At 68.6% G+C, this 115343-nt stretch carries 98 protein-coding genes, 1 tRNA gene and 1 riboswitch (1 of these 100 only partly in view); of the genes, 43 read left to right on the forward strand and 56 right to left on the reverse strand.

Translation table 11 applies throughout. The annotated features are described in order from the left end of the window. The 6 genes from AC1DVU_RS03600 to AC1DVU_RS03625 all read right to left on the reverse strand — a co-directional run. Nucleotides 1–1132, reverse strand: the 5' portion of a protein-coding gene (locus AC1DVU_RS03600) for a DUF222 domain-containing protein (RefSeq protein WP_476921052.1). Its footprint begins 113 nt before the window's first position; the window shows 1132 of its 1245 coding nt (coding positions 1–1132); it begins with the start codon at nucleotides 1130–1132; the stop codon falls past the left edge of the window. Nucleotides 1133–1253: 121 nt separating this feature from the next. Next, nucleotides 1254–2180, reverse strand: coding sequence for a hypothetical protein (locus AC1DVU_RS03605; RefSeq protein WP_476921053.1), 927 nt, complete (start codon nucleotides 2178–2180; stop codon nucleotides 1254–1256). Continuing rightward, entirely contained in the window at nucleotides 2126–2677 is a 552-nt protein-coding gene (locus AC1DVU_RS03610) for a hypothetical protein (protein WP_476921054.1), read from the reverse strand. The genes AC1DVU_RS03605 and AC1DVU_RS03610 overlap by 55 nt, the downstream gene beginning before the upstream one ends. Before the next feature lie 33 nt (nucleotides 2678–2710). After that, on the reverse strand, nucleotides 2711–3508 hold the full coding sequence (locus tag AC1DVU_RS03615; RefSeq protein ID WP_476921055.1) for an SDR family oxidoreductase: 798 nt from the start codon (nucleotides 3506–3508) through the stop codon (nucleotides 2711–2713). 2 nt (nucleotides 3509–3510) lie between these two features. After that, nucleotides 3511–4725, reverse strand: a complete 1215-nt coding sequence (locus tag AC1DVU_RS03620; protein WP_476921056.1) for an acyl-CoA dehydrogenase family protein — start codon at nucleotides 4723–4725, stop codon at nucleotides 3511–3513. A gap of 1 nt (nucleotide 4726) precedes the next feature. Then, nucleotides 4727–5185 carry a MaoC family dehydratase gene (locus tag AC1DVU_RS03625; protein ID WP_476921057.1) on the reverse strand — a complete coding sequence of 153 codons (459 nt, stop codon included), beginning with the start codon at nucleotides 5183–5185 and terminating at the stop codon, nucleotides 4727–4729. A 115-nt stretch (nucleotides 5186–5300) separates the two neighbouring features. On the opposite strand from AC1DVU_RS03625, the gene AC1DVU_RS03630 reads away from it, so the two are divergent. Continuing rightward, on the forward strand, nucleotides 5301–5951 hold the full coding sequence (locus tag AC1DVU_RS03630; protein WP_476921058.1) for an SDR family NAD(P)-dependent oxidoreductase: 651 nt from the start codon (nucleotides 5301–5303) through the stop codon (nucleotides 5949–5951). Nucleotides 5952–6015: 64 nt separating this feature from the next. On the opposite strand, the gene AC1DVU_RS03635 is transcribed toward AC1DVU_RS03630, so the two are convergent. The 4 genes from AC1DVU_RS03635 to AC1DVU_RS03650 all read right to left on the reverse strand — a co-directional run bounded on the left by AC1DVU_RS03635 (nucleotide 6016) and on the right by AC1DVU_RS03650 (nucleotide 10645). After that, nucleotides 6016–6717 (reverse strand): energy-coupling factor transporter transmembrane component T family protein, encoded by a 702-nt coding sequence (locus tag AC1DVU_RS03635; protein ID WP_476921059.1) that lies wholly within the window; start codon nucleotides 6715–6717, stop codon nucleotides 6016–6018. 79 nt (nucleotides 6718–6796) lie between these two features. Next, nucleotides 6797–8188, reverse strand: a complete 1392-nt coding sequence (locus tag AC1DVU_RS03640; protein WP_476921060.1) for an ABC transporter ATP-binding protein — start codon at nucleotides 8186–8188, stop codon at nucleotides 6797–6799. Continuing rightward, nucleotides 8189–8806: an ECF transporter S component gene (locus tag AC1DVU_RS03645; protein ID WP_476921061.1), complete on the reverse strand. Its 618-nt coding sequence runs from the start codon at nucleotides 8804–8806 to the stop codon at nucleotides 8189–8191. Then, nucleotides 8796–8905: riboswitch (TPP riboswitch) on the reverse strand. (Overlaps the previous gene by 11 nt.) A 324-nt stretch (nucleotides 8906–9229) precedes the next feature. After that, nucleotides 9230–10645 carry an NAD(P)/FAD-dependent oxidoreductase gene (locus AC1DVU_RS03650; RefSeq protein ID WP_476921062.1) on the reverse strand — a complete coding sequence of 472 codons (1416 nt, stop codon included), beginning with the start codon at nucleotides 10643–10645 and terminating at the stop codon, nucleotides 9230–9232. Here AC1DVU_RS03650 and AC1DVU_RS03655 point away from each other — a divergent pair. Genes AC1DVU_RS03655 through AC1DVU_RS03665 form a run of 3 tightly spaced genes read left to right on the forward strand, consistent with a single transcriptional unit; the run spans nucleotide 10644 to nucleotide 12341 of the window. Then, on the forward strand, nucleotides 10644–11312 hold the full coding sequence (locus tag AC1DVU_RS03655) for a GOLPH3/VPS74 family protein (protein WP_476921063.1): 669 nt from the start codon (nucleotides 10644–10646) through the stop codon (nucleotides 11310–11312). The two genes, AC1DVU_RS03650 and AC1DVU_RS03655, sit on opposite strands and share 2 nt — an antisense overlap. Before the next feature lie 34 nt (nucleotides 11313–11346). After that, nucleotides 11347–11892 carry an NUDIX hydrolase family protein gene (locus AC1DVU_RS03660; RefSeq protein WP_476921064.1) on the forward strand — a complete coding sequence of 182 codons (546 nt, stop codon included), beginning with the start codon at nucleotides 11347–11349 and terminating at the stop codon, nucleotides 11890–11892. Continuing rightward, nucleotides 11889–12341 (forward strand): N-acetyltransferase family protein, encoded by a 453-nt coding sequence (locus AC1DVU_RS03665; protein WP_476921065.1) that lies wholly within the window; start codon nucleotides 11889–11891, stop codon nucleotides 12339–12341. Before AC1DVU_RS03660 ends, AC1DVU_RS03665 begins: the two co-directional genes overlap by 4 nt. Before the next feature lie 54 nt (nucleotides 12342–12395). On the opposite strand, the gene AC1DVU_RS03670 is transcribed toward AC1DVU_RS03665, so the two are convergent. The 5 genes from AC1DVU_RS03670 to AC1DVU_RS03690 form a co-directional block, all read right to left on the reverse strand. After that, on the reverse strand, nucleotides 12396–18230 hold the full coding sequence (locus AC1DVU_RS03670) for a beta strand repeat-containing protein (protein WP_476921066.1): 5835 nt from the start codon (nucleotides 18228–18230) through the stop codon (nucleotides 12396–12398). Nucleotides 18231–18314: 84 nt separating this feature from the next. After that, nucleotides 18315–21872, reverse strand: coding sequence for a beta strand repeat-containing protein (locus AC1DVU_RS03675; RefSeq protein WP_476921067.1), 3558 nt, complete (start codon nucleotides 21870–21872; stop codon nucleotides 18315–18317). Between the two features lie 105 nt (nucleotides 21873–21977). After that, nucleotides 21978–24020 (reverse strand): hypothetical protein, encoded by a 2043-nt coding sequence (locus AC1DVU_RS03680; protein WP_476921068.1) that lies wholly within the window; start codon nucleotides 24018–24020, stop codon nucleotides 21978–21980. Between the two features lie 246 nt (nucleotides 24021–24266). Further along, nucleotides 24267–25733, reverse strand: coding sequence for a hypothetical protein (locus AC1DVU_RS03685; protein WP_476921069.1), 1467 nt, complete (start codon nucleotides 25731–25733; stop codon nucleotides 24267–24269). 212 nt (nucleotides 25734–25945) lie between these two features. Then, nucleotides 25946–27433, reverse strand: a complete 1488-nt coding sequence (locus AC1DVU_RS03690) for a hypothetical protein (RefSeq protein ID WP_476921070.1) — start codon at nucleotides 27431–27433, stop codon at nucleotides 25946–25948. Nucleotides 27434–27623: 190 nt separating this feature from the next. Between AC1DVU_RS03690 and AC1DVU_RS03695 the strand changes: the two genes are divergently transcribed. From AC1DVU_RS03695 to AC1DVU_RS03715, 5 genes are all read left to right on the forward strand, one after another. Beyond that, the gene (locus AC1DVU_RS03695) at nucleotides 27624–28811 is read left to right on the forward strand and encodes an MFS transporter (RefSeq protein ID WP_476921071.1); all 1188 of its coding nucleotides are present in this window, start codon (nucleotides 27624–27626) and stop codon (nucleotides 28809–28811) included. 113 nt (nucleotides 28812–28924) lie between these two features. Continuing rightward, entirely contained in the window at nucleotides 28925–31813 is a 2889-nt protein-coding gene (locus AC1DVU_RS03700; protein ID WP_476921072.1) for a (Fe-S)-binding protein, read from the forward strand. Nucleotides 31814–31817: 4 nt separating this feature from the next. Continuing rightward, the gene (locus AC1DVU_RS03705) at nucleotides 31818–32192 is read left to right on the forward strand and encodes a YchJ family protein (RefSeq protein ID WP_476921073.1); all 375 of its coding nucleotides are present in this window, start codon (nucleotides 31818–31820) and stop codon (nucleotides 32190–32192) included. Nucleotides 32193–32308: 116 nt separating this feature from the next. Beyond that, on the forward strand, nucleotides 32309–34393 hold the full coding sequence (locus tag AC1DVU_RS03710) for a BTAD domain-containing putative transcriptional regulator (protein ID WP_476921074.1): 2085 nt from the start codon (nucleotides 32309–32311) through the stop codon (nucleotides 34391–34393). An 89-nt stretch (nucleotides 34394–34482) separates the two neighbouring features. Then, nucleotides 34483–34773: a hypothetical protein gene (locus AC1DVU_RS03715; protein ID WP_476921075.1), complete on the forward strand. Its 291-nt coding sequence runs from the start codon at nucleotides 34483–34485 to the stop codon at nucleotides 34771–34773. Between the two features lie 200 nt (nucleotides 34774–34973). Here the strand turns inward: AC1DVU_RS03715 and AC1DVU_RS03720 are convergent, their stop codons facing one another. From AC1DVU_RS03720 to hutH, 11 genes are all read right to left on the reverse strand, one after another. After that, nucleotides 34974–36320 (reverse strand): M20/M25/M40 family metallo-hydrolase, encoded by a 1347-nt coding sequence (locus AC1DVU_RS03720; RefSeq protein WP_476921076.1) that lies wholly within the window; start codon nucleotides 36318–36320, stop codon nucleotides 34974–34976. Between the two features lie 3 nt (nucleotides 36321–36323). Continuing rightward, entirely contained in the window at nucleotides 36324–36770 is a 447-nt protein-coding gene (locus AC1DVU_RS03725) for a hypothetical protein (protein ID WP_476921077.1), read from the reverse strand. Continuing rightward, on the reverse strand, nucleotides 36767–38230 hold the full coding sequence (gene gadC / locus AC1DVU_RS03730) for a glutamate/gamma-aminobutyrate antiporter GadC (protein WP_476921078.1): 1464 nt from the start codon (nucleotides 38228–38230) through the stop codon (nucleotides 36767–36769). The genes AC1DVU_RS03725 and gadC overlap by 4 nt, the downstream gene beginning before the upstream one ends. Nucleotides 38231–38373: 143 nt before the next feature. Beyond that, entirely contained in the window at nucleotides 38374–39510 is a 1137-nt protein-coding gene (locus AC1DVU_RS03735; RefSeq protein ID WP_476921079.1) for a M24 family metallopeptidase, read from the reverse strand. After that, a complete protein-coding gene (locus tag AC1DVU_RS03740; RefSeq protein WP_476921080.1) occupies nucleotides 39507–41024 on the reverse strand; it encodes an MFS transporter in 1518 nt (505 codons plus the stop codon). Before AC1DVU_RS03740 ends, AC1DVU_RS03735 begins: the two co-directional genes overlap by 4 nt. Nucleotides 41025–41135: 111 nt before the next feature. Continuing rightward, on the reverse strand, nucleotides 41136–41573 hold the full coding sequence (locus tag AC1DVU_RS03745) for a hypothetical protein (protein ID WP_476921081.1): 438 nt from the start codon (nucleotides 41571–41573) through the stop codon (nucleotides 41136–41138). Between the two features lie 116 nt (nucleotides 41574–41689). Then, nucleotides 41690–42814, reverse strand: coding sequence for an imidazolonepropionase (hutI, locus tag AC1DVU_RS03750; RefSeq protein ID WP_476921082.1), 1125 nt, complete (start codon nucleotides 42812–42814; stop codon nucleotides 41690–41692). Next, a complete protein-coding gene (locus tag AC1DVU_RS03755; protein ID WP_476921083.1) occupies nucleotides 42811–43938 on the reverse strand; it encodes a formimidoylglutamate deiminase in 1128 nt (375 codons plus the stop codon). The genes hutI and AC1DVU_RS03755 overlap by 4 nt, the downstream gene beginning before the upstream one ends. Next, nucleotides 43935–45104, reverse strand: a complete 1170-nt coding sequence (locus tag AC1DVU_RS03760) for an allantoate amidohydrolase (protein ID WP_476921084.1) — start codon at nucleotides 45102–45104, stop codon at nucleotides 43935–43937. The genes AC1DVU_RS03755 and AC1DVU_RS03760 overlap by 4 nt, the downstream gene beginning before the upstream one ends. Nucleotides 45105–45273: 169 nt before the next feature. Continuing rightward, nucleotides 45274–46926 (reverse strand): urocanate hydratase, encoded by a 1653-nt coding sequence (gene hutU, locus AC1DVU_RS03765; RefSeq protein ID WP_476921085.1) that lies wholly within the window; start codon nucleotides 46924–46926, stop codon nucleotides 45274–45276. Beyond that, nucleotides 46923–48449: a histidine ammonia-lyase gene (hutH, locus tag AC1DVU_RS03770; RefSeq protein WP_476921086.1), complete on the reverse strand. Its 1527-nt coding sequence runs from the start codon at nucleotides 48447–48449 to the stop codon at nucleotides 46923–46925. The genes hutU and hutH overlap by 4 nt, the downstream gene beginning before the upstream one ends. Before the next feature lie 79 nt (nucleotides 48450–48528). Here hutH and AC1DVU_RS03775 point away from each other — a divergent pair, with 79 nt between their 5' ends. The 6 genes from AC1DVU_RS03775 to AC1DVU_RS03800 all read left to right on the forward strand — a co-directional run bounded on the left by AC1DVU_RS03775 (nucleotide 48529) and on the right by AC1DVU_RS03800 (nucleotide 55309). Next, nucleotides 48529–49272, forward strand: coding sequence for an IclR family transcriptional regulator (locus AC1DVU_RS03775; protein WP_476921087.1), 744 nt, complete (start codon nucleotides 48529–48531; stop codon nucleotides 49270–49272). Between the two features lie 55 nt (nucleotides 49273–49327). Beyond that, the gene (locus tag AC1DVU_RS03780; RefSeq protein ID WP_476921088.1) at nucleotides 49328–51136 is read left to right on the forward strand and encodes a CocE/NonD family hydrolase; all 1809 of its coding nucleotides are present in this window, start codon (nucleotides 49328–49330) and stop codon (nucleotides 51134–51136) included. A 72-nt stretch (nucleotides 51137–51208) separates the two neighbouring features. After that, nucleotides 51209–52414, forward strand: a complete 1206-nt coding sequence (locus AC1DVU_RS03785; protein WP_476921089.1) for an AGE family epimerase/isomerase — start codon at nucleotides 51209–51211, stop codon at nucleotides 52412–52414. Next, nucleotides 52411–53301, forward strand: a complete 891-nt coding sequence (locus tag AC1DVU_RS03790; protein WP_476921090.1) for a carbohydrate kinase family protein — start codon at nucleotides 52411–52413, stop codon at nucleotides 53299–53301. The genes AC1DVU_RS03785 and AC1DVU_RS03790 overlap by 4 nt, the downstream gene beginning before the upstream one ends. 59 nt (nucleotides 53302–53360) lie before the next feature. Continuing rightward, nucleotides 53361–54704 (forward strand): MFS transporter, encoded by a 1344-nt coding sequence (locus AC1DVU_RS03795; RefSeq protein ID WP_476921091.1) that lies wholly within the window; start codon nucleotides 53361–53363, stop codon nucleotides 54702–54704. Next, complete coding sequence (locus AC1DVU_RS03800; RefSeq protein WP_476921092.1) at nucleotides 54701–55309, forward strand: hypothetical protein; 609 nt, start codon at nucleotides 54701–54703, stop codon at nucleotides 55307–55309. Before AC1DVU_RS03795 ends, AC1DVU_RS03800 begins: the two co-directional genes overlap by 4 nt. Here AC1DVU_RS03800 and AC1DVU_RS03805 read toward each other — a convergent pair. Together AC1DVU_RS03805 and AC1DVU_RS03810 are read right to left on the reverse strand one after the other, a co-directional pair. Beyond that, nucleotides 55269–56126 (reverse strand): carbohydrate kinase family protein, encoded by an 858-nt coding sequence (locus tag AC1DVU_RS03805; protein WP_476921093.1) that lies wholly within the window; start codon nucleotides 56124–56126, stop codon nucleotides 55269–55271. The two genes, AC1DVU_RS03800 and AC1DVU_RS03805, sit on opposite strands and share 41 nt — an antisense overlap. Before the next feature lie 10 nt (nucleotides 56127–56136). Further along, on the reverse strand, nucleotides 56137–57045 hold the full coding sequence (locus tag AC1DVU_RS03810) for a pseudouridine-5'-phosphate glycosidase (protein ID WP_476921094.1): 909 nt from the start codon (nucleotides 57043–57045) through the stop codon (nucleotides 56137–56139). Between the two features lie 241 nt (nucleotides 57046–57286). Between AC1DVU_RS03810 and AC1DVU_RS03815 the strand changes: the two genes are divergently transcribed. Then, the gene (locus AC1DVU_RS03815) at nucleotides 57287–57847 is read left to right on the forward strand and encodes a hypothetical protein (protein WP_476921095.1); all 561 of its coding nucleotides are present in this window, start codon (nucleotides 57287–57289) and stop codon (nucleotides 57845–57847) included. 51 nt (nucleotides 57848–57898) lie between these two features. Here AC1DVU_RS03815 and dcd read toward each other — a convergent pair whose 3' ends face one another. After that, nucleotides 57899–58474, reverse strand: coding sequence for a dCTP deaminase (gene dcd / locus AC1DVU_RS03820; RefSeq protein ID WP_476921096.1), 576 nt, complete (start codon nucleotides 58472–58474; stop codon nucleotides 57899–57901). Nucleotides 58475–58532: 58 nt separating this feature from the next. On the opposite strand from dcd, the gene AC1DVU_RS03825 reads away from it, so the two are divergent. Continuing rightward, a tRNA-Gly gene (locus AC1DVU_RS03825) sits at nucleotides 58533–58603 on the forward strand. A gap of 389 nt (nucleotides 58604–58992) precedes the next feature. Here the strand turns inward: AC1DVU_RS03825 and AC1DVU_RS03830 are convergent. Continuing rightward, a complete protein-coding gene (locus AC1DVU_RS03830) occupies nucleotides 58993–59535 on the reverse strand; it encodes a sugar O-acetyltransferase (protein WP_476921097.1) in 543 nt (180 codons plus the stop codon). Nucleotides 59536–59648: 113 nt separating this feature from the next. Further along, complete coding sequence (locus AC1DVU_RS03835; RefSeq protein ID WP_476921098.1) at nucleotides 59649–60947, reverse strand: ricin-type beta-trefoil lectin domain protein; 1299 nt, start codon at nucleotides 60945–60947, stop codon at nucleotides 59649–59651. A 307-nt stretch (nucleotides 60948–61254) separates the two neighbouring features. Here AC1DVU_RS03835 and AC1DVU_RS03840 point away from each other — a divergent pair, with 307 nt between their 5' ends. Beyond that, entirely contained in the window at nucleotides 61255–62004 is a 750-nt protein-coding gene (locus tag AC1DVU_RS03840; RefSeq protein WP_476921099.1) for an enoyl-CoA hydratase, read from the forward strand. Nucleotide 62005: 1 nt separating this feature from the next. Here AC1DVU_RS03840 and AC1DVU_RS03845 read toward each other — a convergent pair whose 3' ends face one another. Continuing rightward, nucleotides 62006–62923 (reverse strand): LysR family transcriptional regulator, encoded by a 918-nt coding sequence (locus AC1DVU_RS03845; protein WP_476921100.1) that lies wholly within the window; start codon nucleotides 62921–62923, stop codon nucleotides 62006–62008. A gap of 103 nt (nucleotides 62924–63026) precedes the next feature. Here AC1DVU_RS03845 and AC1DVU_RS03850 point away from each other — a divergent pair, with 103 nt between their 5' ends. The 5 genes from AC1DVU_RS03850 (at nucleotide 63027) to AC1DVU_RS03870 (ending at nucleotide 66659) form a co-directional block, all read left to right on the forward strand. Then, nucleotides 63027–63158 (forward strand): hypothetical protein, encoded by a 132-nt coding sequence (locus AC1DVU_RS03850; protein WP_476921101.1) that lies wholly within the window; start codon nucleotides 63027–63029, stop codon nucleotides 63156–63158. A gap of 68 nt (nucleotides 63159–63226) precedes the next feature. After that, the gene (locus AC1DVU_RS03855) at nucleotides 63227–63817 is read left to right on the forward strand and encodes an HAD family hydrolase (protein WP_476921102.1); all 591 of its coding nucleotides are present in this window, start codon (nucleotides 63227–63229) and stop codon (nucleotides 63815–63817) included. Nucleotides 63818–63960: 143 nt separating this feature from the next. After that, a complete protein-coding gene (locus AC1DVU_RS03860) occupies nucleotides 63961–65823 on the forward strand; it encodes an acyl-CoA dehydrogenase (RefSeq protein ID WP_476921103.1) in 1863 nt (620 codons plus the stop codon). 102 nt (nucleotides 65824–65925) lie between these two features. Continuing rightward, on the forward strand, nucleotides 65926–66363 hold the full coding sequence (locus AC1DVU_RS03865) for a MarR family winged helix-turn-helix transcriptional regulator (RefSeq protein WP_476921104.1): 438 nt from the start codon (nucleotides 65926–65928) through the stop codon (nucleotides 66361–66363). Further along, nucleotides 66360–66659: a hypothetical protein gene (locus AC1DVU_RS03870; RefSeq protein WP_476921105.1), complete on the forward strand. Its 300-nt coding sequence runs from the start codon at nucleotides 66360–66362 to the stop codon at nucleotides 66657–66659. Before AC1DVU_RS03865 ends, AC1DVU_RS03870 begins: the two co-directional genes overlap by 4 nt. 8 nt (nucleotides 66660–66667) lie before the next feature. Here the strand turns inward: AC1DVU_RS03870 and AC1DVU_RS03875 are convergent, their stop codons facing one another. Continuing rightward, a complete protein-coding gene (locus tag AC1DVU_RS03875; protein ID WP_476921106.1) occupies nucleotides 66668–67090 on the reverse strand; it encodes a DoxX family protein in 423 nt (140 codons plus the stop codon). 101 nt (nucleotides 67091–67191) lie between these two features. Between AC1DVU_RS03875 and AC1DVU_RS03880 the strand changes: the two genes are divergently transcribed. From AC1DVU_RS03880 to AC1DVU_RS03895, 4 genes are all read left to right on the forward strand, one after another. Continuing rightward, nucleotides 67192–67716, forward strand: coding sequence for a hypothetical protein (locus tag AC1DVU_RS03880; protein ID WP_476921107.1), 525 nt, complete (start codon nucleotides 67192–67194; stop codon nucleotides 67714–67716). Further along, complete coding sequence (locus AC1DVU_RS03885) at nucleotides 67709–68500, forward strand: maleylpyruvate isomerase family mycothiol-dependent enzyme (RefSeq protein ID WP_476921593.1); 792 nt, start codon at nucleotides 67709–67711, stop codon at nucleotides 68498–68500. The genes AC1DVU_RS03880 and AC1DVU_RS03885 overlap by 8 nt, the downstream gene beginning before the upstream one ends. 38 nt (nucleotides 68501–68538) lie before the next feature. Beyond that, on the forward strand, nucleotides 68539–69474 hold the full coding sequence (locus AC1DVU_RS03890) for an oxidoreductase (RefSeq protein WP_476921108.1): 936 nt from the start codon (nucleotides 68539–68541) through the stop codon (nucleotides 69472–69474). Nucleotides 69475–69611: 137 nt separating this feature from the next. Beyond that, nucleotides 69612–70064 (forward strand): GNAT family N-acetyltransferase, encoded by a 453-nt coding sequence (locus AC1DVU_RS03895; RefSeq protein WP_476921109.1) that lies wholly within the window; start codon nucleotides 69612–69614, stop codon nucleotides 70062–70064. Nucleotides 70065–70157: 93 nt separating this feature from the next. Here AC1DVU_RS03895 and AC1DVU_RS03900 read toward each other — a convergent pair whose 3' ends face one another. After that, nucleotides 70158–70718, reverse strand: coding sequence for a GNAT family N-acetyltransferase (locus tag AC1DVU_RS03900; protein ID WP_476921110.1), 561 nt, complete (start codon nucleotides 70716–70718; stop codon nucleotides 70158–70160). 43 nt (nucleotides 70719–70761) lie between these two features. After that, on the reverse strand, nucleotides 70762–72063 hold the full coding sequence (locus AC1DVU_RS03905) for an MFS transporter (RefSeq protein WP_476921111.1): 1302 nt from the start codon (nucleotides 72061–72063) through the stop codon (nucleotides 70762–70764). Between the two features lie 59 nt (nucleotides 72064–72122). Here AC1DVU_RS03905 and AC1DVU_RS03910 point away from each other — a divergent pair, with 59 nt between their 5' ends. Further along, nucleotides 72123–72728 carry a DUF1684 domain-containing protein gene (locus AC1DVU_RS03910; RefSeq protein ID WP_476921112.1) on the forward strand — a complete coding sequence of 202 codons (606 nt, stop codon included), beginning with the start codon at nucleotides 72123–72125 and terminating at the stop codon, nucleotides 72726–72728. 57 nt (nucleotides 72729–72785) lie between these two features. Here the strand turns inward: AC1DVU_RS03910 and AC1DVU_RS03915 are convergent, their stop codons facing one another. The 6 genes from AC1DVU_RS03915 to AC1DVU_RS03940 form a co-directional block, all read right to left on the reverse strand. Continuing rightward, nucleotides 72786–73208 carry an Hsp20/alpha crystallin family protein gene (locus AC1DVU_RS03915; RefSeq protein WP_476921113.1) on the reverse strand — a complete coding sequence of 141 codons (423 nt, stop codon included), beginning with the start codon at nucleotides 73206–73208 and terminating at the stop codon, nucleotides 72786–72788. Between the two features lie 136 nt (nucleotides 73209–73344). Then, on the reverse strand, nucleotides 73345–74796 hold the full coding sequence (locus AC1DVU_RS03920) for a dihydrolipoamide acetyltransferase family protein (protein ID WP_476921114.1): 1452 nt from the start codon (nucleotides 74794–74796) through the stop codon (nucleotides 73345–73347). A gap of 9 nt (nucleotides 74797–74805) precedes the next feature. Then, nucleotides 74806–75783 (reverse strand): alpha-ketoacid dehydrogenase subunit beta, encoded by a 978-nt coding sequence (locus tag AC1DVU_RS03925; protein WP_476921115.1) that lies wholly within the window; start codon nucleotides 75781–75783, stop codon nucleotides 74806–74808. A gap of 76 nt (nucleotides 75784–75859) precedes the next feature. Then, nucleotides 75860–77002, reverse strand: a complete 1143-nt coding sequence (gene pdhA, locus AC1DVU_RS03930) for a pyruvate dehydrogenase (acetyl-transferring) E1 component subunit alpha (RefSeq protein WP_476921116.1) — start codon at nucleotides 77000–77002, stop codon at nucleotides 75860–75862. A gap of 198 nt (nucleotides 77003–77200) precedes the next feature. Beyond that, nucleotides 77201–78259, reverse strand: coding sequence for a histidinol-phosphate transaminase (locus AC1DVU_RS03935; protein WP_476921117.1), 1059 nt, complete (start codon nucleotides 78257–78259; stop codon nucleotides 77201–77203). Between the two features lie 28 nt (nucleotides 78260–78287). Beyond that, the gene (locus AC1DVU_RS03940; protein WP_476921118.1) at nucleotides 78288–79265 is read right to left on the reverse strand and encodes a TIGR03557 family F420-dependent LLM class oxidoreductase; all 978 of its coding nucleotides are present in this window, start codon (nucleotides 79263–79265) and stop codon (nucleotides 78288–78290) included. A 62-nt stretch (nucleotides 79266–79327) separates the two neighbouring features. On the opposite strand from AC1DVU_RS03940, the gene AC1DVU_RS03945 reads away from it, so the two are divergent. The 10 genes from AC1DVU_RS03945 to AC1DVU_RS03990 all read left to right on the forward strand — a co-directional run bounded on the left by AC1DVU_RS03945 (nucleotide 79328) and on the right by AC1DVU_RS03990 (nucleotide 89011). Beyond that, on the forward strand, nucleotides 79328–80266 hold the full coding sequence (locus AC1DVU_RS03945) for an EamA family transporter (protein ID WP_476921119.1): 939 nt from the start codon (nucleotides 79328–79330) through the stop codon (nucleotides 80264–80266). Between the two features lie 151 nt (nucleotides 80267–80417). Beyond that, nucleotides 80418–80816: a phage holin family protein gene (locus AC1DVU_RS03950; protein ID WP_476921120.1), complete on the forward strand. Its 399-nt coding sequence runs from the start codon at nucleotides 80418–80420 to the stop codon at nucleotides 80814–80816. Next, nucleotides 80813–81301 carry a low molecular weight protein-tyrosine-phosphatase gene (locus AC1DVU_RS03955; protein WP_476921121.1) on the forward strand — a complete coding sequence of 163 codons (489 nt, stop codon included), beginning with the start codon at nucleotides 80813–80815 and terminating at the stop codon, nucleotides 81299–81301. Before AC1DVU_RS03950 ends, AC1DVU_RS03955 begins: the two co-directional genes overlap by 4 nt. A gap of 33 nt (nucleotides 81302–81334) precedes the next feature. Further along, nucleotides 81335–82210, forward strand: coding sequence for a fructosamine kinase family protein (locus tag AC1DVU_RS03960; RefSeq protein WP_476921122.1), 876 nt, complete (start codon nucleotides 81335–81337; stop codon nucleotides 82208–82210). A 39-nt stretch (nucleotides 82211–82249) separates the two neighbouring features. Further along, nucleotides 82250–82942, forward strand: coding sequence for a response regulator transcription factor (locus tag AC1DVU_RS03965; protein ID WP_476921123.1), 693 nt, complete (start codon nucleotides 82250–82252; stop codon nucleotides 82940–82942). Then, entirely contained in the window at nucleotides 82939–84336 is a 1398-nt protein-coding gene (locus AC1DVU_RS03970; RefSeq protein WP_476921124.1) for a sensor histidine kinase, read from the forward strand. Before AC1DVU_RS03965 ends, AC1DVU_RS03970 begins: the two co-directional genes overlap by 4 nt. A gap of 71 nt (nucleotides 84337–84407) precedes the next feature. Further along, nucleotides 84408–85979, forward strand: coding sequence for a S1C family serine protease (locus AC1DVU_RS03975; RefSeq protein WP_476921125.1), 1572 nt, complete (start codon nucleotides 84408–84410; stop codon nucleotides 85977–85979). A 132-nt stretch (nucleotides 85980–86111) separates the two neighbouring features. Next, nucleotides 86112–87032, forward strand: a complete 921-nt coding sequence (locus AC1DVU_RS03980; protein ID WP_476921126.1) for a DMT family transporter — start codon at nucleotides 86112–86114, stop codon at nucleotides 87030–87032. A 54-nt stretch (nucleotides 87033–87086) separates the two neighbouring features. Then, the gene (locus AC1DVU_RS03985) at nucleotides 87087–88262 is read left to right on the forward strand and encodes an MFS transporter (protein ID WP_476921127.1); all 1176 of its coding nucleotides are present in this window, start codon (nucleotides 87087–87089) and stop codon (nucleotides 88260–88262) included. 134 nt (nucleotides 88263–88396) lie between these two features. Beyond that, entirely contained in the window at nucleotides 88397–89011 is a 615-nt protein-coding gene (locus tag AC1DVU_RS03990; protein ID WP_476921128.1) for a LysE family translocator, read from the forward strand. Between the two features lie 85 nt (nucleotides 89012–89096). Here the strand turns inward: AC1DVU_RS03990 and AC1DVU_RS03995 are convergent, their stop codons facing one another. Together AC1DVU_RS03995 and AC1DVU_RS04000 are read right to left on the reverse strand one after the other, a co-directional pair. Next, nucleotides 89097–89786 carry an aspartate/glutamate racemase family protein gene (locus AC1DVU_RS03995; RefSeq protein ID WP_476921129.1) on the reverse strand — a complete coding sequence of 230 codons (690 nt, stop codon included), beginning with the start codon at nucleotides 89784–89786 and terminating at the stop codon, nucleotides 89097–89099. Continuing rightward, on the reverse strand, nucleotides 89786–91651 hold the full coding sequence (locus AC1DVU_RS04000; RefSeq protein WP_476921130.1) for an anthranilate synthase family protein: 1866 nt from the start codon (nucleotides 91649–91651) through the stop codon (nucleotides 89786–89788). The genes AC1DVU_RS03995 and AC1DVU_RS04000 overlap by 1 nt, the downstream gene beginning before the upstream one ends. Nucleotides 91652–91843: 192 nt before the next feature. Here AC1DVU_RS04000 and AC1DVU_RS04005 point away from each other — a divergent pair, with 192 nt between their 5' ends. Next, nucleotides 91844–93067: an ArgE/DapE family deacylase gene (locus AC1DVU_RS04005; RefSeq protein ID WP_476921131.1), complete on the forward strand. Its 1224-nt coding sequence runs from the start codon at nucleotides 91844–91846 to the stop codon at nucleotides 93065–93067. A gap of 161 nt (nucleotides 93068–93228) precedes the next feature. Here the strand turns inward: AC1DVU_RS04005 and AC1DVU_RS04010 are convergent, their stop codons facing one another. Continuing rightward, a complete protein-coding gene (locus tag AC1DVU_RS04010; protein WP_476921132.1) occupies nucleotides 93229–94749 on the reverse strand; it encodes a metallophosphoesterase family protein in 1521 nt (506 codons plus the stop codon). Nucleotides 94750–94824: 75 nt separating this feature from the next. Then, on the reverse strand, nucleotides 94825–96936 hold the full coding sequence (locus AC1DVU_RS04015; protein WP_476921133.1) for a HelD family protein: 2112 nt from the start codon (nucleotides 96934–96936) through the stop codon (nucleotides 94825–94827). 379 nt (nucleotides 96937–97315) lie between these two features. Between AC1DVU_RS04015 and AC1DVU_RS04020 the strand changes: the two genes are divergently transcribed. Beyond that, entirely contained in the window at nucleotides 97316–98083 is a 768-nt protein-coding gene (locus AC1DVU_RS04020; protein WP_476921134.1) for a carboxypeptidase-like regulatory domain-containing protein, read from the forward strand. A gap of 6 nt (nucleotides 98084–98089) precedes the next feature. On the opposite strand, the gene AC1DVU_RS04025 is transcribed toward AC1DVU_RS04020, so the two are convergent. From AC1DVU_RS04025 to AC1DVU_RS04070, 10 genes are all read right to left on the reverse strand, one after another. Next, a complete protein-coding gene (locus AC1DVU_RS04025; RefSeq protein ID WP_476921135.1) occupies nucleotides 98090–98860 on the reverse strand; it encodes an amino acid ABC transporter ATP-binding protein in 771 nt (256 codons plus the stop codon). After that, on the reverse strand, nucleotides 98857–100323 hold the full coding sequence (locus AC1DVU_RS04030; protein WP_476921136.1) for an ABC transporter permease subunit: 1467 nt from the start codon (nucleotides 100321–100323) through the stop codon (nucleotides 98857–98859). Before AC1DVU_RS04030 ends, AC1DVU_RS04025 begins: the two co-directional genes overlap by 4 nt. Before the next feature lie 72 nt (nucleotides 100324–100395). Beyond that, nucleotides 100396–101142: an enoyl-CoA hydratase-related protein gene (locus tag AC1DVU_RS04035; protein WP_476921137.1), complete on the reverse strand. Its 747-nt coding sequence runs from the start codon at nucleotides 101140–101142 to the stop codon at nucleotides 100396–100398. Between the two features lie 128 nt (nucleotides 101143–101270). Beyond that, entirely contained in the window at nucleotides 101271–102431 is a 1161-nt protein-coding gene (locus AC1DVU_RS04040) for an acyl-CoA dehydrogenase family protein (RefSeq protein ID WP_476921138.1), read from the reverse strand. Beyond that, nucleotides 102428–104386, reverse strand: a complete 1959-nt coding sequence (locus AC1DVU_RS04045) for an acetyl/propionyl/methylcrotonyl-CoA carboxylase subunit alpha (protein WP_476921139.1) — start codon at nucleotides 104384–104386, stop codon at nucleotides 102428–102430. The genes AC1DVU_RS04040 and AC1DVU_RS04045 overlap by 4 nt, the downstream gene beginning before the upstream one ends. Nucleotides 104387–104525: 139 nt before the next feature. Then, the gene (locus AC1DVU_RS04050; RefSeq protein ID WP_476921140.1) at nucleotides 104526–106115 is read right to left on the reverse strand and encodes an acyl-CoA carboxylase subunit beta; all 1590 of its coding nucleotides are present in this window, start codon (nucleotides 106113–106115) and stop codon (nucleotides 104526–104528) included. Further along, complete coding sequence (locus tag AC1DVU_RS04055; RefSeq protein WP_476921141.1) at nucleotides 106115–107266, reverse strand: acyl-CoA dehydrogenase family protein; 1152 nt, start codon at nucleotides 107264–107266, stop codon at nucleotides 106115–106117. Before AC1DVU_RS04055 ends, AC1DVU_RS04050 begins: the two co-directional genes overlap by 1 nt. Continuing rightward, nucleotides 107263–109059, reverse strand: a complete 1797-nt coding sequence (locus AC1DVU_RS04060) for an acyclic terpene utilization AtuA family protein (protein ID WP_476921142.1) — start codon at nucleotides 109057–109059, stop codon at nucleotides 107263–107265. The genes AC1DVU_RS04055 and AC1DVU_RS04060 overlap by 4 nt, the downstream gene beginning before the upstream one ends. Further along, nucleotides 109056–109847: a TIGR03084 family metal-binding protein gene (locus AC1DVU_RS04065; RefSeq protein ID WP_476921143.1), complete on the reverse strand. Its 792-nt coding sequence runs from the start codon at nucleotides 109845–109847 to the stop codon at nucleotides 109056–109058. Before AC1DVU_RS04065 ends, AC1DVU_RS04060 begins: the two co-directional genes overlap by 4 nt. Next, nucleotides 109844–110458 carry a TetR/AcrR family transcriptional regulator gene (locus tag AC1DVU_RS04070; RefSeq protein WP_476921144.1) on the reverse strand — a complete coding sequence of 205 codons (615 nt, stop codon included), beginning with the start codon at nucleotides 110456–110458 and terminating at the stop codon, nucleotides 109844–109846. The genes AC1DVU_RS04065 and AC1DVU_RS04070 overlap by 4 nt, the downstream gene beginning before the upstream one ends. A gap of 205 nt (nucleotides 110459–110663) precedes the next feature. Here AC1DVU_RS04070 and AC1DVU_RS04075 point away from each other — a divergent pair, with 205 nt between their 5' ends. From AC1DVU_RS04075 to AC1DVU_RS04085, 3 genes are all read left to right on the forward strand, one after another. Then, the gene (locus tag AC1DVU_RS04075) at nucleotides 110664–111617 is read left to right on the forward strand and encodes a hypothetical protein (protein WP_476921145.1); all 954 of its coding nucleotides are present in this window, start codon (nucleotides 110664–110666) and stop codon (nucleotides 111615–111617) included. Then, the gene (locus tag AC1DVU_RS04080) at nucleotides 111618–112268 is read left to right on the forward strand and encodes a class F sortase (protein WP_476921146.1); all 651 of its coding nucleotides are present in this window, start codon (nucleotides 111618–111620) and stop codon (nucleotides 112266–112268) included. A gap of 87 nt (nucleotides 112269–112355) precedes the next feature. After that, the gene (locus tag AC1DVU_RS04085) at nucleotides 112356–114068 is read left to right on the forward strand and encodes a hypothetical protein (protein WP_476921147.1); all 1713 of its coding nucleotides are present in this window, start codon (nucleotides 112356–112358) and stop codon (nucleotides 114066–114068) included. A gap of 10 nt (nucleotides 114069–114078) precedes the next feature. On the opposite strand, the gene AC1DVU_RS04090 is transcribed toward AC1DVU_RS04085, so the two are convergent. Further along, nucleotides 114079–115221 (reverse strand): alpha/beta hydrolase, encoded by a 1143-nt coding sequence (locus AC1DVU_RS04090; protein WP_476921148.1) that lies wholly within the window; start codon nucleotides 115219–115221, stop codon nucleotides 114079–114081. Between the last annotated feature and the right edge of the window lie 122 nt (nucleotides 115222–115343).

Genomic DNA, 115343 nt, shown 5'->3' on the forward strand with positions numbered 1-115343 from the left:
TCCAGCCGGGCAGGTGCTTCAACGTGTGGGAGCGGATGCACAGGCCCTGACCGTTGTCAGCGGTCGAGATGCCGCCGTCGATGTGGGCGTGGATGTGGTCGTGGTGGCGGATCTTCAAATCACACCCCGGCTGGCGGCAGCGCCGGTCGCGGGTGCGGATGTGGCCGGCGGTCGAGGGGTCGAAGTGGCGGCGGCGGGGTTCACGCACGACCAGGGTGCCGTCGATCGGGTCGACCAGCAGTCGGCGGATGGTGGCGTGGTGGGCCTGGGCGAGGATGTCGTCGGCCACCGAAGGGCTGATGGGTCCGTAGCCGGGAAGGTCGACCGGTTCGCCGCCATCGGCACCGAGCAGGGTGGGGGCGTCCAGGACCAGCTGGACCTCGACGGCGACGTCGTCGGCATAGCGTTGGCCGGTGACGCGTTCGACCAGGGTCTGGGTCATCATCTGCCCGATCGTGCGGTCATCACCGGCAGCCCGTAGGGCGCGGGCGTGGTCGTCCAGCGCCGTGTGGGCGGCGAGGATCTGCTCGGCCGGTCCGCGGACCTGCAGGATCGCGACGCCGTCTGTCTCGGGGAACATCGACACCCGTTGGTCGGCCCGGTTCCGCTGTGCGCGTTGGCGGGCGGCGTCGGCGTCGATCCGGATGACCGCCCGGGCGGTCAGCTGCCCGGCGCGGATCGGGGTCAGCCCGGGCAGCTGGTCGGCGATCTCCCCGTCCAGGACCACGAAGTCATCGACCGCCAACGACACGGACTCCTTGACCACGGCGCGGACGACGGGTTCGCTGATCTGCCCGGCGGCGAACAGCTCCTTGACCCGGGGCAACCGGTCCAGTCCCAGCGCCAGTCCGACCTGGGTGCCGGCGGCGGTGGGGCCGATGTTGCGGGCCATCCCGACCTCACCGATCACCGACAACGTCGGGTCGCCGCGGCTGATGCCCATGAACTCGGACCGCTCCTCGACCAGCGCCGCGATCTGCGCCAGCTGCTCGGCCTGCGCGGCCCGGATCGCCCGGTCCAACGCGGTGATCGCGTCGATCCGGCTGGCCCCGAACTCATGGACCGGTTCGTTCCCGAAGTCATACGAACGGACCTCCCGCAAGAGGTCCTCGGTGGCGACTTCGGTGAACATACTTCCAACCTAGACGCCACCACTGACACGCCTTTTCGGCTGCAATCCCGGCTGTGGACAACTCCTTTCGACAAGCTCAAGGAGCGGAAGCCGACAAGCTCAAGGAGCGGAAGCGCGCAGCTCAGCGTCTGGGGACCACGACCGTCTGGATCTCCCGCACCGGAACGGGGGCGCCACGCCATGGGCTCGCCAGCGATGTGGGCAGCCCGGCGATCACGAGCGGGGCTCCGTCGTCCTCGAAGCGCACGTCCCAGATCAACCGCATCCGCGCCGGGTAGGCCTTGGAGCCGTCCGCCGCCCTGGCCTGGCCCGCATAGCTCGCGCGGCGATAGGTGTGCGCGCAGTCGTCGGACTTCGCTGTGCTGAAGTCGCACCGGAACACCCCAGAGCCGTCGCCGGGATCGACCTCCATGTGGTCAGGCGTCGCCAGAGCCCGGATGCCGTTGGCGGCGCTGCCGACGAGCTCGTCCGTGCCGGCACCCTGCGCCCACCACCAGGTGTCGAGGTTGACGTACGTCGTGGTCGGCGGGTTGAACGTCGGCGTGAACACCGGCACCTGCAGGGCTCCGTAGGCGCGTCGTGCGAGCTCCTCACGACTCGGCGCGTCGTCCTTGGTCCAGTACCAGTCGTCCTCGCCGTCGTCGCAGGACCTGAACGCGATGTGATAGTCGTCGCCGGGCTTGGGGCCGATGCGATCGCCCAGGTCGTCCTCGGAGTTCGGGGACGGGTTGTTGCCCCAGCACGCCGCGTCGCCCTTGCAGAACTCGGTGTAGGGCTCCTTGCTCAGGTCGCAGCTCGGCCCGCCGCCGGTGCCGCCACCGGGGGGAGGCGTCGTCGGACCGCCTCCGGGGGTGCACTCGACATAGGAGACCGTGCCATCGGCGTTGGTGACCTCGCACAGCTCTGCCTGAGCCGGCCCAGCCAAAAGGACGGTCAGCCCCAGCGCCACGGCCACCGCCGTCATGATCCGCGCGGCGCGACGAGGCATCCCCTTCAGGCGCACTTCTTCGATCCCTTCGGAGGCAGTCGTACGTCCGTGATCAGCCACGTGCCGTCGACCTTGGTGGCCTCGGCGCCCCAAGGGTTGTTGCCGAACTTCTTGTCGTTGGGGACCGGTTCGCCGTCCTGCTCTGCGGTCCAGCCGTCCTCGTTCTTGCAGACGGCGATGTCAGCGGAGTCGCCGGTGACCGTGACCTCGACGTCGCCGATGACCGGCCGGCCGACGCGGAGCAGGCCGATCTTCTTGTACCTCTTGAGGGTCGAGAGCTGGCGCTCGACGAAGGTCCCGTTGGCGACGTCAGCGAACTGCTTGGGATCGGTGTTGCCCTCGTTCTCGGAGGCAACGACGGTGGCCCAGAAGCGATCGACGAGATCCTTGACGGCGGCCTCGTCGGCAGCCTTCGGGTCGGTCGTGGCCGTCGACGTCGCCTTCGTGGGCTGGTCGGTGGGCTTGTCGTCGGACGAGCACGCCGACAGGCTGAGGATGAGGGCCGTGGCTGCGGCGAGGACGAGCCCCCGCTTCCCGCCCCCGAGCGAGAAGATCACCCTGTCACGCTACCAAGGAACGAACGCCGCCCGCTAACCCAGTGACGTGCGAAAACGCTGCATACCGGCGATCCAGTGATCCGTGTCGGCGGCCTTGCGGGCGTACATCGTGCCGACGTCCGTGTGCGGGAGGGCGAAGAACGTGCCGGCCTCGACCGCCGCGAGGAGCACATCGGCGACGGCGAGCGGTGAGAGCGTCTCGCCGGCGGAGACGACCGACTTCATGCCCAGGCGGGCATCGCCGACCGCGCTCGTCTCGCCCTCGACCAACATGTCGGTGCGTACGCCCATGGGGCACAGGCAGCACACCTGCACACCCCGGTCGCCGTACGTCGCTGCGAGCCACTCCGCGAAGCCGACCGCTGCGTGCTTCGTCGTCGAGTACGTCGGAGAGCCCAGCTGCGTCAGGAGGCCGGCGGCCGATGCCGTGCTGACGAAGCAACCGGCGCCGCGCTCCAACCAGCCCGGCACCAGGGCTCGCGCCGCGACGACGTGCGCCTTGACGTTGACGTCCCACGACAACGCCCACTCGTCATCCGTCGCCTCGAGCCCGAAGCCCTTGAACACCCCGGCGTTGGCGAAGTACGCGTCGACCTCGCCAGCCGCATCGATCAGCGCGGCCACGTGCGCAGCATCCGACGCATCTCCGGCGACGTGCGAGACGCGACCCGGGTGCGAGGCGTCGAGCCGCGACGCCGTCGCCTCCAGCCGCCCCCCGTCGAGGTCGCCGATGACGACCGAAGCGCCGCGCTCGAGCAGTCGCTGCGCGATCGCCTCGCCGATGCCACTGGCCGCGCCCGTGACGATCGTGCTGGCTCCGGAGAGCTCCATCGTCAGGCGTGCTTCTTGAGCTCGGCGCGAGCCAGCGAGTTCTTGTGCACCTCGTCGGGTCCGTCGGCGAACCGGAGAGTACGGATCCCCGCGAACCACTCGGCGAGCGGGAAGTCCTGGCTCAGGCCGCCCGCGCCGTGCACCTGTATCGCCTTGTCGAGGATCCACTCCACGGTCTGCGGCGTGGCGATCTTGATGGCCTGGATCTCGGTGTGGGCGCCGCGGTTGCCCGCCGTGTCCATCAGCCACGCGGTCTTGAGCACCAGCAGGCGGAGCTGCTCGATGCGTACGCGCGACTCGGCGATCCAGTCGCGTACGACGCCCTGGTCGGCGATCGGCTTGCCGAACGCGACGCGGTCGAGCGCACGCTCGCTCATCATCTCGACGGCGCGCTCGGCGATGCCCAGCGACCGCATGCAGTGGTGGATGCGGCCAGGTCCGAGGCGGGCCTGCGCGATCGCGAAGCCCTCACCCTCGGCGCCGATGATGTTGCTGGCCGGCACGCGTACGTCATGGAATGCCAGCTCGGCATGCCCACCGTGGTCACGGTCGTGGTAGCCGAACACCCGCATGCCCCGCTTGATCTCGAGGCCGGGGGTGTCGCGCTCGACCAGGATCATCGACTGCTGGCGATGGCGGTCGGCCGACGGGTCGGTCTTGCCCATCACGATGAAGATCTTGCAGTCGGGGTTCATCGCGCCGGTGATCCACCACTTGCGGCCGTTGATGACGTAGTCGTCACCGTCTCGCACGATCGAGAGCTCGATGTTGGTGGCATCCGAGGACGCGACCTGGGGCTCGGTCATCGCGAACGCCGAGCGGATCGTGCCGTCGAGCAGCGGCTCGAGCCACTGCTTCTTCTGCTCATCGGTGCCGAACATGCTCAGCACCTCCATGTTGCCGGTGTCGGGCGCGGCGCAGTTGAACGCCTGCGGGCCGATCTGGATGCTGCGGCCGGTGATCTCGGCGATCGGGGCGTACTGGAGGTTGGTCAGTCCTGCACCCTCCTCACCGGGGGCGAAGAAGTTCCACAGTCCCTGCGCCTTGGCCTTCGCGCGGATCTCGTGGACGATCGGCGGGAACGACCACCGGTCGGTGGCGATGCTCTCCTCGATCTGCTGGGCGAACACGGCCTCGGCCGGGTAGACCTCGGCCTCCATGAAGGCGTTGACCTTGGCGACGATCTCCTGGGTCTTGGCGTCGAATGCGAAGTCCATCTCACGCACCGGCCATGACGTAGACGACCTCGGCGACGCAGGCGGGCTTGTCCGCACCGTCGATCTCGATCACGAAGCCGACGATGCCCTGCGTGCCGATCGCGATGTCAGAGGTCTCCTTGAGCGTCGCGGTCGCCCGCAGCTTGGAGCCGACCGGCACTGGGTTGGGGAAGCGCACCTTGTTGGCGCCGTAGTTCATCCCGAACGCCAGGCCGTTGATCGTGTAGATCTCCTCCGCGAACGACGGGAGCAGCGCCAGCGTCAGGTAGCCGTGCGCGATCGTCCCACCGAACGGGCCCTTCGCCGCTCGCTCGGGGTCGACGTGGATCCACTGGTGGTCGTTGGTCGCATCGGCGAAGGTGTTGACCTGTTCCTGGGTGATCGTGACCCAGTCGCTCGTGCCGAGCACCTCTCCGGCGGCTGCCTTGAAGTCGTCGAGACTGTCGAACACGCGTGGCATGAAGAACCTCTTCCCAGGGGACAGCAGAGTGCTAAGCGCTTGCTTAGTTGGCACCCTAGTACGTACGACCGCCGGTGCGCCAGAGGACCTCCATCACAGGGCTATCGTCAGAGTCATGCCCACTCTCGCGATCGTCGGCGCCGGACCCAACCTCGGGCTGGCCGCCGCCCAGAGGTTCGGAGCCGAGGGCTTCGACATCGGACTCGTCTCCCGCAATGCCAAGCGCCTGCACGTGCTCGCCAACACCCTGATGGATCAGGGCATCACCGCGACCACCGAGCCCGCCGACCTCCGTCATCCGGCTGAGGCGGGAGTTGCCCTCGCGCACCTCGCCGACACCCTCGGCCCCGTCGAGGTCATGCTCTACAGCCCGTTGGCGTCGGTCGACTGGATCAAGCCCGTGGCCGAGACCTCGTCCGCCGACATGGGCGCCGCGCTGGAGCTCGCCGTCCTCGGGGCGATCGACGCCGTCGAGGCCGTTCTCCCGTCGATGCGGGAGCGCGGCAGGGGCACGCTCCTGTTCACCACCGGCGGCGCCGCGGTCGCGCCCAACGCCGAACGGGCCAGCTCAGCAGTCTCCAACGCAGCCGAGGTGGCGTATGCCCGACTGCTCCACGACTCCCTCGCCGGCGCCGGCATCCACGTCGCCCACACCGCGATCGTCGGCGGCCTCGGCCGCGGCCTCACGCACGACCCGGCGGACATCGCCGAGCTGTTGTGGCGCCAACACGTCGAACGGCACGGCTTCCAGCACGTCGTGGACTGACCGGCGGCGGGACGGATCTCCATGCGTTTGCGCCGTCAGCGCAACACGAACGCATGAAGATCCGTCAAACCCCTGCGAGGTGCGCGATGACCGGGACGGAGCCGATCAGGGCCGCAACGACGAGGCCGGCCTTGTCGAGCCGGGTCCACGGTGCCGGCTCGGCCCACGTACGGTCGTGGGCCGTCGCGAACCCCCGCGCGTCCATCGCGATCGATGTCGCCGAGGCACCGCGCAGCGCCTGCACGAGCAGGGCGAACGACATGTTGGCGGCGTAGGGACCGTTGGCGATCGGGTTGCGCGACGGTCCGAACCCACGCACCCGGCGCACGCGCTCGAGCTGCTGCCAGGCCAGGCCGAACCCGGCGAACTTCTGCAACGCCGCAGCGAACGCGGCGATCAGCCGGGCCGGCAGGTGCAGCGTCTGTGCGAGGTAGTCCGCCAGCCGGGACGGGTCGACATATCCGGCCATGACCGATCCCGGCCCGGCGAGCACGACGATCCGCAGGCCGGCGGTGAAGGCTTCCTCGACGTCATGGCCGCCGAGCCGCCAGGTCGAGTAGACGATCGTGACGGCGGCGATCGCGGTGAAGCCCAGGCAGACCAGTGGATAGCGCCAGCCGGGGAGGAGCAGCAGCCCGGCGATGACGTACGCGCCGAGGGCGATCAGCGCGACCGGCAGGCTGCGGATCCAGAACGAGCCGAGGAACGAGAACATGCCGACCGAGAGCTGCACGAGCGGATTGATCCGCAGGACGAGAGTCCTCATGCGATTGCCTCCGTGGAAGAGCAAAGATACGGAGGCGATCGCATGAACCCTGCCTCATGATTCACTCGCTGGCGCTCGCTCATTGCAGCACCCCTTCGCGCATCCGGTGCTCGACGTCGACCGGCAGGTCGGCGTCGTGGGTGGACAGCGCGACGGTCGCGCCGGCGGCACGGGCAGCCTCGATCCAGCCGACGACCGCGGCCCAGGTGCTGGGGTCCTGGCCCACCGTCGGCTCGTCGAGCAGGACGACGCCGGGGCGGTGCGCCAGTGCAGCCGCAAGTGCCAGACGACGTTGCTCGCCGCCCGACAACCGGTAGGGATTGGACTCGGCGAAGCGGGCCAGCCCGAACACCTCGAGCGCCTGCTCGACGTCGACCGCCCGGCCCAGCTTGTGGGCGGTGCGGCGGATCTCGTCGCCGACCGTCGTGGTGAGGAACCCGTGCTCGGGGTTCTGCGGGACCCAGCCGATCGCGCCCGCGAGCTGCGGCGACCGCCACCGGCGGAGCTCGGGGCTGATCGTGCCGCTGCCCGGCTTGAGCAGCCCGCCGAGCACGGCGAGTGCCGTCGACTTGCCGGCCCCGCTGGGCCCGGTGAACGCGGTCGTATGCGACGGGTTGAGCGTGGCGGTCAGCCCGGTGAGCGCTTGCGTGCGCTGGGTGCCGCGAAGCGTACGGGTGACGAGCTCGACCGACACGTCGGTCGCGTCGATCGCCAACGGCCGACCCTCAGGACGTACCAGCGCGTCCGGTATGTCCAACGGCACGGGCGTTGCCATGCCGGGCATCCAGACGCCGGCCGGCAGTGGACCGTCGAGGAACGCCCGGACCGTGCCGTCGCTGACCACCGTGCCATCGGCGGAGAGCACGACTACGCGATCGACATGGTCGAGCCACGGTGCGATGCGGTGCTCGACGATCAGCAACGTACGCCCGTCGGCGGCCGCCAGGATCGCGTCGCGCACGCTGGCCGAGGTTTCAGAGTCGAGCATCGAGGTCGGCTCGTCGAGCAGCAGCACGTCGGGCCGCATCGCCAGCACGCCGGCCAGCGCCAGCCGTTGCTGCTCGCCGCCGGAGAGGGCAGCGCAGAAGTGGTCGCGGCCGTACGTCAGGCCGACCGACGCCAACGCCTCGTCGACGCGGGACCAGATCTCGTCGCGGGACATGCCGGCATTCTCGGGGCCGAATGCGACATCACGGCCCATCCGCTCGGCGACGATCGCATCAGCGGGGTTCTGCAACAGCAGCCCGAGCCGTCCGTCGACATCCGCGGTGCCGCTCAGCTCACCCGCGATCGTGGTGCCCAGCGCGCCGGCCAGGCCGTACAGCAACGTCGACTTGCCGGCGCCGCTCGGGCCGACGAGCAACACCCGCTCACCGGGCTCGATCGTGAGATCGAGCCCGGCGACGACGGGGTTGCGTCGGCCGAGAGGGCGCCACGTGAAGCCCCTGAAGCGGGCTCCACCGAGAGACACCTAGACCTCGGCGACCTGTTCGTGCCCCGCTGGGAACGCGTCGAGGACACCGGCCTTGGCCAGAGCCTTCACCAGCAGGAACCCACCTCCGCCGGCAACAACCGCGCCGGCGAGAGCGAAGAAGCCGAGGTGAACGAGCTTGTATCCGAGGTCCCAGCCGGAGTAGTAGGACCCCCACTCGTAGACCGCTTCGAAAGCACCCGCGGCGGCGCCTGCAAGGGCAGCCACCACGAGACCGAATCGACGGTAGAAGAACAGCAGGAAGATGACCTCGGCGCCGAGGCCCTGCCAGAACCCCGAGGCAAACGTGCTGAAGCCCCACTGGTTCCCGCCGACCATGATCGTCGAGACGACCGCTGCAAGGAACTCAGTGGCGAACGCCGCGCCGGGCTTGCGAACGATCAGCCCGCCGACAACACCCGCCATGAGCCAGATGCCGCCGAACAGCGCGGCAGATGGCGGGTAAGCGACTGTCGCCCCACTGGAGATCGGATCGTAGATCTTGTCCCAACCCCAGAAGATGACGCCGAACGCGACTGCGAGCGTGGTGATGGTGACGAGGTCAATCGTGCGGTAATGCACGTTGAACCCCGTCTTGGGCGTGGTTGCAGAACTCATCGTGACTCCCTTCGCCGGTACTAACCGGTGCAGGTTCAAGGGTCTGCGGCTGGTCCGCACTCTCAGCGCCCTCTGCGTGGCGCTCCCCTGTCTTGGTACCTCAACCCTACCGCTGTTCAGGTCGGCTCTGCACCCGGTGGTCGAGTGCCCGCGAGGAACGAGCGGGTGTATCGAGACCACGTCACGTGAGATCGCGTGCTCACGCAAGCACTTCGACTCACGAGGTCTCGATACGCCGACTCGCAGAGCTCGCTGGCTACTCGACCGGCGAGTGCGTACGCGAGCATCTCGGCGAACTCGGAGGTCGAATGTGTGCGCGACCACTCGGTGGTCGAGTGATCCCGAGGAACGAGGGATCGTATCGAGACCACGTCACGTGAGATCGCATGCTCACGCGAGCACTTCGACTCACGAGATGGGCGCCTATCTCCCGGTCAGCTTGTCGCCGATCCTTGCCAGGCGGCTGGGGCGGGTGAGGCCTTTGTTCTCGCGGCGATCGGCCTCGCGGTAGAGCCCGTACATCGCCCGTACGCCCAGCCAGCGCAGCGGCTCGGGCTCCCACCGGCGTACGTCGTGGTTGACCCACGGCAGGCGTACGAGCTCGGTGTCGCGGCCCAGCACGAGGTCAGCGAGGGTCTGGCCGGCGAGGTTCGTCGTGGTCAGCCCGCTGCCGACATAGCCACCGGCCCAGCCGAGACCCGTCGAGGCGTCGAACGTGACGCTCGCGCACCAGTCACGCGGCACCCCGAGCACACCGCACCACGCGTGGTCGATGGGTGACTCACGGGTCGCGGGGAACATGCCGTGCAGGATCCCGGTGAGCGACTCGATGGTCCACTCCTGCGTCTGCCCGTCGACATCCGTGCGGGAGCCGAAGCGGTAGGGGATGCCTCGCCCGCCCAGCGCGATGCGGCCGTCGGCGGTGCGCTGGGCGTAGCAGTACGCATTGGCGTTGTCGCCCAGGAGCTCGGCGCCTCGCCAGCCGATCGACTGCCACACCGACTCCGACAGCGGCTCGGTCACGATCATGGCGGAGTTCATCGGCAGCCACGTGCGCCGCTGTCCGCGAATGCCGGCGGTGTAGCCCTCGAGGCAACGCAGGATGCGACCAGCTCGTACGACTCCACGCTCGGTCGTCACGACGCCGGGCTCGATGCTGGTGGCGCGGGTCTGCTCGAGGATGCGTACGCCTCGTCGCTCGACCGCCGCGGCGACACCGGCCACGAGCTTGGCGGGCTGCACGCGCGCGCAATGCGGGCTGAATGTCGCGCCGAGAGCGCCCTCGACCCGCAGCCGCTCACGCAGCTCCGCGGCGGTCAGCTCCCGCTGGTGGTGCTCGCCAATGCCCCACGCCCTGTCGCTGACGAGTCCCTCGTGCATCCGCTTGAGCTGCGCGGCGGACCGGGCGACGTAGAGCACGCCGTGCTTGACGATGTCGGCGTCGATGCCCTCCGCCCGACACACGTCGATGACCTCGTCGACCGCCGACTCCATCGACGAGACCAGCGCCTGGACGCCCTCGCGGCCGTGCGTCGCGGCATACCGCTCCTTGCTGCCGGACAGCTCCGCCGACAGCCAGCCGCCGTTGCGACCCGAAGCGCCATAGCCCGCGAACTCGGCCTCCAGCACCACGATGTAGAGGCCCGGGTCGAGTGCCGACAGGTAGTACGCCGTCCACAGGCCCGTCAGTCCCCCGCCGACGATGCAGACGTCGCAGTCGAGGTCACCGTCGAGCGCCGGTCGCCGCTCGGGGATGCCGACCTGCTGCCACCAGAACGAGACGCCGCCGTTGATCACCACACCATGCTTGCACCAGCGCATCGATAGCGTGGGAGGCATGACGACCGCTGAGGACCTGCTGCTGATCGTGACGGATCCCCTGACCGGCAAGCCACGGGTCGACGGCGGGAAGGCTGACATCGTGCTCGGCGGGGCGCACCTCCTCGACCTCGTCGCCGCCGGCTACCTGGCGCTCGACGGCGACGGCCGCAAGGCGCGAGTCGTCGTGGTCAGCCACGCTCCGGTCGGCGACCCGCTCCTCGATCAGGCCTTCGCCCGCGTACGCAACCGTGGCCGCCAAACCCCGCAGAACACCGTCACCAAGCTCGGCAAGCAGGGCCGCAAGCACGCGTACGCCGCCTTGGTCACCAAGGGGCAGATGCGCGTCCGCCCGGCCAAGGCCCTCGGGATGTTCGCGGTGAGCCGGCACGAGGTCGTCGACAGTGCGCGGCGCCACGACCTGGTCAACCGGGTCCGGGCAAGCCTCTTGCACGACCAGCCCGCCGACGCCGAGACCGGTCCGCTGATCGGCCTGCTGCTGGCCGGCGACCTGACCAAGCTGCTGGTCGACAAGCCCGAGCGCAAGCGCGCCAAGGCCCGAGCCAAGGTCATCGCCGAGGGCGACTGGGCCAGCGAAGGCGTACGCAAGGCGATCCAGGCAGCCCAGTCCGCCGTCACCGCCGGCATCGTGGCGGCGACGACAGCAGGAGCAGTCGGGTCGAGCTGACCCGCCGCAACCCCGGGTAGGACAGAATGTGCGCATGTCCGTGCGCACTCCTGATCCCAATCCGGGTTGGCTCCCGGACTTCGCCCTCGACGAGACGCGCGCCCGCGTCCCGATCCTGTATGTCGAAGCCGTCCCGGTGCGCATCAACGCCCTCGGCCAGGTCGAGTCGATCGGCATCCTGCTCCGAGGCTCCTCGACGACCGGTGTCATGACCCGCACGCTGGTGTCCGGCCGGGTCATGCATGGCGAGTCTGTACGCGAGGCGCTGCTGCGCAACCTCGCCAAGGACCTCGGCCCGACGGCGTTCCCGCAGCTGCCGGCGTCGACCGTGCCGTTCTCGGTCGCGGAGTACTTCCCCTTGCCGGGCGTCTCTACGCTCTACGACCCGAGGCAGCATGCGGTCTCCCTCGCGTACGTCGTGCCGGTCAGCGGTGAGTGCAACCCGCGCCAGGACGCTCTCGAGCTGACCTGGCTGACGCCCGAGGAGGCTGCCGACCCCGAGGTGCTCGCCGACATGGAGGGCGGCCGCGGCGCGCTACTCAAGGAAGCCCTGGCGTCGGTCGGCGCCCTGCCTCAGTGAGCGACCTGCGGGTCCGGCCCGCCACGCAGGACGACCTCGCGGCGATCCTGGCGCTGGTGGCCGAGGACTCAATGCACTACTTCGCCGAGCCGGGTGAGGTGACCGACAACCAGCGAGCCGCGCTCGAGGAGATCAGGGCCGACCCCAACCAGGAGATCCTCGTCGGGGAGATCGACGGCGTCGTCGTGTGCACGGCGCAGGTCACGTGGATGCGGATGCTGTCCGCCGACGGTGGGCTCTACTGCCAGGTCGAGGCCGTGCGGACGTCGGCAGCGAGGCGTGGACAGGGCATCGGCGCGGCCCTCATGGCGCACATCGAGGACGAGGCCCGTCGGCGCGGTGCCGCGCGGATGCAGCTGACGTCGAACCGCGAACGCCTACGAGCGCACGAGTTCTACGAGCGGCTCGGCTTCGTGGCCAGCCACGTCGGAATGAAGAAGTACCTCTGACGCAGCAGCAGGGCGGCCCCCTCCAGAGGGCCGCCCTGCTGTGTCGCTGTGCTGCTACTTGACCGTGACCGTGCGGATGACCTGGAAGTCACGAGTGCCGGCCTTGTTGTAGCCGCTGACCCAGATCCGCTTGCCGGTGCCGACCGGCGTCGAGGTGGGAACGGTCACCGTGCGGATCGCCGAGCCGTCGCTGGTCGCCGTGCCGCTGTAGACCGACTTGCCCTCGATGAAGACCCGGTACGCCTGTCCGGCACGCAACCGCTTCGCGTTGACCCCGACGGTCTTGCCACGCACCAACGACGACGTGCTCAACGCGATGTAGTTGATCCGCGCCGTCTGCACCGAGAACGTCGACTGAGTCACGTAGCCCGCCTTGACCGCACTGACCTCCACCTGAAGCTTCTTGGTCAGATCGCCGTAGGGGACGGTGTAGCTGGGACCGATCGCGCCGGGGATGACCCTGCGCACGCCGAGGGTGTCGATCCGGTACCAGTTGAACTGGTAATCCGGGATCGGCGTCAGGCCCGTCGGGAGCACCGTCACGACGTCCCCGACCTTCGGCGTCGTCGTGGTCAAGGCCAGCGCCTGGGTCCCGGTGAACGGGATCGGCGCGGCCGAGGCAACGGCGGCGGTGGGGAGGGACGTGTCCGTGGCGTCGTTGTAGCCGGCCTTGGTCGCCGTGACCGTCACGGTGATCTGCTTGCCGAGCTCCGTCGATGTCGGGGTGAACGTCGAGCTGTTCGTTCCGACGACGTCGGTGCCCGCCTTCCACTCGTAGGCGTACGCGTCACGCGCCGGCGTCTCGCCAGAGGCATTCGCCGTCAGCAGCACGCCAACCTTGGGCTCACCCGTGATCGTCGCGACCAGCGTCCCGCCGAAGTCATTCTTGGCGACTGCTGCGGTGGCAGGCGACTCGTCGCTCACATCGTTGTAGCCGGCCTTGGTCGCCGTCACCGTCACGGTGATCGTCTTGCCGACCTCGGCGGCAGTCGGGGTGAACGTCGAGCTGTTCGTTCCGACGACGTCGACACCCGCCTTCCACTCGTACGTGTATGCGTCACGCGCCGGCGTCTCACCGGAAGCACTTGCCGTCAGCTGCACGCCGACCTTGGGCGTACCGGTGATCGTCGCGACCAGCGTCCCGCCGAAGTCAGCCTTCGCGACAGCAGCCGTCGGATCCGACGTGTCGGCACCGCTCGGGTTGTAGCCGGCCTTGGTGGCCCGGACCGTCACCGTGATCGTCGAACCCTGCTGGGCTGCACCCGGCGTGAACGTCGAGCCGGTCGCACCGGAGATGTCAGTGCCTCCGGCCTTCCACTGGTACGTGTAACCGCTGCCGGCGGGCGACTCACCGGAGGCATTCGCCGTCAGCTGCACACCCACCTTGGGCGTACCCGTGATCGTCGCCGTCGGGTCACCCGAGAAGTCACCCTTCGCGACCGCGGAGGTCGGAGCGGACGTTCCTGCAGCGCTGGGGTTGTAGCCCGTCTTGGTGGCCCGGGCCGTCACCGTGATGACCGCACCGTCCTGGGCTGCGGCGGGGGTGAACGTCGAGCCGGTCGCGCCGGAGATGTCGCTGCCTCCGGCCTTCCACTGGTACGTGTAACCGCTGCCGGCCGGCGACTCGCCGGAGGCGTTCGCCGTCAGCTGCACGCCGACCTTGGGAGTACCCGTGATCGTGACGGTCGGCGCCGTGGTGAAGTCCGCCTTGGCGACCGCTGCGGTGGCAGGCGAATCGTCGCTCACATCGTTGTATCCGGCCTTGTTCGCGGTGACCGTCACCGTGATCGTCTTGCCCTGCTCGTCGACCCCAGGAGTGAACGTCGAGCCAGTCGCGCCGGAGATGTCGGCGTCGTCGGCCTTCCACTGGTACGTGTAGGCGTCGCGGGCGGGCGTCTCACCGGAGGCATTCGCCGTCAGCTGCACACCCACCTTGGGCGTACCGCTGATCGTCGCGACCAGGTTTCCGCCGAAGTCACCCTTGGCGACAGCAGCGGTCGGATCGGATGTGCCAGCGCCGCTCGGGTTGTAGCCGGCCTTGGTGGCCTTGACCGTCACCGTGATGCTCGAACCCTGCTCGGCTGCGCCCGGCGTGAACGTCGAGCCGGTCGCGCCGTTGATGTCGCTACCGTCTGCCTTCCACTGGTACGTGTAACCGCTGCCGGCCGGTGACTCACCGGAGGCGTTCGCCGTCAGCTGGACACCCACCTTGGGCGTACCCGTGATCGTGACGGTCGGCGCCGTCGAGAAGTCGGCCTTGGCAACCGCGGAGGTCGCCGCGGACGTGTCCACCGCGTCGTTGTAGCCGGCCCTCGAGGCCGTGAGCCGCACCTTCAGGACCAGGCCCACATCGCCGGCCGCGACGGTGTACTTGTCGTCCGTCGCACCGGAGATCGCCACCGCCGGATTGGCGCCGTCCACCGTGAACCACTGGTAGGCGTACGTGCCGGACGGAATCGAGTCCGTGTCCACGTCAGCCGTGAGCTCCTGGCCGACCGTCGGCGTGGTGTCGTCGATCGAGACCTGCGGACCGGTGGAGAAGTCCGCCTTGGCAACCGCCGACGTCGCAGCCGACGTGTCGGACGCATCGTTGTAGCCGGTCTTCGAAGCCGTGACCCGCACCTTCAGAGCCAGACCCGCATCGCCGGCCGCGACGGTGTACTTGTCGTCCGTCGCACCGGAGATGGCCACCGCCGGATTGCCGCCGTCCACCGTGAACCACTGGTAGGCGTACGTGCCGGACGGAATCGAGTCCGTGTCCACGTCAGCCGTGAGCTCCTCACCAACAGTCGGCGTGGTGTCATCGATCGAGACCTGCGGACCCGTCGAGAAGTCCGCCTTGGCAACCGCCGAGGTCGCAGCGGACGTGTCGACCGCATCGTTGTAGCCGGTCTTCGAGGCCGTGACCCGCACCTTCAGAGCCAGACCTGCATCGCCGGGAGCGACGGTGTACTTGTCTTCGGTCGCACCGGAGATCGCCTGAGCCGGATTGCTGCCATCAACGGTGTACCACTGGTAGGTGTACGCCCCGATCGGAGTCGAACCGGAGTCCAGCACCGCCGAGACCTCCTGGTTCACCGTTGGCGTGGTGTCGCTGATCGAGACCTCCGGATCGACCGAGAAGTCGGCGTTGACCACGGCGGCGGTCTCGTCGGAGTCGGCGATCGCGTCGGCGTAGCCCGTCTTCACCGCGTGCACGCGGACGAAGATCGTGTCACCGAGCGTCGCCGCGTCGACGGAGTAGGTCGCCAGCGTCGCGCCGGAGATCGCGACCGGATCGTCCGAGCCGTGCACGGAGTACCACTGGTAGCTGTAGCTGTCGCTCGCCGGATCCTCGCCGGTGGCGGTCGCCGTCAGCACGTCGTCGACCGCGGGCGAGGTGTTGTCGATCGTGACCGTCGGATCGGTCGTGAAGTAGGACATCACCACGACCGAGGTCTCGTCCGAGGTCACCGTCACCGACGTGTAGCCGGTCTTGTTGGCGGTCTTCTTGACGAGGATCTTCTTGTCCAGGTCGGCAGCCGCCACCTGGTACGTCGGGTTGGTGGCGCCATCGATCGCGACTGGCTCGTCCGAGCCGGAGACCGTGAACCACTGGTAGGAGTACGTCGTGCCCGTCGACGGGACTGCGCCGTCGCCCGTTGCGGTCAGCGTGGCGCCCACCGTCGGGTTCGGGTTGTCGATCGCGACGGTCGGCGGCGTGGAGAAGGCGCCCTCCGCGACCGGACTCGTCTCGGCCGAGCTGACCTCTGCGGAGTTGAGGTAGCCGGCTCGTGAGGCGACGACCTTGACCAGCAGCTTGTTGCCCAGCTCAGCGCCGTCGACGGTGTAGGTCGCTCCGGTCTCCCCACTGAGGAGCACCTCGGGGTTGGCGCCATTCACGGAGAACCACTGGTACCCGTACGTGACACCGGTGGACGGGTTGGTGCCGGTCACGTCGGCGGTGACCGTCTGGCCGACCTTCGGCGTGGTGTCACTGACCGCCACACTCGGAGGCGTCGTGAAGGTCGCGTTGGCGACTGCTGTCGTCGCTTCGGAGCTCACTTCGTTGCTGTCGTGGTAGCCGGTCTTGGAGGCGATGACCTTGACCAGCAGCTGCTTGCCCAGATCGGTGTCGGCCGCGGTGAACGTCGAATCCGTCGCGCCCACCACCAGGACCTCCGGGTCCGTACCGGTGATCGTGTACCACTGATAGACGTACGTCACGCCGGCCGACGGGTTGGTGCCTGTGACGTTTGCGGTCACCGTCTGATCGACCTGCGGGGTCGTGTCACTGATCGTCACGGTCCCTGCCGTCGTGAAGGTGCCCAGAACGACCGCACTGGTCTCGGCGGAGTTGCCGATCACGTCGTTGTAGCCAGCCTTGACGGCGTGCACGCGGACGAAGATCGTGTCGCCGACTGTCGCCGCGCCGACGGTGTAGGTGGACTGCGTCGCGCCGGCGATGGCGGCAGCCGGATCGCTGCCGTGCACCGAGTACCACTGGTACGTGTAGCTGCTGCTGGCCGGGGACTCGCCCGAGGCGGTCGCCGTGAGCAGTTCACCAACCGCTGGGGTGGTGTCGTCGATCGTGACCGTGGGACCGCTCGTGAAGTCGGCGGCGACGACCGGCGAGGTCTCGGCCGAGGTGCCCGTCGACGGGTTGTAGCCGGTCTTGTTCGCGGTCCTCTTGACGACGATCTTCTTGCCCACGTCGCCAGCCGCGACCTGGTACGTCGACTGGGTGGCGCCGCCGATCGCGACCGGCGCATTCGTGCCGGTCACCGTGAACCACTGGTAGGAGTACGTCGTGCCGGTCGAGGGGACCGCGTCCGCGCCCGATGCGGTCAACGTCTGACCAACCGTCGGGGTCGTGTTGTCGATCGTGGCGGTCGGCGGCGTGGAGAAGTCCGCCGCGGCCACGGCGGTGGTCGCGGTCGAGCTGGACTCGGTGGAGTCGGTGTAGCCGGACTTTGACGCGATCACCTTGACCAGCAGCTTCTTGCTCAGGTCGGCGGCGCGGACCGTGTAGGTCGCTCCGGTCTCACCACTGATGATCGTCGCGGGACTGATGTACCACTGGTATGTGTACGTGACGCCGGCCGACGGGTTGGTGGCGGTCACGTTGGCCGTCAGGGTCTGGTCGACCTGGGGCGTCGTGTCGCTGACCGCCACGCTCGGTGGCGTCGTGAAGGTCGCGGTCGCGACGGCTGTCGTCTGCGCGGAGCTCACCTCGTTGCTGTTGTTGTAGCCGGCCTTGGAGGCGGTGACCTTGACCAGCAGCTTCTTGTTGAGGTCGCCGACCACAGCGGTATAAGTCGACGCGGTCGCTCCACTGATGAGCACTTCCGGGCCAGCGCCGGTGACTGTGTACCACTGGTAGGCATACGTGGCGCCCGTCGGGTTGGTGCCGGTGACGACCGCATTGACCGTCTGATCGACCTGCGGCGTCGTGTCACTGATCGTCACAGTCCCTGCCGACGTGAACGTGCCCGCGACGACCGCAGCCGTCTGCGGCGACGTGCCGGTCCCCGGTGTGGTCGTCCCGTTGCTCGACCCCGTCGAGGTGACCACCACCTGGATCTTCTTGCCGATCATGTCTGACGTCGGCACGTAGGGCGCGACCGTCGTCACTCCCGGCCCTCCCGATGCTCCCGGGATGTCGGTGATCACGTTGCTGCTGTCGACCGACTGCCACTTGTAGCTGTCGATCTTCACGCCGCCCGTGTTCGGGTTGAGCGTCACGTTCGCAGTGAGCGTCGAGCCGACCGCTGCCGTCCCGCTGGTCGTGACGGTGACGGTGGCCGCCGCCGCTGAGGCAGGCGCGATAGGCACGACCAGCCCGAAGACCAGGGCCGAGACGGCAAGGAGGAACAGCGTACGCACTGACCGAGAAACAGACGTCAACATGGTGAAACTTCCTGCTGGGATGTGGAGTTGTGGTGCCAGCAGGGCGGCTCCGTTGCCGAGGCCGCCCTGCTGGCCTTGCTGGTGCTACTTGACCGTGACCGTGCCGATGACCTGGAAGTCACGAGTGCCGGCCTTGTTGTAGCCGCTGACCCACACCCGCTTGCCCGTGCCGACCGGGGTCGAGGTGGGGACACCCACCGTGCGGATCGCCGAACCATCGCTCGATGCTGTGCCGCTGTAGACCGACTTGCCCTCGATGAAGATCTTGTAGGCCTGACCCGCACGCAGCTTCTTGGCGTTGACCCCGAGCGTCTGCCCACGTGTGACCGACGTCTTGTTCAACGCGATGTAGTTGATCCGCGCCGTCTGAACCGAGAAGGTCGACTGAGTCACGTAGCCGGCCTTGGTCGCCGTGACCTCGACCTGCAGCTTCTTGGTCAGATCGGCGTACGGCACCGTGTAGCTGGGGCCGACCGCGCCGGGGATGACCCTGCGCACACCGAGGGTGTCGATCCGGTACCAGTCGTACGAGTAGTCAGGCGCCGGCGTCAGGCCCGACGGGGTCACCGTCACGACGTCCCCGACCTTCGGCGTCGTCGTGCTCAGGGCCAGTGCCTGGGTCCCGGTGAACGGGACGGGCGCGGCTGAGGCAACGGCGGTGGTGGGAAGGGACGTGTCCGTGGCGTCGTTGTAGCCGGTCTTGCTCGCCGTGACCGTCACCGTGATCGTCTTGCCGATGTCGGTCGACGTCGGGGTGTATGTCGCGCTGTTCGTTCCGACGTTGGTTCCACCCGCCTTCCACTGGTAGGCGTACGCACCGTCGTGTGCGGGCGTCTCGCCCGACGCAGTCGCCGTCAGCAGCTGGCCCTCGGTCGGAGTCGTGTCGTCGATCGTCACATCCAGGTTGCCGCCGAAGTCGCCCTTGGCGACTGCCGCGGTACCAGCAGACGTGACAGCGCCGCTGGGGTTGAAGCCGGCCTTGGTGGCCGTGACGGTCACCTTGATCACGGCGCCCTGAAGGGTTGCCCCCGGCGTGAACGTCGAGCCGGTCGCACCGGAGATGTCAGCGTCGTCCGCCTTCCACTGATACGTGTACGCGTCACGCGCCGGCGTCTCGCCGGAGGCATTCGCAGTCAGCTGCACACCGACCTTGGCCGTCCCGGTGATCGTCACGACCAGGGTGCCGCCGAAGTCGCCCTTGACGACCGCATCGGTCGGACCCGACGTCGCGGTAGCGCTGTCGTTGTAGCCGGACTTGGTGGCCGCCACGGTCACCGTGATGACCGCACCTTCCTGGGCTGCACCCGGCGTGAACGTCGAGCTGGTCGCACCGGAGATGGCCACGTCGTCGGCCTTCCACTGGTACGTGTAGCCGCTGCCCGCCGGTGTCTCGCCTGAGGGATTCGCCGTGAGCTGCGAGCCGACCTTCGCCGTGCCGGTGATCGTGACGCTCGGCGCTCCCGTGAAACTAGCCTTGGCGACGGCGGAGGTCGCGTCGGAGGTGCCCGACGCGTCGTTGTAGCCGTCCTTGGACGCCGTGACCTTGACCTGGAGGGCCAGCCCCGCCTCGTCACCGGTCACGGTGAACGTGTCACTCGTGGCGCCGGAGATCTCCACTGCAGGGTTGGCGCCGTCGATCGAGTACCACTGGTAGGTGGTGGAGTCGGCAGCCGGATCCGCAGCCGTGTCGATCTGAGCCGTGAGTTCGTCGCCGACGGTCGGCGTGGTGTTGTCGATCGACACCGCGGGATCCGTCGTGAAGCTGGCCTTGGTGACCGCGTCAGTTGCAGGAGAGGTGTCGGACGAGTCGTTGTAGCCGGGCTTGGTGGCCGTGACCTTCACCTGCAGCGAAAGACCCAGGTCGTCAGTCGTCACGGTGTACGTGTCATTAGTGGCACCGGCAATCTCGACAGGCTCGTTGGCGCCGTCGACGGTGTACCACTGGTAGTCGTACGCCCCGATCGGCGTCGAACCCGTGACCTGGGCCGTGACCTGCTGGAAGAGCTGGGGTGAGGTGTCGCTGATCGTGACATCGGGAGCGACAGAGAAGTCAGCCTTGATCACGGCGGCGGTCTCGGTGGAGTTGCCGATCGCGTCGTTGTAGCCGGGCTTCGTGGCGTGCACCCGGACGAAGATCGTGTCTCCGACTGTCGCCGCGTCGACGGAGTAGGTGGACTGCGTCGCGCCGGAGATGGCGGCAGCCGGATCGCCGCCGTGCACCGAGTACCACTGGTACGTGTAGCTGCTGCTGGCCGGGGACTCACCCGACGCGGTCGCCGTGAGCAGGTCGTCAACTGCCGGCGTGGTGTTGTCGATCGTGACGGTCGGACCGGTCGTGAAGTTGGCCGCGAGGACTGCCGCGGTCTCGGTAGAGGTGGCCGTCACCGACGTGTAACCGCTCTTGTTCGCGGTCTTCTTGACGATGATCTTCTTGCCGACGACACCGGCACCGGCCACCAGGTACGTCGACCCGGTGGCGCCATTGATCGCGACCGGCGCGTTGCCACCGTCGACGGTGTACCACTGGTAGGTGTACGTCGTGCCGGCCGAGGGGACAGCGTCGGTGCCCGAGGCGGTCAGCGTGTCGCCCACCGTCGGGTTGTTGTTGTCGATCGTGACTGTCGGCGGCGACGTGAAGTCGGCCGGGGCGACCGCGTTGGTCTGGGTCGAGCTGACCTCGGCTGAGTTGGCGTAGCCGACCTTGGACGCGATGACCTTGACGAAGAGCTTCTTGCCCAGGTCATCACCGGTGACGGTGTAGCTCGATCCGGTCGCACCGCTGATCAGGGTCGTCGGGCTGGCGGTGTACCACTGGTAGGTGTACGTGACACCGCTCGAAGGGCTGGTGCCGGTGATGACCGCATTGATCGTCTCGTTGACCTTCGGCGACGTGTTGTCGATCGTCGCGGTCGGCGGGGTCGTGAACGTCGCGGTCGCGACAGCTGTCGTCGCGGCAGAGCTCACCTCATTGCTGCTTGTGTAGCCGGCCTTGGAGGCGATGACCTTGACCAGCAGCTTCTTGTTGAGATCGGTGTCCGCGACAGTGAAGTTGACGTTCGTCGCACCCGCCACGAGGACCGCAGGGTCGGTGCCGGTGATCGTGTACCACTGGTAGGTGTACGTGGCGCCCGAAGGGTTGGTGCCGGTGACGACCGCGTTGACCGTCTGGTCAACCTGCGGCGTCGTGTCGCTTATCGTCACCGTCCCTGCCGACGTGAACGTGCCTGCGACGACTGCGGCCGTCTGGCCTGATGTGCCCGTGCCCGGTGTGGTCGTTCCGTTGTTCGACCCGGTCGAGTTGACCACGACCTGGATCTTCTTGCCGATCATGTCGGACGTCGGCACGTAGGGCGCAACCGTTGTCACTCCCGGCCCTCCCGCTGCTCCCGGGATGTCGACGGGGGCATTGGCTCCATCGACCGACTGCCACTTGTAGCTGTCGATCTTCACGCCGCCCGTGCTCGGGTTGAGCGTGACGTTCGCGGTCAGCGTCGAGCCGACCGCTGCGGTCCCGCTGATCGTCACGGTGACCTGCGCCGCCGCCGCCGAGGCGGGCGCAACCGGCACGACCAGCCCGAAGAACAGGGCCGAGACGGCAAGGAGGAACAGCGTACGTACTGGCCGAGAAACAGACGTCAACATGGTGATACTTCCTGCCGGGATGTGGAGCTACGAGGTTCTGCTGAAGGTTGTGGGTGCCAGCAGGACGGCGACGTTGCCGAGGCCGCCCTGCTGGCCTTGCTGGTGCTACTTGACGGTGACCGTGCCGATGACCTGGAAGTCACGCACGCCGGCCTTGGTGTAACCGCTGACCCACACCCGCTTGCCGGTGCCGACCGGCGTCGAGGTGGGAACGCCCACCGTGTGGATCGCCGAACCATCGCTCGATGCTGTGCCGCTGTAGACCGACTTGCCTTCGATGAAGATCTTGTAGGCCTGACCCGAACGCAGCTTCTTGGCGTTGACCCCGAGGGTCTGCCCACGCGTCACCGACGTCTTGTTCAACGCGATGTAGTTGATCCGGGCGCTCTGCGCCGAGAACGTCGAGACGGGCTGGTAGCCGTCCTTGACCGCCGTGACCTCGACCTGCAGCTTCTTGGTCAGATCGGCGTACGGCACCGTGTAGGTCTGGCCGACCGCGCCGGGGATGACCCGCCGCACACCCAGGGTGTCGATCCGGTACCAGTCGTAGTTGTACGACGTCGGTGTCGGCGATCCACCGGTCGCGTTCGCCGCCACGATGTCCCCGACCTTCGGAGTCGTCGTGCTCAGCGTGACGGTCGGCGGAGTGCTGAACACACCGGACTCGATCAGTGCCGTGGCCGGCGACGTGCTTTCATCACTGTCGTTGAAGCCGGACTTGATCGCCTTGATCTTGACCGTGATCGCCTTTCCGATGTCACTGTTCTGAGCCACGTAGGTCGAGTTCGTCTGGCTGGGAATCAGGACTCCGTCTCTGAACCAGCGGTAGGCGTACGAGTCGCCGGCCGGAACCTCAGCCGTCTGGACGTGCGCCGTGAGCGTCGAGCCAACCGTGACGTTTCCGGTGATCGCTCCCGCGATCGGGCCAGAGGTGAAGTCGGCCATGAGGACCGCAGATGTCGGGTCCGACGTGGCCGCGTTGCTGTCGTTGTAGCCGAGCTTGGTGGCCTTGACCGTCACCGTGATCTGCTTGCCGATCTGGGGTCCACTCGGCGTGAACGTCGAGCTGGTCGCGCCGGCGATGTTCGTGCCGTCAGCCTTCCACTGGTACGTGTAGCCGTCGGCCGTCGGAGCCTCGCCGGTCGGGTTGGCCGTCAGCACCTCGCCGGCCTTGGCCGTGCCGGTGATCGTGACGGTCGGATCGGCCGAGAAGTCGCCGTTGGCGACGGCGGAGGTGGCATCGGACGTGTCGGACGAGTCGTTGTAGCCGTCCCGGGTGGTCTTGATCGTCACCGTGATCGCCTTGCCGGCTTCGGCACCGGTCAGCGTGTACTTGTCAGCCGTCGCACCAGTGATGTCGACGCTGTCGGCAGCCCACTGATAGGTGTAGCCATCGCCAGTGGGCAGCTCGCCCGAGGCACCCGCGGTCAGCTCCTCGCCCACCTTGGCCGTGCCCGTGATCGTCGCGGTGGGTCCGGGGTTGAAGTCCGCCTTGGCGACGGGGTCGGTCCCTGCCGAGCTGCCGATGCCGGAGCTGCCGTCGTAGTTGGTCAAGACCGGCGTCGCCTTGGCAACCAGGACCTTGCCGACGTCAGAGGGGGTCGGGGTGTAGTTCGCGGTGATGGCTCCAGCGATCGGGCTGCCGTCGGCGAACCACTCGAAGTTGTAGGAGTCGGCCGTCGGCACTGAGTCGGTGGTGACCGATGCCGAGATCCCGTCGTCCACCGTCGGGTTCGTGTCGTCTATCTCGACGACCGGGGCGGAAGTGAACACGCCCTGAACTGTCGCGGTCGGTGCAGAAGTCGCCGCCGTGTCGTCCTTGCCGCTCTTGTGAGCCGTGACAACGACCTGGACCTGCTTTCCCAACTCCGCCGACGTGAGGACGAATGTCTGGGACGTGGCACCAGCAATGTTGGTGGCCGGCGCGGTCGTCTGCCACTGGTAGGTGAATGTCGCGCCTGGCGGGGAGGTCGGCCCCGCGTTGGCCGTCAGCGTGTTGCCCTGGATCGCCGTCCCGGAGATCGTGGGGTTGATGTTGGTGATGGGGCCAGCGGCCGAAGCCGGCGAAACCGGCCCGAGCAAGCCGACCATGAGAGCGATGACCGCCCCGAAAAGCAAAGTACGTAGGTGCCGAGATGTCTTCAACATGCGGGTTCCGCTTCCTCGTGGATGTTGCTCGTATGTGAGCGCCGGGGAAGTGAAGGTGGCGCCGCCGACAGTCAACTCTGAAAGCAGCCCCAATGGCTCCGAATGAGACATCTGGTTTGCAATCTCGGGAAATATGACTCGTTGTGACTAGTTAGTCCGAGTGCCTGGTCTCAAAAGGAGTGACCCTGACGAAGCAGAAGGGCGACCTCCCGTGGGGAGGCCGCCCTTCTGATGAACGCTGTGTCGCTACAGCACTTCGACCGTGGTGAGGACCTGGAAGTCACGCACCCCGGACTTGTTGTAGCCGCTGACCCACACCCGCTGCGTGGGGCCGACAAGGGTCGTCTTCGGGACCGTCACCGTGCGAGATGCCGTGCCGCCGCTCGTGGCCGTTCCGGCGTAGACCGCCCTGCCCTCGATGAAGATCTTGTACGACTGGCTGGCCCGCAGCTGCCTGCCGGTGACCGTGAGGGTCGAGCCGCGAGCCACAGACGTCTTGTTCAACGCGATGTAGTTGACCCGCGCCGTCGCCGCCGTGAAGGCCGACAGCGACACGTAGCCCGGCTTGGTCGCGGTGATCTCGACCGACAGCTTCTTGTTCAGGTCGGTCAACGTCGGCGTGTAGCTGGCGGTGGTGACACCCGGGATGAGCCTGCGGACACCCAAGATGTCGGTCCGGTACCAGTCGAACGCATAGGCGCCGGGCGTCGGGGTGCCACCCGCGGGGGTGACGGTCACCAGTTGGCCGACCTTCGGGTTGGTGATGTCGAAGGTCCCCGTCGGAGGCGCGCTGAATGTGGCCAGGACGACCGCAGCGGTCTGAGCCGAGGTGCCGACGCCATCGTTGTAGCCGGTCTTCGTCACAGTGGCAGTCACAGAGATCTTCTTGCCTACTTGGCTGGCCCCAGGGGTGTACGTCACGTTCTTCGCGCCGCCCCCGAGCGTCACGTTGTCCGCGTACCACTGGTACGTGTAACCACTGCCGGTCGGGTTCTCACCGGAGGCATGTGCAGTCAGCACCTCATCGACCTTGGGCGTGCCCGTGATCGTGACGGTCGGAACCGGGTTGAAGTCGCCCTTGGCGACCGCGGTCGTCGCGGCGGAGCTGAACGTCTTGGTGAGGTAGCCGTCCTTCGTCGCTGTCACCTTCGCGGTCAGCGTCTTGCCGACGTCCGTCGCCACGGGGGTGTAGGTGTCAGTGGTGGCGCCGGCGATCGCGTTGGCGCCGAGGAACCACTCGTACGTCTTCCCGGTTGCGGCGGGGTCCTCACCGGCGAGCGAAGCGGTGACCGCCTGGCCAACCTGAGGAGTCGTGTCGCTGATCGTGACGACGGGGCTGCCCCCGAACCCATTCAGGACCGGCCCGACCGGAGTGGTGGTCACAGTGAGCGGATCTTTGTTGTTCGCGGTACCGGTGACCACGACCTGAATGTTCTTCCCGACGAGGTCGGAGGTCGGCACAAACGTCTTGCTGGTCGCGCTGGGGATGTCCGTGGCCGGATCGGTCGTCTGCCACTTGTAGGCGTACGTGACACCGCCACCCCCTGAGGTGTCGGCGGTCAGGGTCTCACCCACGGCTGGCGTGCCGCTGATCGAAGCGGTGAAGCTCACCGTGGCGGCGACTGCCGAGTTGATGGGTCCGAGAAGACCGACCATGAGGGCGATGACCGCCCCGAAGAGCAACGTTCGAAGGTGCCGAGATGTCTTGAACATGCGGGTTCCGCTTCCTCGAGGGAGTTTCGTGTGTGAGGCGCCGGGGAAGAAGGTGACGCCGCCGACAGTCAACTCTGGAAATCGCCTGCATGGCCCCGAATGCGACATCTGGTTTGTCATTCCGGGAAATATGACTCGTTGTGACTAGTCCTCCGACGAACGCAACAGGGCGGCCCATGTCGGAGGCCGCCCTGTTGCTCGTCGTTGAGTTGCTACTGCACGATCACCGTGGTGATGACCTGGAAGTCACGCGTGCCGGCCTTGTTGTAGCCGCTGACCCACACCCGCTTGGTGCCGACCGGAGTCGTGGACGGGACGCCGATCGTGCGAATGGCGTTGCCCTCGCTCGATGCCGTCCCGCTGTAGACCGACTTGCCGTCGATGAAGATCCGGTAGGTCTGACCCGCACGCAGCCGCTTGGCGGTCACACCGAGAGTCTGCGCACGCTTGACCGTCGTCTTGTTCAACGCGATGTAGTTGACCCGGTTCGTCGGCACCGACAAGTCGGACTGCGTCGTGTAGCCGGCCTTGACCGCATAGACCTCCACCTGAAGGCGCTTGGTCAGGTCGTTGTAGACGACCGTGTAGCTCTGGCTGAACCCGCCCGGGATCGCCGTCCTCACACCCAGCGTGCTGATGCGGTACCACTGGTACTGGTACGACTCAGCAATGGGCGCCTCCCCGTCCGCGTGGGCCGTCACGACGTCGCCGACCTTGGGCGTGAGCGTGCTGAGGAAAGCGGTGGGCGGCGTGCTGAACGTGCCATTGCCGACCGCCGCGGTCGCTGCCGACGTGGCCGGAGCGAGGTCGTTGTAGCCGGCCTTGCTGGCCGTGACCGTCACAGTGATCGCCTTGCCGGCGTGGGACAGGTTCGGCGTGAACGTCGAGCTCGTCGCGCTCCCGATGTCGACGTTGTCGGCCTTCCACTGATACGTGAACGTGTCGGGGGTCGGCGTGACACCCGACGTGTTGGCCGTCAGCTGCGAACCGATCGCGGGCGTGCCGCTGATCGTCGCGACCAGAGTTCCGGTGAAGTCGGCCTTGACCACCGCGAGTGTGGTCGCCGACTCGCCGGTGATGGGAGCGTAGTTGACCTTGACCGCTGTCGCCTTGGCGACGAGCTGCTTGCCCACGTCAGAGGCTGTCGGCGTGTAGCTCGCGGCCGTGGCGCCACTGATCGGGCTGCCGTCGGCGAACCAAGCCCACGTGTAGGAGTCGGCGACCGGGGTTGATTCCGTGGGCACCACTGCCTCGATGTTTTCGCCCACCACCGCGGCGACGGTGTTGATGTCGACAGTCGGAGGGGCGGTGAACGCGTGAAGAATCGTCGCGGTTGCCGTGGACGTCGCCGAGCTGTCGTCCTTGCCGTTGGAATGTGCCGTCATGACGACCTGCACCTGCTGACCCGCCAGCTCTGGGGTGAGGAGCAGCGTCGACGTCGTGGCACCCACGATGTCGGTCGGCGTCGTGCCGGTCGTCTGCCACTGCCACGTGAACGTGACGTTGTTCTGCGGACTGGTCGCGCCGACCTGGGCTGCCGTGAGGGTCTCGCCCACCACCGCGGGGCCGGTGATCACGGGGTTGAGGCCGGTGATCGGCCCAGCTGCCGTAGCCGGTGACACCGGCCCGAGAAGCCCGACCATCAGGGCGATGACCGCCCCGAACAGCAAGGTACGAAGATGTCTGACTGGCTTGAGCATGCGGGTTCCGCTTCCTCGGGGAGTGTGCGCCGCGGGAGTCGGGGGCGCCGCCACAGTCAACCCCGAAATCAGCCGAGAAGACAGGGAAACGCGACAACTGGTCCGGAATGCTGCGACGGCACGCCCTTGCCCGGCTCGACGGCGACAGGAGTAGTCTGCATCCTGAGACAATTCGTATCAGGATGTGGACATGACCGATCTGCGAGCGCCCAACCGCTGGCTCATGCTCGCCGTCTCGATGCTCGGCCAGATCGCCGGGACGATCTACGTCAACGGCGCGCCGTTCCTCATCCCCTACCTGCACCTCAAGCGGGGGCTCAGCCTCGTCGAGGCCGGCACGATCGCCGCGGCACCGCTGACCGGGACGATGTTCACCCTCGTCGCGTGGGGCGTGGTCGTCGACCGTATCGGCGAGCGAGCGTCGATGACCGCCGGGCTGGTCATCGTCACGATCGGTGCGCTGGGCGCGAGCCAAAGCGACTCGTTGCTCGGCCTCGGCCTGTGGTTCCTGGTCGGCGGCATCGGCGCCGGCAGCACGAACTCGGCGAGCGGCCGGGTCGTCGTCGGCTGGTTCCCGGCCCACCGGCGTGGCACCGCGATGGGCATCCGGCAGACCGGGCTGCCGCTCGGCGTCGGGCTCGCCGCACTGCTCGTGCCCAACCTGGTCAAGGCTCACGGGCTGTCCGCGACCCTGCTCGTCATCACCGCCATCACGGCCGCCGCGACGGTGCTCTGCGCCGTGCTGATCGTCGACCCGCCGCGGCCGAGCCGCAGCGAGGCCGCAGACCTGGGGCACCTCGACAACCCGTACACCCGCGACTCCAGGCTGTGGCGCATCCACCTCGCCTCAGCGCTGCTCGTGGTCCCGCAGTTCACGGTGTGGACCTACATGCTGGTCTGGCTCATCGACGACAAGGGCTGGTCAACGCTCGCCGCCAGCGTTCTGGTCGCATCGACGCAGCTGCTCGGCGCGGCCGGCCGGATCGGCGCGGGCTGGTGGTCCGACCGCGTCGGCAGCCGGCTCGGCCCCATGCGTACGGTCGCGATCGCCGCCACCGCGACGATGCTGTCGCTTGGCCTGCTCTCCGGCACCCCGCTAGCGATCGCGCTCATGGTCATCGCCACGGCCGTGACCGTGGCAGACAACGGGCTGGCGTTCACCGCGGTCGCCGAGATCGGCGGACCGTACTGGTCGGGGCGTGCCATGGGGATGCAGAACACCGGGCAGTACATCGCCTCCGCCCTGGTGCCACCGGTCGTCGGCGCACTGGTCTCCGGACGGGGGTACGGCTTCGCGTTCGCCCTCGTCGCGGTGTTCCCGCTGCTGGCGATCCCCTTGGTGCCGGTCCGGGGAGAGCATCCGGACGCCATTGTGTGACGTATGCCGCATGCCTCTGTCTTTGGCTGGCCTAACTGAGCATCATGGTTGCTGTCGGACTAGTGTCACCCGTACTGTCACGGTCACTTTGCAGTTCAGGGGAAAGGGCTCCCATGCGTGTCGTTGCCATAGTCGTGTCGCTTGCCATCACTGCCGTTGCAGTGGCACTGGCGGTGAAGGCCGTCAAGGACATGACTGCCGTGATCCGCAAGGGGCAGCCGGCCATCGGGCGCACCGACAACAAGGGCGCCCGCTGGGCCAACATGTTCAAGGAGACGCTGGGCCACACCCGCATGCTCCAGTGGACGTGGATCGGCATCATGCATTGGTTCGTGTTCGCCGGGTTCATCTTCCTGAGCTCGATGGTCCTCGGCGCCTACTTCCAGATCTTCGACGCGCACCAGGCGCTCCCGATCATCGGGCACTGGGTCATCTACGAATGGCCCGCCGAGCTCCTGTCCTGGCTGACGCTGATCGGCATCGTCTTCCTCATCGCCGTACGCCAGAAGAACCACCCGCGCAGCCTCGGCCGCAAGTCCCGCTTCTTCGGCTCGACGTTCTGGCAGGCGTACTTCGTCGAGGCGATCATCTTCACCGTCGTCCTCTGTGGCTTCACGCTCCGCACGCTCGAGTACGCGATGGAGAAGGCGCACGGCGCTGACGACCTGACGTTCCACTACCCGATGACGTTCTTCCTCGGCGACCTGTGGGACGGCCTCTCGGTCGACACGATGGAGACCCTCGTCTACACGATCGCGATGATCAAGATCGTCGTCTCGATGACGTGGCTCATCACGATCGCCCGCAACATCACGATGGGTGTCGCGTGGCACCGCTTCACCGCGTGGTTCAACATCTGGTTCAAGCGCGAGTCCGACGGCTCGACCGCGCTGGGTGGCCTCGAGCCGATCTACATCAAGGGCAAGGCGCTCGACCTCGAGGACATGGACGACCTCGAGGAGGAGGACTTCGCCAAGCTCGGCGTCGGCAAGGTCGAGGACTTCACCTGGAAGGGCATCCTCGACTTCACGACGTGCACCGAGTGCGGACGTTGCCAGAGCCAGTGCCCTGCGTGGAACACCGAGAAGCCGCTGTCGCCCAAGCTGCTGGTGATGGGCCTGCGCGATCACGCGTACGCCAAGCTGCCGCTGCTCGACCAGGACGAGGCGTCGCTGACCGACGAGCAGAAGACCGAGCTCGAGCGCCCGCTGATCGGCAACGCCGAGGCATACGGCGTCATCGATCCTGACGTCCTGTGGTCCTGCACCAACTGCGGCGCCTGTGTGCAGCAGTGCCCCGTCGACATCGAGCACGTCGACCACATCGACGACATGCGCCGCTTCCAGGTGCTCGTCGAGTCCAACTTCCCGGCCGAGCTCAACAACATCTTCAAGGGCCTCGAGCGCAAGGGGAACCCGTGGGGCATGGACCCCAAGGGCCGCATGGACTGGGCCAAGAAGCTCGACTTCGAGGTCAAGCAGGTCGGCGTCGACGTCGAAGACCTCGACGAGGTCGAGTGGCTGTTCTGGGTCGGCTGCGCAGGCGCGTTCGAGGACCGCGCCAAGAAGACGACGCAGGCCGTCGCCGAGCTGCTCGACATGGCCGGCGTGACCTTCGCGGTGCTGGGTGACGGCGAGACCTGCACGGGTGACCCCGCTCGTCGTGCCGGCAACGAGATCGTCTTCCAGCAGCTCGCGATGCAGAACGCCGAGGTCTTCAAGGAGACCAAGGTCAAGAAGGTCGTCTCGACCTGCGCCCACTGCTTCAACACGCTCAAGAACGAGTATGCCGAGTTCGGTGTCGAGCTCGAGGTCGTGCACCACACGCAGCTGCTCAACCGGCTCGTGCGCGAGGGCAAGCTGACCCCGGTCGCACCCACCGCGGAGACCGAGACCAAGAAGATCACCTACCACGACCCGTGCTTCCTGGGCCGTCACAACCAGGTCTACGAGCCGCCGCGCGAGCTGCTCAGCGTCATCCCCGGCGCCGAGTTCACCGAGATGCCGCGCAACTCCGAGAAGTCCTTCTGCTGCGGCGCCGGCGGTGCCCGTATGTGGATGGAGGAGACCCTCGGATCGCGCATCAACGTCAACCGCACCGAAGAGGCCATCGCGACCGGCGCCGACCAGATCGCCGTCGGCTGCCCGTTCTGCCGCGTCATGCTCTCCGACGGCCTGACCCTCAAGCAGTCCGAGGGTGCCGCCCGCGAGGAGGTCGAGGTGCTCGACGTCGCGCAGATGCTGCTCGCCGGCGTCAAGCGCGCCCCGTCGGCCGAGGAGACCGCTGCCGTCGTCGCCGAGGCTGAGGCCGCGGTCGTCGCGGAGGCTGAGGCTGCGACCTCGTCGCCTGCCGGCGCGTCGTCCGGCTCCGGCGGTCCGGACGAGGTCACCGACATCGACCAGGCCGCAGCAGCGGCGAGCAACATCGACGTCGACGAAGAGGGCTCCCGTACGGGCGATGCCCCCGAAGCACGCTCCGACGAGACCGCCCCGGTCAGCGACGCCTCGACAAGCGCGACGTCCGGTGTCGACGCTGAGCCTGAGGTCGACGCTTCGACAAGCTCAACGTCCGAGGCTGCTTCGACAAGCTCGACGTCCGAAGACGTCACCGACGACCGGGCGGCCAGCGACAAGGAAGCCGCCGCCTGGGCCAATGTGGGTCCGGTCAACCACGATCCGGGCGACACGACCGATCCCGAGACCGAGCTCGTGCCGCAGAAGTCCGACAGCGATCCCGAGATCGCCGCGACCAAGAGCCACGACGACATGCCTGCGGAGGACATCACGCACGTGCCCGACGAGACCGCACCGGTCGACGACGACGCGCGCCAGGAGGAGGCCGCCGGCATCATCCCCGTCGAGGAGGCCGAGTCCACGGCCGATCCGGTCTCCGAGGACGCTGCTCCGCTGACTGACGCCAACCCCAGCGGCGCCGACCTCAGCAAGGCGGCCGGTGGCGGCGAGACGGTGGCGGACGACGAGGACGAGCAGCCCAAGCCATAGCGTCATGACCCGTTGTCCCTGCCTGAGCGGACTGACGTACGAGGCGTGCTGCGGCCGGCTGCACGCCGGGGCGGCGTCAGCCCAGACGGCGGAGCAGCTCATGCGGTCGCGCTACAGCGCGTTCGCGGTGGGCGACACCGCCTACCTAGTCGCGACATGGCACCCGAGCACCCGGCCGACCTCGCTCGAGCTCGACCCGGACCGCCGCTGGTACCGGCTCGACATCCTCCGCACCGATCGGGGTGGTCCGTTCGACACCGAGGGCGTCGTGGAGTTCCGGGCGTACCACCGATCAGCCGGCGACAAGGGCAGCCAGCACGAGGTCAGTACGTTCGTCCGCGAGGACGGCCACTGGCTCTACGTGGATCGGACCGACTGAGACAGCATGCCAATGATTCGTTGCAAAGACAGGGAATTTGGAACAGGCCGTTCACCGAACACGGCGTCGGAACTGCCCTAGCCTGAACCGCAGGAGGGTTTGGGCGGGAGGTGCCCATGCCACGTATGAGGTCGGCTTCGGTCCGCGATCTCCTCGACGTCCACCACGACGTCGACCCCCTCCTGCACGCACTGGTGGACCTCGGTTCGGACGCCATCGCGAGGAGCACGGCCGACGACTGGGAGGCTCTCGCTGAGGCCCTCCGGTCCGATGACCACTATCCGGCAGCGATGGCATGGCGGGCCGGATATGCGCTCTATCGCCTGGGCCACACCGACCGCGCGGAGCACTTCTTTGAGCACGCGGACCGCACCGAGCTCGACGACGCGGAGCGCGCTCAGTTCTGCGCCGCTTGGGCCTCGACCGCCTGGGGCACGGGCCACGCGGACCTCAGTGAGGAGCTCGGGCTCGAGTCGTTCGCGGCGGCCGAGCAGTGCGGGGACGACGCGGCCCTCACCTGGGCCTGGGAGAGTCGCGCCTTGCTCGCCTCGATCCACGGCGAGCCCCGGGAGAACCTGCACGCACACCACCGCGCCCTCGACTACGCACGTGCGGCCGGCGACACCCTCATGGAGTCGCGCATCCGCAACAACCTCGGCTGGACCCTGTTCGAGCAGGCTCGCTACACCGATTCGCTGGCGGAGTTCGAGCTGGCCCTGCGCCTGGCGGACACCGCGGGCCACCTGCCCTCGATGGCCCACATCCGGCACAACGTCGGCGACGTCATGCTCCACCTCGGTCGCATCGACGAAGCGCTGGTCGAGGTCGAGGCCGCCCGGTCGATCTGGTCCGGGCTCGACTCACCGATGGTCGGCGCGGCATGGCAGCTCCTGGCCGACATCCAGCGGGCACGCGGCAACACCGCCCAGGCCACCATGGCATACCGCGAGGCCGTCGCCGTCGCGGCGGTGACAGCCGACACCCACACGCTCGTGCCCGCCCTCATGGGTCAGGCCTTGATCCAGGTCGCGACCGATCCCGACGGGGCAGGCGAAGTCGCCCAGCGACTGCTGTCAGTGCACTCCTCTCTCGGTCCGCTGCCGGGCACGCTGACCGCCGGCTGGGTCGCTCTCCACCGTGGGGAGGTGCAGGCGGCCGCCGCCGCGGCTACGCGCGCGTTGGCCGACGCATCCCAGCGTCACGCCAGGGCCTGGCTCGCCGAGGCGCTCGAGCTGTCCGCCCTGTCCACGACGAACAACCGCGCCGCACAGCTCCAGGAGGCGGCCTCGATCTGGCAGGAGATCGGCAACCCCATCCGGTTGCAGGTCAACCGCATCGTCCAGGCACACCTGTTCGGCAGCCACTTCACCGAGCAGGTGGCTCGCGCCGGCCTGCGGTCACTGGGCGTGCAGGAGGATGCGTACGGCATCGCCGGCCCGCTGCACGCGATCCGGCCGTCCACCTCGACCCACGCAGTGCACATCCACGTGCTCGGGACATTCGTGCTGTCGCTGCACGGTCGCCCGGTGACCAGCTCGGAGTGGCCGTCCCGCAAGGCGCGAGACGTCCTCAAGGTGCTGGCCGGACGGGGTCCGCGCGGCATACACCGCGAAGGCCTCTCCGACCTCCTGTGGCCTCGCTGCACCGACGCGGGCAGCAAGCTCTCCGTCGCCCTGTCGCAGCTCCGGCGCGTCCTCGATCCGCACCGGGCCCACGGCCAGAACCACTTCGTCCACGCCGACCGGGCCAGCGTCCGCCTCAACATGGAGACCGTCTCGGTCGACGTCGTCGACTTCATCATCGCCGCACACGAGTCCGTCGCCGCAGCACAGGCCGGCAAGGAGGAAGCCATCGAGATGCTCGAGGCCGCGGCCGCGATGCACACCGGCGAGTTCCTCGAGGAGGACCTCGCCGAGGACTGGCCGGCGCAGATCCGCGACGAGGTCGAGAGCCTCGGCAACGAGGTCATCCGCGTCCTCGCCTTCGCCCTGAAGTCCGGGCCCGACCCTGAGCGCGCGGTCCCGTGGCTCGCGCGCCTGCTGGCGTACGACCCGTTCGACGAACCCATCTATGCCGCGCTGATGCGGGTCCTCACGGCCGTCGGGCGGCACGGCGAGGCCCGGCGACACCATCGGGCGTACGTCCTGCGGATGCATGAGATCGGCGTGCCCGCAATGAGCTGGGAGCAGATGGCGGCCTGAAACTGGAACGCGTTCTCAAAGTTTCTGCAACGTTTTCTCAAGGGCCGGGTCGCAAGGTGTTCCTCAACCCTCGTCCCCAGGAGCACCCCATGGCCACCATCCGCTATCCCATCACCTCCGCCGTCGGAGACACCATCCACGAGATCGAGAGGCTCGCCTGGGCGATCATCGCCCGGCTCGCGATCCTCGCGATCCTGGGCACGGCGACAGTGGCCCTTGCCGGCTTCGTCAACTACGGCCCGCTCGCGGACGAGCTGTCCAGCTGGTCGCCGTTGAACGCGATGGGTGCGGTGATCGGCATCGCGGTCCTCTCGATCGCCCTGCTGGGGGCAGCCAAGAGCCCCCGTGAAGACCGAGCCGAGGCCTTCGACGTCGAGTGAGACCGGCGCTGCCCGAGAGCGGCAGCGCTTACTTCTGCTTGGTGTAGCGATCATCGACGTCCGTTGTGCAGCCACGTGCGGGGAGCGCCGATGCAGGGGATCGGCGCTCCTCGTGATTCTGTGTTTCTGGGTCCATGACCGACGAATCCCACCGATGACGAGGACGAGCAGCCCAAGACGTAAGGGCTCCAGCTCTCGCGTCACCCGACGGCTTCGGCGTACGCCTTGAGGAAGAGCGCCTCGGCGCAGGCCATGCGTTCGATCTCGGTGGGATCCACGCTCTCGTTGGGGGCGTGGATCAGGGCGAGCGGCTCCTCCACCCCCATCAGTAGCAGCTCCGCATCTGGGTAGGTCTCTGCGAACACGTTGCACAGGGGGATCGACCCTCCTTGGCCGAGGAGCTCGAGGTCCCGCCCGTATGCCTCCCTCATCGCCGTGCGCATCGCCTCGTACGCCGGACCGTCGGTGCGTGCCCGGAAGGGCGATCCGGTCGCCTCGGTCGTGATCTCCACGGACACGCCCCACGGAGCAGCCGCCCGCAGGTGCTCACTCAGAGCTCGTTCGGCCTCGTGGGGTTCGGTGCCCGGGGGAATCCGCAGGTTCAGTCGAGCGCTCGCCTCCGGCACGATGGCCGCGGCGGAACCCACCACCGGCGGGCAGTCGATCCCGAGGATGGTGATCGCGGGCCTGGCCCAGAGCATGTCGGACACGGTGCCGGAGCCCAGAAGCGTCTCCTCGTCGGCTATTCCGATGTCACTGCGGAAGGCATCGGTTGGGTACGGCGCCCCAGTCCACACCTCTGTGCTGTCCAAGCCGTCAATAGTGGTGTCTCCAGCTTCATTGCGAAGCGAGGAGAGCATCGCAACAAGAGCGGCCAAGGCGTCCGGTGCGGCACCTCCGAACATCCCCGAGTGGAGCTCCCCCGGCAGCGCAGTCACCTGCACGATCACGTTCACCATCCCGCGCAGGCTGGCCGTCAGTGCCGGCTCGCCCACCGCCGCGTTGCCGGTGTCGCAAACGAGAATCGTGTCCGCACGCAACAGGTCGGCGTTGGCGGGCACGAACGCCTCGAGTCCACCCGTGCCCTGTTCCTCCGAACCCTCGACGACCAGCTTCAGGTTGACCGGGATCTCGTCCCCCAGGGCACGCAATGCCGCAAGGTGCATCACGATGTTGCCCTTGCAGTCCGCCGAGCCGCGCCCGAACCAGCGACCGTCCACCTCGGTCAGCTCGAACGGCGGGGTGCGCCACGCGTCGTCGACGAGGGGAGGTTGCACGTCGTAGTGCGCGTACAGCAGGACAGTCGGAGCACCGGGATCCGAGCATGGCCGCGAGCCCACCACGGCCATGCTTCTGTCCGGCGTCTCAGCCAGCCTTGCGTCCTCGAAGCCGACGCCGGCGAACGCGTCGAGCACCCACTGTGCTGCTCGGGCGCACTCCTCCGGCGGGAACTGCCGAGGGTCGGCCACCGACGGGATCGCCACCAGCTCAGCGAGCTCCTCGCGTGCTCGCGGCATCAGCTCGGAGATCCGCGTGTTCAGGTCCACGCCTCAGTCACCTGCCACGTTGTCCGTCTTGAAGTCATCGACGTGCGCCTTGAAGTCGTCCAGCTCGTCGGGGCAGTAGGTCTTGATGATGAGCAGCTGACCCTTGACCACGCGGCTGTCCGCGATCACGGGCCTCATCCCAGGACCCGCGGCGCCGTTCGTGAGCAGTGCGTGCAAGGTGGCGCGGCTAAGGGCCTCGTTCGGGTCGGCGCAGGTTGCGCCACCGTCATCTCCGAGCACGCGGACCACCTGGTCCTTGTCGGGTGTCCGCGCGCCTGCGTCTTCGAGCGCCGTGATCAGCTGGTCGGCCTTGTCCTCAGCCTGTCGGGTCTCCTTCGCACCGTGGAAGGTGATCAGCGCTATGACCACCAGCACCGCAAGGATGGCCAACGACGTGTAGTAGATCCACGATCGTTCCCGCTTGGTCTGGGTCTCCATCATGTCGCTCATGACGGGGTCACCTCCTCCGGCAGGGGCTGCTTCCACGACGGCTTGCGGAACCGGTAGAAGAGGAAGGGAACAAGCAGGCCGAGTCCGAGCGCACCGCCAGCGACGATCAGGAAGTAGATTCCGGAGTTGCCCTCCGCGAACTGCGACGGGGGGATGAACCCGACGAGAAGGGCGGCAAGTGAGGCCGTGAAGCCGACGCCGCACATCCCAATCAGCATCGGAGCGCGATAGCCGCGCGGGTGGTCCGGGTGCTTGCGACGCAGCTGCACCGCCGCAACGAACATCAGCAGATACATGATCAGGTAGACCTGCGTGGTGATGACCGAGAACACCCAGTAGGCGCTGGAGACATCAGGGATCAGCGCGTACGCGAGCCCGATCACCGTGGTGACCAGACCCTGGACGACCAGGATGTTCTGCTGGACGCCGTTCTTGTTCAGACGCTGCAGATACGGCGGGAGGTAGCCCTCCTGGCGGGAGATGAGCAGTAGGCCTCTCGAGGGACCGGCCAGCCAGGTGAGCATGCCGCCCAGGGAGGCCGCGACCAGCATGATGCCGACGATCGGGGTCAGCCACTGCCAGCCGAAGTTCGCGAACACCGCATCGAAAGCCTGCATCACACCGGCGGTCAGCGACAGCTCCTCGGCCGGAACGATCCAGCTGATCGCCAGCGCCGGGAGGATGAAGATCGCAAGCACCAGCCCCATGGCGAGGAACATCGACTTCGGGAATTCCTTGCCCGGGTTCTTCAGCGACGACACGTGAACCGCGTTCATCTCCATGCCCGAGTAGGAGAGGAAGTTGTTGACGATGAGCACGAGGCTGGCCAGTCCGGCCCACGCGGGGAGCAGGTTCTCGGCGGTCATCGGTGCTGCAGACGAGTTGCCTTGTCCCAGGAAGACCATGCCGAGGAGGACCAGGACCACACCCGGGATCAGGGTCCCGATGATCAGGCCGCCGCTGGCCAGGCCGGCGACACCCTTGGTGCCACGCGAGGAGACCCACACTCCGGACCAGTAGACGACGATGATGACGCAGGCGGTCCACACCCCACTCGTGGCCAGCTCAGGATTGAACACATACGCCAACGTGCTCGCCACGAACCCGAGCAGACTCGGGTAGTAGAAGATCGTCATCGCGAACTGACACCACACCGCGAGGAAGCCCATCGGCTTGGAGATGCCCTCGGACACCCACTTGTAGACGCCGCCCTCCCACCCTGAGGCGAGCTCGGCAGAGACGAGCGACGTCGGAAGCAGGAACACGATCGCAGGGACGATGTACAAGAAGACGCACGCCAGGCCGTAGACCGCCATGGTCGGCGCGGCTCGAAGGCTGGCCACCGAGCTCGTGGTCATCATCGCCAGGGCGATCCACGAGATGTAGGCCGCCGCAGGTGCCCGGGTGCGGCCGGCCGCCTTCGGGACCGATTCGTTCGCGGGCATGTCCATGGCGCTCATGGCCGCCTCGCTGTGACGAGCCCAGCGCTGCGGAAGTTCATGTGCGGTCTCATCGTGTACCTCTTCCGCCGAGGGTGGTGGATCCCACGATTTCGCTCCCCGACGCCTTCAGCCTCACCCTGAGCGGATGATTTCGGCAGGCATCACTGCACGAGGCGCAGGTGGCGATCGGTGTTGTTCAGGCGGCGGCCGCCGTCCTCCGTGACGGTCACGATGTCCTCGATCCGGACGCCGAAGTCGCCGGCGAGGTAGATGCCAGGCTCGACGGAAAAGCACATCCCAGGCACGAGCGGCTGTTCCTCGCCCTCGATCATGTACGGCGGTTCGTGCGTCGTGGTTCCGATGCCGTGGCCGGTGCGGTGGATGAACTGCTCGCCGTACCCCGCCTCGGTGATGACTTTCCGGGCTGCCCGATCGATCTCCTGGCAGGCAACGCCGGGCCGGACCGCGTCCACGCCTGCTTGCTGTGCCTGACGCACGATCTCGTGCACCTCGCGGATCTGGTCGGACGGCTCACCAATGCAGACCGTGCGGCTGGTGTCGGAGCCGTAGCCGTGCATCAGGCCACCGAAGTCGAGCACGACCGCGTCGCCGACCTCCATGACTCTGTCACCGGCCTCGTGATGCGGGTTGGCGCCGTTCGGGCCGGAGCCGACAACCGTGAAGTCGACCTGCTCATGCCCGAACTCCCGAAGCAAACGCGCCAAGTCGGCGGCGACGTCGGTCTCCATACGGCCGGAGAAGCGCACGCCCAGGATCTGCTCGTACGTCGCATCCGCAGCGGCTCCCGCCGCCTCCAACCGGGCGAGCTCGTTGGCGTCCTTGACAGCCCGGAGCATCGGCAGGCTCTGTGTCAACGAGCGGTAGGACGATCCCGGCACCGCGTCCTGCAGCCCGAGCAGATGCATCGCCCAGCCGTAGTCCGAAATCCCCATGGTCGCGTTGTCGCGGATGAACACCCCAGCCCTCGAGAACGGGTCTTCGCCGTCACCCCAGTCCACGATCGTCACGCTGCTCGCCCCCACGGCCCCCTCCGCGTCCGGGCGCTCCAGGCTCGGCACGAGGAGGGTGGGTTCCCGATCGGGGGTGAGGATGAGCACCGTCAGCCGCTCGGTGATCGCCGTGGGCCGGTAGCCGGTCAACCAGACCAAGTCAGGCCCGGGGGTGATCAGGAGTCCGCTCAACCCGGCGCGCTCGGCGTCGACAACTGCGCGCTGCATGCGTGCTGCATAGTCCTCGCTCGTGAACGGCGTCGGGGCCGGCGCTGCACTCGGAGTCATGGGGCATCCGATCGGCCGCTCGCAGAGCCACCTCGGGTGGCGGTCGCCGAGGTGGGCAACGTGTGCGAGATGGCGGCGGCCGCTGCGGCGGCATCGTTCACTGTGCCCCTCGCCGCGCGGTGACGACCCATCACGAAGGCCATCAGGACACCCAGGAAGCTGAAGACCGCCATCAACCATGCGGCCGCGGCCAGGCCGGAGGCCAAGGCGCCTGCCTGTGCAGCGCCGTCGGCGGTCTGGTTTGCGATCACCGAGCCGTAGACCGTGGCGGCCAGGGCGGTGGCCACGGCCGCGCCCACGTACCGGGCCATGTTGGACACGCCGGACGCTCCGCCCACCTGGTGCTCCGGCACGGCTGCCGTCGCGGCCGAGGATGCCGGGCCGTTGGACATGCCCATGCCGACCGCGATGGCAATGAGCGGCAGCAGGAACGCTGCGTACTTCCAGGATGACTCGGCGAAACCCACGATGACGAAGCCGGCGGTGGTGAGGGCGAAACCGACGCCGATCGTCTGCCGTCCACCGAACTTGGCCGCCATCCGCGGCACCAGCGGGGCCACGACGACCAGACCGACCGTTGCCGGCAGGGTGGCCAGTCCGGCCTTGAGCGGACTGAGGCCCAATGTGGCCGGATCCTGGAAGTACAGGCTGAGCAGGTACATCAGGGCGTTGATCGTGCCGGCGCCGATCAGGATCGCGACGGTCGACCCGACCAGCACACGATTGCGAAGGAGTGAGAGATCCAGCAGGGGTACGGCGACTCGCCTCTCCACGACGATGAACGCGTACCCGGCGGCGACCGAGAGGGCGAAGCACCCAAGCGTTCCCGCTGAGATCCATCCCCAGTCGCCGCTCTTCGTGACGCCGAGGATGAGGGGTGTCAGGGTCAGCGCGATGAGTACCGTGCCCGCGTAGTCGATCGACTTCGGCCTGTCCGGGTCCCTCGACTCGCTCACCATCGCCGCGGTCAACAGCATGCAGAGCGCAGCTATACCGGCGTCGATCCAGAACAGGCCCTGCCACCCGGTTGCGTCGACGAGTACGCCACCCAACAAGGGACCCGCAGCAGCGCCAACGGCCGCCGCGGCTCCCCACAGGGACACCGCCCGGAGCTGAGCGTTGCCCTTGTTGGCGACCGACAGCAGGCTCAGGCCACACGCCAGGATGGTCGCCCCCGCAGCGCCCTGGATGAGACGGCCGACGATCACCATGCCGCCGGACTCCGCAAGCGCGATCAGCACGCAGGACAGGGTGAACAACAGCAGGCCGAGCTGGAAGATTCGCTTGCGGCCGAAGACATCGCCCAACGAGCCCGACGTGACGATCGTCGCGGCACCGACCAACGAGTAGCCGGTGACCGCCCACTGGAGCGTGGTGACCGAGGTGCCTGTGTCCTCGGAGATGGCGGGAAGGAGGATGCTCACGGCCGAGGTGTTGGCATTCACGACGAGCGTCGAGATGCAGGTGGCCGCGAGCACGCCACTGGTGCGGGTGCCCATCTGTGGATGGCTCATGGGCCTCCTCCCGGACCGGCTGGGCCAGGCCCACCGTGCCCGACAATAGGCCAGCGAGCGTTGTCTTCCTTCACCCGCGAGGGATGAGCAAGTCGCACCACGATGGCCAGGTCAGCACGTCGACTGGATGTCCTTGATGAGGCTCTGTACTGCGGCGCCGAAGGCGGACAGGGCCTCCTTGGCGGCGCCCAGTGTGGTTGCTGACGGATCGGCCTTCGCTGCTTCCAGGCTTGTGCGGAGGCTCGCATAACTGGCTTCGACCGCATCGATCTCCTCTGTGAACTCAGACTTGGCATCGTCCTTGACGTCCCTGAGGTCACCTCCGACAGCTGTGAGACCGCTGCGCAATTCGCTGAGGGCGTCCGAGGAGGTGAAGTCAATTGCCTTGACCTTCTCGACCGATGCGTCGAGGCTCTTGACGGAACCGCACACGGCGGGTTCGTCCTCTCCACATGCAGTGAGTGCCGTAGCCAGCGCGACGGTGATGACAGGGGTAGCGATGAAGGCGCGCATGGTTACCGTCAGGTGCCCGTCTGCGTGTCGCTTCACCGTGCCTCCTCCCGTGACCGGGTCGAGCCATCACTCACACCCGAAATTACGACCTCGGCCATCGGGTGCATTCACCCGTCACGGATGATCACCGACCTAGTGACGAGGCGCCCCGTTCAGCCGATGGCAGCGACGAGCGGGACGCCGGGGCGGTAGGCGAGGTGCACGAACGACGGGGCATTGAGCACCGCGTAGTCGGCCTTGGCGCCGACGCCGAGATGGCCGACGTCCTCGCGGCGCAGCGACAGCGCCCCGCCCTTCGTCGCGGACCACAGCGCCTCGCGCGGGCTCATGCCCATGTCGCGCACGGCGACGGCGATGCAGAACGGCATTGAGGAGGTGTAGGAGCTCCCGGGGTTGCAGTCGGTCGCCAGCGAGACCGTGACACCGGCATCGAGCAGGCGGCGCGCGTCGGGATAGGGCTGACGGGTCGAGAACTCGACGCCCGGCAGCAGCCCCGCGACGGTGTCGGAGCCGGCGAGTGCGTCGACATCGGCATCGCTGAGGTAGGTGCAGTGGTCCGCCGCGGCGGCACCGAGCTCGACCGCGAGCCGCACCCCGGGTCCGTGGCCGAGCTGATTGGCGTGGATGCGCGGCAGGAGCCCGGCGGCGAGGCCGGCCTTCAGGACCGTGCGGGCCTCGTCCTCGCCGAAGGCACCGTCCTCGCAGAACACGTCGATCCACCGGGCGTACGGCGCGCACTTCTCGAGCATGGCGCCGGTCACCAGCTCGACGTACGCCGCAACGTCCGTGCCGTCGGGCACGACGTGAGCGCCCAGGAAGGTGGTCTCGTCGGTGAACGTCTGCGCGATCGCGAGTGACCGGGCCTCGTCGAGCACCGTCAACCCGTAGCCGCTCTTGATCTCGGCGGTCGTGGTGCCCTGGGCCCGCATCTCCGCGAGGTGGCGGGCGACGTTGGCGGACAGCTGCTCGTCGGGCGCGGTCCTCGTGGCGGCGACCGTGGTGCGGATGCCACCTGCGGCGTACGGCTCGCCGGTCATCCGCGCCTCGAACTCGGCGGACCGGTCACCGGCGAACACCAGGTGCGTGTGCGAGTCGACGAAGCCGGGGATCACTGCCGCTCCGCCGACGTCGCGCTCCGAGTCGGCGGCCGGGGCGTCACGGCGATGCCCGAACCACGCGATCCGCCCACCCTCGACGATGAACGCGGCGTCGTGCAAGATCGGCCGGTCGGCGTCCCACGTGACAAGCTCACCGATGTTGGTGACGAGCATCGTCATGTGCGGCTCCAGCAGGCGTCAATCGCGGCATCGAGCTGTTCGGCGACGTCGCTTCGGTCGCCAACGACGTCCTCCGCGCTCGCCGCCCACAGCAGCTCGACGGCGCCGGCGGTGCGTACGGACTCACCGATCTCGATCGTGTCGCCGGCCGGGAACCCGAGCGACTCGTGCCCGTTCGCGCTCGCGGCCTGCCAGAGCTGCTCGGCGCTCCACGCACCGCGCACGCCCGAGGCCAGGCGCTGGTGCATCTCGATGGCGCGGGCCTCGGCGAACATGTCGATGACGGTATTGCTGTCCGAGCCCAATGTCAGCCTCGCTCCCGCTTCGCGGAGCGCGACACTCGGCCCGATGCCGTCGGCGAGCTCGGCCTCGGTCGTCGGGCAGAAGCAGACGTACGCCCTGGCGTCGCCGAGCGTCGCGATGTCGTCGGGCGTCAGATGAGTGGCGTGGACCGCGGTCGTGCGAGGGGTCCACGCGCCCGCCTCGGCCAGCAGCGCGACCGGGGTCAGCCCCGTCGCGGCGAGGCAGTCCTCGTTCTCGGCCGGCTGCTCCGAGACATGCACGTGCAACGGAGCGTCCGGCAGCGCTGCAGCGACGGTCGCGAGCTGGTCACGAGGCACCGCGCGCACGGAGTGGATCGCGGCGCCGATCACGACGTCGTCCTCGCCGGCATGCTTCTGCGCGAGCTGCTCGACGCGCGACGCCCACGCCTCGGCATCCCCGTCGCTGAACCGCACCTGCGCACCCTCGACCTCCTTGCCCCTTGAGCCTGTCGAAAGGAAGCCGGCCGCGAGGTAGCAGGTGTCGAGCAGCGCAATGCGCACGCCGGCCTCGCGAGCGGCAGCGATCAGCGCCTCGCCCATCGCGTTCGGGTCGTCGTACGGCCGGCCGTCGGGGCGATGGTGCAGGTAGTGGAACTCGCCGACGCTGCGGATGCCCGCGAGGTACATCTCGGCATACGTCGACCGGGCCAGGTCGAACAGCAGGTCGGGGTCCAGCACCCCCGCGAGCGCGTACATCTGGTCGCGCCACGTCCAGAACGAGTCGGCGCCGGTGATGCGGCCGCGCAGCGCACGGTGGAAGACGTGGCTGTGGCAGTTGGCGAACGCCGGGACGGCCGTCACGAAAGGGCTCGCACCACGGTGGTCAACGCTTCGACGCCGGCCTGGCAGTCCGCGTCCTCGGCGAACTCCGCCGGGGAGTGCGAGACGCCCGTCGGGTTGCGGACGAAGAGCATCGCCGTCGGCACGTGCGGGCTGAGCACGCCGGCGTCATGACCGGCTCCGGTCGGGAGCACCGGCGCGTCGAGCAGGCTCGCCAGACGATCGCGCAGCGGCACGTCGAACTCCACGGCCGGGCTGACCGACTCGGTCGTGAGGGCGACGGTCGTGCCGTCCGGGTCCGCCGCGGCGCGGGCCTGGTGCGTCAGCGCGTCGACAAGCTTGTCGAGCTGCCCCTCGTCGGCGGCGCGGGCATCGAGCCACGCGCGTACGCGTGACGGGATCGCGTTGGTGCCGCCGGGCTCGACCTCGAGCCGGCCAAAGGTCGCCCGCGCACCGGCGTCGGTGGCGAGGCGGCGGGCCGCGAGGACCGTCGCGGCATACGCCTGCATCGGATCGTGCCGGTCCTCCATCAACGTCGCTCCGGCGTGATTGGCCTCTCCGCAGAAGTCGAGCCGCCAGCGGCCGTGCGGCCAGATCGCGGTCGCGACACCCACGGCGGCATCGGAATGGATCAACGACCTGCCCTGCTCGACGTGCAGCTCGATGAACGTACCGATGCGGTCGAGGAGGTCGGTACGCCCGACGCCGCGCGGGTCGCGACCGCGGGCCGTCATGACCTCGGCGAGGGTATGTCCGTCGCGGTCCTTGAGGCTCAGCGCCTTGTCGGCCGACAGCGCACCGGTGACGAGCTGCGAACCGACGCAGGCGATGCCGAAGCGGGCACCCTCCTCGTCGGCGAAGTTGCCGACGACGACCGGTCGCTTCGGCGCGTGGCCCTGGGCGCGGAGCTCGTCAACCGCGGCGAACGACGAGACCACGCCGAGCGGTCCGTCGTACGCTCCGCCGTCCGGCACCGAGTCGAGGTGCGAGCCGATCAGCAGCGCGTCGTCGCCGCTGCCCCACCAGGCGAACTGGTTGCCGTTGCCGTCCTCGTCGAGCTCCATGCCGCGGTCGGCAGCCTCGCCGGCGAACCACTCACGCAGCGCCATGTCGGCATCGCTCCAGGCGAAGCGCCGATAGCCGCCCGTCCGCGCGTCCTTCCCGATGTCAGCGATCGCTTCAAGCACTATGCGCTCCCTAAGGAGGCCGCCCGCGGCCGACTGGGAGCGAGCTCTGCGAGCGAAGGGTGGTGAGGTCGAGTGCTCGCCCGAGCCTCTCGTCGTACGCCCCTTCGGTCGCTCGTTCCTCGCTCCCTCCCGGCCTCGTTCCTCGGCCTAGGGGTCGGAACAGTGTTCATCACGCCTCCAGCATGGGGACTCGTAGGCCTCGTTCCTTCGCGACCTCGGCGGCCCGGTCGTAGCCGGCGTCGACGTGCCGCATGACTCCCGTACCCGGATCGTTGACCAGCACACGCTCGATCTTCTGCGCGGCCAGCTCCGTGCCGTCCGCGACGATGACCTGCCCGGCGTGGATCGAGCGGCCGATGCCGACGCCACCGCCGTGGTGGATCGACACCCAGGTGGCTCCCGACGCGGTGTTGAGCAGCGCGTTGAGCAGCGGCCAGTCGGCGATCGCGTCGGAGCCGTCGGCCATCGACTCGGTCTCGCGGTAGGGCGAGGCAACGGACCCGGAGTCGAGGTGGTCGCGGCCGATCACGACGGGGGCGCTCAGCTCCCCGGAGGCCACCATCTCGTTGAACCGCAGCCCGGCGAGGTGCCGCTCCTGGTAGCCGAGCCAGCAGATGCGCGCGGGCAGGCCCTCGAAATGCACCTTCTCCTGGGCCTTCGTGATCCAGCGGGCCAGGTGCTCGTCCTCGGGGAACAGCTCGAGGATCGCCCGGTCGGTCGCGGCGATGTCGGCCGGGTCGCCGGACAGCGCGGCCCAGCGGAACGGGCCCTTGCCCTCGCAGAACAGCGGCCGGATGTATGCCGGCACGAACCCGGGGAACTCGAAGGCGCGCTCGAAGCCGCCGAGACGGGCCTCCTCGCGGATCGAGTTGCCGTAGTCGAACACCTCGGCGCCAGCGTCCATGAAGCCGACCATCGCGCGTACCTGCTTGGCCATCGACGCACGGGCCCGCTCGGTGAACCCGGCCGGGTCACGCTCCGCCTCGGCGTGCCAGTCGGCGACCGAGACACCCTCGGGCAGGTAGCTCAGCGGATCGTGCGCGCTGGTCTGGTCGGTCACGATGTCGATCGGCGTGCCGCGTTCGAGCAGCTCGGTGAACACCGTCGCGGCATTGCCGACGATGCCGACCGAGAGCGCGCGGCCCTCGTTCTTGGCCGCGACCGCTCGCTCGACCGCCTCGTCGAGATCGGTCCAGTACTCGTCGAGGTAGCCGTGCTTGACCCGGCGCTCCAGCCGCGTCTCGTCGACGTCGACGACGAGCGCCACGCCCTCGTTCATCGTCACGGCGAGCGGCTGCGCACCGCCCATGCCACCACAGCCACCCGTCAGCGTCAGCGTGCCGGCGAGCGTGCCGTCGAACCTCTTGCGAGCCACGGCCCCGAAGGTCTCGTACGTGCCCTGGAGGATGCCCTGCGTGCCGATGTAGATCCATGAGCCCGCAGTCATCTGGCCGTACATCGTCAGGCCCTCGGCCTCGAGCTTGCGGAACTCCGGCCACGTCGCCCAGTCGCCGACCAGGTTGGAGTTGGCGATCAGCACGCGCGGCGCCCACTCGTGCGTACGGAAGACGCCGACCGGCTTGCCGGACTGCACCAGCAACGTCTCATCGTCCTCGAGCGTCTCGAGGGTCCGGACGATCGCGTCGTACGCCTCCCAGCTCCGCGCCGCGCGACCGGTGCCGCCGTAGACGACGAGGTCCTCCGGGCGCTCCGCAACCTCGGGGTCGAGGTTGTTCATCAGCATGCGCAACGGCGCCTCGGTCTGCCACGACTTCGCGGTCAGGGTCGAGCCGTGTGCAGCACGAACGGTGGGACGGGTCATGAGTCACTCCTTGAATGGGCCGCTTCGAGAAGGGAGCCGTCGCGGACGAGCTCCGTGGCGGCTTCGAGGTCGGGTGAGAGGTGGCGGTCGGGGCCCGGTCCGGCGACCTTCGTACGCAGCAGGGCGATCGCGGCACCGGTCGCCGTCGACGGTTCGAGCGGGGCCCGCAGGTCGATGCCGCGTGCAGCGGTGAGGATCTCGACCGCCAGCACCCGGGTCAGCAGGTCGACCGAGGTGCGCAGCTTGCGTGCCGCGGACCAGCCCATCGAGACGTGGTCCTCCTGCATCGCGCTCGACGGGATCGAGTCGACGCTGGCCGGCGCCGCGAGCCGCTTGAGCTCGGACACCATCGCGGCCTGCGTGTACTGCGCGATCATGTGCCCCGAGTCGACGCCGGGATCGTCGGCGAGGAACGGCGGCAGGCCCTGGCTCCGCGCGGCGTCGAGGAACCGGTCCGTCCGTCGCTCGCTCATGCTCGCGACATCGGCGACGGGGATCGCGAGGAAGTCCAGCACGTACGCCAGCGGTGCACCGTGGAAGTTGCCGTGCGACTCGATGCGCCCGTCGTCGAGCACCGACGGGTTGTCGATCGCCGAGGCGAGCTCACGACCGGCGACCGTCGCCGCGTGCTCGAGGGTGTCGCGGGCGGCGCCGTGCACCTGAGGTGCGCAGCGCAGCGAGTACGCGTCCTGCACCCGACCGTCACCGTGCCGGTGGCTCGCGACGATCGGTGACCCGGCGAGCAGCGATGCCATGTGCGCAGCCGAAGCGGCCTGGCCGGGGTGCGGGCGCAGCGCCTGCAGGTCGGCGGCGAGCACGCGATCTGTCGCCATCAACCCCTCGATGCTCATGGCGGCGGCGAGGTCAGCGGTGTCCAGCAGGCGACGCAGGTCGTGCAGCGCCAGCACCAGCATGCCGAGCATCCCGTCGGTGCCGTTGATCAGCGCGAGGCCCTCCTTCTCGGCGAGCTCGACCGGCTCAAGGCCATGCGAAGCGAGCGCCTCGGCCGCAGGGCGTACGACTCCCTGGTCGTCCACCTCGCCCTCGCCCATCACCGCGAGCGCGCAGTGCGCCAGCGGCGCCAGGTCACCGGAGCAGCCCAGGCTGCCGTACTCCCGCACGATCGGCGTCAGCCCCGCATTGAGCATCGACGCGTACGCCTCGGCGGTCTCCAGGCGTACGCCGGTGTGCCCGCTCGCGAGGGTCGACAGGCGCAGCAGCATCAGCGCCCGGACGACCTCGTTCTCGACGCGCGGGCCCGTGCCGGCGGCGTGCGAGCGGATCAGGCTCTTCTGCAGCTGCGTGCGCAGGCCAGGCTCGATGTGCCGCGTCGCGAGCGCACCGAATCCGGTCGAGATGCCGTAGACCGGGACGTCGGACGCGGCCAGCTCGTCGACGTACGCGCGGGCCCGCTTGATCGCATCGCGCGCCTCCGGGCTCAGCTCGACCGTGGCACCCTCGCGTGCCACCCGCACGACATCCTCCGGCGCGATCGCGCCCACTCCAACCGTCACTTGTGCCATGTCTCCATTGCACGCCCGCACGGCTCACCGCGCTAGCGGTCACACGGCGATCGTGTCTCGCATACGAGACACTGGGTGCATGGCCCGTCCCGTTCCCGCCGCCACCGCCGCCCTGCGCGTGCTGCGCTTCCTGTCCGGCCAGCCCGTTCCGGTCTCGGCCACCCACATCGCCGGCGCACTCGGGCTGCCGCGCTCCTCGGCGTACCACCTGCTCACCGCAATGGCCGACGAGGACTTCGTGGTCCACTACCCCGACGACCGCACGTGGGGCATGGGCATCGCGGCATGGGAGGTCGGCCACGGCTTCGCCCGCCAGGAGCCGCTGGCCCGGCTCGCGCGCATCCCACTCGCGCGCCTGGTCGACCGGGTCGGCCAGTCCGCGCACCTCGTCGTGCTGCACGGCTCCGACGTCCTCTACGTCCTCGAGGAGCGGGCACCCGGCCGCCCTCCGCTCGTCACCGATGTCGGCGTACGCCTGCCGGCCCACCTGACCGCATCGGGTCGCGCGATCCTCGCCTCGCTCCCGGCCGCCCAGGTCACGGCGCTCTATCCCCGCAAGGACGCGTTCACGTCCCGCACGGGCACCGGCCCGCGGTCGCCGACCGAGCTGCGCCGTCTGCTGGCCACGACCCGTCAGCGGGGCTATGCGACCGAGGACGGCGAGGTCACCGAGGGGTTCGCATCGATCGCGGCGCCGATCGACGCCGGCACGATCCACGCCTCGGTCGCGGTCACCTGGGAGAGTCGCCAGCCGGTCGGCGAGCTGGTCGACGACGTACGCGCGACAGCCGCGGAAATCGCTCGGAGGCTGCGGCGTACGTGACCCCGGGCACATCTGGCTCGTTGGGTTACTCACCGGTAAGAAACCTAGGAGTCCCATGCGCCCGAGCCGTCCCCTCCTCGCCCTCGCAGCCGCGGCGCTGACCGCCGCTCCGCTAGTCTCCGCGACCACCGTCGCCCAGGCCGCCGAGACCGTGACCATCACGCCCCTGCACTTCAAGGTGAACATCGGCCCGACGGGCTCGGAGGTGTGCGACATCGTCGGCGACCTCTACACGCCCGCGACCGCGTCCCCGACCAACCGTGTCCCCGCGATCCTCACGACGAACGGCTTCGGCGGGTCCAAGGACGACCAGGCCGGCATCGGCAAGGAGTTCGCCGCCCGTGGCTACGCCGTGCTGAGCTATTCGGGCCTCGGCTTCGGTGGCTCGGGCTGCAAGATCACGCTCGACGACCCCGACTGGGACGGCAAGGCGGCGAGCCAGCTCGTGAGCTATCTCGGTGGCAAGAGCGGCATCGCGTTCACGGACGCCGCCCACACGACTCCCGCGCCGACACTCGACGTCGTGCAGCGCGACACCAAGGATCACGCCGGCCATGCCGTCGCCAACGATCCTCGGGTCGGCATGGTCGGCGGTTCGTACGGCGGTCAGGTGCAGTTCGCCGCAGCCTCCGTGGACAAGCGCGTCGACACGATCGTCCCGATCATCACCTGGAGCGACCTGTCGTACTCCCTGGCGCCCAACAACACCTCGCAGACCACCGGTGTCCAGACCTCGACGCCGGGCGCGGCCAAGCTGGTCTGGGCGCTCGGGTTCTCGGGCAAGGGCGTGGCCGACGGAGCGTCCAACGCCGGCGCCGATCCCGGGCGGCTCATCGGCTGCCCCAACTTCGCGTTCTTCGTCTGCCCCGCACTCGTCACCGCGGCCGCGACCGGCACGCTCGACCCAGGCACCACCGCAGCGCTGCGGCACGCCTCGGTCAGCAGCTACGTCTCCAAGGTCACGATCCCGACACTGGTCATCCAGGGCGAGAACGACACGCTCTTCAACCTCAACGAGGGCATCGCCAACTATCGGGCTCTCAAGAACCAGGGCACGCCGGCCAAGATGATCTGGTTCAGCGGCGGCCACTCCGGGCCCAACGTCCCCGGCGAGCTCAGCTTCGGATCGCCCAACCCCGCCACGGAGCACGTCACGCGCCGGGTGTCGGACTGGCTCGACCACTACCTCAAGGGCTCGTCGGTCGGCACGGGCCCGGAGTTCGCGTTCTTCCGCGACTGGGTGCCCTACACCGGCATCGCGACCCCCGCGTATGGATCCGCAGCGGCCTACCCGGTCGGCACGGCGACGAAGTACTACCTGTCGGGCTCGGCCCTGACGACCAACCCGGTGGGTCTCGCGGCCGGCACCCAGAACTTCGTCACCCCCGTCGCGGGCATACCGACGTCGACCGACCCGCTTGACGTCGTGGGCAGCACCCTCCCGCTGCCCGAGACCGACCTGCCCGGCACCACCGCGTCCTGGACGACGGCTGCGCTGACCCAGAACGTCGACGTGGTCGGCTCGCCGAGCCTGCGACTCCAGGTCAGCTCGCCGACCGCGGCCCTGACGCAGGGACTCGACGCGACCGGCAAGCTCGTGGTGTTCGTCAAGGTGCTCGACGTCGATCCGGCCGGCAACGCGTCGCTGATCCACAACCTGATCGCACCGGTACGCGTCCCGGACGTCAACCAGCCGTTCACGGTGACGCTGCCGGCCATCGCCCACCGGTTCGCGGCGGGCCACCAGCTGCGCCTCGTCGTGGCCGGCGGGTCGACCAACTACCGCGGCGGCCTGGTGACCAACGTGGTCAGCATCGCGACCGGTAGCACCGCCCAGGTGCTGACCCTCCCGGTCGTGAAGTAGGGGGGTCAGGCGTCGCGCTTCTGGGAGAGCGCGAGGCCCTGACCGCACCTCGAAGACCACTAGGTTGGTGCCATGAGCTATCCGGGGAGCGCCGCGTGGCGACACCATGCGCGTAGGAAGCTGCTCGCGTTCGCCCGTCAGTCGTGGCGTCAGGAGGGCGGTTTCTACTGGCTCGACGACACCGGCAGCCCTGACCGCGACAAGGTCCTCGAGCTCTGGATCACCGCCCGCATGACGTACGTCTTCTCTCTCGCCTACCTCGGGGGTGATGACGAGGCAGAGCGCATGGCGGCCCACGGCGTACGCGCGCTGGCGACGCTGTTCCACGACGACGTCAACGGCGGCTGGTACGACCTCGTCGACTTCGACGGAGACGTCGTGGACAGGACGAAGGGCTGCTACGGCCACGCGTTCGTGCTGCTCGCGGCCTCGAGCGCCAAGGCGGCCGGGGTCGAAGGGGCCGCCGAGCTGATGACGGAGGCGGCCCGGGTGCACAGCCAGCGGTTCTGGGATCCCGACGAGGGCCGCTGCGTCGAGGACATCAGTGAGGACTGGTCCGTCGTCGACGGCTATCGCGGGGCCAACAGCAACATGCACACGGTCGAGGCCTACCTCTTCGCGGCCGACGTCATCGGGGAGGACATCTGGCGTCGCCGGGCGCTGGCGATCTGTGAGCGCGTCATCGGCATTCACGCCCGCGCTCACGAGTGGCGGATCCCCGAGCACTACGACCACGACTGGACGCCACTGCCGTCGTACAACGAGGACCAGCCCGCGGACCCGTTCCGGCCGTTCGGCGCCACCCCCGGCCACGCGTTCGAATGGTCGCGACTCCTGCTCCAGCTCGCCGCTGGGATGGAGGACCCCCGCCCCTGGCTGGGCGAGGCCGCTGAGGCGCTGTTCGCGCGGGCAGTCGACGACACCGTCAGCGACGACAAGCCGGGCCTGCCCTACACGACCAACTGGCACGGCGAGGCGATCGTCGAGGAGCGGTTCCACTGGGTCATCGCCGAGGCCGTCCTGGCCGCGGAGGCGTTGCACACCTGGTCCGCCAAGCCCATCTACGCCGGGCTTGCCGAGCGCTGGTGGTCCGAGATCGACGAGCACTACATCGACCCCGACACCGGGGCGTGGCACCACGAGCTGTCCCCCGCGATGCGCCTGACGACCCGCACGTGGCGCGGCAAGCCCGACGCCTATCACGCGTTCAACGCGCTGACCCTTCCTGACCTGCCGCTCGCGCCGTCAGCCGCGATGACGATCGGCGCCGACGCGTGACGGCGCTGATCGTCGGCGAGGCGCTGGTCGACGTCGTGCAGCGGCCCGGTGCGGAGCCCGAGCCCCATGCCGGCGGATCGCCGTTCAACGTCGCCGTCGGCCTGTCCCGCCTCGACGTGCCGACCCGGCTCGCCGCGCAGCTCGCCGACGACGCATACGGTGACCTGCTGCGCGATCGCCTCTACGAGTCCGACGTCGAGCTCGACGCCCTCGAACCCGCCCCCGCACGTACGTCCACCTCCCACGCCGTGCTCGCCGACGACGGCAGTGCGACGTATGAGTTCGACCTGACCTGGTACCCGGCGGCGCTGCCGGACCCCGGTGAGTTCGAGGTCGTGCACGTCGGATCGCTCGGCACGGCGCTCGAGCCAGGTGCCGCCCTCGTGTCGGACCTCGTCGTCATGGCTGACGCCCTCGGCGTACCGGTGTCGTTCGATCCCAACATCCGCCTCACGGTCGAGCCCGACGACGCGGTGTGGCGGCGTACCTTCGAGTCGATCGCGCCGCACGCCAGCATCATCAAGATGAGCGACGAGGACGCCGAGGTGCTGTTCCCCGGCGAGGAGACCGGCGCTCTGGCCCAGAGGCTCGCGGCCGACGGCGCGCTGGTCGCGATCACGCACGGCGGTGACGGCGCGGTCGTTGCCAGCTCGAAGCACGTGGCCCGCATCGAAGCCCCGAGGATCACCGTGATCGACACGATCGGCGCGGGCGACTCGTTCATGGCGGCCGTGCTGTCGTGGTGTGCGACCTATTCGTGGCCCGCAGCAGATGAACTCGACCCGACGGAGCTCACCGACCTCGGGATGTACGCCTGCAGTGCCGCGGCGATCACCTGCTCGCGACCTGGGGCGGACCCGCCGCGCACGGCCGACATCACGCCCTAGACCCTTGGCGATGCGGCCGGCCGGTCGCGCTCTCTCGGCCTCGCTGCCACGATGGGGTCGTGCGTCGTGCCGTGGCCCCTCTGCTCATCGTGACGGTGGCCCTGGTGCTGGCCGACTCCGCGGTGGTGACGCTGGCGCTGCCTGACATCCTGCGGCATCTCGACGCATCCGTCGCCCAGGTCGCCTGGGTCCTGATCGCGTACAACCTCGTGCTGGGACTCACGGCCGTGCCGGCGGCGATGGGCTTCTCCCGCGCCCAGCCGCGCATCTTCACCGCCACTGGGATCGCGGTGTTCGCCGGCTCATCGGCGATGTGCGCCATGGCGGACTCGATCGACGTCCTGATCGCAGCGCGTTGCGTGCAAGCCGTCGGCGGCGCGTTGGCGCTGGTCGGGTGCCTGGAGCTGCTCGTCGCCGAGTACGGCGAACGTCGCGGCGTCGCGTCCTGGGTCACCGCCGGTGTGGTCGGCACGGCTCTCGGGCCGGTCGCCGGTGGACTGCTCACCCAGGCGATCTCGTGGCAGGCGATCTTCGTGGTGCAGGTGCCGTTCGCCGTGCTGGCCGTGCCCGCAGCGCTCGCGATACGAGCTGCGCCGACACCTCTGTCAGATCGGCACCGCCCGGCCGTACGCGCCAACGTGACCCTCGCCCTGATGTCGGCCGCGCTCACTGCGGCGCTCTTCCTGCTGGTGCTGCTCCTGGTCCAGGGGTGGGGCCGGTCCCCGGCGACCGCAGCACTGACCGTCTCCGTCGTCCCGCTCGCGGCCGTTGCCGCGACCCCGCTCGCCCGCCTGCTGCGGCCTCCGCATGAGGTCGAGGTCGCCGTTGGTTGCTTCCTGGTGGCGGGCGGGCTGCTGGGTCTCGCGATCCCACCCTCGGCGTCCCTCGCGTGGACCATCGCGCCACAGGCACTCGTGGGGCTGGGACTCGGGCTCACCGTCGACCGGCTGACGACCCGGGCGGTGGATATGCGACTGCCCCGGGCGCATCACGCGGGATGGACCATCGGCGCTCGCCACATCGGCGTCGTCCTGGGACTGGCAATTCTCACCCCGGTGTTCACCGCCGACTTGAGGGACGCCCAGGTCCCCGCCCAGCAGGCCGTCACGTCACTGGTGCTCGACGCTCCGCTGCGGCCCGAGGACAAGATCGCAGTCGCCGAAGCCCTGGGGCGGGAGCTGACCGAACAGCAGGATCAGGTCCCTGACCTGCACCCCGCGTTCGCGTCGCTCGACCTCGACCCCGAGGAGCGCCCCGCCGCGGCCCGGCTGGAGCGCGACCTGAACGCGCAGGTGGAGCGCGCCGCCACGCGAGCATTCCGCGACTCGTTCCTCATTGGAGCCAGCCTCGCGCTCCTCGCCCTCGTCAGCGTGATCCCGCTTCGCCGGCGGAGGGCCTCGTGAGCGCGCTTCCGCGCTGGGTCGGCCTGCCCGTGGCCGCAGTGATCCTGGTGTGCGGGGTGGTCGGCGTGCAGCTCGCTCATGGCGGCGGGACGTACGAACCGCTCCGACCGGCGGACCCCTGCGCCGAACGTCAGGTGACCTCGCAGGCCAGTGGCATCGACGGCCTCACGGAGCGTCTCGTGTTGCTCGGGATCGACGGGGCGGCTTGTCGCCTGCATGTCAGCCGGGAAGCGCTCACCCTCGAGCTGGCACAGTCCGATGCGACCGATGCCCAGATCGACGCACTGCGTGACGGCCTGCAGTCCGCCGTCGAGCGTATGAAGGACGAGGGGACGCTGCCGCCGGCCTCGGAGCTGGTCGACGAGTCACTCGCGTCAGCGGACCTGAACGGTCTCCTCAAGAGCGCGATCCGCGCGCTGCCCGACTCGGTGATCGACGCCGCGCTGAAGACTGACGACGTGCTCACACGCGCCATCGACGACCTCGACCTGCGCCAGGTGCTCACGAACCTGGACGATCAGGACGCCCTGGAGCAGCAGATCGAGGTGGCCGTCACCGAAGCCGTCAAGGATTCGCTCGAGGCCCGGCTTCGCGGTCTCCTGTGACGGGGCGCGCGCCCCTCTGGGCGACGCACGACGCCGCCGTCCGCGTGCCGGCGAGCAGGGCTGACTCGGCGTCCCTGCTGACGGTCCACTCGGCGAGGAACCCGGCGCAGAAGGCGTCGCCCGCGCCCGTGGTGTCGACGACATCGGCCGGAAGCGCCGGGACGGCCAGTCCGCGGAAGGAGGCGCCCCTGGCTCCGCGGGTCAGCACGACCCGGTCGCCGTCGAGGGCGAGGAAGCCCTGCTCGTCCTCGTTCGGGAACACCAGATCGGCGTCCTCGAGCCAGCCCAGCACCGTGTCACGGCCGGCAGCCTCGAGGAAGCCCAGCGAGCTGGGATCGATGCTGACGAGCGCGTTGCGGCGCTTCGCCTCGGCGATGAGCCCGAGCGCGACGGGACGCACACCGTCGTCGAAGAACGAGTAGCCGGTCAGGTGCAGCCAGGTCACGTCATCCCAGACGTCGTCGGGTAGGTCCGCCGTCGTCAGCGTCGTGTTGGCAGCACGGTCGACGTACATCGTGCGGTCGGCCTCGTCATCGAGCGTCAGGACGATCGTCGCCGTTGGCAGGTCGGGGTCACCGCTGATGCGCGCGTCCACGCCGAACGCCTCTAGGGCTGCGGTGTGGCGTGCGATGCCGTCAGCTCCGCACCGGCCGACGAAGCGTACGTCCGCACCCAGGTGCCCGAGCCATGCTGCGACGTTCGCCGCCGAGCCACCCGCGGTCATCCGGATCTCCGAGACCGTGTCGCTCGCGGGGTTCACCGTGCCGAGCGGACGCACGCCGATGTCGTCGACGAGGTCACCGACGACGAGGATCACGGTGCCGACCTCATCGGGACGCCCAGGATCGGGCGATCTCGCCGGCGACCCGGATGTTGTTCTCGGCGATCTTGAGGTTGACCGCCAGGCTCTCGCCGCCGGTCAGGCCGACGATCGTCTGCAGGAGGAACGGCGTGACCTCCTTGCCGGTCAGGCCCTGCTCGTCGGCCATGCGGAGCGCGTCGGCGAGGGCGCGGTCGTGCACCTCGGGGTCGAGCTGCTCGGCGACCGGGAGCGGGTTGGCCACCAGGATCGCCGCGGGCTGCCCCAGCTCATCGCGCGATGCCATGACGTCGGCAACCGCTGCTGCATCCGGCACCGACCAGTCGAGCTCGAAGCCGGAGTCCGTCAGCCAGAAGCTGGGGAACTTGCTCGTGCCGAAGCCCAGCACGATCACGCCGAGTGACTCCAGCCGCTCGAGGGTCGCCGGGATGTCGAGGATCGACTTCACGCCGGCGGAGACCGCGGTGATCGGCACCTCGGAGAGCACCTTGAGGTCAGCGGACTCGTCGAACGTCTCGGCCGCTCCGCGGTGCACGCCGCCGAGGCCGCCGGTGGCGAAGACGCGGATGCCGGCGAGGTTGGCGATGTACGAGGTCGCCGCGACCGTCGTCGCGCCGTTGCCGCCCTGCGCCAGCACGATCGGCAGGTCCCGGACGCTGAGCTTCGGGATGTCCTCACCCGCGATGCGTACGAGCTCGTCGTCGGTCAGCCCTGCCTTGAGTCGACCGTCGAGCACGGCGATCGTTGCCGGCACGACGCCCATGCCGGTCAGGATCGCCTCGAAGCCGCGTGCCGCCTCGAGGTTGTCAGGGCGCGGCAGGCCGTGCGAGATGATCGTCGACTCGAGCGCGACGACCGGCGTACCGGCCTCGAGCGCAGCGGCGACAGCCGGCGAAATGTCCAGGGGCAGACTCACCGCGTCAGCCTAGCCAGCCCACGGCCCCGGGGCGGTGACTTAGGGCCCAGCGCCGCTCTGGCGGCGGTGACCTAGGGCCCAGCGCCGCCGACATCTTGGGCGCCAAGTCACCGCTCGACGACGCGGTCCGAAAACTTTCTCCGAAAAAGTTGCAAGACCTGCGGGGTGCTGCTGCTCCTACATCCGAGAAAGCAACAACACCGACTTCCAACAGCAGCATCACCAACCACAGGAGAACGACATGAACCGCATCATCCGCAACCTGATCGTCGCCGCCCCGCTGACCACCGCCGCCCTGACGATGGTGCCGACCAGCGCCATGGCCTCGGACGGACCGATCATCATCGTCCAGCCGCACACCGACCCGCAGCCGCCGATCGACAAGCTGGCCATCCCCGACCCGGTCGAGCCCAAGGACAAGATCGCGCTGCCCAAGCCGAAGCCTCCGGTCGAGCCCAACGACAAGGTCGCTCCCAAGCCGAAGCCCACGCAGCCTGACGGGCCTGACGTCATCACGAACCCGGAGCCCTGCCCGACCCACGGCGTGTGCGGCAACGACGACAAGGACGGACCCGGCAACGGTGGCGGTGACGACAGCTCGGGCGACACCGACACCGTTGACCAGGTCAACAAGGCGCAGGCCGAGGGCCCGGTCGAGGTCCCCACCCGGATCGACGCCGGCCTGGCCGCCGACGAGTCCGACAGCGGCCTCGAGCTCACCTGGCTGCTGGCCGGCGGAGCCCTCGTGACCGCCTCCGGCGCAGCGCTCGCACTCCGAGCCCGCAAGCGTCACACCGCCTGACCCGTACGCAGAAGGGCCCCGCACCGATCGGTGCGGGGCCCTTCTCGTGCGTCAGATCTCGGTGCGGTGGAAGTTGGCGTGCGAGCGCGATGCCGTTGGTCCGCGCTGGCCCTGGTAGCGCGAGCCGTACTTCGCCGATCCGTACGGGTTCTCGGCCGGCGACGTCAGGCGGAAGTAGCAGACCTGCCCGATCTTCATGCCGGGGTAGAGCTTGATCGGCAGCGTCGCGACGTTGGCGAGCTCGAGTGTCACGTGGCCCGAGAACCCGGGGTCGATGAAGCCGGCCGTCGAGTGGGTCATCAGGCCGAGGCGGCCGAGCGAGGACTTGCCCTCGAGTCGCGCAGCGATGTCGTCGGGGAGGGTCACCAGCTCGTACGTCGAACCGAGCACGAACTCGCCGGGGTGCAGGATGAACGCCTCGTCGTTGCCGACCTCGACCTCGCGGGTGAGGTCGGTCTGGTCGGCGGCGGGATCGATGTGCGGGTACTTGTGGTTGTCGAAGACCCGGAAGAACTTGTCGAGGCGCACGTCGATGCTGGACGGCTGGATCATCTCGCGGTCGAAGGGCTCGAGCGCCACACGCCCGGCGTCGATTTCGGCGAGGATGTCGCGGTCGGAGAGGAGCACGAGTCGAAACTAACGTATGCGGCTTCGGTAGTCTGTGATCGGTCGCTGCGGCGACCGCGCCGATGTAGCTCAATGGCAGAGCGCTTGCTTCCCAAGCAAGACACGCGGGTTCGATTCCCGTCATCGGCTCTCACGCCGAAGGCGTCAGTCCCGATGGCGGGAATCGAGTGGGCCCCTCCGTCGAGGCGTTGCCCCCGCGGCGAAGCCGCCCCTCCAGCGTCTCCCGCAAAGGGATCCCGTCATCGGCTCTCAGCTCCGGCGCGGAGCGCCTCCGCCTGGGAGCCGATCCCGCGGAATCGAGTGGGCCCCTCCTTGGCGGTGGCCTGGTCGCCCATCAGAGCGCCCGAAAGGCGACTAACCCACCGCCCACATAGCTGGTGAGATCCCCGAACGCGGTGTTCGCCTCTGCCGCCGACCGGGATCACTACCTCACGGCACCGGAACACCTTGCTGCCGTCGACCTGCTCGAGCCGTGCATGCAGCGCGTGGCCGTCGTCGACTTCGAGGACCAGGAGCAGTCACCACGTGCGCCGAACCGTGGCCTTCCCACCCGTCACCAGGCTCTGCGCCGGTACATCGTCGGCCACGACCGCACCAGCGGCGATCACGGAGTCCTTGCCGATGGTGACTCCGGGCAGGATCGTCGCGCCCGCGCCGATCCATACGTTCTCGCCGACGTCGATCGCCCCTCCGGTCAGCCACACCCGCCGATCCACTGGGTCGACCGGATGGCCCCCGGTGATGAAGGTGACCTTGGGGGCGATCATGACGCGCTCGGCCAGCCGGATGCCGGCGTAGTCCAGGAACGTGCACCCCTGATTGATGAAGACCCGCTCGGCGATGTCGAGGTTCAGCCCGTGGTCTGTGTAGAACGGCGGATAGATCGTGACCCGTGCCGGCAGCGGCCGCCCGAGGATCTGCGCGAACAGCTCTGCCTTGCCGGCCTCGTCCTCGAACGGCAGGACGTTGAGGCGCGACGTCAGCGCGGTGACCTCCAGGACCCGCTCGGACATGGCCTTGAACTCCGGGCTGTCGATCCGCATCAGGAAGTCGTCAGGCATCCCACGATGATCCCCCGGCGCTGAGGACGCGCCCCGAAGACACGCTCGGCTCCAGACATGCAGCCGCCCCCCGACCGGAGGAGGGTCAGGGGGCGGCCACGTCTAGAGGCGGTCTACGAACGCGCCCACTGCTGGTTGGACTCACCGTTGCAGTGCCACACGTCGACCGCAGTCCCGTTGCCGGTGCCGGCGCCCGCGGCATCGAGGCAGAGGTCAGGATCGCTGACGCTCGTGACCGACAGATCCGCGTTGAGCTCCCACGCCTGGTTGGGCGCACCCGTGCAGTCCGTGATGATCGCGGGGCTGCCGGCACTCGCCCCGTCGCCACCGATCGTCAGACACTTGTTGCCGTAGACCGTGAGCTGCTTGTCGGCCGTCCAGTTCCACGACTGGTTGCCACCGCCGTTGCAGTCCCACAGATCGAGCGACGCACCGTTGGTCGTCGAGAATCCCGGCACGTCGACGCACCGATTGCTGGCGACCCCACGCAGCACCTCGCCCGGAGGTGCCGGCGGCAGGTCGTTCGACGGCTCGGTCTTGAGCAGGCCCCAGCCCCACTGCACCTGCGCCAGGCCGCTCTCGCTGTTGACCTCGAGCTGGTCGCCCACCCGCGTCGTCATCGAGTACGCATCGCCGTCACCCAGGCCCGGCCAGTAGACGAGACCCATGCCCTGCTCGCGCGCCACCTGGGTCAGCGCGCCGAGGTATGACGTGTAGACGTTGCCCTCGTGGTTGCCGTAGTTGAGCCCGGTCGTCATCGGCGAACCGGCCTCGTCGATGATCGTGCGCCAGCCGTACGAGCCGATGCGCGGCCGCAGGTTCGCCAGCCAGGCCTCCTCGGTCGTGTCGGAGGCCCAGAAGCCGTAGAAGTGCAGCGACAGCAGCGTGCCCTTCAGCTCCGGTGCCGCGCCGACGCCGGTCACGTTGTCGTTGTAGCCCGTGCCCGAGATGACCATCCGTTTGCGCGGAACGTCGCTGTGCCGGTCCAGGAATGACGAGGTGAGCGAGACCCACTCGTCGAGCGAATAGCCGAACGGCTCGTTCATCGGCTCGAAGTAGACCCGCGGGTTCTTGGCGTACTTGCGGACGACGGTGTCCCACATCGCGTCGAACGCCTGCGGGTCGTCGACGCGACCGTCCTTGGCATCGTTCGCCTCCCAGTAGCTCAGGATCACCTTGAAGCCGCCGTCCACCGACGCATCGATCGCACCTTGGTACGACTTCCACCACTCGGTCCCGACACTCGAGGGGTTGATCGGCAGCCGGATCGTGTTGGCCTTGAGCTCGTGGCGGAACTCCGACACGATGCCGGTCGCCTTGTCGTACGTCGTCGCGTAGTCGTCCTTGGTGCTCAGACCGGACGGTACGACCTCGTCAGCTGCGTAGTTGTCACGCGGGTCCGCCCAGTTCACGCCGCGGAACTCACTCGTGCCCGTCGGCCCCGTCGTCGGCGACGCCTGGGCAGGCCCAGCGAAGGTGACCGCGACCAACGCTCCGGCTGCGAGGACTGACGCCGCGATCGCCCCCGAGGCGATACGGCGTCGGACCCTTCTCGATGGGCTGCGTTCCTGAAATTGGAGCGATGGTTGCGTAAACATCATCGAGAAGAGCCTTCCTTGTTTGCGTAACCATTGGGGCGGTGTGACGACGGTCTCACCTGTGTCTTCGATTCGTCAACCCCTCACTTCGCGCGAGCTGCGATCCACTAGCGTCGGCAGCATGTCCCTTGTCCTGGTCGAATCCGATGGCCATGTGCGGACCATCCGCCTCAACGCACCGGAGCGGCGCAACGCCCTCGACTGGCCGCTGCTCGACGAGCTGGCTGCTGCCGTCGCCGCAGTCAAGGCTGATCCCGAGGCCCGTGCGCTCGTCGTCACCGGCAACGGCTCGGCGTTCTGCGCCGGCGCCAATCTGGCCAACCTGTTCGGCGACATCGACCGACCCGTCGAGGAGATGCGAGCGCACCTCATGCGGGTCTACGCGTCGTTCCTCGGCCTGCGCGACCTGACGATCCCGACGATCGCCGCGGTGCAGGGTCCTGCCGTCGGCGCCGGCCTCAACATCGCTCTGGCCTGTGACGTCATCGTCGCCGGCCCGCGGGCAGGCTTCGGCCCGACCTTCGCCGAGATCGGGCTGCACCCCGGGGGCGGGTGCACCTGGATGCTGACGCAACGCATCGGAGCGGGCAACGCCATCACCGCCCTGCTGAGAGGCGCGATCATCGACGCCGACGAGGCTTACCGATTGGGACTCGCCAACGTGCGCGCCGGTGACCCGGTGGCCGCGGCGCTCGAGCTCGCCGCCACGTACGCCACGCGCGAACCCAAGCTCAACGCCGACATCAAGCGCTCGGTGCAGATCGCCGACTCTTCTGACCTCACCACGTCGCTCGACTTCGAGTCGCTCGCGCAGGCCGAGTCGTTCGCCAACGAGCAGTTCCGGACCTTCATGGCCAAGTTCAAGGACTGAGTCAGACCCCTTCGTGCGCGTCGGCCACGGCTCGCGCCTCGTCCCGGAGCGCCTGGACGACCAGGCGTACGGATGGACGCTCGAACCGATCTGGACGCAGCAGCGCCGAGATCTCGCGCTTGGCTCGGATGCCGACCAGGGGCCGCGTGACCAAGCCGTTGCCGTGCTCACGTGTCGTGAACCGGGGCAGGATCGCGATGCCGTGACCGCCGGCGACCAGGGCCTCGACGATCCCGTTGTCGGCGATGCGCTGGGAGATCCGCACGGGCTCCCCCGTCGCGGCCACGACCTGGCTCAGGACCCGATCGAACGGATAGTCGTTGGGCACGCCGATCCAGTTCTCGCTCACGACGTCCTTGGGGGACAGGCTCGACTTCCGCGCGAGGGGATGCCCCTCGGGCAGCGCGACGTCGAGCGGCTCGCTCATGAGTGGCACGACCTGGATCCCTCGCTCGTGCCAGGACGCCGAGGTGGTCGGCGAGTCTGCCAGCACGATGTCGTGATCGGGGGTGAGATCGGCGAAGTCCATCGTGATGCCGTCCTCGTCCGAACAGATGAGCTCGACCTCGGGAACGTCCGCCAGCCGGGTCAGCACACCGGACAGCAGCATCTCTCCGCCGGTCGGGAACGTCACCATCGTCACCTGCCCGGCCGGCCGCTGCATGAACTCGCGCCACCGACCCTCGGCGCGCTCGATCGCCACGGCGATCTCGGTCGCCGTCTGAGCCAGCGCGCGACCTGCCACCGTCAGGGCGACACCGCGCCCTGCTGGCTCGACGAGGGTGTATCCGGCCTCTCTCTCGAGCACCTTGAGCTGCTGCGACACCGCCGACGGTGTGACGTGCATTGCATCCGCAACCGCCCCCACGGTGCCTCGTTCGGCCAGTTCACGCAGGAGAGCGAGTCTATTGACATCCATGTAGCAATCCTACACGTTAGGTGTAGTTCTATTCGCTTGTCCTTGACAGTTGCACGGCGCATACTTGAGACACGAAGTCCCCACAGCCTTGAAGGAGGCCACCATGATCGCCCTCGGAATCTCCATTGCAGCCATCACCGTGATCGGGGTCGGCCGCACGGTCCGCGCCCTCGTCACCGACGGTCAGCACCGCGTGCCCACCCGCACGTACCCGCACGCTTTCAGCCTGCGCTGACCCCCACACGTAAGGCCCCCGCGACAATCTCGCGGGGGCCTTCTTGTGTCCTCGATAGGGTCGATCGTGTGATCACCGGCTTCGACCTCGACATGACCCTCATCGACTCCAGGCCGGGCATCAAGGCCGTGTACGACCAGCTGGTCGTCGAGAGCGGCGCCGCGATCGACACGGACCTCGTCGTGTCCCGCCTGGGACCGCCGGTCGAGTGGGAGCTCGAGCACTGGGTCCCCGAGGCCGAGGTCAAGCACTGGGCCGATCGCTATCGCGAGCTCTACCCGCTGATCGCCCTGGACCTCGTCACCGCGATGCCCGGCGCCCATGACGCGGTCGAAGCCGCCAACAAGCTCGGCCGCACCCTGCTGCTCACCGCGAAGCATGCCCCCAACGCCCGCCTGCACGTCGACCGCCTCGGACTGCCCCTCGGCGAGGTGTTCGGCGGTGCATGGCGCGAGGCCAAGGGCGTCGTGCTGCGCGAGCAGGGCGCGACGACGTACGTCGGCGACCACGTGCACGACATGGATGCCGCCACGCTCGCCGGCGTCGTCGGGGTCGGCGTCACGACCGGACCGAGCACCGCCGACGACCTGCGCGACGCCGGGGCGGACACCGTGCTGACGACGCTCGAGGACTTTCCGGCCTGGCTCGACGCCCGCTGACCTGCACCGACGGGTGTGACAGGACAGACAGACGCCCATCCGGCGTTTGACTTGTAATTGCTCCAGCTCAGACGGATACTTAAGTTACTACCCAGTAGCAAAGTTGCCCGAGCGCAGCGCATACCCCTCAAAGGATTGCTGGCATGAGCCATTACAAGAGCAACCTCCGTGACGTCGAGTTCAACATGTTCGAGCTCTTCAACCGGCAGGACATCCTCGGCACGGGACCCTTCGAAGAGGTCGACACCGACACCGCGAAGAGCATCCTGGCCGAGATCGATCGCATCGCCCGCGACGACCTCGCGGCATCGTTCGAGGACGCCGACCGCAACCCGCCGGTCTATGACCCGGCCGCGAAGGCCGTGACGATGAACCCCGTGTTCGCCAAGTCGTACAAGGCCTGGATGGACGCCGAGTGGTGGCGCCTGCAGATCCCCGAGGAGCTCGGCGGACAGGTCGCCCCGGCATCGCTGATCTGGGGCAGCGCCGAGTTCGTGCTCGGCGCCAACCCGGCCATCTGGATGTATGCCTGCGGCCCCGCGTTCGCACGCATCGTGTTCGAGAACGGCATCGAGCGCGACAAGACGATCGCGCAGCACATGATCGACCGCAGCTGGGGCGCGACGATGGTCCTGACCGAGCCCGACGCGGGCTCCGACGTCGGCGCCGGCCGCACCAAGGCGTTCCCCAACGAGGACGGCTCGTGGAACATCGAGGGCGTCAAGCGCTTCATCACCTCGGGCGAGCACGACATGGCCGAGAACATCATGCACCTGGTCCTCGCCCGCCCCGTGGGCGTCGAGGGTGTCGGCGGTCCCGGCACCAAGGGCCTGAGCCTGTTCCTCGTTCCCAAGTTCCACTTCGACCACGAGACCGGCGAGCTGACGGGTGAGCGCAACGGCGCCTACGTCACGAACGTCGAGAAGAAGATGGGCATCAAGGTCTCCACGACGTGCGAGGTCACGTTCGGCGACGGCGCACCGGCCCAGGGCTGGCTGCTCGGCGAGGTGCACGACGGCATCAACCAGATGTTCCGCGTCATCGAGAACGCCCGCATGATGGTCGGCCTCAAGGCTGCCGCCACGCTGTCGAGCGGCTACCTCAACGCGCTCGAGTTCGCCAAGGAGCGCGTCCAGGGCGCCGACCTGACGCAGGCCTCCGACAAGGCGGCCCCGCGCGTCACGATTACGCACCACCCGGACGTCCGCCGTTCGCTGCTGACCCAGAAGGCGTACGCCGAGGGCCTGCGCTCGCTCGCGATGTACACCGCGACGTGGCAGGACGACGTCATCATCAAGGAAGCTGCCGGTGAGGACGCGTCGCTGTCCGAGGCGATCAACGACCTGCTGCTGCCGCTCGTCAAGGGCTACGGCTCCGAGCGCTCGTGGGTCCTGCTCGGCACCGAGTCGCTGCAGACGTTCGGCGGATCGGGCTTCCTGCAGGACTACCCGATCGAGCAGTACGTCCGCGACGCCAAGATCGACACGCTCTACGAGGGCACCACGGCGATCCAGGGCCAGGACCTGTTCTTCCGCAAGATCGTCAAGAACAAGGGCGCCGCACTGGGTTACCTGTCCGAGCAGGTGAAGGAGTTCGCCGAGAGCGAGGCCGGCAACGGTCGCCTCAAGGTCGAGCGCGAGCTGCTCAAGCAGGGTCTCGACGACGCCAGCGCGATCATCGGCGCGACGTTCAGCGACCTCATGGCGTCGAACCCGGCGGACGAGAAGGGCGACCTCAACAACATCTACAAGGTCGGCCTCAACACGACCCGCCTCGTGTACGTCCTCGGCGACCTGACCGTCGCGTGGCTGCTGCTGCGCGGTGCCGAGGTCGCGCTCGAGAAGCTCGGCGGCGAGGTCTCGGCCGCTGACAAGAGCTTCTACGAGGGCAAGGTCGCCGCGGCGCAGTTCTTCGCGCGCAACGTGCTGCCGAAGCTCGCTGGTGAGCGCGCGATCGCCGAGAACATCGACGGTTCGATCATGGAGCTCGACGAGTCCGCGTTCTGATCCTTCCCGGACTCGACGAAGGCCCCCATCGGCGACGGTGGGGGCCTTCGCCTTTGCTGCACTCACTTTGATTCGTACACAAATGATTAGTACGCTTAGCATATGGACAACGATCCCCTCGCGCTCGAGGAGCAGGTGTGCTTCGCGCTCGCCGTGGCGTCACGCAGCGTCGTCGCGAGCTATCGCACGGTGCTCGAGCCCCTCGGCCTGACCCATCCGCAGTACCTCGCGATGCTCGCGTTGTGGCAGCACGGGACGCTGAGTGTCAAGGCCCTCGGCGCCCTCCTGCACCTCGAGCCCGCCACGATCTCACCACTGGTCAAGCGGCTCGAGCAGTCCGGGCTGGTCACGCGTACGCGCTCCAGCTCCGACGAGCGGTCGATCGACGTCGTGCTGACGTCAGAGGGCCGCGCGCTTCGCCGCCGAGCCATGAAGGTGCCGCCGACGATGCTCGAGCGGTTCGGCATGACCCTCGACGACCTGCACGCCACCAACAAGGTCCTGCACCGCATCATCGAAGCCGCGAAGGCGACAGCATGAGCACCAGCACACGTGACCGCGAGGACCAGGCGCTCGACCGCGTACGGCGCCGGGTCACTGCCATCGGCTTCTTCGCCGTCGCGTCGCACGGCGTCTTCGGACTGATCGGCGTCTCGTACGTCCTGATCGGCCAGGACCGTCGAGCCGACGCCGTGCTGCTCACCGTGATGTCGGGCGTCGTCGCCCTGGTCGTGTGTGCGGCGACCCGGGCGATCCTCGGCAGGCGGCCCTTCTCGATCCCTTGGTCTGTCGCGTCGCTCGCACCGACCGTCGGAGCGTTCCTCTGGTTGTTCTGAGCCTCGCGCTAGCGTCCGATCGTGAGGAGCGAGTCCGTGATCGTGAACGCGTCGTCCAGTCCCCCGTGGTTGAACAGGGCGAGGAACGCGAGGGCGCCGGCCGCGAGGGCCAGGTCCTTGTTGAACTGGACCATCTCGTTCGCCCGCACCAGCGCGTCCGTCTCCTTCCAGAAGGCGTGCATCACGCCGGCGACGATGAGGAGCAGCACCGCGACGAGGAGGGCGGCGAGGTCTCCCCAGATGCCGAGCAGGATCGCGGCCCCGCCGAGCACGAGCGCAACACCACTGACCTGGACGGCAAGCCTGGGCACCGGGACGCCACGGGACTGGGCATACCCGGCCATCGCAGCCTTCTGCGTGAGGTGACCCGTGCCGGAGCCGATCAGCAGATAGGCGAACAGGATGCGGGCGACCAGGACGATCAGGTCCATCGTGGAGTCCTCCGATTGATTGATGCTCCGCCGAGTTTTGTCGTCGCGAACCATGCCGGTCAAACCCGCTGCCACGGCGTGCCGTGTGGGAGGGTGTCTGCGTGAGACCGGTCAATCCGCTGTGGTACCTGGCGGCCTTCTTCTTCGCGCTGGCCACCGTGTTGATCGGGACAGTCGTGGCGGCCGGAGCCTGGGATCCCATCCGCGAGGTCACGGTGTCCCCCACGACGACCCGTGCCGATGCGCAGGCCAAGACCCTCGTGGTCTTCACCGACATCCTGCAGCCCGACCGCAACGTCACGTGCCAGGCGACCGGCCGCGACAAGAAGCCCGTCGACATACCGGCCGCGGCGCTCGCCATCACGGTCGACAACGAAGGCAACCAGTGGCACCTGATCGGCCTGCTGGAGGAGGGCACCGATGGGATGAAGGTGAACTGCACGCCGCGGGACAAGCGGGTCGACAACGCGTCGTACGCCTGGGCCACCGTGACCGGTTTCGAGTCCCGGGCCAACACCGGCAAGGGCATCGGCACATCCGGGCTCGTGCTTGGAGCTGGATTTGCAGGGTATGTGTTCTACTCCCGCCGCCGGCACCGCAAGGAGACCGTCCGTGACCATGCTTGAGACGTACGTCCGCGGGTGGCACGAGTCAGCCGAGTCGATCATCGCCCTGGCCGGCGAGTTCGACGACGCCGACTGGTCGCGCCCGACCGACTGCGACGAGTGGACCGTCAAGGACATCGTGGCCCACCTGGCTCACCTCGAGTCCGAGCTGTGCAACCCCGAGCAGAACACGTACGAGGAACCGAACGGCACCCGGGTCGTCTCGGCCTACACGGCCAAGGGCGTCGAGGCGCGCCGCGGCCGGACACCGGCCGAGATCGTCGCCGAGCTCGCTGCCGCCGTGGAGCTGCGAGCGAGCCGGCTGGCTGTGCTGCCGGAAGACCCCTCGGGGCCCGCGCCCGTCACACCGGGTGGTGTCGCATGGAGCTGGGACGCGCTGCTGCGCAATCGCGCGATCGACATGTGGGTCCACGAGCAGGACATCCGGCGAGCCACCGGCCGACCCGGCGGGCTCGACAGCACGGGAGCACACGTCGCCGTCATGACGTTCTCGTTCGCGATGCCGTACGTGCTGGGCAAACGGGTCCAGCCGCCGGCCATGTCGACCGTGCGGTGGGAGGTGACGGGCGAGACGCCGCTGGAGCTCGCCGTACGAGTCGGCGCTGACGGCCGGGCCAGTGCGATCGACACGCTCGTCGAGCCGTCGGTCAACCTCATCATGTCGACCGAGACGTTCACGGTGCTGACGGCGGGACGCCGCGATCCGGACGAGGTCGAGGTCGAGATCGAGGGCGATCAAAGCCTCGGCCTGGCGACCCTCGCGGCCATGGCGATCATGTCCTGAAACCCCGGAGGCTCTGGCGCAGGCCTTAGGCTGGCGCGATGAGCTGGAGCACCCACGACATCCCTGACCTCTCCGGCAAGCGCGCCGTGATCACCGGGGTGACCGGCGGACTCGGCCTGCACACGGCGATCGGGCTGGCCCGTGGCGGCGCGGAGCTCGTCGTGACGGCCCGCAACGAGGCCAAGGCCGAGACCGCTGTGGCCCAGATCCTCGAGGCTGTCCCAGGAGCCCGGGTCGACGTCGTGTCGCTCGACCTCGCCGACCTCGCGGACGTCAGGCGCGCGGCAGCCGACGTCTCCAAGACGTACGACGGCATCGACATCCTGGTCAACAACGCCGGCATCATGGTCCCGCCCAAGTTCTCGACCACCGCCGACGGCTTCGAGCTGCAGATGGGGACCAATCACATCGGTCACTTCGCCTGGACCGCCGAGCTCTGGCCGGTGCTGAAGGACAGCAGTGCACGCATCGTCACGGTGTCGTCGCTCGCCCACACGACCGTCGGCAGCGTCGACCTGACCGCGCTCACGCCGGACGGCAGCGCCCATCGCTACCGCCGCTGGCAGTCGTACGCCCAGTCCAAGCTCGCCAACCTGCTCTTCGCGGTCGAGCTGGATCGGCGCAGCAAGCCGGCCGGGCTCGGGGTCGTGAGTGTCGGTGCCCATCCGGGCTACGCCTCGACCAACATCACCAAGACCGGACCGACCGGCAGCGGTCTGTCCCTGTACGGCATCGGTATGCACCAGGTGTCCCGGATCATCGCCCAGTCGGCCGCCTCTGGCGCACTGCCGCTGCTGATGGCCGCCACGGATCCGTCCCTGACCGGCGGCGAGTACGTCGGACCGTCGGGCATCAGGGGACTGCGCGGGCGGCCCAAGCTCGTCGGGATGAACCGCGCCGCGCGCGACGAGGAGCTCGCGCGCGACCTGTGGTCGGCGTCGGAAGCGGCCATCGGCGCGACGTTCGACGTCTGAACGGCATACGGGCTGGCATCCCGGTGAGAATCACCGATCTGGGCTGGTCAGAAGCGTGTGGGATCGCCCACACGTACCCCCTCCTGGCGTGAGTTCAGCGCCAGGTTGACGTAACGTCGAGCGGGATGATCCGAGAAATGACGCATTCAGACTTCGACACCATCGTCCACCTCAACCAGAACGCCCTCGAGGGCGTCGGTCCACTCGACAACGAGAGCCTCTCGCTCCTCGTCAAGATGTCCGACCAGGCCCTCGTCGCGGAAGACGACGGCGACATCGCCGGCTTCGTCATCACGCTGCCACCGGGCGCTGAGTACGACTCGAGCCGCTACCGGTGGTTCGAGGACAAGCTGGTCGACGACTACGTCTACCTCGACCGCATCGTGGTCTCGGACGAGCACCGCCGCAAGGGCGTCGCGTCCAAGCTCTACGAGGAGATCGAGGGCGATGCGCCCGTCGCGCTCGAGGTCTACGACACCAACGACGTCTCCCTCGCCTTCCACGAGAGCCGCGGCTTCGAGGAGGTCGGCGCCCTCACCCACGAGGGCAAGACCAACCTCATGCTGGTGCGCGAGCCCGACGAGAGCTGATCCCAGACCCCACGAAGTGGCGGGTCATCAACCGAGTCCTGGTTGATGGCCCGCCCTTTTGGTTGCTCTCTCGCCACACCTCTGGCGAAACGATCAGGCGCGCCACTCGTCGGCGAGGAGCGCGTAGACGTAGCCGTCCTGCCAGCCTTGGTCGCGGTGGAGCGAGTCCTTGACGTTGTGGGCCTCGCGGCGCATGCCGACACGCTCCATGAGCCGCCACGACGGCTCGTTGGCGGCGAAGCACAGGGCGACGACGCGGCGCAGCCCGAGATCCTCGAAGCAGATCCGGAACAAGGCGCGAATCGCTTCCGTCGCGAGGCCGCGACCGTGGTGTGCGGGATCGAACACCCAGCCGAGCTCCGCCTCCGTCGCCACAGCCCCGTCGGTCACCTCACGCTGCGCGTAGGCGTCCTGGATCTTGACCATCAGGTCGCCGATCAACCGACCGTCGTGTTCAACGATCACGGCAGTCGAGCCGTCACCGAAACGCTCGGAGAGCGAATCGACGTCGGTGGCGGTGCCGCCGATCCACTCGGCGACCGAAGGCTGCGACCGGTAGGCGAAGATCTTCTGCACGTCTCCCTCGGCCAGGGGGCGCAGCACGAGCCGCTCGGTGCGCACCGGCCAGTCGACGGGGTCAAGGGTCGAGGTCACGGCTTCATGATCTCAGTCCCGGCACGCCTCGAATCCATCGCGCCTAGCCGAGCTCGCGCGTGCGTCCGTACGCCTCGGGCTCCTCGGCCATGATCTTGGCTCGGGCCCTGACCCGATAGCGCCAGATCTGGACCAGGCCCAACAGCCACAGGACGTACTGGAACGACATCGCCCAGCGGAACGCCGACGGTGTGTAGGCGGTCGACGACCCGGGAGTCCGCCAGTCGAGGATCACGCCGATCGCCACGACCAGGACGAGGCTCGCGACGAACCCGGCCTGGTTGACGATCGCCGTCGCGCTGCCGAGTCGGTCCGCCGGATTGGACGTACGCGCGAGGTCGAAGCCGATCATCGACGCCGGGCCGCCGACGCCCATCACCACGACCAGCAGCACCAGGATCGCGATCGGCGCGGGTCCCCGCCAGGCCAGCACGACGGTCCAGACCACGACGATCACACCGATGATGCCCAGCACGATCGTGGAGCGCTGCCAGGGATGACGCGTGATCGCCCAGCCGAGCACGGGCCCGGCCGACATCACCGCCACGACCATCAGCGTGAGGAGCAGGCCGGCGACATGGTCGGACCGGCCCTCGCCGCGTACGAAGAACGGATAGCCCCAGAGCAGCCCGAACGTCGTGGCGCTGAACTGCGTCGTGAAGTGCATCCAGAACCCGAGGCGGGTGCCGGGCTGTGCCCACGACGCACCGAGGCTCCGGCGCATTCCGCTGAGCGACAGGGCTGCACCGCTGAGCGACCGCGCGGCCGGGGCATCGCGCACGAAGGTCAGCAGTGCGAGGGTCAGCACGACCCCGAGCGAAGCGGCGATGAGATAGGACCTGGTCCAGCCGAGCTCACGCAACGCGACCGTCATCGGCACCGCCGCGATGATCGCGCCGAGCTGGCCCGTGACACCGGTCAGCTGAGTCATCAACGGGACCCGCCGCGGGGCGAACCAGGTGTTGACCAGCCGCAGGACGCAGATGAACGTCATCGCGTCGCCGACGCCGACGAAGATCCGCGCGACGAGCGCCCAGGCGTACGTGTCGGCGAACGCGAACCCGGCCTGAGCGAGCGTCAGCGTGATGGCACCCGTCAGCAGCACGCGTCGCGGCCCGAAGCGGTCGACCAGCAGGCCGACCGGGATCTGCATGCCGGCATAGACCAGCAGCTGCAGCATCGTGAACGTCGCCAGCTGCGCCGCCGAGATGTCGAACCGATCGGTCGCGGCGAGCCCGGCAACAGCCAGCGAGGACCGGTGGAACACCGCCAGGAGATAGACCAGCAGGGCGACGACCCACACCGCGTACGCGCCGGGATGGCGGGTCTCGGCAGGCTGGCTCACCGATCCAGTCTAGGGTCGCCGCCTGGGCTCGCCGCCGCGGTTGTGCGACGGTGGACACCATGCCGAGCTCCTCGCTGACCCTCGTCGACTGGCGCCGCCGCGTCAACGAGATGTACGCCGACGTGCGTGCCGACAGTGACCATGCGGGCGGGCATGCGCGATGGCGCGCGGCCCGCGACGCGCTGTTCCGCACCCACCCGCAGACCCCGCTGCTGGACGACGACCCGTTGCGCGAGACCGGGCTGCCCTACTGGCCGTACGATCCGGCGCTGCGGTTCGATGCCCCGCTGCTGCCGGTTGAGCAGGCCGAGCCACGGCTCGTCGACGCTGGTGGCGACGGCACGATCACCATGAACCTCATCGGCCGGGTCGAGCTCCCCGATCCTGTCGGCGGCAGCCTCGACGTGTGGTGGCTGCACCAGTACGGCGGCGGGATCTTCATCCCCCTGCGGGACGGCACGTCGGGCGACGGCAGCTACGGCGGCGGGCGCTACCTGCTCGACACGGCCAAGGGGTCGTGGCTGGGTGGCGACGCGGACTCGATGACGCTCGACCTCAACTACGCCTATCACCCGTCATGCCGCTACAACCCGCGCTGGCAGTGCCCGCTGGCTCCTCCCGGCAACACGATCACGGCGCGGGTCGAGGCCGGCGAGCGGCTCTAGGCAGGCGAAAACCGGGTGCCGGACCCTGAGCCTGGTCCAGCACCCGGTCGGCACGCGTCAGGCCGAGATCGACGACTGCTCGGACGTGCTGTTGAGGATGTCGATCTTGCGCGGCTTGGCGCGCTCGCTCACCGGGATCACGACGCTGAGGACGCCGTTGTCGTAGTGCGCCGAGATCCCTTCGGTGTCGATGCCGTCTCCCAGGGTGAACTGGCGGACATAGCTGCCGTATGGACGTTCCCTGGCCAGCCACTTGGCGCCCTCGTGTGACGCCGGCGTGCGTTCGGCCCTGATGGTCAGCATGTGCCCGTCGAGATCGACGTCCACCGATCCGGGGTCGATGCCCGGCATGTCGGCGGCGAGGACGTAGCGATCACCTTCGCGGAACAGGTCGACCGGCATCAGCCTTGTCGACCGCGAGGAGAGCTGAGAGAACAGGCGATCGAAGTCGCTGAAGGGCTCAAGGGACATGTTCATCATCGAGGATCTCCTTTCGCAAACTTGAGTCCATCGGACTCAACTCTTTACGAGAGAAAATTAGATCGAGATCCGCCGTCGATCAAGACCCAGAATCTGAAAAATTGCTGAAAAATTCGCTGCGGTTGCAGGTGTTTCCTCAGTACGTCAACGCGAGCGCGGGATTGCCCAGAATCGCAGCTACATCGGCGAGGAAGCGCGATCCCTGCTCGCCGTCGACGACCCGGTGATCGAAGCTCAGCGCCAGCGTCGTGACCCAGCGGGCGACGATCTCGTCGTCGTCGCCGACCCACGGCCGCTTGTTGATCGCGCCGACCGCCAGGATCCCGGCCTCGCCCGGGTTGAGGATCGGCGTGCCGGCATCGATGCCGAAGACGCCGATGTTGGTGATCGTGAACGACCCACCGGACATCTGCGCCGGCTGGGTCTTGCCCTCGCGCGCTGTCGCGATGAGCTCGCCGAACGCCTGGGCTAGCTCCGGCAGCGTCATCGAGTCGGCACCGACGATGTTGGGCACGACGAGTCCGCGCGGCGTGGCCGCGGCGATGCCAAGGTTGACCGAGCCCTTCAGCACGATCTCCTGGGCCGCGTCGTCCCACGTCGAGTTGAGCTCGGGCGTGCGCCGCATCGCCAGGCACACAGCCCGCGCCACGATCAGCAGCGGCGAGATGCGCACACCGGCGAACCGGTCGTCGGTCTTGAGCTGCGCCACGAGCTCCATGGTCTTCGAGACGTCGAGGGTGACCCACTCGGTGACGTGGGGCGCGGTGAACGCTGAGGCGACCATGGCCTCCGCCGTCATCTTGCGCACACCCTTGATCGGGATCCGCTGGTCCTCACCGGAGGTGGACGGCTGCTGTGGTTTCGAGACGCTCCCCCTGCTCGCAGAGCTCGCGGGGGTGCCCCCAGTCCCTCGCTCCTCAACCACCGAGTTGTCACGCAGGCCGGCGAACGCCTCGACATCGGCGCGGGTGATGATGTCGCCCGAGGCCGGAACGGAGTCGAGATCGATGCCGAGGTCCTTGGCAAGCTTGCGCACCGGCGGCTTGGCGAGCGCACGGATCGAGCGCTGCGGCACCTTCTCCGTGTCGACCGAGGCCACGGCCCCCTTGCGGGCGCGGCGCTTGGTCGAGGTGGTGCGGGGACCGTAGCCGACGAGGACGGACTGCCGCTCCTCCTTGCCTGCTGCCGGCGTCGCTGGTGCGGCCTCAGGGACGGGATCGGGAACCAGGTCGCGGGCGGCGGCGAACTGACCCGCGGTCATCGCGTGCGGCATCTTCGCAGGAGCCGGAGTCGACGGGGGCGCGGCCTCCGCGGGCGGAGCCTCCGCAGACGGCGCGGCCGCTGCCGGCTCGTCGGCGGACGTGATCCGGATGATCGGCGTGCCGACATCGACAGTCTGGCCCTCATCGACCAGCAGCGCCTCGACCGTGCCTTCGTACGGACTGGGCAGCTCGACGATCGACTTGGCGGTCTCGATGTCGACGATGATGTCGTTGACCTTGATGACGTCGCCGACCGACACCTTCCAGCTGACGATCTCAGCCTCGGTCAGACCCTCGCCAACGTCGGGCAGCTTGAATTCACTCATCAAAGACTCCTAGTACGCCAGGGAACGGTCGACCGCTTCGAGCACGCGGTCGAGCCCGGGCAGGAACTCTTCCTCGATGCGGCTCGGCGGGTAGGGCAGGTCATAACCCGTGACCCGGATGACCGGAGCCTCGAGGGAGTAGAAGCACTTCTCGGTGATGCGCGCCGAGATCTCTGCGCCGAGCCCGAGGGTCTGGGCCGCCTCGTGCACGACCACTGCGTGACCGGTCCGGCGTACGGACTCGAAGACCGGGTCGAGGTCGAGCGGCGAGAGCGTCCGGAGGTCGATGACCTCGAGGCTCGTGCCCTCCTCGGCAGCGGCGTCGGCCGACTCGAGGCACGTCTTGACCATCGGCCCGTACGTGATGAGGGTCGCGTCGGTGCCCTCGCGGATGACGCGGGAGGCGTGCAGCGGCAAGGGCTCGGAGTCGAGGTCGACCTCGCCCTGGTCCCAGTAGCGGCGCTTGGGCTCCATGAAGACGATCGGGTCATCGCTCGCGATCGCCTGCTGGATCATCCAGTAGGCGTCGTTGGCGTTGGCGCACGACACGACCTTGAGGCCGGCGGTGAGGGCGAACTGCGCCTCCGGGCTCTCGGAGTGGTGCTCGACCGCGCCGATGCCACCGCCGAACGGGATGCGGATGACGATCGGCATCTTCACCCGGCCCTTGCTGCGGAAGTGCAGCTTGGCGACCTGGCTGACGATCTGGTCATAGGCCGGGTAGACGAAACCGTCGAACTGGATCTCGAGGACCGGGCGGTAGCCGCGCATCGCGAGGCCGACAGCCGTACCGACGATGCCGCTCTCGGCCAGCGGCGCGTCGATGACCCGGCTCTCGCCGAAGTCCTTCTGCAGCCCGTCGGTGATGCGGAAGACGCCGCCGAGCTTGCCGACGTCCTCACCCATGATCAGGACCTTGTCGTCGGCCTCCATCGCGGCGCGCAGGCCGGCGTTGAGGCCCTTGCCGAGCGGCATCTTGGTGGTCATGCCGTCACCTCCGTGAAAGAACCACCGTACGGAGGCGCCGGCATGACAGCCCCATTCTTCACTCGCTGGCGCTCGCTCATGACTCGCTCCCCTCAGGCTCGAGGCTGTCTCGGTAGGCGACGTACTGCGCCTTCTGCTCGGCGAGCTCATCCGATCCGTCGACGTAGACGTGGTCGAACAAGGCCGCCAGGTCGGGCTCCGGCAGCGCCTTGCAGGTCTCGCGCAGGTGCTTGCCCAGCTCCTCGGCCTCGGTGTCGAGATCATCGAAGAACTCCTGCGGTGTGCCCTGCGTCAGGAGGTATCGCTTGACCCGCTCGATGGGGTCCTTGAGCTTCCAGGTCTCGACCTCCGCACTGTCGCGATAGCGGCTCGGGTCGTCCGAGGTCGTGTGGGCGCCCATGCGATAGGTGTAGGCCTCGATGAGGCTCGGGCCCTCGCCGTTGCGCGCCTTCTGCATCGCCGCAGTCGTGACCGCGTGGCAGGCGAGGACGTCGTTGCCGTCGACCCGGATGCCGCTGAAGCCGAAGCCACCGGCGCGCTGGGCGATCGGTCCGCGGGTGTTGTGGTCGGTCGAGGCCGAGATGGCGTACTGGTTGTTCTGGCAGAAGAAGACGACCGGCGCGTTGAACACCGCGGCCCAGTCGAATGCCTCGTTGACGTCGCCCTGGCTCGTCGCGCCGTCGCCGAAGTAGGCGATGACGGCGGCGTCGCGCTCGGGGTCGTTGCGGCCGACCTCGCCGTCGAGCGTCAGGCCCATCGCGTAGCCGGTCGCGTGAAGCGTCTGGGCGCCGATGACGATGCTGTAGAGGGCGAAGCCGTGCTCGGCCGGGTCCCAGCCACCGAGCTCGACGCCGCGGAACAGGCCGAGGAGGAGCGCCGGGTCGACGCCGCGGCACAGCGCGACGCCGTGCTCGCGATAGGTGGGGAACGCGAAGTCCTGCGGGAGGAGTGCGCGACCGGAGCCGATCTGGGCGGCTTCCTGGCCCAGGGCGGGTGCCCAGAGACCGAGCTCACCGTGGCGCTGGAGGGCGTGGGCCTCGAAGTCGATGCGCCGGCTCAGGACCAGGTCCCGGAACAGGGCGCGGATGCTGTCGTCGTCCCCGTCGTACGAGAAGTCCGCGTGGGAGACTCGTTCTCCCTCGGGGGTCAGGAGCTGGACGAGCGGAAATGCTCCAGCTGGATCGTCCGCAACGTACGCGTCGGGCATGGTGGCGCTCATGCGTCTCCCTCAATCGATCGGTCTACGGGATTGCCGCTCCGATGTCGAAGATGCGAGGCACCGTTGTCACATGGGTGGTGGACGGCGGTGGACTCACACGAACGTGACTGGCATCACGTCTCAACCCACCGTATCCCGGCAAGGACCGCCTGACAAAACAACGCCACGATCAGCTGATCGTGGCGCCGCGCGACGGCACTAGTGCTCCTTGCGCCAGGCTGCGGCACGGTCGAGGAACGTGAGATTGACCGGCGGACTGCCGATGCTGACGCGCACGCCGTCGCCGGCAAACGGACGGACCGAGACGGGGTCGCACCACGCGGCGAAGTCCATCGCGTCGTCGCCGAGCGGCAGCCACACGAAGTTGGCCTGCGTCTCCGGCAGCTCCCATCCCTGGTCACGCAAGGCCTCGACCATCGCATCGCGCTCCTGCACGATGGCCTCGACCCGCTCGGCAAGCGCATCGGCCGAGTCGAGCGAGGCGACTGCAGCGGCCTGGGAGAGATCAGTGACGGCGAACGGTGGGCTCGCCTTGCGGATCGCCTCGGCGACCTGGGGTCGGGCGATCGCGTAGCCGACACGCAACCCGGCGAGACCGTACGCCTTGGAGAACGTGCGCAGCACGACGACGTTGTCGTGGGCGGCGAGGGCGGCGAGTCCGTCGGCCGCATCGGGATCGCGGATGAACTCGACGTACGCCTCGTCGACCACGACGAGCACGCGCTCCGGCACCGTGGCCAGGAAGCGGTCGAGCTCGGCGGCCTTGACGACGGGACCCGTGGGGTTGTTCGGGGTGCAGACGAGCACCACGCGGGTGCGGTCCGTGACGGCGGCCGCCATCGCGTCGAGGTCGTGGGTGGCATCGGGCCGCAGCGGCACGCGTACGGTCGTCGCTCCGGTCAGGTCAGCGGCGATGGGATAGGCCTCGAACGACCGCCACGCGTAGATGACCTCGTCGCCGGCCTCGAGGTGGGCGTTGAGCAGGGCGTACAGCACCGCCACCGAGCCAGTGCTCGCGGCAAAGTGGTCCGGCGAGAGCCCGAACCTGGCCGACAGCGCGTCGTAGAGAGCGGTCGTCCCGGCGTCGGGATAGCGGTTGATCCGGCCGAGCTCGACAGCCGCGCGCTCCATGACACCCGGGAGCGGGTCGTAGGGGTTCTCGTTGCTCGAGAGCTTGTGGTCCTCGCTCGCAGCCGGCTTACCCGGCCGGTAGACCGGGATGTCGTCGAGCGCCCGGCGGGCACGGGGAATCGTCATGCCTTGAGGGTAATACCTGACCGTTCGGTCAGGTGAGTTGCTCCCTCAGGGCGGGCAAGATCTCAGCGCGTGCGGCGTCGAGGTATGCCTCCTGCTGCTCGCCACCGATCTGCACCAGAGCGACGTCGGTGAAGCCGGCATCGACGAACGGCTTGACGGCCTTGACGATCGCGTCCACGTCGGAGCCGCACGGGATCTGCTCGGCGACGTCCTCCGGGCGTACGAACTGCGATGCAGCCGCGAAGCCCGACGGACCCGGCAGCTCGGCGTTGACCTTCCAGCCACCCGCGAACCACCGGAACTGCTCGTGGGCTCGCGTGCGCGCTGCGTCCACGTCGGTGTCCCAGCAGATCGGCAGCTGACCAACCTTGCGGGCCGGCGTGGCGGCTCGGGTCTTGGCGTCGAACGCCGGTCCGAGCTCCGGGTCCGGCTCGACCGCGATCATGACGTCGGCCCGCGGTGCACTGACGTCGATCGACTGCTCACCGCTAACGGCAACGCCGATCGGCACCCTCGTGTCGGGCAGGTCCCACAGCTTGGCGGAGTCGACCCGGTAGTGCTCGCCGGTGTAGTTGACGTACTCCCCGTCGAACAGCGCGTTGATGATGTCGAGGGCCTCTGCGAAGCGCTCGTGTCGTACGTTGACCGGCGGCCAGCCCGCACCGATGACGTGCTCGTTGAGGTTCTCTCCGGCACCCAGGCCCAGCGTGAACCGCCCTTCGCTGAGCAGGCCGACGGTCGCGGCCTGCTGCGCAATCACGGCGGGGTGATAGCGGGCGACGGGACTCGTCACGTACGTCATCAGCTCGATCGACCCAGTCGCCTGAGCCACGGCGCCGAGCGTCGGCCACGCGTTGGGGCTGTGGCCCTGCTCGTCGAGCCACGGGTTGAAGTGGTCGCTCATGACGGCGAGCTCGAAGCCGGCCTCCTCTGCGGCGACGGCATCGCGTACGAGCGAGCGCGGGGCGGACTGTTCGCACATCAGGGTGTATCCGAATCTGGTCATGTCTCGCTCGTACCCAACGCCCGCGAACGAACACACCCGGGGTCGCTGACATGATCGAGCGCGTGACCACTCGCAACGCGAAGCTCGGCTACGCGCTGATCGTCACCGCTGCCGTCCTGTTCGGTCTCAACGGGGGCCTCTCACGTGTCGCGATGGGATCCGGGCTGAGCCCCGAGCTGTTCACGACCGTGCGCATCACCGGCGCGACCCTGGTGTTCGTCGCGTACGCCGCGTGCTTCCGCCGCTCGGCGCTCGTACGTCCCAAGGGCAGCGCCATGCTGCTCGTCATCGCACTCGGCCTGGTCGGCCTCGCGGTCCTGCAGCTGACGTACAACGTCGCGATCGACCGCTTGCCGCTCGGCATCGCCCTGCTGATCGAGTACCTCGCGCCGGTACTCGTCGTGCTCTGGGTGCGGTTCGTGCGCAAAGAGCCCGTGCGGGGCCGGATGTGGTTCGCGGTCGGGCTCGCCGTCACCGGTCTGGCGCTGGTCAGCCGCGTGTGGAACGGCCTGACGTTCGACGGGCTCGGCGTGATCATGGCCCTGCTCGCCGCCGTGAGCTTCGCGACATACTTCCTGCTCGGTGAGCACAACGTCGGAGTCGACGACCCGCTGCGCGTCATCCTGTGGGCCTTCGTCGCGGCAACCGTGGCGATGAACCTGGTCGAGCCGATCTGGACCATGCCCTCACTCGAAGGGTCGACCTCGCTACTCGGCCGGCTCGAGGACCACTCCGCCAATCCGTGGCTCGTCATCGGGCTCATCGTCGTGCTGGGCACGGTCGCCCCGTTCTTCCTCGGACTGCTCGCGCTCCGGCATCTGCCGGCGACGATCGTCACGGTCATCGCGATGCTCGAGCCGGTCATCGCGAACGTCCTTGGTTGGGCCTGGTTCCGTGAGTCGCTGACACCCGTGCAGGTGCTCGGCGCCGTCGCGGTGCTCGCGGGCATCGTGCTGGCCCAGACCTCGCGCAAGATCGAGACCGTGCTGCCGCAGCCCTAGCGTCGGCGGTTTACCACGTTCTCCTGGTAAACCGTCAGTTCACCAGGCAAATCTCCCCGGAGAAGTCGCTCGTTGCCCGGTGAAGTGCCACCAGACCGCCACAAGCCCTAGCGTCGGCGGTTGGCGGGTCCATCAGTGCAACAATCGGGCCATGCCCAAGTTCGTGACTGCATGGATCCTCAGCGGGCTCGCCCTCGCTGCCGCCGCCGGCCTGCTCGGCGACCACATGGACATCGGTGAGTCCGATGACTCCACGACCGAGCGCATCGTCGCGATCGCGCTGGTCGCGCTGGTCTTCACGGGGGTCAACGCGTTCGTCGCCCCGGTCATCAAGACGCTGTCGCTGCCGTTCATCATCATCACGCTGGGCTTCGCTCTCCTGGTGATCAACGCCCTGCTGCTCCTGCTGACCGAATGGATCACCGACAAGTTCGGCGTCGCATTCCACGTCGACGGCTTCTGGTGGGCGGTGCTCGGCTCGATCGTCATCTCGATCGTCAACGCGGTGCTCGGCGGTTTCACGAGCAAGAGCGCGCACTCGGCACGGTGAGCTACCGCATCGCCCTGGTCTGTCTCGGCAACATCTGCCGTTCGCCGATGGCTCACGTCGTCCTCGAGGACCGGCTGGCCCGCGCGGGCCTCGACGACCGGGTCGAGGTGGCGTCGTCCGGCACGGGTGACTGGCATGTCGGGCACCCGATGGACCCCCGGGCAGCGGCAACGCTGTCGGCTGCGGGCTACGACCCGACCAGGCACCGGGCGCGTACGTTCTCGCCTGACTGGTACGCCGAGAACGACCTGCTACTGACGATGGACGAGAGCAACTATGCCGACGTCGTGGACCACGCACCGACGGTCGAGCAGGTCCAGCAGGTCCGCATGTTCCGGGAGTTCGACCCCGAGGCGTCCGACGGCGACACCGAGGTGCCCGACCCCTACTACGGGGGCGACGACGGATTCGCAGAGGTCCTCGCGATGATCGAGCGCACGACCGACGAGCTCGTCGCCCGCCTGCCAGACCTCATAGACCGCTGAACGTACGGTCCTCCACGGGGTAACGTCATGCTCATGGCACGCATGGCAGGAACCGCCGCCCGGGCGGAAACACTCCTTGGCCTCGGTGTCGTCTCCACCACTCCGGTCGCCGGCGGTGACATCTGTACGTCGACCCGGCTCCGGCTCACCGACGGCCGCGGCGCCATCATCAAGACCCGGCCGCACCCGCCCGAAGGCTTCTTCGAGCGCGAGGCCGAGGGACTGCGCTGGCTGCGCGAGGCCGATGGAGCCCACGTGCCCCGCGTGCTCGCGGTCGCCGATGACTGCCTCGTCCTCGACTGGATCGAGCCCGGCAAGCCCACCACCGACGTCGCCGAGCGGTTCGGCCGCGCCCTCGCCGAGACGCACCAGGCCGGCGCCAAGACCTTCGGTGGTGCCGCCGACGGGTTCGTCGGACTCGCGCCGCTGCCTAACCGCTCACTGCCGACCTGGCCGGAGTTCTTCGCGTCCCGCCGCGTCATGCCGTACGTACGCGCGGCCGTCGACCGCCAGGCGCTGACGGCCGAGGAGGCCGCAACGATCGAGGCGGCGATGCGGCGCATCCACGACTTCGCGGGACCCGAGGAGCCGCCGGCCCGGATCCACGGCGACCTGTGGTCAGGCAACATCGTCTGGGGCTCTGACGGCAATGTCTGGCTCATCGACCCGGCGGCACACGGCGGTCACCGCGAGACCGACCTGGCGATGCTGTCGCTGTTCGGCGCTCCCCATCTCCAGCGCATCCTCGATGCCTACGCCGAGGCGGCGCCGCTCGCCGACGGTTGGCACGACCGCCTGCCGCTGCACCAGCTGCACCCGCTGCTGGTGCACGCGACGCTGTTCGGCGGGACGTACGGTCCACGTGCCGCGGCAGCGGCGCAGGGTCTTCTGGATGGCAAGAGCTCGTAGTTCAGCCAAGTCTCAGGGATTCGGGGCACACTGATGGCCATGCGCATCCTTGTCGTCGACGATGACCGTGCTGTGCGCGACTCACTGCGACGGTCCCTCGAGTTCAACGGCTACTCCGTCGAGCTGGCCTCCGACGGCGCCGAGGCACTGGCGCGTGTCCCCCAGATCAACCCCGACGCGATCATCATGGACGTCATGATGCCCCGGCTCGACGGGCTGGAGGCGACGCGTGCGCTTCGGGGCGCCGGCAACGACGTGCCGATCCTCGTGCTCACGGCCCGCGACGCCGTGTCCGACCGGGTCGACGGTCTCGATGCCGGCGCGGACGACTACCTGACCAAGCCGTTCGCCCTCGAAGAGCTTCTCGCGCGCGTACGTTCGCTGCTGCGTCGCTCGAGTCGCGCCGCGGCCGTCGAGCCGGACGAAGCGCCACTGACGTTCGCCGACCTCTCGCTCGACCCGGTGACCCGCGACGTCAAACGTGGCGAGCGCTCGCTGTCCCTCACACGTACCGAGTTCGCCCTGCTCGAGCTGTTCCTCCAGCGCCCCAAGCGGGTGCTCGAGCGCTCCTTCATCCTCGAGGAGGTCTGGGGCTTCGACTTCCCGACCACCGCGAACTCCCTCGAGGTGTATGTCGGCTACGTCCGCCGCAAGCTCGAAGCCGAGGGCGAGCCGCGGCTGCTCCACACCGTGCGTGGCGTCGGATACGTCCTGCGCGAGACTCCTCCGTGATCGGCGTCCTGCACCGCGGGCTGCAGCCGTTCACCCAGCGGATGTCGCTCGCCCTGCGGGTCGCGGTGCTCACGACGATGGCCGTTGCGGCGACGCTCGGCGTCGTCAGCGCGATCGTGTTCGTCGTCGTCCGAGCGGAGTTCGAGAGCTCGCTCGATGAGTCGATGCTGCGTCGCGCGCACGCGGCGGTCGACGCCGGACTGGCGAAGCCGCAGAACTTCACCCAGCTCGATCCCCGGCTGCAACGCATCGCCGATGTCCGGATCTTTGTCGTCAACAGCGGCGAGCTGTTCTCACCCACCGCCGCGGTCAACGAGCTGACCGAGCCGTTCAAGAGCTTTCACGAGGTCGAGGTGTCGATCGGCGAGGCGTCTGAGTCGATGCGCACCGTGCGTGTCCAGGGCACGCCCTACCGTGTCGTCGCGGTCCAGGCCGACAGCGGCACGGCCCTCGTCATGACGCAGTCGATGGAGTCGATCGACTTCGCTCTCAGGCGGCTCAAGGTCATCCTGCTGCTGTGCAGCGCTGCCGGCGTCGCCCTCGCCGGCATCGCGGGCTGGGCCGTCGCCGCCAACGGCCTGCGTCCGGTGCGGCGACTGACCGCGGCAACCGAGCGCGTCGCGCGTACGTCCGAGCTCACCCCGATCGCGGTCACGGGCCACGACGAGCTTGCTCGGCTGACGACGTCTTTCAACGCGATGCTCCAGGCGCTCGACGCCTCGCAGACCCGGCAACGCCAGCTCGTGGCCGACGCGGGACATGAGCTACGAACCCCACTCACGAGCCTGCGCACCAACATCGAGCTGATCGGTCAGGCCGCCGACAACGCCGAGCGCTCGCTGACGGACGATCAGCGCCACGAGATCATGGGCGACGTCCGGTCACAGCTCGAGGAGCTCACGACACTGGTCGGCGACCTCGTCGAGCTCGCGCGCGACGAGCCGATGACGCGCGACCCCGAGCCGCTGGACCTCGCCGACGTCGTCACCCAGGCCGTCGACCGCGTACGCATGCGTGCGCACAACGTCACGTTCGACTTCGAGCTGGAGCCGTGGATGGTGTTCGGCGAGCCTCAGCTGCTCGAACGCGCCGTCACGAACCTGTTGGACAACGCAGCGAAGTGGAGCCCGCCGGAGGGCGCTGTCCACGTACGCCTCGCGGACGGCGACCTGACCGTCACCGACGAAGGACCGGGCATCGACCCGGCGGACCTGCCGCACATCTTCGATCGCTTCTACCGCTCGAGCGAGGCACGTACGCTGCCCGGCTCGGGGCTTGGCCTGTCGATCGTCCGGCGAGCCGCGGAACGACATGGTGGGACGGTCGACGTCGAGTCGCCCGCCGGTGGTGGCACGACCTTCACGCTGTCGTTGCCGAGCTCTGACCAACCCTGACCTGCGGGTTTCTTCGATCGCTCACACGCCGCTCTTAGATCCGTCTCAGCGATGCGCGAGAATGTACTTCCATGACCGATACGAACGACCCGTTCGCCGAACGCCCCTACGTCCCCCCGGCGGAGCGCGACGACACCGGTGAGGCCAAGCCCGCCTCCTCCGAGCCCGAAGCGGACGCGGCTCCGGCCGAGCAAACCCCCGACCCCGAGCCCGAGGCGGAGGCGCCCACGGTCGAGGCGCCGGCGGCCCAGCGCGAACCCGACTCCGATCCCGACTCCGAGCCGACGATCCCGGTCGCACCTGTGGCGGCGTCGTCCGAGCCCGAGACCGTCGAGCAGCCGGCCGCCACCACGTCGGACCCGCCGGCACCCGCGCCGGTGCCGCCCGCCGAGACCTACACCCACCGCTATGCGGACGCCCCTTCTGCGGCTTCGTCTGGGGACACCCAGACCGACTCGCTCCCGCCGTTCGCCGAGCCGACCGTCGCGTTCCCGGCGCCCGGCGGCGACGGCCCTGAAGAGCCTCCGGCGAAGAAGAAGCGGCGCACCGGTCGTGTCCTCGCCGGCGCGCTGGCCCTGATCCTGCTGGCCGGCGGTGCGGGCTTCGCCGGCGCCTGGCTGCAGGACAAGTCCCAGGACGACAGCGACGACAACGGCACGACAGTCAGCTCGCTCGACTCCGACAAGGCCACCAACACGAACGTCCCGGCCGGCGCGGTCGAGCAGGTCGCCAAGAAGGTCCTCCCTTCGGTTGTCCAGATCAACGTCAAGGGTGATGAGGAGTCCGGCTCCGGCACGGGCATCATCATCAGCAGCGACGGCCAGATCCTGACCAACAACCACGTCACCTCCGTGGCCGGCAAGGACGGCCTCATCACGGTGGCGTTCAACGACGGCTCGCACGCCAAGGCGGAGGTCGTCGGCGCTGATCCCAAGACCGATCTCGCCGTCATCAAGGCCGACGACAAGTCCGGACTGACCCCGGCGACGCTCGGCAGCTCCAAGGATCTCGAGGTCGGCCAGGAGGTCGTCGCGATCGGCTCGCCGTTCGGCCTCGAGAGCACCGTGACGCAAGGCATCATCTCGGCGCTCAACCGCCCGGTGACCTCGTCGGACGGCAGCAGCGACCCCGGTGCCTCCAACACCTTCCCGGCGATCCAGACCGACGCGGCGATCAACCCCGGCAACTCCGGTGGCCCGCTCGTCGACATCGACGGCAACGTGATCGGCATCAACTCGGCGATCAAGGCCTCCGGCACCGGCGAGGGCGGCTCGATCGGCCTCGGCTTCGCGATCCCGATCGACCTGGCCAAGAACGTGTCCAAGCACCTGGTCAAGGGCGAGAAGGTCGAGCACGCTCAGATTGGCGTCACGGTCAAGGCCGCCGTCTCGAGCGACGGCATCACCGGCACCGGCGCCGAGATCGCCGACGTCACCGCTGGTGGCGCCGGCGACAAGGCAGGCCTCAAGAAGGGCGACATCATCACCGCGGTCAACGGTGACCTGGTCGCCAGCAACGACGCCCTCGTCGCATCGGTGCGCGGGTTCCAGCCGGGCGAGAAGATCACGCTGACCTACACGCGCGACGGCACGCAGCACGACACCGAGGTCACGCTCGGTTCCGACGGCGGCGCCGGCAGCTGAGCTCAGCGCAACGGCCCGAGACCGGGCGCCATCCCGTACGGGATGGCGCCCGCCACATGTTCGGCTGGATCATGCGCGAGGATGGCCGATTTTCGCTCGTGAACTGTCACTGCCCGTCACTACCGTGGAGGGGTGAAGACCGACCGTGATCTGTCCTTCCCGGCGATGCTCGTCACCGTCGTCCTCTGGGCCTCCGCATTCGTCGGCATCCGCGCCGTCGGCGACACGTTCTCGCCGGGATCCCTCTCCCTCGGCCGTCTGGTCGTCGGCGCGATCGCCCTCACGTTCTTCGCACGACCCCGCACCACGTCGCTGCCGACGGGCCGCCCTCTCCTGTTGGTCGTGCTCTACGGCGTCGTGTGGTTCGGCGCCTACAACATCGCGCTCAACGCCGCCGAGCGCGATCTCGACGCCGGCACCACGGCCCTGATCGTCAACGTCGGTCCGATCTTCGCCGCCGTCATCGCCGGCATCCTCTACAAGGAGGGGTTCCCCAAGCCCCTCATGATCGGCATGGGCATCGCATTCGGCGGCGTCGCGCTGATCGCCCTCAGCACCGACAGCGACTCCACCGCCGTCGACACCGCCAGCACGACCGGCGTCATCCTGTGCGTCGCCGCCGCCGCGTTCTACGCGTTCGGCGCGCTGGCGCAGAAGCCCGCGCTCAAGTACATGCAGCCCATCATGTCGGTGTGGCTCGGCTGCATCGTCGGCGTCGTGGTGTGCCTGCCGTTCGCGCCGGCGTTGATCGAAGAGCTCAGTGGAGCGTCCCTGCACGACATCCTCTGGCTGACCTACCTCGGTGTGTTCCCCACGGCGATCGGCTTCAGCACCTGGTCCTACGCGCTCAAGCGGATCTCGACCGGCAAGGCGGCCTCGACGACCTATCTCGTGCCGGCCGTCGCGACGCTGATCTCCTGGGCGATCCTCGACGAGGTCCCCGCCGCCCTCGCGTTCGTCGGCGGCGCCCTGTGCCTCATCGGCGTCGCGATCACCCGGCTCAAGTCGACACCCAAGGCCGCGCCCGTCGACGAGCAGGCGCGCGCCAGCTGAGCCACGCTCAACCACCGTGGGAATGCGTGGGTGCCGCTCCGTAGCCTGTCACCCGTGACCACCATCGAGCGCGCCAAGCTGGCCGTCGCCGCAGTCTTCGTCCTCAACGGCCTCGCGTTCGCCTCATGGGTCTCGCGGGTCCCGGCGATCAGGGACGGCCTCGACCTGACCCCGGGCCGCGTCGGACTGCTGCTGCTCTGCCTGTCCACCGGCACGGCGATCGCACTCCCTGTGTCCGGCGCCGTCGTGTCGCGCATCGGGCCGGCGCGAACCATCCTCCTCACGTCGCTGCTGGGAATCGTCGGTTTCGTCGTGATGGCAGCGGGGCTCGCGGCCGCTGCCGTCCCCCTCGTCGGGGCCGGCATGCTTGTCTACGGCATGGGCACCTCCGCCTGGGACGTCGCGATGAATGTCGAGGCGGCCGACGTCGAGCGACGCCTCGACCGCATCCTCATGCCCCGCTTCCATGCGGGCTTCAGCGCCGGGACGGTGATCGGCGCCCTCGTCGGGGCTGGCTGCGCCCGGCTCGACATCGGCCTGCCGGCGCAACTGGTCGGCACCGCCGTCGTGTTGCTTGCGACGGTGCCGGTGGCCGTCCGGAACTTCACTCCGGTCGAGATCGAGGATCCAGGCGCCGAACCCTCCCCAAGCGTGCTGACCGCCTGGCGGGAGCCGCACACCCTGATGATCGGGCTCGTCGTGCTCGCCTTCGCTCTGAGTGAGGGCATCGCCAACGACTGGGTGGCGTTGGCGCTCGTCGACGGCTACGACGCCGGGCAAGCCCTGGCTGCGGCCGGGTTCGCCGTGTTCGTCACCGCCATGACGCTGGGCCGGATCTTCGGCGGATCTTTCGTCGAGCGGCTCGGGCGCGTCACCACGCTGCGCATCACCGGTGTCCTGGTGGCACTCGGGGTCGCCGGCGTGGTCTGGTCCCCGGGTCTGCCGGGTGCTCTGGCGGGAGCTGCGCTCTGGGGCGTCGGGGCGTCCCTCGGATTCCCGCTCGGCATGAGTGCGGCCGCCGACGACGAACGCCGTTCGGCCGGACGGGTGGCGGTGGTGAGCTCGATCGGCTACACCGCATTCCTCGGTGGTCCACCGCTCGTCGGGCTTCTGGCCGACAGCGTCGGCGTGCACCAGGCCATCGTGGTGGGGGCGGTGGCCGGACTGGCCGGCGCCCTCGTGGCCCGGGCCACCGCTCAGCAGCGGGTGCCCGCGGCTCCCAGGGACTGAACTCGTGAAAGCTCCCAGGTCGCGTCTGACCAACACAGTCAGCTGAGCTCAGGCTCCGCCGAGCTCCGTCACGCTAGCGGTCGCGAGCTTCCTCGAGCTGGACCACACTGGGGGCATGAGGATCGGGGGCTGAGGTGGGCATTCACTGGTGGGCATTCGTCGGCGTTGTCGTGATCGCGTACGCCATCCCGGGGCCCGACTTCGCAGTGATCCTCCGCTCGGCGACGCGCGGCTGGCGCACCGGCATGGCCGCAGCGTCCGGCGCCCTGACCGGCTTGTGCGTGCACATGGTCGTCGCAGCTGTCGGGCTCTCGATGCTCCTTGCCCGCTCTCCTGAGGCCTTGGCAACGATCCGCTGGGCCGGCGCAGGCTACCTCGTGTGGCTCGGAATCAACCTCGTCCGTTCGAGCTTCCGGGCCGACCAAAGCACTGAGCTCCCGCGAGACGTGTCCACCGCGAGAGCCTTCACCCAGGCGATGCTGACCAACTTGCTCAACCCCAAGGCCATCTTGTTCTTCGCCTCGGTGATCCCGCAGTTCGTCGTGCCCGGAACCTCCACCACCGTCCAGGTGCTTGCCCTCGGAATAGTAGATGTCATGACCGGCCTGTGCTTCTACGCCCTGCTCGTCGCGACCGCGGCCGGCCTGAGCGCCTGGTTCTCGCGCCCAGCCGTCCGCCGCCGGTGGGACCGCGCCACCGGAGGCGTGTTGACCGGCCTCGGCGTCACCCTCGCGACCACCAAGCTCTGACCCCAGCCCCCGTGAGCGTGACGTTTGCGTCGGGGGTCCACGGCGATTCGCGACCCGAACGTCACTCCCAGCGGGGAGTTGTCGGTCAGGAGAGGGCGAGGTCGACGGCAGCTTGCACGTGCAGGAGCGTCGTGGGGAACGCGGGGACGTGGAGGTGGGACTGGTCGATGAGCAGCTCGATCTCGGTGCAGCCGAGGATGATGCCCTCAGCGCCTGCAGCGATGAGGCGCTCGACGACCTCGAGATAGAAGGCCCGCGACTCATCGCGTACGACATTCAGGCACAGCTCGTCGTAGATGATCTCGCTGATCCGGCGCCGGTCGTCCTCCGAGGGCACGAGAACATCGATGCCGTGGGACGCGACCCGGTCACGGTAGAACGCCTCGTTCATCGTGAACGCCGTGCCGAGCAACCCCACACGGCTGACTCCTGCTGCCGTGATCGCAGCCGCGGTCGTGTCGGCGATGTGCACGAACGGGACGGTCACCGCTGCCTCGATCGGCGCCGCGACGTGGTGCATCGTGTTGGTGCAGAGCACGACCAGCTCGGCGCCGGCAGCCTCGAGACGTGAAGCGGCGGCCGCCAGGCGTACGCCGATCTGGTCCCACCTGTCCGCGAGCTTGAGCTCCTCGATCTCGGCGAAGTCGACCGACTCCAGCAGGATCTTGGCCGAGTGCAGGCCGCCGAGCCTGGCGGCGACCTCCTCGTTGGCGAGCCGGTAGTACTCGGCCGTGCTGACCCAGCTCATGCCGCCGATCAGCCCGACCGTGCGCATCAGCCGATCAGATCCGTGACGAGGTCGCGCAGGATGCCGAAGCCGTTCTGCGTGAGGATCGACTCGGCGTGGAACTGGACGCCGCGGTAGTGCGGGCCGGCGACCAGGTGGATGTCGCCGGACTCCGGATCGGTCTCGACCGAGACGCCCTCAGGCAGCCCCGACGCCGGTACGCGCGCGACGAACGTGTTGTAGAAGCCGACCGTCTCGGGGCGGCCCAACACCGACAACCGGCTCTGCGTGCCTTGGAAGACGATGTCCTTGAACACCAGGTCGAGGCCGATGTTGTGGCTCAGCACCTGGTGACCGAGGCACACCGCGAGGAACGGCCGCTGCGTCTCGAGCAGTCCCGTGACCACGCCGTGCATCGTTGCCATCTTGGTGTCGGCGAGGTCACGAGGGTCACCAGGACCGGGGCCGACGACGACGAGGTCGTAGCCGTCGAGGTCACCCTCGGCGTAGACGTCATGGCGCACGATGTCGGTCGTCATGCCGAGCACGCCGAAGACGTGGGACAGCATGTTGACGAAGTCGTCCTCGCCGTCGACGATCACGACCCGCTTGCCGGTCAGCGTCGGCACCGGCGCGGCGCCAGACTGGTCCGTCAGCCAGAACTGGCTGAGTCGCTGGTTGCGCGAGCCCAGCGCGATCAGGACCTCGTCCTCACGGGTGAATGCGTCGAACCCCTCGACCGGCTCGGGTGCCGCGTCGACGAGTCCGAAGGCGCTGAGGATCCCGGACGCCTTGGCCCAGGTCTCCTTTGTCTCGTACATCGCATCGGAGTCGCGGACGAGGGTCGCGCCGGCGGTGACCTTGAGGTTGCCCTCGAGGTCGACGTCAGCCGTACGGATGAGGATCGGTGCGTCGGCGCGGGGCGTGCCGTTGTCGTCCCGGCCGACCAGCGCAGCCACGGCGGCGTAGTAGCCACGGCCCTCGGGCTCGTACTTCTTGATGAGCCGGCACGCGTTCTCGACGGGGCTGCCGGTGACCGTGGCGGCGAACATCGAGTCGCGCAGCACCTCGCGTACGTCGCGGTTGGTGCGGCCGGCGAGGAGGTACTCGGTGTGCACGAGGTGCGTCATCGGCTTGAGGTAGGGCCCCAGCACGAGCCCGCCTTCGTGGCAGATGTCGCACATCATCTTGAGCTCCTCGTCGACGACCATGAAGAGCTCGTAGATCTCCTTCTCGTCCTTGAGGAAGCGCAGCAGCTCGCGCTTGCGGTCGGCGTGCGTCTCGAGGCCGCGCATGCGGAACGTGCCGCTGATGGGGTTCATCCGGACCTGGCCGTCCTCGACGCTGACGTGCCGCTCGGGACTCGCGCCGATCAGGTAGCGGTCACCCGTGAAGATGCAGAACGTCCAGAACGCGCCCCGCTCGCGCTCGAGCAGCCGGCGGAACACCGTCAGCGCGCCGTCATGACCCCAGTCGGCGACCTGGGCGCGGTAGTGCCGGCCGATCACGAGGTTGGCGCCCTCGCCCTGGCCGATCTCCTCGTCGATGATCGTGCGCACCATACCGGCGTACGCCTCGTCGGTCGACTCGAATCCACCGCGGTCGGCGAACTCGATCGGTGCGTCCGGCAGCAGGCCGAGGAGCTCGTCGATCGGCACTTCGGCGCTGTAGGCCGCCTCGATCGCGGTCAGAGGCGTGCCGTCCTGGTGCGCCTCGAAGCCGCGCTCGCGGACCTGGGCGTACGGGACCAGCACGACGTGATTCCAGGCTCGATCGCTCCCGGGGACCAGCGGGATGTCCGCGAGCTTGTCGAGGTCCGTGCGGGGACCGCCGATGAGCGTCACGGTGTCGGAGTCACGCACGCGGATCAGTGCGAACGCCGGCTGGGCGAGGAGTTCATCGAGCTGGGTCATGAAGGTTCCTTGAAGAAGTCTCGGCCGGCCAAGACAAGAAATGCCCAGAGCCGGCCATGAGGCGGTCTGGGCAAGAGTCGACAGTCCACCTACAGGTGGAGCCACCAGCTGGAGTGCTGAACTGTCATGGCAGGAGCCTAGCGCAGCCCCTCTCGCCGTCGGACGCCATGGCCTCGGCGATACCGTCTGACCATGAGCCCGGAGCTGGACATCGACGTCGACCTGATCCGGCGCGACCTCGCCCAGATCGTCAACATCCCCAGCGTCGGCGGGTCCGACGCCGAGGTGGCGGTCCAGCGATGGTGCGCCGCGACGCTGACGGGTCTCGGCATGGAGGTCGACCAGTGGAATCTCGACCTCGACGGCCTTCGTGCCAGCGAGGACTATCCCGGTGAGGAGGTCGACCGTGAGGAGGCCCTGGGCTGCGTCGGGGTCTCAGGTCCCGGCACACCGGCACTGATCCTCAACGGCCACGTCGACGTCGTGCCGCCGGGCGACCCCGACACCTGGACCAACAGCGATCCGTGGCTCGTTCGGGAGGTCAACGACCATTGGTACGGCCGTGGGGTCTGCGACATGAAGGGCGGCGTCGTGGCCATCATCGCCGCCGCACGCGCCGTCAAGGACATTGAGCTCGCCCGCCCCTTCGCCGTGCACACCGTGATCGGCGAGGAGGACGGCGGCCTCGGCACCTACGCGACGCTGCGACGCGGCCACGTCGGCGAGGCCTGTGTCATCGCAGAGCCCACCGACGGCCAGGTTGTCGCCGCCAACGCCGGATCACTGACCTTTCGGATCGAGGTCGTGGGCCGGGCGACCCACGGGTCGATGCGGGCGACCGGACACAGCGCCATCACCGCCTTCGAGCTGCTGCATCGCGCGCTCGCGGAGCTCGAGACCGTACGCAACGCGGCTCCGCCGTACCCGTTCGGCGAGCTGCCCTGGCCGATCAGCGTCGGCATCATCCACGCCGGCGACTGGGCCAGCACCGTCCCCGACCTGCTCGTCGCCGAGGGACGCTACGGAGTCATGCCCGGAGAGTCGTTCACCGCCGCCAAGGCCGCATTCGAGAACGCGCTCGCCACGGCTGCGGCGGTCGACCCGTGGCTTGCGGACAACCCCCCCACCGTCACCTGGCCGGGAGGGCACTTCGCCGCCGGCCGACTGCCCGAGGGGCATCCGTTCGGCGCGCAGGTCGTCGACGCCGTCATCGCCACGGGCGAGCCGCGCCCGCACCTGACGGGAGCGCCGTACGGCTCCGACCTGCGGCAGTACGCCACCCATGACATCCCGACGGTGCAGTACGGACCCGGCCGGATCGCCAACGCCCACGCCGTCGACGAGCACGTGGCCATCGACGAGGTCATCACCTGCGCCCGCGCGTACGCCGAGCTGATCCTCGCCCGCTGCCGTTAGGGCGTGTCTCCCAATTGGCGGTCGAGCAGGTCGCGTGGCATCCGCGCCCGTCTGACAAGGCAGAGGAGGGAGGCGCACCGGGGTTGTGCGGCGACCGACGAGAACGCCGTCAGACGGGATGCGGGGCCGCGCGACCCGGCCGTGAATTGGGAGACACGCCCTTAGCGCGGTGAGGTCGTGATCGGCGAGTAGTCGGCGACCTGGATGATCCCGCCAGGTTCGAAGCTGACCGGCTGCAACCCGACCGGCTTGCCGTCGGCGAACGTCACGATCGTCACCTGCGCCTCGCGCCGGAGCTTGCTGCCCAGCGCGAAGGCGTAGACGGCGCCGCCCGTCGAGCCGGTCGTCAGCGTGGTGGTCGTCCGCCCGTTGCTTCCGTTGATCGTGGTCGGCCCGACCTGCCGGTGGAGGTGCCCGGACAACACCAGATCGGCGCACCCGGAGGCCGCGGCCCGGCTGCCCGACGATGGCGAGTGCACCGCGATCACACTGACCTCGCCGTCATCGCACGCCGCCTTCTGGAGCCGCTCGGCCTGCTGGCGCATCGCGATGCTGTTCTCCGAAGGGTCACCGTTGTAGCCGGCGGTGAGCCCGGAGCTGCGCGGATCGCTGCTGCCGAGGAAGCGGACACCACCCACTGTGACCGGCTTGTCGTCCAGGACCGTGAAGCCCTTGTCCTCCATCTGCTTGCGCACCGTCGGCCCTGTGTCGTGGTTGCCGGCAACCGAGACGACGTCGAAGTCACGGAACTCCCGCGCCAGCGAGTTGATGCTGAATGTCTCCCAGCTCGCGCCGTTCGAGGTGTCGTCGCCGAGGTCGATCAGCATGCGCGCGCCGGCCCGGTCGGCGATCGCTCGCGCCACCGGGTCCATGCCGATGTTGTCGTGGCGGTCGGTCACGACGAGCGCCGTGGTCTCGCCCTCCAACGGCGTACGTACGGTGGTCGCGGCGGCGCTGACCGCGAGCCGGCCGTAGAACGCCACCGAGGTGCGATAGGTCGCCAACGCGCCCTCCACGATCGCCCGGCTGCCGCTCGTCGACGCCCCTTGGGCGATCTCCACCTCGTCGAGCACCTTGTCTGACGGCAGCTCGGGGAACACCGATCCGATCGGCTCCCATGCCGTGTCGTCCGCTTGCGGCCGATCGGGAGCCGCGAGGAGCACCAGGGCGGCGATCGTGATGACGGCGGCTGCGCAGGCCCCCAGGACCTGATGGCGTTGGGGGTGGTGCGCGGCGGCCCAGAGCGCGCGGCGGCGAGGCTGGCCGATCGCGCGCCACGCGAGCACCGCGACCAGCATCGCGAGCATCGCCGCACCGAGCGCCCGCATCGCCGCGTCGATCAGCATCGACGTGACCGCAGACCGTACGGACGCGATCTCGCCTTGCGGCTGGGACGCGATGACGGCGTCACGGGCGACCAGCTGCTCGAGGTTGGTGATCTCGCTGTCGCCGAGGCGGATGTCGACGCCGAGGCCGAGCGGTGTCTCCGCCGGGAGGCGGATCTGCGGGACCAGGGTGCCGAAGTCGATGCGGGCATACCCACTGAACGTCGGCTGCACCGTGGCGTCGTGCGCGCCGATGACCAGGTCGCGCTCACTGTGGATGAACGTCGAGTAGGCAGTCGGCAGCGCCACGCCAACCCCGAGGATGACGAGCAGCAGGACTTTGAGAGCCCTTGTCATGCCGTTGCCCCCGTCAGAAACCCACGATACGGAGACAACGGCATGAGTATCCGATGGTTCACTCGCTTCGCTCGCTCACGCGATCCGGGTCAACCAGCGGTCTGTCGTGCCGACGGTCGTCAGCAATTGCGTCGCGCGGGTCAGCACGACGTAGAGGGTGCGCCAGCCGGCGCTCGACTCAGCGGTGATCCCGTCAGGCTCGATCACGACGACGCCGTCGAACTCGAGGCCCTTGGTGTCGAGACCATCGAGCAGCCGGAGCCGGTCGGAGTGCTGCTCGAGCAGGCTCGCGAGCTGCTCCCCCAGGTCGGCCAGCCGGGCCGTCGGCGCGACGATCGCGACGGTGCCCTCGACCCGGTCGAGGATCTCCTCAGCGCTGCGGCGTGCTGCGGCGACGAGCTCTTCGGCGCCGACCGTGACGTGGACCGGCTGTTCGCCGGTGCGGCGGACCGCGTCGGCAAGGTCCGGATGCGGCACCGCGACCGCCGCGACCTTGGCCGCCAGGTCATAGATCTCGGCGGAGTTGCGGTAGTTGGTCGAGAGTCTGAACGCGTGCTCGGGCTTGCCCTCGAGAGCTGCCTTGCGCGCGGCAGCTGACTCAGCGGGGTAGGGCCACGAGGACTGAGCCTCGTCGCCGACGATCGTCCAGCTGGCGTAGCGGCCGCGCCGGCCCAGCATGCGCCACTGCATGGGCGACAGGTCCTGCGCCTCGTCGACCAGCACGTGTGCGAAGCCGTCGTCCTCGATGCTCTGGGTCGAGCGGAAGCGATCGTTGCGGTCCTCGCGCTCGCGTCGCTCGAAGCTCATGAGCTGCTTGGGGGCGTCGTCATCGTCGCCGTTGGTCTCCGGCACCTCGCCGATGATGTAGCGCAGCTCGTCGATCAGGGGAACGTCCTCGATGCTCGGCTCGCCGATCTCCCACGACGCCTTGAGCGCAGCGAGCTCGTCGGCGTTGAACGCCCCGCGTGCGAGCTCGTCGATGACGTCGGGCAGCGTGCGCCATACGTCGATCGGTTCGACCGGCGGCCACCAGTCCTCGACGAAGTCGACGAAGCGATCGTCGGTCGTGACGGTCTCGACGAACTCCTCCTCGCCCTTCTCGAGCGCGCGCTCGCCGGCGACCTGCGCCCACAGTGCGTCGACGAGGGCTGCCGGCGCCTTCTGGTAGGCGCGGTTGCGCTTGCCGCCCGACAACAGGTTGCGGCGGATGCGCTCGAGCTGATGGGTGTCGAGCCGCAGCACGTCGTCCTTGTAGAAGTAGCGGAACTCCGTCGGTGCCCCCGGCATGGGAGCCGCAGCCGCCCGTGCGAGGAACGCCGTCATCCGGGATGAACCCTTGGCCGCTGCCGCGACCGGCTCGTCGTGGCGCATCGCGCGCAAGCCGTCGACGACCTCGCCGAGCGATCGCAACGTCACGCTGGTCTCGCCGAGGCTGGGGAGCACACGTTCGATGTAGTTCATGAACACGGTCGACGGTCCGACGACCAGCACGCCGCCGGACTCGAAGCGCCGACGATCGGTGTAGAGCAGGTATGCCGCACGGTGCAGCGCGACGACGGTCTTGCCCGTACCGGGGCCACCGCCGATCGTCGTGGCGCCGCGGCTGGGAGCGCGGATCGCCTCGTCCTGCTCCTTCTGGATCGTCGCGACGACCGAGTGCATCGAGCTGTCGCGGGCGCGGGTCAGGCTCGCGAGCAGGGCGCCTTCGCCGATGACGACCAGGTCGTCGGGTGCATTGTCGGCATCGAGCAGGTCGTCCTCGATGCCGATGACCTTGTCGTTGGCGCACCGCAGGACCCTGCGGCGTACGACACCGGCCGGCTCCTGCGCGGTGGCCTGGTAGAAGATCGCGGCCGCCGGGGCGCGCCAGTCGATCAGCAGGATCTCGCGATCGGCATCGCGTACGCCGATGCGGCCGATGTAGCGCGACTCGCCGTCGAGCATGTTGAGCCGGCCGAACACCAGACCGTCGTGAGCAGCGTTGAGCGCGGAGAGGCGGAGCGACGCCTGGTAGACCATCGCGTCACGCTCGACGAGGCCACCCTCGTTGCCGACGTGGCCGCGCGCCATGCCCTCGACGACGAGGGACTGGGCGACCTTGGCGGACGCGTCGAGGCGCTCGTACACGGCGTCGACATACGTCTGCTCCGCGTCGATCTCGCGCTGTTCCGCGTTGTTCGCGCTCACCCGACTCCTTTTCGTCCTAGAGAACTCACAAGTCTATTGCGTGCGGGAAATATTCCGCAGGCAGTTGCCCGCTCTGCGGATGATTGCCGCGCAAGCCCTCCCAGCGGTGCCGCCGAACGTGACAACCTGCTCCGAGCGGTTGAGACGCACGACACGCCTGAGGGTCGGCCATCTGCCTGCAATGACGGGCAATACTTTGCGGGAGGAATCTCCTGTACGAGGGAACGTCGATGACTGGTGGGTGGCGATGAGGGAGTCGAGGCACGAGTTCGGGCCAGCACCGATCGTCGCGCCGTCCCACGGCATCGGCTTCCGCTCAGCGCCTCGACATGCCGCCCCGAGGACCGAGACACCGCTGGTCAGTCACGGATCCGGGACGATGGACACCGAGCAGACCGTCGTCGAGACCGTGATCGGTCCCGATCCCGTGCCCACGTGGGAGGACGACGTCGAGGAGGACGTTGCGGAGCCCGCACCGCCGCCACGCCATGCAGCTCCGGTCGACCCGGGCGCTCCGCCCGTCGAGGAGGCCGAACCTGCTGCGTCGTCAGGTGCGTCGCGCCCCGGCCGGCATCGCCGCGAGCACAGCGCCATGAGCGGCACTGTCCGCAGCACGCGCGGACGAGGGCTGCGCGGCATGCGGATCGCGGTGCTCGACGAGAGCTGGGAGGTCATCGCCACAGTCCTCACCGGGGCAAGAGGCGCGTTCATCATCGAGGAGCTGCCGCCCGGCATCTATCGCGTCATGGCGATCGACGAGCTCGACGGTGACTTCGGCACGGGTTGGTATGCCGGCAGCGCTGTCCCGCGCGCCGGCGTCCTGCGGGTCAAGGAGGGCAGGACCAAGCGCGGCGCGGACGTCACCCTGGCCTCGACTGCGTCCGTGAAGGTCGAGGTCGACATCCGGCGCACCAAGGCTGTCGTCGGCATCCGGGTCACCGAGCGCTCGACGGGCGTACGCGCCAAGGGCTCGGTCCGTGTGTCGACCAAGCGGTTCAGCACCGAGCTGCCCCTCACCAAGGGACGTACCGCGCTCAGCATCGTGGGCTCGGCGGACGGCTCGCCCCGGCTGAGCAAGAAGGTCACGATCGACTACCTCGGCACCAAGCACGTGCAGCCGGCGTCAGCCTCCATCCGGCTGCGCTGAGCCGCCTCAGGCCGGGTCGAGGATCCGTTTGAGGAACTGCTGCGTACGTTCTTCGCGCGGGTCGCCGATGACCTGGGCGCTGGTGCCGCGCTCGACGACGACACCCTGGTCGAGGAACAGCACCTGGTCGGCCACGTGCTCGGCGAAGCGGATCTCGTGCGTGACGAGGACCGAGGTCCATCCCTCCGCCGCAAGGTCCTTGATGACCGAGAGCACCTCGCCGACCAGCTCGGGGTCGAGGGCCGAGGTCGGCTCGTCGAACAGCATCACCCGGGGCTTGAGCGCCAGTGCCCGCGCGATGCCGACGCGCTGCTGCTGACCGCCCGAGAGCTGGAACGGGTACTGGTCGGCCTTCTCGCGCAGACCGACCTGGTCGAGGAGCGCTTCGGCCTCGTCGACAGCCTCGTCGAGCGGGCGCTTCTGCACCTGGACGGGCCCCTCGATGACGTTCTGCAGGACGGTCTTGTGCGGGAACAGGTTGTGCGACTGGAACACCATGCCGCTCTGCGCCCGCAGCGCTGCGATCTGCTGACGAACCCCGTTGCCCTTGTCAGCCAGCGTGCCGAAGTCGACCTCGACCTCGTCGATGCGGATCGTGCCGGAGTCCGGGCGCTCGAGGACGTTGAGCGAGCGCAGGATCGTCGTCTTGCCCGAGCCCGAAGGCCCGATGATCGCCGTCGTGGTGCCGGCATCGACCTCGACGTCGATGCCGCGGAGGACGTGGTGGTCGCCGAACGACTTGTGGACGCCGGCGGCGCGTACGAGGGGCTCGGTCATGACGCCACGAACCTGTTCAGTCGGGTCTCGAGCCGGCTCTGGCCGAAGGCCAGGACAGCACAGACGATCCAGTAGTAGAGCGCCGCGACCACGTAGAGCGGCATGAAGATCTGGGCGGCCGATGCGGCGTACACCGCTTCCCGGAACAGCTCGGTGACCAGCACGACCGACAGCAACGACGTGTCCTTGACCAGGGAGATCAGGGTGTTGGACAGCGGTGGGACGGCGGTGCGGGCGGCCTGCGGGAAGACGATGCGGCGCATGGTCTGCCAGTAGCCCATGCCGATCGTCGACGCGGCCTCGAACTGACCCTTGGGGACCGACAGGATCGCCGATCGGACGACCTCGGCCGCATACCCGCCGACGTTGAGGCTCAGCGCCAGGATCGCCGACGGCCACGGCGAGAGGTCGATCCCGATCTCGGGCAGGCCGTAGAACACGATGAACAGCTGCACGAGGAGCGGCGTCCCGCGGATGACGGAGACGTATGCCCGAGCGATGCCGCTCAGGACCCGGTTGCCCGAGATGCGGGCCAGCGCCGCGGCGATTGCGAGGGCGAGGCCGATCGCGAAGCTGATGATCGTGATCGGGATCGTCGCCTTGAGAAGCCCCCGCAACATCGGCCAGGCCGCATCCTTGACCGTCTCGGCGTCGCTCTTGCCCTTGCGACCGCCCGAGACGTCGACCTTGCCGTCGTTCTCGGTTGAGACGTCGGCCTTGAAGTACTTCTCCGAGATCTTGGCGAGCGTGCCGTCGGCACTCAGCTCCTGGAGGGCGCGATCGGCCTCGGCCAGCCGGGGATCGTCCTTGCGGAACGCGAGCGCCTGCTTGCTGACCTCGTCGCCGGCGTTGCCGACGATCTCGATCTTGTCCGACCCCGTCGTGTTGAGGTAGTCGAGGACCGCGATGTTGTCGTTGACGATCGCGTCGACGCGGCCCTGGGCCACCAGCGCCGCCGCCTGGGCGAATCCCTCGACGCCCTCGACCTTGGCGCCGGCGTTCTTCGCGACGGCGGACCAGTTGCTCGTGACCGACTGGGCCGTCGTCTTTCCCTTGAGATCCGCAAGGGAGGTGATGCCCTTGGTCCCCTTCTTCACGACGATGACGCCGTGGGAGTACGTGTACGGAGTCGAGAGGCCGTACTTGGCCTCGCGTTCGGGGTTGATCGACACCTGGTTGGCGATGACGTCGATGCGGTCGGCCTCGAGCGCCGCGAAGATCGCGTCGAACTGCGTCTCCACGAACTCCAGGCGCCAGCCGGCCTTCTTGGCGACGGCCTTCATGACGTCGATGTCGTAGCCGGTGAGCTTCTTGCCGTCAGGGTCGTGGAAGGAGAACGGCGGGTACGTCCCCTCGGTGCCGACCCTGACGACCGGTCGGTCGTCGGCGGCGCTGGCCGGCCCCGGGGGCGCAACCACCATCATCAGCAGGACGAGGGCCAGGCCCCTCAGCACGTGCCGCATGCGTCTCCTCGTGTCGGTCACTCGACCGTACGACCGTCAGCACGCGACTGCACGCCTGGTCCGGATCGCGGACTACGCCCTTTTGGCCAGGAACGCGCTCAGGGCTTCGCGCGCCTCGTCGCTGGCGAACAGCTCGGCGGACTTCGCGGCGACCTCGTCGCCATGAGCGTCGATGCGGGCGACCAGGTCGTGGTTGAGGATCTTCTTGCTCTCGCGGAGACCCTGCGGGTACGCCTTGCACAGGTCGGTGAGGACCCGCGCGATCTCGCCCTGGAGCTCGGCATCGGGCACGGCGCGGGTGATCAGGCCGACCTCGGCGGCCTCCGCGGCGTCGAACTTCCGCGCCGTCAGGAACAGGTCGGCGGCCGCGCGATCGGTGAACCGCGGGATGAGGCTCAGCGAGATGATCGCCGCCGCCAGTCCCAGGCGTACCTCGGTCAGCTGGAACGTCACCGACTCCGCGGCGATGACGATGTCGGCCGCACCGACGATGCCGACACCGCCGGCCCGCACCGGGCCACCGAGCTCGACGACGACGGGCTTGGTCGCGGTCGCGATCTGGCGCTGCAGGGCGACGATCGCCTTGGCACCCTCGGCCATACCGCCGCTGACCGCCTCGGTCATGTCCGCGCCGGAGCAGAACACCGTTCCGCCCGACCGGATCAGGATCGCCTTGGCGTTCGTGTCGGCGTCCGCCGTGGCGAGGTGCGCCGCGAGCTCGGTGACGAGCTGCTTGCTCAGGGCATTGCGGTTGCGCTCGCTGTCGAGCGTGATCGTGGCGACCTGGTCGGCCACCTCAAGGTGCACCAGCTCAGTCATGTTCTGCTCCTAGCGTTGTGGTGGTCTCGATACACCGCCTCGTTCCTCGGCGGCACTCGACCACCGAGCATCTCGCCGGTCGAGTAGCCGACCGAGCTCTGCGAGGGAGGCGTATCGAGACCTCGCGACTAATAGGACTTGGGCAATCCCAGGGAGAACTGGGCGATGAAGTTGAGCACCATCTCCTTGCTGACCGGTGCGATGCGGGACAGGCGCGAGCCCGCCAGCATCTGCACCAGACCGTACTCGTTGGCCAGGCCATTGCCACCGTGCGTCTGGATCGCCCGGTCCACGGCGTTGCAGACGGCCTCGCCGGCGGCGTACTTCGCCATGTTCGCCGCCTCGCCCGCCGCCATGAAGTCGCCCGACACGTAGAGCGCCGCGGCCTTCTGCGTCATGAGCCGCGCCATCTCGATCTCGATGAACGTCTGCGCGAGCGGATGCGCGATCGCCTGGTGGGAGCCGATCGGCGCCTTCCAGACCTGCCGCTGCTTGGCGTACTCGCAGGCCTTCGCCAGCGCGAGCCGAGCGGTGCCGGTCGCGAACGCCGCGCCCATGATGCGCTCGGGGTTGAGCCCCGCGAACAGCTGGTCGATGCCGGCGTCCTCGCTGCCGATCAGGGTGTCGGCCGGCACGCGTACGTCGTCGAAGAACAGCGTGAACTGCTTCTCCGGCGACGTGATGCCCATGTCGATCTGCTGGTAGGTGAACCCCTCGGCGTCGGTCGGCACGAGGAACAGCGCGGGCTTGAGGTTGCCGGTGCGGGCGTCCTCGGTGCGCGCGACGACGAGCACGTGGCTCGCCTCGTCGACGCCGGAGATGTAGGTCTTGGTGCCCTTGAGGCGCCAGCCGTCGTCCTCCCGGTATGCCGTCGTGATGATCTGGTGCGAGTTGGATCCGGCGTCCGGCTCGGTGATCGAGAACGCGAACGTCGAGGTGCCGTGCGCCAGGCCGGGCAGCCAGCGCTGCTTCTGCTCCTGCGTGCCGTACTGCGCGATGATCGTGCCGACGATCGCCGGCGAGACGACCATCAGCAGCAACGGGCTGCCGGCCGCGGCGAGCTCCTCACACACCGCCGCGAGGTCGCCGATGTCGCCACCGCCACCGCCGAACTCCTCCGGCACGGCGACGCCGAGGTAGCCGAGCTTGCCGGCCTCCTCCCACAGCTCGGTGGTCTTGCGTCCCTCCTTCGCAGCCCGCTCGAAGTAGTCGCGGCCGTACTTCGCGCCGAGGTCGGCCACGGCCTTGCGAAGCGCGAGGCGCTCGTCGGACTCGGTGAAGTTGTTCATGACTCATCTCTCGTTTCGTTCATTGAGCTGCTCGAAATGACTGCGAGCACGGCGCCGGACTCGACCTGGCTGCCGGGCGTGACGGACAGCCCGGACACGACACCGTCGGTCGGCGCCGTGATGGTGTGCTGCATCTTCATGGCCTCGAGGACGACGACGACATCGCCCTTGCTGACGTGCTGCCCGTCGGCGACCGCGACGCTGATGACCGCAGCCGGCATCGGCGCCAGCAACGATCCCTCGGCCACGACGTCCGCCGGATCGACGAAGGTCGGCACCGGCGTCAGCGTGATCGAGCCCTGCGGGCCGTCGACGTCCACCCAGCCGTCACCGACCGCGACGTCGTACGTCCTGGTGATGCCGTCGTCGTCGAGCACGACTTGCGTCGGCGACGCAGCGACGACGGTGACGCCGTCGAGGTCGTGCTGCACGAACCCAGCGCTGTAGGTGACCGTGAGCTCCCCGGTCCTTGAGCTTGTCGAAAGGACGTACGTCCGGGTGCGGGGCTGGCTCGGGACATTGCGGTACGCCGTGGGGATTCGGCTGAGCACCTTTGCACCCGCCGTCGCCGTCGCCGCTTCGGCCAGCGCAGCGGCAATCGCGGCCTGACGAATCGCCCGCTCGTCCAACCTCGGCTTCGACCACTCAGCGAGCCGCTCGTCGAGCAGCGCGGTGTGGATGCGGGCGGCGGCGAACTCCTCGTCGGCGAGGATCGCGCGGAGGAAGTCGAGGTTGGTCCGCACGCCGTGTATGCGCGTACGCCGGAGTGCATCGCCGAGCTTGCGCAGCGCCGTCGCCCGATCGTCGCCGTGCGCCACGACCTTGGCGAGCATCGCGTCGTAATGGATGCCGACGATCGAGCAGGCCTCGACGCCGGAGTCGACGCGGACGCCGTCTGGCACCTCGAACGTACGGATCGTGCCGGTCTGCGGCTGCCAGTCGTCCGCGGGATCCTCGGCATAGAGGCGCACTTCGATCGCATGGCCATGGGGACCGGCTGGCTCCTCGCCGAGCTGCGCACCTTCGGCGACACGGATCTGCTCGGCGACGAGGTCCACTCCGAACACCTCCTCGGTCACCGAGTGCTCGACCTGGAGCCGGGTGTTCATCTCGAGGAAGTACGCCTTGCCGGTGTCGAGGTGCGCGTCGGCAACGAGGAACTCGACCGTGCCGGCGCCGACGTAGTCGACCGCCTTGACCGCCGCACGCGCTGCGTCGTGGAGCGTCGTGCGCACGGGATCGCTGACGGCGGGGGCGGGCGCCTCCTCGACGACCTTCTGGTGGCGACGCTGGATCGAGCAGTCACGGTCGCCGACGATCCAGCACGTGCCGTGGCTGTCAGCCAGGACCTGCACCTCGATGTGCCGGGCGGTCGGCAGGTAGGGCTCGACGAACACCGTGGCGTCGCCGAACGCCGACAGCGCCTCAGCGCCGGCAGCCGCGAGCTCGCCCTCGAGGTCAGCCGGGTCGGAGACGACCCGCATGCCGCGTCCACCACCGCCAGCGGATGCCTTGACCAGCAGCGGGAAGTCCTCCGGCTTCGCGGTCGACGCGTCGACCGACAGGATCGGCACCCCGCCCGCGGCCATGAGCTCCTTGGCGCGGATCTTCGAACCCATCGCGTCGATCGTCTCGGGCCGGGGGCCGATCCAGGTCAGGCCGGCTTCGATGACGGCGCGGGCGAAGTCGGCGTTCTCGGACAGGAAGCCGTAACCCGGATGGATCGCGTCGGCGCCGGCCTTGAGCGCCGCCTCGATGACCAGGTCGCCGCGCAGGTAGGTGTCCATCGGCGAGCTGCCGGGGAGGCGTACGGCGAGGTCGGCCTCGGCGACGAACGGCGCTCCCGCATCAGCGTCGGAGTGCACCGCGACGGTTGTGATGCCGAGATCGCGGCACGTCCGGAAGATCCGCCGAGCAATCTCCCCCCGATTCGCCACGAGAATGGAGGTGATCATGCGAGGACTCCTTGCGTGGTCTCGATACGGCTCGGCCGCGGGCGGCCTCCCCTACTCGACCGGCGAATGCTCGCGCGACCATCGCTGGTCGAGTTCGAGCGAGGAACGAGCGAGAGTATCGAGACCACGTCACGCGCACTCACGTTCTGAACACTCCGTATCCTTCGGCGCCCTTGACCGGGCGGGTGTTGATCGCCGACAGGCAGATGCCGAGGATCGTGCGGGTGTCCCGGGGATCGATCACCCCGTCGTCGTAGAGCATCCCCGAGGTGAAGTACGCCAGGGACTCCTTCTCGATCTGCTCCTCGACGTACGCCCTCATCTGCTGGTCGGCCTCCTCGTCGTACGGCTGACCCTTCGCCTCAGCCGCACCCCGCGCGACGATCGAGATGACGCCGGCGAGCTGGGCCGGACCCATGACCGCGGACTTCGCGTTGGGCCAGCTGAACATGAAGCGCGGGTCGTACGCCCGGCCGCTCATGCCGTAGTGCCCGGCGCCGTAGGACGCTCCGATCACGACCGAGAGGTGCGGCACCGTGGAGTTCGACACCGCGTTGATCATCTGCGCGCCGTACTTGATGATGCCGCCCTGCTCATACTCCGCGCCGACCATGTAGCCCGTCGTGTTGTGCAGGAACAGCAGGGGCGTGTCGGTCTGGTTGGCCAGCTGGATGAACTGCGTCGCCTTCTGCGCCTCCTGGCTGAACAGCACGCCCTGCGCGTTGGCCAGGATGCCGATCGGGTAGCCGTGCAGCTGCGCGAAGCCGGTCACGAGCGATGAGCCGTAGAGCGGCTTGAACTCGTCGAACTCCGACGCGTCGACGATCCGCGCGATGACCTCGCGAGGGTCGAACGGGATCTTGAGGTCGGTCGGCACGATGCCGAGCAGCTCCTCGGGGTCGAGGACCGGTTCGGCGTACGTCGGCTCGGGCGTGAAGCCGTGCTTGCGCCAGTTGAGCCGCCGGATGATCGACCGGCCGATGCGGATGGCATCGTGCTCGTCGACCGCGAGGTAGTCGGCCAGCCCGGACGTGCGTGCGTGCATCTCGGCGCCGCCGAGCGACTCGTCGTCGGACTCCTCACCCGTCGCCATCTTGACCAGCGGCGGCCCGCCGAGGAACACCTTGGCGCCGCCCTTGACCATCACGACGTAGTCGCTCATGCCCGGGATGTACGCCCCGCCGGCCGTCGAGTTGCCGAACACCAGCGCGACGGTCGGTCGCCGGTCCGCGCTCGCCTTGGTGATGCTGCGGAAGGAGCCGCCTCCGGGGATGAAGATGTCCTTCTGCGTGGGCAGGTCGGCGCCGCCGGACTCCACGAGGTTGATCGTCGGCAGCCCGCACTCGGCGGCGATCTGCGCTGCCCGGTGGCCCTTCTTGAGGGTGCTGGGGTTGGACGAGCCGCCCTTCACGGTCGGGTCGTTCGCGACGATCATGCACTCGACGCCCTCGACGACGCCGATGCCGGTGACGATCGAGGCGCCGACCGCGAAGTCTGTGCCCCACGCGGCGAGCGTCGACAGCTCGAGGAACGGCGCGTCGGGATCGAGCAGCAGCTCGATGCGCTCGCGGGCGGTGAGCTTGCCGCGCTGGTGGTGCCGCTCGACGTACTTCTCTCCGCCGCCGGCCAGCGCCTTGGCGTGCTGCCCGGCGAGGTCGGCGAGCCGTTCCAGCATCAGCGCGCGGTTCGTCTCGTACGTCTCGGTGGTCGGGTCGACAGTCGTCTTCATCAATACCCCAGGAGCTTGGCGGCCAGGTCGTTCAGGACTTCGGTGGCGCCGCCGCCAATGCCGAGGATGCGGGCATCGCGGTAGTGCCGGTCGATCTCGGACTCGCGCATGTAGCCCATGCCGCCGAAGATCTGCACGGCTTCGGAGACGACCCACTCGCACGCCTCGACCGACTGGTTCTTGGCCAGCACGGCGTCGAGGATCACGGCGGGATCGGTCTTGTCGCCATCGACTGCCCGCTCCACGGCCTGCCGGGTCAGTGCCCGCGCAGCCGCGGTCCGCCGGTGCATGTCGACGAGCTTGTGCCGGATGACCTGGCGGGCGATGAGCGGCTTGCCGAACGTCTCGCGCTCCCGCGCGTACGCCACGGCGAGGTCGAGCGATCGCTGCGCGGTGGAGTACGCCTGCACCGCCAGGCTCAGCCGCTCGCTGACGAACTGCTGCATCACCAGGACGAAGCCGCCGTCGACCTCACCCACGACGTTGCCCGCCGGCACGCGTACGTCGTCGAAGCTCAGCTCGGCGGTGTCGGAGCAGTGCCAGCCCATCTTCTTGAGCGGCCGGGCGACGGTGAATCCCGGCGTGCCCTTGTCGATGACCAGCAGGCTGACGCCGCCGTAGCCCTCGCCGCCGGTACGCACGGCGGTCGTCACGAAGTCGGCGCGCACACCGGAGGTGATGAACGTCTTGGCTCCGTTGACGATGAACTCGTCGCCATCCCTGACCGCACGGGTTCGGATGTTGGCGACGTCGGAGCCACCGCCGGGCTCGGTGATGCCGAGCGAGCCGATCAGCTCGCCGGCCAGCGTCGGTCGTACGTAGCGGTCGATCAGGTCTGCGTTGCCCGACGCCACGATGTGAGGCAAGGCGATGCCGTGCGTGAACAGCGCAGCGATCAGCCCAGTCGAGCCACCGGCCTCGAGAACGGCTTCGCTCACGATCGCCGAGTCGATCAGGTCGCCGCCCTGCCCGCCGACCTCCTCTGGGAACGCGACGCCGAGCAGCCCGGCCTCGGCTGCCTTCTGGTGCAGCTCGCGGGGCACCTCGCAGGCGTCCTCCCATGCCGGGAGGTGTGGGACGACCTCCTTCTCGGTGAAGGAGGTGACCATCTCGCGAAGCGCCCGGCGCTCGGGCGTGGCCCAGGCGTTCACAGCGCGGCCTCCGCGATCGCGTCAGGCAGCAGCGACGCCGGAATCGCGCAGTCGCGCGCCCGCAGCCACTCCCCGACGCCCTTGGCCTGCGGGTCGAGCCGGGTGGACGAGGCCACGCCTTCGCCGAGCAGCCCGCGGATCACGATGTTGACCGCCGCGAGGTTGGGCAGCGGGTGGATCTCGATGTCGAGCGTCGCGGCCTCGCGGATGAGATCGTGCACCGTGGCCTCGTCGAGGAAGCCGGCCAGCCAGGCGTAGGCATCGTCGCGAGCCGGGTGGTCGGCGGGGATCCAGACGCCGATGTTGGCGTCGCCGCCCTTGTCGCCCGACCGCGCGTACGCCAGCCGGCCCAGCGGCGCCCTCACGGTGTCACCCACCCAGTCGCCCACTGGCGGCGCGCTCTCCTGCACCGCGGCTTCGGGCCACGCGGTGTCGGGCTCCGGGCTGCGCACGACGACGGGCGGCGCGATCGGCTCGCGCCGACCGTCGGCGTGCACGACGACGTGCGGGACGTCGGACTGCGGGACGTACGCCGGGCGGTAGACACCGTAGGGCGTACCGGCCGATGGAGGCCGCGTGACGCTGAAGCCCGGGTAGGACGCGAGCGCGAGCTGGATCGCGGCGTCGCTGAACGACCGGCCGACCGGATCCGGCGACGCGCTCTTGACGTGGCACCGCAGCAGCGACGTGGCCTGGGCTTCGGTCGCGGGATCTGGGGTGTCCGTCCGCTCGAGCTGCCACTCGACCGTCTCCGGAACGGTGCCGGCGGCGAGCGCCGACTCCATCTGGCCCTGGATCAGCTCGGCCTTCTCCGGGATGTCGAGCCCGGTGAGGAGGAACTCGACGCTGTTGCGGAACCCGCCGAGCGCGTTGAGGCAGACCTTGGTGGTTGCCGGGGGCGGCTCGCCGACAACACCGGTGATCGCCACCCGATCAGGTCCCTCCTGGGTGAGGGTCATGGTGTCGAGCCGGGTCGTGACGTCAGGGCCGAGGTATGCCGGCCCGCCCACCTCATAGACCAGCTGGGCCGTGACGGTGTCGACCGCGACCGCACCGCCGGTCCCCTCGTGCTTCGTGATGACCACCGAGCCGTCCGCCGCAATCTCGGCGATCGGGAATCCCAGCGGAGCCGACATGTCGACATTCGCGAATCCCGAGAAGTTGCCGCCGGTCGCCTGCGTGCCGCACTCGATCACGTGCCCGGCAACGACGGCCCCGGCGAGCTGGTCGAGGTCGTCCCGGCCCCAGCCGAAGTGCGCGATCGCCGGGCCCACCACGACCGAGGCATCCGTGACGCGGCCGGTGACGACGATGTCGGCCCCTCCGTCCAGGGCTGACGCGATCCCGAAGGCACCGAGGTACGCATTCGCGGTCATCACGTCACCGAACGAGAACTCCTCGGCGCGGGCCAGCAGGTCATCGCCTTCGACATGAGCAATCGCGATCTCCAGGCCCTGCGACTCGGCGATCTCGCGCAGCTTGGCCGCGAGGCCGGCAGGGTTGAGCCCGCCGGCGTTCGCAACGATCCTGACACCACGCTCCTTGGCCAGCGCGATCGACTCGGTCATCTGCCTGACGAACGTCTTGGCGTAGCCGAGCGACTCGTCCTTCATGCGGTCACGCCCGAGGATCAGCATGGTGAGCTCGGCGAGGTAGTCGCCGGTCAGGTAGTCGAGGCCCCCGCCCTCGAGCATCTCGCGCATCGCCGAGAGGCGGTCGCCGTAGTAGCCCGAGCAGTTGCCGACTCTGATGGTTGAGCCCCCGCCGGTTGAGCCTGTGGAAACCTCACTCATCGGTCGGCCAGCTTCACCGGGTCGTTGCCGGGCAGGCCGGCGAACGCCTGGACGATCGTCAGCCAGTAGGCGGCGTGCTCGCCCTCGGCACGGACGTCGACGTCCTCGACGTGCCGGCGGCGGGTGGCCAGCAGCGCAAAGTCATAGCCAGAGCCGGTGACCCGCTCCGGAGCATTCTCAGGCCCCCACGTCCACAGCTCGCCGTCGGGACCGGTCAGCTCGACCCGCACCTCGGCGTCCGGCACCTGCTCGCCGCGGACGAGATAGGCATAGCCGCGAGCACGTACGCCGATGTGGCACACGTGCTTGGCGCGCGAGGTCTGCGGGATCGTGAGCCCGAGCGCCTCGCCGACGTCGTGGCTGTGCGCCCACGTCTCCATGACCCGTGCCGTCGCCATCGACGCAGGGCTCATCGGCGGGCCGTACCAAGGGATCCGCTCGCCCTCCGGCACGCTGCGCAGCGCGGCATCGAGGGCGACCCGTCCTTCACGCCAGGTCGCGAGCAGCTCCTCGGGGGGCAGCATCGCCATCTCCTCGGCGCCCTCGTCGACGTATCCCTCGGGGTTCGCCGCGGCACGCTTCATGCCGCGGCCGAACTCGTCCTGGTCGGTGATCGCCGCAAGGGACGCCGCATCGGTCCAGTGCAGATGACCGATCTGGTGCGCCACGGTCCAGCCCTCGGGCGTCGTCACGGTCGCCCAGCCGTCAGCGGGCAGGCCGGCGACCCACGTGTCGAGCTGCAGGCTCTCGTCGGCCAGGTCGGACAGGATGCCTTCGAGAATCGTCATGACATCTCCAGCTCGTGGTCGAGGACGACGGCCCACGAGTCGAGCACGTCGGCCCGGCGCTTGGTGTCGTCGCTGAGGGATGCCGCGAGCCCGAGGCCGCGCAGCAGGTCGAGGGTCGCCTGGACGAGACGCCGGTTGTCGCCGCGAGCCTCGTCGATCGCGAGCAGCTCGACCGCGTACGCGTGGGTCTCGCGACCGACTCGACGCTCGAGTGGTGCGACTTCGGCTCGGAGGTTCGCGTCGGTACGGGCCGCGACCCAGAGCTCGAGGGCGGCGAAGAAGACGGGTGAGACGAACTGCTGGCTGAGGATCTCGAGCACCGCCCGGGTGCGACCGCGCTGGGGCAGCTCGGCCGCGGCCAGCTTCATGTCCTCGCGGCGGCGCTCCGTCAGGTGGCCGACGGCAGCGACCACGAGGTCCTGCTTGCTGGGGAAGTGATGCAGCTGCGCGCCACGGCTGACGCCCGCCCGCTTGCTCACCACTGTCGTGGTGGTGCCGGCCCAGCCGAGCTCGACGAGGCACTCCACCGTCGCCTCCATCAGTCGCAGGCGCATGGCTCGGGTGCGCTCACCCTGAGGCGTACGCAATGTGGTGCCGGGGTCCGTCGTCACGCCCCCAGCATGCGGGACATCCTCACAAACAGTCAAGCCTGATTGTTTGTGAACTGCGACTCGACTGTGTCCACCAAGCGCCGGCCGACCCGAAACGGACAAGCTGGCGCAAAAACGGGGAAAGAGGGGCCGATTCTCCGCTACGCTGCTCTCTTGGCGTGCGGTCATGGCGCCTCACTGAATCCCTGATCTCGGAGGCCCCTGCATGTCCTCGACCACCCACGCCCGCGCCCGCCGCGCGGGCTCTCTTGTTGCCGCCTTCGGCGTGCTGCTCGGGATGTTCCTCGTCGCCAGCCCGGCCCAGGCCGCCGTCGTCGTCAACCTTGAGGTCGACGACACGACGATCACCGTGGGCGACAGCGTCACGCTGTCGTGGACCAGCACCGAAGCGGTTGACCTCGTCGCATCCGGTCAATGGTCGGGCAACAAGGCCAACCCCGCCGGCAACGAGGTCGTCACACCGGCCACCACCGGCGACCTCACCTACACGCTGACTGCGACCGACCAGAATGGCCGCGAATCCATCGACACGGTCACCGTCACGGTCGCTTCGGGACCCATCACCCCCAACCCGGTGACGTTCCCGGATGAGTGCACCGTCGTCATCCCGACGACCGCCAACGTGACGTACTCCGTGGACTTCGGCGACAACGACACCGAGGAGCTCGACGCCGGCACGTATGACGGCCTGGAGTTCTCGTTCGGCGACGAGGTCACCTTCATCGCCGAGGCCAACGATGGCTTCACGCTCGCCAACGACGCCGTCGCGAGCTGGAAGTACACAGCCCCCGAGTCGTGCGCCGACAACAGCCAAGGTCCTTCGCTGGTCACCACGAAGATCAGCTGCGGCTCGGTGACATTCACCAACACGACGGACGGCCCGCTCGATCTTCAGTTCGTGGGCTTCAACGACGACGACTTCGACTTCGACGAGATCGCTCAGTTCACGCTGGCCGGCGGAGCGTCGCGCACCGTCAAGACCACGTTCGAAGAGGCCGCGTTCGCGGTGTGGCAGGAGGGTGACGAGGAAGACGAGCCGACGCAGGTCCGATTCCTCGAAGTCCCTCAGGACTGTGGTGACAGCGGCGTCGGCGACGAGAGTGGCAGCGGGTCCGGCCACCCGACGGTCGCCCCGGCTGCCGGTATCGCCGCGCGCTAAGTGACACCCGGACGACGTAGAGCCGGCGGCTTCCCTCGTGGAGGCCGCCGGTTCGGCATACTCGCGGCGGCGACGGCGATCGTCGTCGTCGGTGTCGTCACCGCCGTCCTTCTGACGCGCGATGACGACAAGGCCGCGACTCCACGGGCAACGGCGTCGACCACGGCCACAGCCCCGAAGGCCGTGCCGTTCAGCAATGCCGTCAAGCCCATCGGCGAGCCGACCCAGCTGGTCATCGACGAGATCGGTGTCGACGCCAAGGTCCTGCCGGTCGGCACGACGGCCAAGGGCGCCCAAGAGGTCCCGGCGAGCCTGCACGAGACCGGCTGGTGGGAGGACGGGCAGCAGCCGGGGCAGCCCGGCAATGCCGTAATCGTCGGTCACACGGCCTCGAAGGACGATGGCGTGTTCGACGAGCTCTCCGACCTGGGCAAGGGCGACCGACTCACACTCACGGGCAAGGGCGGCAAGCTGACCTATCGGGTCACGTCGGAGAAGGAGATCAAGGTCGCCGACTTCGCCGCCGAGTCCGACCGGATCTACCGCGAGACCGGGCCCAGCGGGCTCGTCCTGATGACGTGCGGCGACTGGAACGGAACCCGGTTCGAGACGACCGTGATCACGTACGCGAAGGCCGTCGGCCGGGAGTAGTCGGCGATTCACCAGACACCCTGACACGACCGCGGGGTCTCCGATAGTCTCCTCTGACTCCCGCACGAATTCTTCGAAGGATCCCGCATGACCAAGCAGCCGCCCACCACGCCCGAGCCCACACCTCCTCCGGTGCCAGAGCCGGCCACGGCGGCGGGCGAGACGCCCACCGAGACGCTGCCGGCCGCGACATCGCCGGAAGAGCCGCCCACCGGGGGTCGCAACCTCAAGGGGCTCGTGATCGGCGGGATCGCCGCGGTCGTCGTGCTCGCCCTCGCCGGTGGCGCCTTCGCCGTCGTCAAGAAGCTGGACGGTGGCGGCGCCCAGCCGCACGACGTGCTGCCGTCCTCTGTCATCGCCTACGCCCGCGTCGATGTCGACCCGTCAGCCAGCCAGAAGATCGCGCTGTTCAAGCTGATCCGCAAGTTCCCCGAAGCAGCCGACGAGATCGGCATCAAGAGCGCCAAGCAGGACGTGCGCAAGCTGCTCGTAGAAGAGGCCCTCAAGGAGGGCGACTGCGACATGACGTACGAGAAGGACGTCAAGCCGTGGCTCGGCAACCGGATCGGCGTGGCGCTCGACACGAAGCAGACTCCGCTCGTCGCGATCCAGGTCTCGGACGAGAAGAAGGCCGAGTCCGGCATCAAGGACCTGTTCAAGTGTGATGACGAGAAGGCTGCCGTCGCGTTCCTCGACGGCTACGCGATCGTCGCCGAGACGCAGAAGCAGGCCGACGCCGCGGTCAAGGCCGCTGAGAAGGCGTCCCTGGCCGACAAGAAGGCATTCGCCAACGACTTCGACGACCTGGGCGAGCAGGGTGTCGCCTCGGCCTGGGTCGACACCAAGAAGGTCATCGACTCCTTCCCGGAGTTCAAGGACCTCATGGCGACTGCCGGTGGCACAGGTCTCGCGGAGATCGAGCAGGCCGGGACGATGGCGCTCACGGTGCGCACGGACGGTTCGACGCTCGAGCTGGCCGGGCTCGCGGGGCTGACCGACTCTGCCGCCAAGCTGAAGCCGGCGCCCATGGGCAAGCTGCCCACCGACACGGTGGCCGCGCTGTCCGTCGGCGGGTTGGGCGAGCAGGTCGGCGCGCAGTACGACACACTCCTCAAGCAGTTCACGGAAGGTTTCGAGTCGGAGTTCGGGTCCGGGCTCGACGACTCGTTCACCGACGACATGACGCCGGAGGAGCGGGCCCAGTTCGAGGACTACCTCAAGGACAACCCGATCGAGACGCCTGACGTCGAGGACTACATCGCGGAGTTCGAGAAGTCCACCGGCCTCAAGGTGCCGGAGGACCTCGAGACGCTGTTCGGCGATCGGCTCGAGATCGCCGTCGGCTCGAAGAACCTGGAGACGATTCCGACCCTGTCCGGTCCCGAGGACGTCGCCGACCTCGACGTGGCACTCAAGATGACGACCGACCCGGACAAGGCGCTCGACCTGGCCAAGCGCCTGGCCGCCCTGGCCGCCCAGGTCGGGATCGAGCTGCCCACCAAGCAGACTGACGACGGCGCGGTCCTCGCGACCAACCAGGACGCGGCCGACGCGGTCGACGAGTCGGGCAAGCTCGGAGACGACGCCACGTTCACGTCGGTCATGCCGTACGGCGATGACACGCTCTACGGGCTGTTCGTCGACGTCGGCACGATCCTCGACAAGATCAGCAAGGCCGATCCGCCGGACGACGTCGCCAAGGACATCGAGCAGGCCAAGGCACTCCGCGCGGTCGGCATCTCGTACGCCAAGAAGGACAAGCACACGGTGTTCAGCGTGCGGGTCGCGTTCGCGAAGTGAGCTGACGCGGTCAGGCCGCGGAGTCCTGGTCCGGCACGAGCTCGCCGGTCATGACCTCTTCGTGGCTGGCCGGGTCCTCGATGGGGGCCCGGTCGAGCTCGCCGACGGCGCGGCGCGCGAAGTCGGCGGCGAGCTGGATCGCCATCTCGCTCTCGGGCACGAGGTCGACGAGGACCGGGAACGCGTGCACCTGCTTCCGCCACAGGTGGGTCTCGACCTCGACCCCCCGCTCGGAGAGCAGCAGCGCCATGGCCTCGACCTCGGGCCGCAGCAGCTCGTCCTCGACCGCGACGAAGAACGTCGGCGACGAGATGTAGGCCGCAGCGTGCAGCGGCGAGGCGTACCCCTCGATCGGCACTCCGTCCTCGGGCAGCCAGCGCTCACGAATGTGCGCGATCCGCTGGATCGGCAGGTACGCGTCGCGGGCCCGGATGATCCGCTCAACCGCCTTGTCCTGGCGGTCCGGGTCGACGCTGAGCAGGGGTGAGAATCCGAGCAGGGCCGCGGGCGCCTGCAGGCCGCGGCGACTGGCGAGCTCGGCGACCTTCATCGTGAGGTAGCCGCCTGCGGAGTCGCCGGCGACGACGATCTTGTCCGGGTGATCGCTGGACTCGACCAGCGCGGCGTACGCCGAGATGACATCCTGCACGGACTCGGCGATCGATCCCTCGGGCAGCTGGACGTAGTCGACGGAGATCACCGTCGCGCCGGTCTTGAGGGCGAGCCGCTCGCAGATCCGGCGATGCGTCTCGATGCTGCCGGAGAAGAAGCCGCCGCCGTGCAGGTAGAGCAGCGTCATCTCGCTGTCGGGGCCGTGCTGGTGGGTCATTTTCTCGACCCGCACACCACCCAGCTCCGACACCTCGAACGAGACGTAGGGCGAGCGCCGGCGATGGGTCTGCAGGCCGTCGATCGCGCGGATCGCGGCGAACGTGCGCTCGCTGATCGGCGTGAACCGGAGCACCGGCTTGAACACCATGCGGATCGTGCGCTGCAGGACCCGTGCCCGCATGCTGTAGCTCTCGTGGACCACGGCCTTGTCGTAGACGACCCGCATGGGACCCCGCCCGGGCAGCCTCAGCTGGACCCGCCTGCGCGGGAGCTTCGGGGCGCCCAGGAGCGCCGTCAGCCGTTCGAACACCGAGGACCACATGCTTCGAGCGTACCCTCGGTATGCGCACGCCTCAAATCTGCGCACGACGTTTGCGCAGGTCAGGGCCTGTTTGATGATCCCGATGACGGGCGCGCAATGAGACTGGGTGACACTCGTACGGG

This window comes from Aeromicrobium sp. P2_G6, assembly GCF_056403535.1.

What these genes read in the sequence shown, in the direction of transcription:
- AC1DVU_RS03615 (WP_476921055.1), bottom strand. Translation starts at nt 3,508, where the DNA reads ATGGAGCTCTCCGGAGCCAGCACGATCGTCACGGGCGCGGCCAGTGGC.
- AC1DVU_RS03620 (WP_476921056.1), bottom strand. Translation starts at nt 4,725, where the DNA reads ATGGACTTCGCATTCGACGCCAAGACCCAGGAGATCGTCGCCAAGGTC.
- AC1DVU_RS03625 (WP_476921057.1), bottom strand. Translation starts at nt 5,185, where the DNA reads ATGCCACGCGTGTTCGACAGTCTCGACGACTTCAAGGCAGCCGCCGGA.
- AC1DVU_RS03630 (WP_476921058.1), top strand. Translation starts at nt 5,301, where the DNA reads ATGCCCACTCTCGCGATCGTCGGCGCCGGACCCAACCTCGGGCTGGCC.
- AC1DVU_RS03635 (WP_476921059.1), bottom strand. Translation starts at nt 6,717, where the DNA reads ATGAGGACTCTCGTCCTGCGGATCAATCCGCTCGTGCAGCTCTCGGTC.
- AC1DVU_RS03645 (WP_476921061.1), bottom strand. Translation starts at nt 8,806, where the DNA reads ATGAGTTCTGCAACCACGCCCAAGACGGGGTTCAACGTGCATTACCGC.
- AC1DVU_RS03655 (WP_476921063.1), top strand. Translation starts at nt 10,644, where the DNA reads ATGACGACCGCTGAGGACCTGCTGCTGATCGTGACGGATCCCCTGACC.
- AC1DVU_RS03650 (WP_476921062.1), bottom strand. Translation starts at nt 10,645, where the DNA reads ATGCCTCCCACGCTATCGATGCGCTGGTGCAAGCATGGTGTGGTGATC.
- AC1DVU_RS03660 (WP_476921064.1), top strand. Translation starts at nt 11,347, where the DNA reads ATGTCCGTGCGCACTCCTGATCCCAATCCGGGTTGGCTCCCGGACTTC.
- AC1DVU_RS03670 (WP_476921066.1), bottom strand. Translation starts at nt 18,230, where the DNA reads ATGTTGACGTCTGTTTCTCGGTCAGTGCGTACGCTGTTCCTCCTTGCC.
- AC1DVU_RS03675 (WP_476921067.1), bottom strand. Translation starts at nt 21,872, where the DNA reads ATGTTGACGTCTGTTTCTCGGCCAGTACGTACGCTGTTCCTCCTTGCC.
- AC1DVU_RS03680 (WP_476921068.1), bottom strand. Translation starts at nt 24,020, where the DNA reads ATGTTGAAGACATCTCGGCACCTACGTACTTTGCTTTTCGGGGCGGTC.
- AC1DVU_RS03685 (WP_476921069.1), bottom strand. Translation starts at nt 25,733, where the DNA reads ATGTTCAAGACATCTCGGCACCTTCGAACGTTGCTCTTCGGGGCGGTC.
- AC1DVU_RS03690 (WP_476921070.1), bottom strand. Translation starts at nt 27,433, where the DNA reads ATGCTCAAGCCAGTCAGACATCTTCGTACCTTGCTGTTCGGGGCGGTC.
- AC1DVU_RS03695 (WP_476921071.1), top strand. Translation starts at nt 27,624, where the DNA reads ATGACCGATCTGCGAGCGCCCAACCGCTGGCTCATGCTCGCCGTCTCG.
- AC1DVU_RS03700 (WP_476921072.1), top strand. Translation starts at nt 28,925, where the DNA reads ATGCGTGTCGTTGCCATAGTCGTGTCGCTTGCCATCACTGCCGTTGCA.
- AC1DVU_RS03705 (WP_476921073.1), top strand. Translation starts at nt 31,818, where the DNA reads ATGACCCGTTGTCCCTGCCTGAGCGGACTGACGTACGAGGCGTGCTGC.
- AC1DVU_RS03710 (WP_476921074.1), top strand. Translation starts at nt 32,309, where the DNA reads ATGCCACGTATGAGGTCGGCTTCGGTCCGCGATCTCCTCGACGTCCAC.
- AC1DVU_RS03715 (WP_476921075.1), top strand. Translation starts at nt 34,483, where the DNA reads ATGGCCACCATCCGCTATCCCATCACCTCCGCCGTCGGAGACACCATC.
- AC1DVU_RS03725 (WP_476921077.1), bottom strand. Translation starts at nt 36,770, where the DNA reads ATGAGCGACATGATGGAGACCCAGACCAAGCGGGAACGATCGTGGATC.
- gadC (WP_476921078.1), bottom strand. Translation starts at nt 38,230, where the DNA reads ATGAGCGCCATGGACATGCCCGCGAACGAATCGGTCCCGAAGGCGGCC.
- AC1DVU_RS03735 (WP_476921079.1), bottom strand. Translation starts at nt 39,510, where the DNA reads ATGACTCCGAGTGCAGCGCCGGCCCCGACGCCGTTCACGAGCGAGGAC.
- AC1DVU_RS03740 (WP_476921080.1), bottom strand. Translation starts at nt 41,024, where the DNA reads ATGAGCCATCCACAGATGGGCACCCGCACCAGTGGCGTGCTCGCGGCC.
- hutI (WP_476921082.1), bottom strand. Translation starts at nt 42,814, where the DNA reads ATGACGATGCTCGTCACCAACATCGGTGAGCTTGTCACGTGGGACGCC.
- hutU (WP_476921085.1), bottom strand. Translation starts at nt 46,926, where the DNA reads ATGACCCGTCCCACCGTTCGTGCTGCACACGGCTCGACCCTGACCGCG.
- hutH (WP_476921086.1), bottom strand. Translation starts at nt 48,449, where the DNA reads ATGGCACAAGTGACGGTTGGAGTGGGCGCGATCGCGCCGGAGGATGTC.
- AC1DVU_RS03775 (WP_476921087.1), top strand. Translation starts at nt 48,529, where the DNA reads ATGGCCCGTCCCGTTCCCGCCGCCACCGCCGCCCTGCGCGTGCTGCGC.
- AC1DVU_RS03780 (WP_476921088.1), top strand. Translation starts at nt 49,328, where the DNA reads ATGCGCCCGAGCCGTCCCCTCCTCGCCCTCGCAGCCGCGGCGCTGACC.
- AC1DVU_RS03785 (WP_476921089.1), top strand. Translation starts at nt 51,209, where the DNA reads ATGAGCTATCCGGGGAGCGCCGCGTGGCGACACCATGCGCGTAGGAAG.
- AC1DVU_RS03815 (WP_476921095.1), top strand. Translation starts at nt 57,287, where the DNA reads ATGAACCGCATCATCCGCAACCTGATCGTCGCCGCCCCGCTGACCACC.
- AC1DVU_RS03830 (WP_476921097.1), bottom strand. Translation starts at nt 59,535, where the DNA reads ATGCCTGACGACTTCCTGATGCGGATCGACAGCCCGGAGTTCAAGGCC.
- AC1DVU_RS03840 (WP_476921099.1), top strand. Translation starts at nt 61,255, where the DNA reads ATGTCCCTTGTCCTGGTCGAATCCGATGGCCATGTGCGGACCATCCGC.
- AC1DVU_RS03845 (WP_476921100.1), bottom strand. Translation starts at nt 62,923, where the DNA reads ATGGATGTCAATAGACTCGCTCTCCTGCGTGAACTGGCCGAACGAGGC.
- AC1DVU_RS03850 (WP_476921101.1), top strand. Translation starts at nt 63,027, where the DNA reads ATGATCGCCCTCGGAATCTCCATTGCAGCCATCACCGTGATCGGGGTC.
- AC1DVU_RS03860 (WP_476921103.1), top strand. Translation starts at nt 63,961, where the DNA reads ATGAGCCATTACAAGAGCAACCTCCGTGACGTCGAGTTCAACATGTTC.
- AC1DVU_RS03865 (WP_476921104.1), top strand. Translation starts at nt 65,926, where the DNA reads ATGGACAACGATCCCCTCGCGCTCGAGGAGCAGGTGTGCTTCGCGCTC.
- AC1DVU_RS03870 (WP_476921105.1), top strand. Translation starts at nt 66,360, where the DNA reads ATGAGCACCAGCACACGTGACCGCGAGGACCAGGCGCTCGACCGCGTA.
- AC1DVU_RS03875 (WP_476921106.1), bottom strand. Translation starts at nt 67,090, where the DNA reads ATGGACCTGATCGTCCTGGTCGCCCGCATCCTGTTCGCCTATCTGCTG.
- AC1DVU_RS03885 (WP_476921593.1), top strand. Translation starts at nt 67,709, where the DNA reads ATGCTTGAGACGTACGTCCGCGGGTGGCACGAGTCAGCCGAGTCGATC.
- AC1DVU_RS03890 (WP_476921108.1), top strand. Translation starts at nt 68,539, where the DNA reads ATGAGCTGGAGCACCCACGACATCCCTGACCTCTCCGGCAAGCGCGCC.
- AC1DVU_RS03895 (WP_476921109.1), top strand. Translation starts at nt 69,612, where the DNA reads ATGACGCATTCAGACTTCGACACCATCGTCCACCTCAACCAGAACGCC.
- AC1DVU_RS03910 (WP_476921112.1), top strand. Translation starts at nt 72,123, where the DNA reads ATGCCGAGCTCCTCGCTGACCCTCGTCGACTGGCGCCGCCGCGTCAAC.
- AC1DVU_RS03915 (WP_476921113.1), bottom strand. Translation starts at nt 73,208, where the DNA reads ATGATGAACATGTCCCTTGAGCCCTTCAGCGACTTCGATCGCCTGTTC.
- AC1DVU_RS03920 (WP_476921114.1), bottom strand. Translation starts at nt 74,796, where the DNA reads ATGAGTGAATTCAAGCTGCCCGACGTTGGCGAGGGTCTGACCGAGGCT.
- AC1DVU_RS03925 (WP_476921115.1), bottom strand. Translation starts at nt 75,783, where the DNA reads ATGACCACCAAGATGCCGCTCGGCAAGGGCCTCAACGCCGGCCTGCGC.
- pdhA (WP_476921116.1), bottom strand. Translation starts at nt 77,002, where the DNA reads ATGAGCGCCACCATGCCCGACGCGTACGTTGCGGACGATCCAGCTGGA.
- AC1DVU_RS03935 (WP_476921117.1), bottom strand. Translation starts at nt 78,259, where the DNA reads ATGACGATTCCCCGTGCCCGCCGGGCGCTCGACGACATCCCGGTCTAC.
- AC1DVU_RS03940 (WP_476921118.1), bottom strand. Translation starts at nt 79,265, where the DNA reads ATGACCAGATTCGGATACACCCTGATGTGCGAACAGTCCGCCCCGCGC.
- AC1DVU_RS03950 (WP_476921120.1), top strand. Translation starts at nt 80,418, where the DNA reads ATGCCCAAGTTCGTGACTGCATGGATCCTCAGCGGGCTCGCCCTCGCT.
- AC1DVU_RS03960 (WP_476921122.1), top strand. Translation starts at nt 81,335, where the DNA reads ATGGCACGCATGGCAGGAACCGCCGCCCGGGCGGAAACACTCCTTGGC.
- AC1DVU_RS03965 (WP_476921123.1), top strand. Translation starts at nt 82,250, where the DNA reads ATGCGCATCCTTGTCGTCGACGATGACCGTGCTGTGCGCGACTCACTG.
- AC1DVU_RS03975 (WP_476921125.1), top strand. Translation starts at nt 84,408, where the DNA reads ATGACCGATACGAACGACCCGTTCGCCGAACGCCCCTACGTCCCCCCG.
- AC1DVU_RS03995 (WP_476921129.1), bottom strand. Translation starts at nt 89,786, where the DNA reads ATGCGCACGGTCGGGCTGATCGGCGGCATGAGCTGGGTCAGCACGGCC.
- AC1DVU_RS04000 (WP_476921130.1), bottom strand. Translation starts at nt 91,651, where the DNA reads ATGACCCAGCTCGATGAACTCCTCGCCCAGCCGGCGTTCGCACTGATC.
- AC1DVU_RS04005 (WP_476921131.1), top strand. Translation starts at nt 91,844, where the DNA reads ATGAGCCCGGAGCTGGACATCGACGTCGACCTGATCCGGCGCGACCTC.
- AC1DVU_RS04010 (WP_476921132.1), bottom strand. Translation starts at nt 94,749, where the DNA reads ATGACAAGGGCTCTCAAAGTCCTGCTGCTCGTCATCCTCGGGGTTGGC.
- AC1DVU_RS04020 (WP_476921134.1), top strand. Translation starts at nt 97,316, where the DNA reads ATGGACACCGAGCAGACCGTCGTCGAGACCGTGATCGGTCCCGATCCC.
- AC1DVU_RS04025 (WP_476921135.1), bottom strand. Translation starts at nt 98,860, where the DNA reads ATGACCGAGCCCCTCGTACGCGCCGCCGGCGTCCACAAGTCGTTCGGC.
- AC1DVU_RS04030 (WP_476921136.1), bottom strand. Translation starts at nt 100,323, where the DNA reads ATGCGGCACGTGCTGAGGGGCCTGGCCCTCGTCCTGCTGATGATGGTG.
- AC1DVU_RS04035 (WP_476921137.1), bottom strand. Translation starts at nt 101,142, where the DNA reads ATGACTGAGCTGGTGCACCTTGAGGTGGCCGACCAGGTCGCCACGATC.
- AC1DVU_RS04040 (WP_476921138.1), bottom strand. Translation starts at nt 102,431, where the DNA reads ATGAACAACTTCACCGAGTCCGACGAGCGCCTCGCGCTTCGCAAGGCC.
- AC1DVU_RS04045 (WP_476921139.1), bottom strand. Translation starts at nt 104,386, where the DNA reads ATGATCACCTCCATTCTCGTGGCGAATCGGGGGGAGATTGCTCGGCGG.
- AC1DVU_RS04050 (WP_476921140.1), bottom strand. Translation starts at nt 106,115, where the DNA reads ATGAAGACGACTGTCGACCCGACCACCGAGACGTACGAGACGAACCGC.
- AC1DVU_RS04060 (WP_476921142.1), bottom strand. Translation starts at nt 109,059, where the DNA reads ATGAGTGAGGTTTCCACAGGCTCAACCGGCGGGGGCTCAACCATCAGA.
- AC1DVU_RS04065 (WP_476921143.1), bottom strand. Translation starts at nt 109,847, where the DNA reads ATGACGATTCTCGAAGGCATCCTGTCCGACCTGGCCGACGAGAGCCTG.
- AC1DVU_RS04075 (WP_476921145.1), top strand. Translation starts at nt 110,664, where the DNA reads ATGTCCTCGACCACCCACGCCCGCGCCCGCCGCGCGGGCTCTCTTGTT.
- AC1DVU_RS04085 (WP_476921147.1), top strand. Translation starts at nt 112,356, where the DNA reads ATGACCAAGCAGCCGCCCACCACGCCCGAGCCCACACCTCCTCCGGTG.
- AC1DVU_RS04090 (WP_476921148.1), bottom strand. Translation starts at nt 115,221, where the DNA reads ATGTGGTCCTCGGTGTTCGAACGGCTGACGGCGCTCCTGGGCGCCCCG.